At 68.6% G+C, this 112,156-nt stretch carries 108 protein-coding genes, 2 tRNA genes, 1 pseudogene and 1 riboswitch (2 of these 112 only partly in view); of the genes and pseudogenes, 57 read left to right on the forward strand and 54 right to left on the reverse strand.

The features are described 5' to 3' along the window. Positions 1-24 carry the 5' portion of a cobaltochelatase subunit CobN gene (gene cobN / locus OHA25_RS09780; protein WP_327587253.1) on the reverse strand. The gene continues 3,537 nt to the left of window position 1, outside the view, so the window shows 24 of its 3,561 coding nt (coding positions 1-24); its start codon is at positions 22-24; its stop codon lies off the left edge, out of view. A 32-nt stretch (positions 25-56) separates the two neighbouring features. Then, positions 57-238, reverse strand: a riboswitch (cobalamin riboswitch). Between the two features lie 16 nt (positions 239-254). Between cobN and OHA25_RS09785 the strand changes: the two genes are divergently transcribed. Both OHA25_RS09785 and OHA25_RS09790 read left to right on the forward strand, forming a co-directional pair. After that, entirely contained in the window at positions 255-1,247 is a 993-nt protein-coding gene (locus OHA25_RS09785; RefSeq protein ID WP_327587254.1) for a precorrin-3B synthase, read from the forward strand. Further along, entirely contained in the window at positions 1,244-1,864 is a 621-nt protein-coding gene (locus tag OHA25_RS09790; RefSeq protein WP_327587255.1) for a precorrin-8X methylmutase, read from the forward strand. Before OHA25_RS09785 ends, OHA25_RS09790 begins: the two co-directional genes overlap by 4 nt. A 37-nt stretch (positions 1,865-1,901) precedes the next feature. Here the strand turns inward: OHA25_RS09790 and OHA25_RS09795 are convergent, their stop codons facing one another. The 17 genes from OHA25_RS09795 to OHA25_RS09875 form a co-directional block, all read right to left on the reverse strand. Then, entirely contained in the window at positions 1,902-3,275 is a 1,374-nt protein-coding gene (locus tag OHA25_RS09795) for a cobyrinate a,c-diamide synthase (RefSeq protein ID WP_327590953.1), read from the reverse strand. 8 nt (positions 3,276-3,283) lie between these two features. Next, the gene (gene cobO, locus OHA25_RS09800) at positions 3,284-3,886 is read right to left on the reverse strand and encodes a cob(I)yrinic acid a,c-diamide adenosyltransferase (RefSeq protein ID WP_327587256.1); all 603 of its coding nucleotides are present in this window, start codon (positions 3,884-3,886) and stop codon (positions 3,284-3,286) included. Between the two features lies 1 nt (position 3,887). Continuing rightward, positions 3,888-5,972 (reverse strand): putative cobaltochelatase, encoded by a 2,085-nt coding sequence (locus OHA25_RS09805; RefSeq protein ID WP_327587257.1) that lies wholly within the window; start codon positions 5,970-5,972, stop codon positions 3,888-3,890. Then, complete coding sequence (locus tag OHA25_RS09810) at positions 5,969-6,583, reverse strand: histidine phosphatase family protein (protein WP_327587258.1); 615 nt, start codon at positions 6,581-6,583, stop codon at positions 5,969-5,971. The genes OHA25_RS09805 and OHA25_RS09810 overlap by 4 nt, the downstream gene beginning before the upstream one ends. Then, on the reverse strand, positions 6,532-7,266 hold the full coding sequence (locus OHA25_RS09815) for a CbtA family protein (RefSeq protein ID WP_327587259.1): 735 nt from the start codon (positions 7,264-7,266) through the stop codon (positions 6,532-6,534). Before OHA25_RS09815 ends, OHA25_RS09810 begins: the two co-directional genes overlap by 52 nt. Positions 7,267-7,274: 8 nt before the next feature. After that, positions 7,275-7,463, reverse strand: a complete 189-nt coding sequence (locus OHA25_RS09820; protein ID WP_305917408.1) for a CbtB domain-containing protein — start codon at positions 7,461-7,463, stop codon at positions 7,275-7,277. A 183-nt stretch (positions 7,464-7,646) separates the two neighbouring features. Next, the gene (locus tag OHA25_RS09825) at positions 7,647-8,123 is read right to left on the reverse strand and encodes a hypothetical protein (RefSeq protein WP_327587260.1); all 477 of its coding nucleotides are present in this window, start codon (positions 8,121-8,123) and stop codon (positions 7,647-7,649) included. Positions 8,124-8,191: 68 nt separating this feature from the next. Beyond that, on the reverse strand, positions 8,192-8,647 hold the full coding sequence (locus OHA25_RS61225; protein ID WP_442942091.1) for a potassium transporter TrkG: 456 nt from the start codon (positions 8,645-8,647) through the stop codon (positions 8,192-8,194). Further along, entirely contained in the window at positions 8,631-9,860 is a 1,230-nt protein-coding gene (locus tag OHA25_RS09835; RefSeq protein WP_327587261.1) for a cation:proton antiporter, read from the reverse strand. Before OHA25_RS09835 ends, OHA25_RS61225 begins: the two co-directional genes overlap by 17 nt. Before the next feature lie 158 nt (positions 9,861-10,018). After that, a complete protein-coding gene (locus OHA25_RS09840; protein WP_327587262.1) occupies positions 10,019-10,531 on the reverse strand; it encodes a DUF1707 SHOCT-like domain-containing protein in 513 nt (170 codons plus the stop codon). 5 nt (positions 10,532-10,536) lie between these two features. Further along, positions 10,537-11,340, reverse strand: coding sequence for an ABC transporter permease (locus OHA25_RS09845; protein ID WP_327587263.1), 804 nt, complete (start codon positions 11,338-11,340; stop codon positions 10,537-10,539). Then, positions 11,337-12,302 carry an ATP-binding cassette domain-containing protein gene (locus OHA25_RS09850; RefSeq protein ID WP_327587264.1) on the reverse strand — a complete coding sequence of 322 codons (966 nt, stop codon included), beginning with the start codon at positions 12,300-12,302 and terminating at the stop codon, positions 11,337-11,339. Before OHA25_RS09850 ends, OHA25_RS09845 begins: the two co-directional genes overlap by 4 nt. 18 nt (positions 12,303-12,320) lie before the next feature. Beyond that, positions 12,321-13,259 (reverse strand): DUF4097 family beta strand repeat-containing protein, encoded by a 939-nt coding sequence (locus OHA25_RS09855; protein ID WP_327587265.1) that lies wholly within the window; start codon positions 13,257-13,259, stop codon positions 12,321-12,323. Continuing rightward, positions 13,259-13,789 carry a hypothetical protein gene (locus OHA25_RS09860; protein ID WP_327587266.1) on the reverse strand — a complete coding sequence of 177 codons (531 nt, stop codon included), beginning with the start codon at positions 13,787-13,789 and terminating at the stop codon, positions 13,259-13,261. The genes OHA25_RS09855 and OHA25_RS09860 overlap by 1 nt, the downstream gene beginning before the upstream one ends. A 116-nt stretch (positions 13,790-13,905) precedes the next feature. Further along, entirely contained in the window at positions 13,906-14,517 is a 612-nt protein-coding gene (locus tag OHA25_RS09865) for a class I SAM-dependent methyltransferase (RefSeq protein WP_327587267.1), read from the reverse strand. Further along, positions 14,514-15,140, reverse strand: coding sequence for a TIGR04282 family arsenosugar biosynthesis glycosyltransferase (locus OHA25_RS09870; protein ID WP_327587268.1), 627 nt, complete (start codon positions 15,138-15,140; stop codon positions 14,514-14,516). Before OHA25_RS09870 ends, OHA25_RS09865 begins: the two co-directional genes overlap by 4 nt. A 132-nt stretch (positions 15,141-15,272) precedes the next feature. Next, positions 15,273-15,608, reverse strand: a complete 336-nt coding sequence (locus tag OHA25_RS09875; RefSeq protein WP_327587269.1) for a GbsR/MarR family transcriptional regulator — start codon at positions 15,606-15,608, stop codon at positions 15,273-15,275. A 14-nt stretch (positions 15,609-15,622) separates the two neighbouring features. On the opposite strand from OHA25_RS09875, the pseudogene OHA25_RS09880 reads away from it, so the two are divergent. Next, positions 15,623-16,426 (forward strand): annotated as a pseudogene (locus OHA25_RS09880) (SDR family NAD(P)-dependent oxidoreductase); the annotation flags it as partial. A gap of 82 nt (positions 16,427-16,508) precedes the next feature. On the opposite strand, the gene OHA25_RS09885 reads toward OHA25_RS09880, so the two are convergent. Then, entirely contained in the window at positions 16,509-17,084 is a 576-nt protein-coding gene (locus tag OHA25_RS09885; protein ID WP_327587270.1) for a TetR/AcrR family transcriptional regulator, read from the reverse strand. A 56-nt stretch (positions 17,085-17,140) separates the two neighbouring features. On the opposite strand from OHA25_RS09885, the gene OHA25_RS09890 reads away from it, so the two are divergent. The 4 genes from OHA25_RS09890 to OHA25_RS09905 are packed head-to-tail and all read left to right on the forward strand — an operon-like array spanning position 17,141 to position 19,656. Further along, entirely contained in the window at positions 17,141-17,980 is an 840-nt protein-coding gene (locus OHA25_RS09890; RefSeq protein WP_327587271.1) for an SDR family NAD(P)-dependent oxidoreductase, read from the forward strand. Positions 17,981-18,003: 23 nt separating this feature from the next. Further along, a complete protein-coding gene (locus tag OHA25_RS09895; protein WP_327587272.1) occupies positions 18,004-18,420 on the forward strand; it encodes a nitroreductase family deazaflavin-dependent oxidoreductase in 417 nt (138 codons plus the stop codon). 27 nt (positions 18,421-18,447) lie between these two features. After that, positions 18,448-18,906, forward strand: coding sequence for an SRPBCC domain-containing protein (locus tag OHA25_RS09900; protein WP_327587273.1), 459 nt, complete (start codon positions 18,448-18,450; stop codon positions 18,904-18,906). 60 nt (positions 18,907-18,966) lie between these two features. Continuing rightward, positions 18,967-19,656, forward strand: a complete 690-nt coding sequence (locus OHA25_RS09905; RefSeq protein WP_327587274.1) for a peroxiredoxin-like family protein — start codon at positions 18,967-18,969, stop codon at positions 19,654-19,656. Here OHA25_RS09905 and OHA25_RS09910 read toward each other — a convergent pair. Next, a complete protein-coding gene (locus tag OHA25_RS09910) occupies positions 19,616-19,837 on the reverse strand; it encodes a hypothetical protein (protein ID WP_327587275.1) in 222 nt (73 codons plus the stop codon). The two genes, OHA25_RS09905 and OHA25_RS09910, sit on opposite strands and share 41 nt — an antisense overlap. 561 nt (positions 19,838-20,398) lie before the next feature. On the opposite strand from OHA25_RS09910, the gene OHA25_RS09915 reads away from it, so the two are divergent. Further along, a complete protein-coding gene (locus OHA25_RS09915; RefSeq protein ID WP_327587276.1) occupies positions 20,399-20,608 on the forward strand; it encodes a hypothetical protein in 210 nt (69 codons plus the stop codon). 7 nt (positions 20,609-20,615) lie between these two features. On the opposite strand, the gene OHA25_RS09920 is transcribed toward OHA25_RS09915, so the two are convergent. The 3 genes from OHA25_RS09920 to OHA25_RS09930 all read right to left on the reverse strand — a co-directional run bounded on the left by OHA25_RS09920 (position 20,616) and on the right by OHA25_RS09930 (position 22,174). Continuing rightward, positions 20,616-20,762 carry a hypothetical protein gene (locus OHA25_RS09920; RefSeq protein ID WP_327587277.1) on the reverse strand — a complete coding sequence of 49 codons (147 nt, stop codon included), beginning with the start codon at positions 20,760-20,762 and terminating at the stop codon, positions 20,616-20,618. 76 nt (positions 20,763-20,838) lie between these two features. Further along, entirely contained in the window at positions 20,839-21,798 is a 960-nt protein-coding gene (locus tag OHA25_RS09925; RefSeq protein ID WP_327587278.1) for a phosphotransferase family protein, read from the reverse strand. A 7-nt stretch (positions 21,799-21,805) separates the two neighbouring features. Then, positions 21,806-22,174: a hypothetical protein gene (locus tag OHA25_RS09930; protein ID WP_327587279.1), complete on the reverse strand. Its 369-nt coding sequence runs from the start codon at positions 22,172-22,174 to the stop codon at positions 21,806-21,808. 285 nt (positions 22,175-22,459) lie between these two features. On the opposite strand from OHA25_RS09930, the gene OHA25_RS09935 reads away from it, so the two are divergent. Then, a complete protein-coding gene (locus OHA25_RS09935; protein WP_327587280.1) occupies positions 22,460-22,804 on the forward strand; it encodes a type II toxin-antitoxin system RelE/ParE family toxin in 345 nt (114 codons plus the stop codon). Positions 22,805-22,809: 5 nt separating this feature from the next. Continuing rightward, complete coding sequence (locus OHA25_RS09940) at positions 22,810-23,109, forward strand: helix-turn-helix domain-containing protein (RefSeq protein WP_138712444.1); 300 nt, start codon at positions 22,810-22,812, stop codon at positions 23,107-23,109. Positions 23,110-23,133: 24 nt separating this feature from the next. Here OHA25_RS09940 and OHA25_RS09945 read toward each other — a convergent pair whose 3' ends face one another. After that, entirely contained in the window at positions 23,134-23,490 is a 357-nt protein-coding gene (locus OHA25_RS09945; RefSeq protein ID WP_327587281.1) for a hypothetical protein, read from the reverse strand. A gap of 106 nt (positions 23,491-23,596) precedes the next feature. Between OHA25_RS09945 and OHA25_RS09950 the strand changes: the two genes are divergently transcribed. Continuing rightward, on the forward strand, positions 23,597-23,746 hold the full coding sequence (locus tag OHA25_RS09950; RefSeq protein ID WP_327587282.1) for a hypothetical protein: 150 nt from the start codon (positions 23,597-23,599) through the stop codon (positions 23,744-23,746). Positions 23,747-24,229: 483 nt separating this feature from the next. Here the strand turns inward: OHA25_RS09950 and OHA25_RS09955 are convergent, their stop codons facing one another. The 9 genes from OHA25_RS09955 to OHA25_RS09995 form a co-directional block, all read right to left on the reverse strand. Then, positions 24,230-24,367, reverse strand: a complete 138-nt coding sequence (locus OHA25_RS09955) for a hypothetical protein (RefSeq protein ID WP_327587283.1) — start codon at positions 24,365-24,367, stop codon at positions 24,230-24,232. Positions 24,368-24,705: 338 nt separating this feature from the next. Continuing rightward, a complete protein-coding gene (locus OHA25_RS09960) occupies positions 24,706-25,902 on the reverse strand; it encodes an MFS transporter (protein WP_327587284.1) in 1,197 nt (398 codons plus the stop codon). Between the two features lie 54 nt (positions 25,903-25,956). After that, entirely contained in the window at positions 25,957-26,502 is a 546-nt protein-coding gene (locus tag OHA25_RS09965) for a TetR/AcrR family transcriptional regulator (protein WP_327587285.1), read from the reverse strand. 167 nt (positions 26,503-26,669) lie between these two features. Further along, positions 26,670-27,104, reverse strand: a complete 435-nt coding sequence (locus tag OHA25_RS09970) for a hypothetical protein (RefSeq protein WP_327587286.1) — start codon at positions 27,102-27,104, stop codon at positions 26,670-26,672. 348 nt (positions 27,105-27,452) lie between these two features. After that, the gene (locus OHA25_RS09975; protein WP_327587287.1) at positions 27,453-28,376 is read right to left on the reverse strand and encodes an NADP-dependent oxidoreductase; all 924 of its coding nucleotides are present in this window, start codon (positions 28,374-28,376) and stop codon (positions 27,453-27,455) included. 242 nt (positions 28,377-28,618) lie between these two features. After that, positions 28,619-29,002 (reverse strand): VOC family protein, encoded by a 384-nt coding sequence (locus tag OHA25_RS09980; RefSeq protein ID WP_327587288.1) that lies wholly within the window; start codon positions 29,000-29,002, stop codon positions 28,619-28,621. After that, positions 28,999-29,361 carry an ArsR/SmtB family transcription factor gene (locus OHA25_RS09985; protein WP_327587289.1) on the reverse strand — a complete coding sequence of 121 codons (363 nt, stop codon included), beginning with the start codon at positions 29,359-29,361 and terminating at the stop codon, positions 28,999-29,001. Before OHA25_RS09985 ends, OHA25_RS09980 begins: the two co-directional genes overlap by 4 nt. Then, a complete protein-coding gene (locus tag OHA25_RS09990; RefSeq protein ID WP_327587290.1) occupies positions 29,348-29,782 on the reverse strand; it encodes an SRPBCC domain-containing protein in 435 nt (144 codons plus the stop codon). Before OHA25_RS09990 ends, OHA25_RS09985 begins: the two co-directional genes overlap by 14 nt. Positions 29,783-29,984: 202 nt before the next feature. Continuing rightward, the gene (locus OHA25_RS09995; RefSeq protein ID WP_327587291.1) at positions 29,985-30,434 is read right to left on the reverse strand and encodes a hypothetical protein; all 450 of its coding nucleotides are present in this window, start codon (positions 30,432-30,434) and stop codon (positions 29,985-29,987) included. Between the two features lie 340 nt (positions 30,435-30,774). Between OHA25_RS09995 and OHA25_RS10000 the strand changes: the two genes are divergently transcribed. Continuing rightward, a complete protein-coding gene (locus OHA25_RS10000) occupies positions 30,775-31,455 on the forward strand; it encodes a DUF2637 domain-containing protein (RefSeq protein WP_327587292.1) in 681 nt (226 codons plus the stop codon). A 552-nt stretch (positions 31,456-32,007) separates the two neighbouring features. Next, positions 32,008-35,613 (forward strand): nSTAND1 domain-containing NTPase, encoded by a 3,606-nt coding sequence (locus tag OHA25_RS10005; protein WP_327587293.1) that lies wholly within the window; start codon positions 32,008-32,010, stop codon positions 35,611-35,613. A gap of 498 nt (positions 35,614-36,111) precedes the next feature. Here the strand turns inward: OHA25_RS10005 and OHA25_RS10010 are convergent, their stop codons facing one another. From OHA25_RS10010 to OHA25_RS61230, 3 genes are all read right to left on the reverse strand, one after another. Then, complete coding sequence (locus OHA25_RS10010) at positions 36,112-39,351, reverse strand: AfsR/SARP family transcriptional regulator (protein WP_327587294.1); 3,240 nt, start codon at positions 39,349-39,351, stop codon at positions 36,112-36,114. A gap of 161 nt (positions 39,352-39,512) precedes the next feature. After that, positions 39,513-40,241: a hypothetical protein gene (locus OHA25_RS10015; protein ID WP_327587295.1), complete on the reverse strand. Its 729-nt coding sequence runs from the start codon at positions 40,239-40,241 to the stop codon at positions 39,513-39,515. Continuing rightward, positions 40,132-40,815: an RHS repeat-associated core domain-containing protein gene (locus OHA25_RS61230; RefSeq protein ID WP_442942093.1), complete on the reverse strand. Its 684-nt coding sequence runs from the start codon at positions 40,813-40,815 to the stop codon at positions 40,132-40,134. Before OHA25_RS61230 ends, OHA25_RS10015 begins: the two co-directional genes overlap by 110 nt. A 384-nt stretch (positions 40,816-41,199) precedes the next feature. Here OHA25_RS61230 and OHA25_RS10020 point away from each other — a divergent pair, with 384 nt between their 5' ends. Next, complete coding sequence (locus tag OHA25_RS10020; RefSeq protein ID WP_327587296.1) at positions 41,200-41,664, forward strand: hypothetical protein; 465 nt, start codon at positions 41,200-41,202, stop codon at positions 41,662-41,664. Between the two features lie 140 nt (positions 41,665-41,804). On the opposite strand, the gene OHA25_RS10025 is transcribed toward OHA25_RS10020, so the two are convergent. After that, a complete protein-coding gene (locus OHA25_RS10025; protein WP_327587297.1) occupies positions 41,805-47,849 on the reverse strand; it encodes an RHS repeat-associated core domain-containing protein in 6,045 nt (2,014 codons plus the stop codon). A 157-nt stretch (positions 47,850-48,006) separates the two neighbouring features. Then, positions 48,007-51,561 carry a LamG-like jellyroll fold domain-containing protein gene (locus OHA25_RS10030; RefSeq protein WP_327587298.1) on the reverse strand — a complete coding sequence of 1,185 codons (3,555 nt, stop codon included), beginning with the start codon at positions 51,559-51,561 and terminating at the stop codon, positions 48,007-48,009. 342 nt (positions 51,562-51,903) lie between these two features. On the opposite strand from OHA25_RS10030, the gene OHA25_RS10035 reads away from it, so the two are divergent. Next, a complete protein-coding gene (locus OHA25_RS10035; protein WP_327587299.1) occupies positions 51,904-52,413 on the forward strand; it encodes a hypothetical protein in 510 nt (169 codons plus the stop codon). Between the two features lie 111 nt (positions 52,414-52,524). Here OHA25_RS10035 and OHA25_RS10040 read toward each other — a convergent pair whose 3' ends face one another. Next, positions 52,525-53,352 (reverse strand): hypothetical protein, encoded by an 828-nt coding sequence (locus OHA25_RS10040; RefSeq protein WP_327587300.1) that lies wholly within the window; start codon positions 53,350-53,352, stop codon positions 52,525-52,527. 689 nt (positions 53,353-54,041) lie between these two features. Here OHA25_RS10040 and OHA25_RS10045 point away from each other — a divergent pair. Next, positions 54,042-55,481 carry a recombinase family protein gene (locus OHA25_RS10045; RefSeq protein ID WP_327587301.1) on the forward strand — a complete coding sequence of 480 codons (1,440 nt, stop codon included), beginning with the start codon at positions 54,042-54,044 and terminating at the stop codon, positions 55,479-55,481. A gap of 147 nt (positions 55,482-55,628) precedes the next feature. Here the strand turns inward: OHA25_RS10045 and OHA25_RS10050 are convergent. Beyond that, a tRNA-Leu gene (locus tag OHA25_RS10050) sits at positions 55,629-55,714 on the reverse strand. A 372-nt stretch (positions 55,715-56,086) separates the two neighbouring features. On the opposite strand from OHA25_RS10050, the gene OHA25_RS10055 reads away from it, so the two are divergent. Together OHA25_RS10055 and OHA25_RS10060 are read left to right on the forward strand one after the other, a co-directional pair. Next, positions 56,087-56,638, forward strand: a complete 552-nt coding sequence (locus OHA25_RS10055; RefSeq protein ID WP_327587302.1) for a hypothetical protein — start codon at positions 56,087-56,089, stop codon at positions 56,636-56,638. Between the two features lie 199 nt (positions 56,639-56,837). Further along, entirely contained in the window at positions 56,838-58,910 is a 2,073-nt protein-coding gene (locus OHA25_RS10060; RefSeq protein WP_327587303.1) for a chaplin family protein, read from the forward strand. 157 nt (positions 58,911-59,067) lie between these two features. Here OHA25_RS10060 and OHA25_RS10065 read toward each other — a convergent pair whose 3' ends face one another. Beyond that, on the reverse strand, positions 59,068-59,235 hold the full coding sequence (locus tag OHA25_RS10065) for a DUF5703 family protein (protein WP_236667176.1): 168 nt from the start codon (positions 59,233-59,235) through the stop codon (positions 59,068-59,070). A gap of 208 nt (positions 59,236-59,443) precedes the next feature. On the opposite strand from OHA25_RS10065, the gene topA reads away from it, so the two are divergent. From topA to OHA25_RS10110, 9 genes are all read left to right on the forward strand, one after another. Continuing rightward, the gene (gene topA / locus OHA25_RS10070) at positions 59,444-62,134 is read left to right on the forward strand and encodes a type I DNA topoisomerase (protein WP_327587304.1); all 2,691 of its coding nucleotides are present in this window, start codon (positions 59,444-59,446) and stop codon (positions 62,132-62,134) included. A gap of 14 nt (positions 62,135-62,148) precedes the next feature. After that, positions 62,149-63,465 (forward strand): metallophosphoesterase, encoded by a 1,317-nt coding sequence (locus tag OHA25_RS10075; protein WP_327587305.1) that lies wholly within the window; start codon positions 62,149-62,151, stop codon positions 63,463-63,465. Positions 63,466-63,536: 71 nt separating this feature from the next. Next, entirely contained in the window at positions 63,537-64,079 is a 543-nt protein-coding gene (locus OHA25_RS10080; protein ID WP_327587306.1) for a helix-turn-helix transcriptional regulator, read from the forward strand. A 139-nt stretch (positions 64,080-64,218) separates the two neighbouring features. Next, positions 64,219-66,270 carry a dTMP kinase gene (tmk, locus tag OHA25_RS10085; RefSeq protein WP_327587307.1) on the forward strand — a complete coding sequence of 684 codons (2,052 nt, stop codon included), beginning with the start codon at positions 64,219-64,221 and terminating at the stop codon, positions 66,268-66,270. A gap of 56 nt (positions 66,271-66,326) precedes the next feature. After that, the gene (locus OHA25_RS10090; RefSeq protein ID WP_327587308.1) at positions 66,327-67,499 is read left to right on the forward strand and encodes a DNA polymerase III subunit delta'; all 1,173 of its coding nucleotides are present in this window, start codon (positions 66,327-66,329) and stop codon (positions 67,497-67,499) included. A gap of 127 nt (positions 67,500-67,626) precedes the next feature. Continuing rightward, the gene (locus OHA25_RS10095; RefSeq protein WP_327587309.1) at positions 67,627-68,196 is read left to right on the forward strand and encodes a SigE family RNA polymerase sigma factor; all 570 of its coding nucleotides are present in this window, start codon (positions 67,627-67,629) and stop codon (positions 68,194-68,196) included. Beyond that, positions 68,193-69,242 (forward strand): permease-like cell division protein FtsX, encoded by a 1,050-nt coding sequence (locus OHA25_RS10100; protein ID WP_327587310.1) that lies wholly within the window; start codon positions 68,193-68,195, stop codon positions 69,240-69,242. Before OHA25_RS10095 ends, OHA25_RS10100 begins: the two co-directional genes overlap by 4 nt. 122 nt (positions 69,243-69,364) lie before the next feature. Beyond that, positions 69,365-70,186, forward strand: coding sequence for a PSP1 domain-containing protein (locus OHA25_RS10105; RefSeq protein ID WP_371825794.1), 822 nt, complete (start codon positions 69,365-69,367; stop codon positions 70,184-70,186). A gap of 208 nt (positions 70,187-70,394) precedes the next feature. Further along, positions 70,395-70,471: transfer RNA gene (locus OHA25_RS10110), tRNA-Thr, on the forward strand. A 51-nt stretch (positions 70,472-70,522) separates the two neighbouring features. On the opposite strand, the gene OHA25_RS10115 is transcribed toward OHA25_RS10110, so the two are convergent. Continuing rightward, entirely contained in the window at positions 70,523-70,816 is a 294-nt protein-coding gene (locus OHA25_RS10115) for a tyrosine-type recombinase/integrase (protein WP_327587311.1), read from the reverse strand. Positions 70,817-71,073: 257 nt separating this feature from the next. Here OHA25_RS10115 and OHA25_RS10120 point away from each other — a divergent pair, with 257 nt between their 5' ends. Beyond that, positions 71,074-71,658, forward strand: coding sequence for a dihydrofolate reductase family protein (locus OHA25_RS10120; protein WP_327587312.1), 585 nt, complete (start codon positions 71,074-71,076; stop codon positions 71,656-71,658). 323 nt (positions 71,659-71,981) lie between these two features. Here OHA25_RS10120 and OHA25_RS10125 read toward each other — a convergent pair whose 3' ends face one another. Beyond that, a complete protein-coding gene (locus tag OHA25_RS10125) occupies positions 71,982-72,989 on the reverse strand; it encodes an RNA polymerase subunit sigma-70 (protein WP_327587313.1) in 1,008 nt (335 codons plus the stop codon). A gap of 305 nt (positions 72,990-73,294) precedes the next feature. Between OHA25_RS10125 and OHA25_RS10130 the strand changes: the two genes are divergently transcribed. Further along, on the forward strand, positions 73,295-73,711 hold the full coding sequence (locus OHA25_RS10130) for an NUDIX hydrolase (protein WP_327590954.1): 417 nt from the start codon (positions 73,295-73,297) through the stop codon (positions 73,709-73,711). Positions 73,712-74,199: 488 nt separating this feature from the next. After that, positions 74,200-74,688, forward strand: coding sequence for a GNAT family N-acetyltransferase (locus OHA25_RS10135; RefSeq protein ID WP_327587314.1), 489 nt, complete (start codon positions 74,200-74,202; stop codon positions 74,686-74,688). A gap of 23 nt (positions 74,689-74,711) precedes the next feature. Here the strand turns inward: OHA25_RS10135 and OHA25_RS10140 are convergent, their stop codons facing one another. Continuing rightward, complete coding sequence (locus tag OHA25_RS10140) at positions 74,712-74,849, reverse strand: hypothetical protein (protein WP_327587315.1); 138 nt, start codon at positions 74,847-74,849, stop codon at positions 74,712-74,714. A gap of 84 nt (positions 74,850-74,933) precedes the next feature. Between OHA25_RS10140 and OHA25_RS10145 the strand changes: the two genes are divergently transcribed. The 3 genes from OHA25_RS10145 to OHA25_RS10155 all read left to right on the forward strand — a co-directional run bounded on the left by OHA25_RS10145 (position 74,934) and on the right by OHA25_RS10155 (position 77,145). Further along, positions 74,934-75,251, forward strand: coding sequence for a hypothetical protein (locus OHA25_RS10145; RefSeq protein WP_327587316.1), 318 nt, complete (start codon positions 74,934-74,936; stop codon positions 75,249-75,251). Then, positions 75,248-76,555, forward strand: coding sequence for a class III lanthionine synthetase LanKC N-terminal domain-containing protein (locus tag OHA25_RS10150; protein ID WP_327587317.1), 1,308 nt, complete (start codon positions 75,248-75,250; stop codon positions 76,553-76,555). The genes OHA25_RS10145 and OHA25_RS10150 overlap by 4 nt, the downstream gene beginning before the upstream one ends. Positions 76,556-76,812: 257 nt before the next feature. After that, the gene (locus tag OHA25_RS10155) at positions 76,813-77,145 is read left to right on the forward strand and encodes a DUF4326 domain-containing protein (RefSeq protein WP_327587318.1); all 333 of its coding nucleotides are present in this window, start codon (positions 76,813-76,815) and stop codon (positions 77,143-77,145) included. A 1-nt stretch (position 77,146) separates the two neighbouring features. On the opposite strand, the gene OHA25_RS10160 is transcribed toward OHA25_RS10155, so the two are convergent. Beyond that, positions 77,147-78,046 carry an LLM class flavin-dependent oxidoreductase gene (locus tag OHA25_RS10160; RefSeq protein ID WP_327587319.1) on the reverse strand — a complete coding sequence of 300 codons (900 nt, stop codon included), beginning with the start codon at positions 78,044-78,046 and terminating at the stop codon, positions 77,147-77,149. A 107-nt stretch (positions 78,047-78,153) separates the two neighbouring features. Between OHA25_RS10160 and OHA25_RS10165 the strand changes: the two genes are divergently transcribed. From OHA25_RS10165 to OHA25_RS10200, 8 genes are all read left to right on the forward strand, one after another. After that, entirely contained in the window at positions 78,154-78,693 is a 540-nt protein-coding gene (locus OHA25_RS10165) for a DUF305 domain-containing protein (protein ID WP_327587320.1), read from the forward strand. A gap of 65 nt (positions 78,694-78,758) precedes the next feature. After that, positions 78,759-79,457, forward strand: coding sequence for a FadR/GntR family transcriptional regulator (locus tag OHA25_RS10170; RefSeq protein WP_327587321.1), 699 nt, complete (start codon positions 78,759-78,761; stop codon positions 79,455-79,457). Positions 79,458-79,477: 20 nt separating this feature from the next. After that, on the forward strand, positions 79,478-80,728 hold the full coding sequence (locus OHA25_RS10175) for an ABC transporter substrate-binding protein (RefSeq protein ID WP_327587322.1): 1,251 nt from the start codon (positions 79,478-79,480) through the stop codon (positions 80,726-80,728). Positions 80,729-80,742: 14 nt separating this feature from the next. Further along, complete coding sequence (locus OHA25_RS10180; RefSeq protein ID WP_327587323.1) at positions 80,743-81,570, forward strand: carbohydrate ABC transporter permease; 828 nt, start codon at positions 80,743-80,745, stop codon at positions 81,568-81,570. Next, positions 81,567-82,376 carry a carbohydrate ABC transporter permease gene (locus OHA25_RS10185; protein WP_327587324.1) on the forward strand — a complete coding sequence of 270 codons (810 nt, stop codon included), beginning with the start codon at positions 81,567-81,569 and terminating at the stop codon, positions 82,374-82,376. The genes OHA25_RS10180 and OHA25_RS10185 overlap by 4 nt, the downstream gene beginning before the upstream one ends. Continuing rightward, positions 82,376-85,306 (forward strand): glycoside hydrolase family 38 C-terminal domain-containing protein, encoded by a 2,931-nt coding sequence (locus tag OHA25_RS10190; RefSeq protein WP_327587325.1) that lies wholly within the window; start codon positions 82,376-82,378, stop codon positions 85,304-85,306. The genes OHA25_RS10185 and OHA25_RS10190 overlap by 1 nt, the downstream gene beginning before the upstream one ends. Further along, positions 85,293-86,525, forward strand: a complete 1,233-nt coding sequence (locus tag OHA25_RS10195) for an enolase C-terminal domain-like protein (RefSeq protein WP_327587326.1) — start codon at positions 85,293-85,295, stop codon at positions 86,523-86,525. Before OHA25_RS10190 ends, OHA25_RS10195 begins: the two co-directional genes overlap by 14 nt. Positions 86,526-86,534: 9 nt before the next feature. Further along, positions 86,535-87,971, forward strand: a complete 1,437-nt coding sequence (locus tag OHA25_RS10200) for a S10 family peptidase (protein ID WP_327587327.1) — start codon at positions 86,535-86,537, stop codon at positions 87,969-87,971. On the opposite strand, the gene OHA25_RS10205 is transcribed toward OHA25_RS10200, so the two are convergent. The 5 genes from OHA25_RS10205 to OHA25_RS10225 all read right to left on the reverse strand — a co-directional run bounded on the left by OHA25_RS10205 (position 87,930) and on the right by OHA25_RS10225 (position 92,453). Next, positions 87,930-88,778: a hypothetical protein gene (locus tag OHA25_RS10205; protein ID WP_327587328.1), complete on the reverse strand. Its 849-nt coding sequence runs from the start codon at positions 88,776-88,778 to the stop codon at positions 87,930-87,932. The genes OHA25_RS10200 and OHA25_RS10205 overlap by 42 nt on opposite strands. A 62-nt stretch (positions 88,779-88,840) precedes the next feature. Beyond that, on the reverse strand, positions 88,841-89,260 hold the full coding sequence (locus tag OHA25_RS10210; protein WP_305917352.1) for a peptidase inhibitor family I36 protein: 420 nt from the start codon (positions 89,258-89,260) through the stop codon (positions 88,841-88,843). A 252-nt stretch (positions 89,261-89,512) separates the two neighbouring features. Next, on the reverse strand, positions 89,513-90,283 hold the full coding sequence (locus OHA25_RS10215; RefSeq protein ID WP_327587329.1) for an SDR family NAD(P)-dependent oxidoreductase: 771 nt from the start codon (positions 90,281-90,283) through the stop codon (positions 89,513-89,515). Next, positions 90,280-91,290 carry a DUF4432 family protein gene (locus OHA25_RS10220; RefSeq protein WP_327587330.1) on the reverse strand — a complete coding sequence of 337 codons (1,011 nt, stop codon included), beginning with the start codon at positions 91,288-91,290 and terminating at the stop codon, positions 90,280-90,282. The genes OHA25_RS10215 and OHA25_RS10220 overlap by 4 nt, the downstream gene beginning before the upstream one ends. Then, positions 91,287-92,453 (reverse strand): DUF4185 domain-containing protein, encoded by a 1,167-nt coding sequence (locus OHA25_RS10225; protein WP_327587331.1) that lies wholly within the window; start codon positions 92,451-92,453, stop codon positions 91,287-91,289. Before OHA25_RS10225 ends, OHA25_RS10220 begins: the two co-directional genes overlap by 4 nt. A 131-nt stretch (positions 92,454-92,584) precedes the next feature. Here OHA25_RS10225 and OHA25_RS10230 point away from each other — a divergent pair, with 131 nt between their 5' ends. The 4 genes from OHA25_RS10230 to OHA25_RS10245 all read left to right on the forward strand — a co-directional run bounded on the left by OHA25_RS10230 (position 92,585) and on the right by OHA25_RS10245 (position 97,949). Next, positions 92,585-94,195, forward strand: coding sequence for an ABC-F family ATP-binding cassette domain-containing protein (locus OHA25_RS10230; RefSeq protein ID WP_327587332.1), 1,611 nt, complete (start codon positions 92,585-92,587; stop codon positions 94,193-94,195). Between the two features lie 64 nt (positions 94,196-94,259). Continuing rightward, entirely contained in the window at positions 94,260-95,069 is an 810-nt protein-coding gene (locus tag OHA25_RS10235) for a hypothetical protein (protein ID WP_327587333.1), read from the forward strand. 111 nt (positions 95,070-95,180) lie between these two features. Continuing rightward, on the forward strand, positions 95,181-96,719 hold the full coding sequence (locus OHA25_RS10240; protein WP_327587334.1) for an RNA polymerase sigma factor: 1,539 nt from the start codon (positions 95,181-95,183) through the stop codon (positions 96,717-96,719). 132 nt (positions 96,720-96,851) lie between these two features. Further along, positions 96,852-97,949, forward strand: a complete 1,098-nt coding sequence (locus tag OHA25_RS10245; RefSeq protein WP_327587335.1) for a C40 family peptidase — start codon at positions 96,852-96,854, stop codon at positions 97,947-97,949. Positions 97,950-97,953: 4 nt separating this feature from the next. On the opposite strand, the gene OHA25_RS10250 is transcribed toward OHA25_RS10245, so the two are convergent. Continuing rightward, a complete protein-coding gene (locus tag OHA25_RS10250; RefSeq protein ID WP_327587336.1) occupies positions 97,954-98,448 on the reverse strand; it encodes an inorganic diphosphatase in 495 nt (164 codons plus the stop codon). Positions 98,449-98,533: 85 nt separating this feature from the next. Between OHA25_RS10250 and dacB the strand changes: the two genes are divergently transcribed. The 11 genes from dacB to OHA25_RS10305 all read left to right on the forward strand — a co-directional run bounded on the left by dacB (position 98,534) and on the right by OHA25_RS10305 (position 108,387). Continuing rightward, complete coding sequence (gene dacB, locus OHA25_RS10255; RefSeq protein ID WP_327587337.1) at positions 98,534-99,958, forward strand: D-alanyl-D-alanine carboxypeptidase/D-alanyl-D-alanine endopeptidase; 1,425 nt, start codon at positions 98,534-98,536, stop codon at positions 99,956-99,958. Positions 99,959-100,027: 69 nt separating this feature from the next. Continuing rightward, on the forward strand, positions 100,028-101,104 hold the full coding sequence (locus OHA25_RS10260) for a zinc-dependent metalloprotease (RefSeq protein ID WP_305917342.1): 1,077 nt from the start codon (positions 100,028-100,030) through the stop codon (positions 101,102-101,104). A gap of 206 nt (positions 101,105-101,310) precedes the next feature. Beyond that, on the forward strand, positions 101,311-102,312 hold the full coding sequence (gene tilS / locus OHA25_RS10265; RefSeq protein ID WP_327587338.1) for a tRNA lysidine(34) synthetase TilS: 1,002 nt from the start codon (positions 101,311-101,313) through the stop codon (positions 102,310-102,312). Between the two features lie 10 nt (positions 102,313-102,322). Continuing rightward, entirely contained in the window at positions 102,323-102,874 is a 552-nt protein-coding gene (gene hpt / locus OHA25_RS10270; protein WP_305917340.1) for a hypoxanthine phosphoribosyltransferase, read from the forward strand. Positions 102,875-103,111: 237 nt separating this feature from the next. Next, a complete protein-coding gene (ftsH, locus tag OHA25_RS10275) occupies positions 103,112-105,109 on the forward strand; it encodes an ATP-dependent zinc metalloprotease FtsH (protein ID WP_327587339.1) in 1,998 nt (665 codons plus the stop codon). A gap of 22 nt (positions 105,110-105,131) precedes the next feature. Further along, positions 105,132-105,710: a GTP cyclohydrolase I FolE gene (gene folE, locus OHA25_RS10280; protein WP_305917338.1), complete on the forward strand. Its 579-nt coding sequence runs from the start codon at positions 105,132-105,134 to the stop codon at positions 105,708-105,710. A 66-nt stretch (positions 105,711-105,776) separates the two neighbouring features. Beyond that, positions 105,777-106,634 carry a dihydropteroate synthase gene (folP, locus tag OHA25_RS10285; protein WP_442942095.1) on the forward strand — a complete coding sequence of 286 codons (858 nt, stop codon included), beginning with the start codon at positions 105,777-105,779 and terminating at the stop codon, positions 106,632-106,634. Next, positions 106,631-107,077, forward strand: a complete 447-nt coding sequence (locus OHA25_RS10290) for a nuclear transport factor 2 family protein (RefSeq protein ID WP_327587340.1) — start codon at positions 106,631-106,633, stop codon at positions 107,075-107,077. Before folP ends, OHA25_RS10290 begins: the two co-directional genes overlap by 4 nt. Continuing rightward, the gene (folB, locus tag OHA25_RS10295) at positions 107,067-107,432 is read left to right on the forward strand and encodes a dihydroneopterin aldolase (protein ID WP_305917336.1); all 366 of its coding nucleotides are present in this window, start codon (positions 107,067-107,069) and stop codon (positions 107,430-107,432) included. The genes OHA25_RS10290 and folB overlap by 11 nt, the downstream gene beginning before the upstream one ends. Continuing rightward, the gene (gene folK, locus OHA25_RS10300; RefSeq protein ID WP_327587342.1) at positions 107,429-107,932 is read left to right on the forward strand and encodes a 2-amino-4-hydroxy-6-hydroxymethyldihydropteridine diphosphokinase; all 504 of its coding nucleotides are present in this window, start codon (positions 107,429-107,431) and stop codon (positions 107,930-107,932) included. The genes folB and folK overlap by 4 nt, the downstream gene beginning before the upstream one ends. Then, positions 107,929-108,387, forward strand: coding sequence for a DUF3180 domain-containing protein (locus tag OHA25_RS10305; protein WP_305917334.1), 459 nt, complete (start codon positions 107,929-107,931; stop codon positions 108,385-108,387). Before folK ends, OHA25_RS10305 begins: the two co-directional genes overlap by 4 nt. Here the strand turns inward: OHA25_RS10305 and OHA25_RS10310 are convergent. Both OHA25_RS10310 and OHA25_RS10315 read right to left on the reverse strand, forming a co-directional pair. Next, positions 108,372-109,481: an acyltransferase family protein gene (locus OHA25_RS10310; RefSeq protein WP_327587343.1), complete on the reverse strand. Its 1,110-nt coding sequence runs from the start codon at positions 109,479-109,481 to the stop codon at positions 108,372-108,374. The two genes, OHA25_RS10305 and OHA25_RS10310, sit on opposite strands and share 16 nt — an antisense overlap. Next, positions 109,478-110,623: an NADH-quinone oxidoreductase subunit D gene (locus OHA25_RS10315; RefSeq protein WP_327587344.1), complete on the reverse strand. Its 1,146-nt coding sequence runs from the start codon at positions 110,621-110,623 to the stop codon at positions 109,478-109,480. Before OHA25_RS10315 ends, OHA25_RS10310 begins: the two co-directional genes overlap by 4 nt. Positions 110,624-110,745: 122 nt before the next feature. Between OHA25_RS10315 and OHA25_RS10320 the strand changes: the two genes are divergently transcribed. Next, a complete protein-coding gene (locus OHA25_RS10320; RefSeq protein WP_327587345.1) occupies positions 110,746-111,372 on the forward strand; it encodes a DoxX family protein in 627 nt (208 codons plus the stop codon). A gap of 47 nt (positions 111,373-111,419) precedes the next feature. Here the strand turns inward: OHA25_RS10320 and OHA25_RS10325 are convergent, their stop codons facing one another. Then, a protein-coding gene (locus tag OHA25_RS10325) for an aminotransferase class V-fold PLP-dependent enzyme (protein WP_442942096.1) crosses the window boundary here: on the reverse strand, positions 111,420-112,156 show its 3' portion. 568 nt of this gene lie beyond the right edge of the window; the window shows 737 of its 1,305 coding nt (coding positions 569-1,305); its start codon lies beyond the right edge, outside the window — the gene reads right to left on this strand; it ends in the stop codon at positions 111,420-111,422.

Raw genomic sequence — 112,156 nt, forward strand, 5'->3', positions numbered from 1 at the left:
GGACAGCAGCAGGACAGTGGGCACGAAGACGTCCTCCCTCGGGGTCCTCGCCCCGGTCGCAGGTGTCACGAAAGGCCGGAGTCTCCTGGCTCCCGGATCGCCGCTCACCCCCGGCCTTCCCTCTCGGTGGCCTGCGGTGGGGGCTCGCTCCCCGGTGACAGTGGCGGGACCGCGCCGGATTCACACCGGCTTCCTCCTAGCCTTCGCCTGTGGGCAAGCCTACGGCAGCAGGAATGGGCGTTACCATCCTCAACGTGTCCATATCCGGACGAACACATCCAGACGCCTGTCCGGGGGCGCTCCAGCTGCACCAAGCCGCCGACGGGCCGCTGGCCCGCGTCCGCACCCCGGGCGGTCTGCTCTCCGCCGGGCAGCTGCGCGAGCTGGCGGCGTGCGCGAGCGAGCTGGGCTCGGGTGTGATCGAGCTGACCTCGCGGGCCAACCTGCAGGTGCGCGCGTTGCGGGATCCGGAGGCCTTCGCTGAACGCATCGCCGCGGCCGGGCTGCTGCCCTCGCCGACCCACGAGCGGGTACGCAACATCGTCGCCTCGCCTCTCGTCGACCGAGAGCTGATCATCGACCTCGACCGCGCCCTGTGCGCCCGGCCGGAGCTGGCCGAGCTGCCCGGGCGTTTCCTGTTCGCGATCGGTGAGACGGGGCTGGCCGCCGATGTGGCCCTGGTGGAGGGGCGGCTGCTGCTGGCCGGGCGGGAGACGGGGTTGCCGGGAACGGTGGAGCTGATGCTGGAGGCCGCCGAGGCGTTCCTGCGGCTGCGCTCCGCCGAATGGCGCATCTCCGAGCTGGGGCCCGCCCGCGTCGCCGCCGAGCTCGGCACGGAGCTGGGCGCGGCCCGGCGCGGCACCCCACCTTCCACCGAACCCGGCCCCCACCAGGCACTGATCCCGCTCGGCCGCCTGTCCCCACGTCAGTTGCTGGCCCTGGCCGAAGCCGCCGAGGAGGTACGGCTCACGCCATGGCGCACGGTCGTGCTGCCCCGCGTGCCGGAGGATGTGGGATTCATCACCGACCCGAACTCTCCCTGGGCCGGCGTGACCGCGTGCACCGGCCGCCCCGGTTGTGCCAAGTCCCTGGCCGACGTACAGACTGACGCCGCCCGCTGGGTCCATGAGCGTCACACCGACCGCCCCGTGCACTGGGCGGGCTGCGACCGCCTGTGCGGGCTGCCGCCCGGGCCGGTCATCCAGATGGTCGCCACCCCCGGCGGATACGAGGAAAGGCAGAAGTGATCGACTACATCCGCGACGGCGCCGAGATCTACCGGCAGTCGTTCGCCACCATCCGCGCCGAGGCCGACCTGAGCGGGATGCCCCCGGAGGTGGCCCAGGTCGCGGTCCGGATGATCCACGCCTGCGGAATGACCGACCTGACCCGTGACCTGGCCTGGTCACCGAACGTGGTGACGAACGCCCGCGAAGCCCTGCGTGCGGGGGCGCCGATCCTGTGCGACGCCATGATGGTCGCCTCCGGCGTCACCCGCCGCCGCCTCCCGGCGGACAACGAGATCCTCTGCACGCTGTCAGAGCCCGGCGTCCCGGCCCTCGCCGAACGCCTGAGCACCACCCGCAGCGCCGCCGCGCTGGAGCTGTGGCGCGATCGGCTGGCCGGCTCGGTGGTGGCCATCGGCAACGCCCCGACCGCGCTCTTCCGGCTCCTGGAGCTGGTCGCCGAGGGGGCGGGACGCCCGGCGGCAGTGCTGGGCCTCCCGGTGGGCTTCATCGGCGCTGCCGAGTCCAAGCAGGCACTGGCCGCCAGCGACCTGGACTACCTGGTCGTCCACGGCCGCCGAGGCGGCAGCGCGATGGCGGTGGCGGCGATCAACGCCATCGCGAGCGAGGAGGAGTGATCACGCATAGAGGTCGTCGACGGTGACCAGGCGGACGTCACTCGCTTCTCCGGTGCCTGTAGTCGACTATCCGCTGAGCCAGCTCTGGCCTGCCCGCCCAGTGCAGGTGCAGGTAGGAGGCGGTCACGAGGGCGTCGCCGTAGCCGTCGGCGCCCCCCGCCCAGCGGAACAGCGGCTCCTTCGGCGAGATGATCGTGGTGCGGTGGAACTCGTGTCCGCGGTGCCGCTCGCCCTCGCGGGTCAGCAGCGACGTCCCGGAGATCGCCTCCCGGTAGCCGAGGGTCAGCCGGTCCGTCATCCGGGCCACCCCCGGCACCCTGCCGCACATCGGCAGCCCGTCCAGCTCCTCGCACAGGTAGAGCAGCCCGGCGCACTCCGCGGCGATGGGCCCGTCGAAGGCGGCCACCTGCTTGCGCAGCGGCTCGTTGGCGGCGAGCCGGTCGGCGTAGACCTCGGGGAAGCCGCCACCGATGACGATCGCCGCGGTCCCCTCGGGCAGCCGTTCATCCCGCAGCGGGTCGAAGACCGCGATCTCCGCGCCCGCCGAGCGCAGCAACTCGACGTGCTCGGCGTAGCCGAAGGTGAAGGCCGCCCCGCCCGCCACCGCGACGAGCTTCCCGTACGGCTGCGCCACCGCCGCGGGCTCCCACGGCCGTGCGTGCAGAGGGGGAGCCGTGCCGGCCAGCCGTACCAGGGCTTCCAGGTCGCACGAGCGGGCTACCAGCTCGCCCAGCCGCCCCACCGCCGCCAGCGCCTCGGACTCGCGCTCAGCCGCGGGGATCAGTCCCAGGTGACGTGACGGGGTAGCCACGGCGTCGTCCCGCCGGATGGCCCCGAGCACCGGCACGTCCCCCAGCGCGGCCCGGCACAGCTCCTCGTGCCGGTCCGACCCCACCCGGTTGAGGATCACCCCGCCCACCCGCACCCGCGGGTCGAAGGTGGAGAAACCGTGCACGGTCGCGGCGACCGACCGGCTCTGCCGGGCGACGTCCACCACGAGCACCACCGGCGCGTCCAGCAGCCGGGCGACGTGTGCCGTCGAGGCGAAGTCTGATGTGCCCGAGTCCGGCACGGTGTCCGATGTGCCCGAGTCCGGCACGGTGTCCGGTGTGCCCGAGTCCGGCACGGTGCCGCCCTTGCCGTCGAACAGCCCCATGACGCCCTCGACCACGGCGATGTCGCACCCGCGCGCCCCGTGCAGGAACAGCGGCGTCACCCGCTCCTCGCCGGTCAGCCACGGGTCCAGGTTGCGGCCCGGCCGACCGGCGGCCAGAGCGTGGTAGCCGGGGTCGATGTAGTCGGGCCCCACCTTGTGCGGCGACACCCGCAGCCCGCGCGCCCGCAGCGCGGCCATGAGCCCCGTCGCCACCGTCGTCTTGCCGCTGCCGGACGCGGGAGCGGCGATGACCAGGCGCGGAACTACCACTCGATGCCCTTCTGGCCCTTCTGCCCGGCGTCCATCGGGTGGCGTACCTTGCCCATCTCGGTCACCAGGTCGGCCGCCTCGATCAGTCGCTCCGGCGCGTCCCGCCCGGTGATCACCACGTGCTGGTTGCCCGGCCTGGACAGCAGCGTCGCCAGCACGTCGTCCAGGTCCAGCCAGCCCCACTTCAGCGGGTAGGTGAACTCGTCCAGCACGTAGAAGCGGTAGGTCTCGGCGGCCAGATCGCGCTTGATCTGCTCCCAGCCCTCGCGGGCGTCCCGCGCGTGGTCCTCCTCGGTCCCCGGCCGCTGGATCCACGACCAGCCCTCGCCCATCTTGTGCCAGGTGACCGGCCCGCCCTCGTCGCCGGCGCCGAGGACCTTCAGCGCCCGCTCCTCGCCGATGCGCCACTTGGCCGACTTGACGAACTGGAACACGCCGATCGGCCAGCCCTGATTCCAGGCGCGCAGCGCCATGCCGAACGCCGCCGTCGACTTGCCCTTGCCCGGCCCGGTGTGGACCATCAGCAACGGCCTGGACCTGCGTTGCCGTGTGGTCAGCCCGTCGTCGGGCACGTGCTCCGGCTTGCCCTGAGGCATCTCAACCCACCTTCCGATAGTCGCGTACCAGCGAGCCCAGCTCGCCCAGTGAATCGAGCGGCAGCAGCGCGGCGCCGAGCCTGGCGGCCAGCCGTACGGCCAGCCCCAGCCGCACCGGGCCGCCCTCGCAGTCCACGACCACGCTCGCCGTGCCGCGCAGCAGATCGGCGGCCCGGTCCACGTCGCCGCCCGCCGTGGCGCGCCCGTCGGTCACCAGCACGAGCAGCGGGCGCCGGGCCGGATCGCGCAGCCGCTCCACCCGCAGCACCTCGGCCGCCGCGACCAGCCCGGCCGCCAGCGGCGTACGCCCGCCGGTCGGCAGCGAACGCAGCCTGGCCGCACCCGCCTCGACCGAGGAGGTCGGCGGGAGCGTCACGCTGGCACTGTCGCCGCGGAAGGTGACCAGGCCGACCTTGTCCCTGCGCTGGTAGGCGTCGAGCAGCAGGCTCAGCACCGCCGTCTTGACCGCGGTCATCCGCCTGCGCGCGGCCATCGAGCCGCTCGCGTCGACGACGAAGAGCACCAGGTTGCCCTCGCGGCCCTCGCGGACGACCTCACGCAGGTCCTCGGGACGCAGCCGCAGCCCCGCCCCGGTTCTGCCCCGCTGTCGCTGGTGAGGGGCGGCGGCCAGCAGGGTGGCGGTCAGATGCAGGTCGCGCAGGCGGCCTTCCGGCTGCCGGGAGCCGGCGGCCCGGCCGCGCGGGGTGCGCGAGCGCGAGCGCCGTCCCGCCGCACCCTCGCCGACGCCGGGCACCTCTAGACGAGGCACACGGTACGGCGCCGCCATGGCAGCCACCTGCCCCGCGCCGGGGTCGGGCTGCCCAGTGCCGGGGCGGGGCTCGACCTGACTCGCGCCGGGCCCTTTCCCTGGGTCACCCTCGGCCGCGCCCGCGTCGAGCTCGGGCCGGTCCGCCCCGTTGCCAACCTCGGGTTCGGCCGCCCCCTCGTCGCCAGGCCCGCCGGCCGCCGGATCCTGCCGGCCGCCATCATCATCCGCACCGGACCCGGCATCCGGCTCAGGTCCTGAAATTTCGGGGTCCGCGCCACCGCCGGGCGGCTCGTCATCGTCGTCGCCCGAAGTCTCCTCCAGCAACCGGTCCAGCAACTCCTCATCCAGCCCCGGCGCGTCGAACGGATCACGCCGCCGCCGATGCGGCAACGCCAGCCGCGCCGCCGCCCGCACGTCCTCGGTCGTCACGCGGTCCCGCCCGTGCCAGGCGGCATGCGCGATGGCCGCGTTGGCCGTCACCAGATCCGCCCGCAGGCCGTCCACCTCGAACGCCGCGCACACCGTGGAGATCTGCCGCAACCTGGCATCAGGCAACCGCACCTCGGGGAGCCGCACCCTGGCACGGGCGATCCGCCCGGCCAGCTCGGACTCGGCCGGCCTCCATCGGCCGGCGAAGGACTCCGGGTCCGCGTCGAAAGCGAGCCTGCGCCGGATCACCTCGGCCCGCTCCTGCGGATCCCGCGACGCCCGCACCTCGACCGTCAGGCCGAAGCGGTCCAGGAGCTGCGGCCGCAGCTCGCCCTCCTCCGGATTCATGGTGCCGACCAGCAGGAAGCGTGCCTCGTGCCGTACCGACACCGACTCCCGCTCGACGTAGCAGGTGCCCAGCGCCGCCGCGTCGAGCAGCAGGTCGACGAGGTGATCGTGCAGCAGGTTCACCTCGTCGACGTACAGCACGCCCCGGTGCGCGGCGGCCAGCAATCCCGGCTCGAACGCCTTCACCCCCTCGGTCAGCGCCCGCTCCACGTCCAGGGAACCGACCAGCCGGTCCTCGGAAGCGCCCACCGGCAACTCGACGAGCGCGGCCGGCCGGACGGCTCGCTGCTCGCCCGGCTCGTGCGGCCCGTCGGGACAGCCGGGGTCGGGCGCCGCCGGATCACACGCGAACCGGCACCCGGCCACGACCTGGACCTCGGGCAGCTGGGCGGCCAGGGCGCGGACGATCGTGGACTTGGCCGTGCCCTTCTCGCCGCGTACCAGCACTCCGCCGACGCGTGGTGAGACGGCGTTGAGCAGCAGGGCCAGCTTCAGGTCGGCAAGACCGACGACGGCGCTGAACGGATAGGTGATGGTCACGACGTGGCCTTCCAGTTGACGTGAACGACGCGCCACCCGCCGGCGCCGGGCGCGAGCCGCGTGGTGGACAGCGGCGCGAGGTCGAAGCGGGCGGCGCGTGACGGGTCGAGGCCGAGCGCGTGGCCGAGTGCGGCCCGGATCACGCCGGCGTCGCAGACCGCCACGAGGTCATGCTGATCCCGTACGGACTCCAGCCACCCGGCGACGCGGGACGCCACCCGCGCCAGGCTCTCGCCGCCATGTGGCGCGGCGTCCGGGTCGGCGAGCCAGGCGGCCAGGGCCTCCGGCTCGGTCTCGGCGATCCGGCTGTACGGCAGGCCGCGCCAACGCCCGTGATCGGCCTCGGCCAGCGCGGCGACCGGACGCGGCTCCCACCCCAGCGCCGCGGCGGTCTGCGCGGCGGCCGGAGCAGGCGAGACCCACGCGACAGACGCGTTCCCGAGCCGCCCGGCCAGGGAGGCGGCCCTGGCCAGGTCCGCCCGGTCCGCGTCCTCGTCGGCGGGAAAGCGGGCAGCGCGCATGCCAGGCGTGCTGGCATGCCGGACGAACAGCACCCCGGTCAGGCGGCGGCCAGGGCTTCGGCACGTCGGGCGGCCCGGTCGGAGACCCACCCGAAGAGCACACCGAACGCCGCCCAGAACACCAGGTGCGTGCCCAGCGAGGCCACCCGGAACTCCCACAGCAAGGAGGCGGGGAAGCCCTCAGGAACCTCGTCGACGGTCGGCAGCACCACCCACGCGGCGATCACCGGCACGAGGAAGGCGGCCACCGCGCCGATCCAGCGCTGCCACGATCCGGCCGTGATCCGCCGGGCGACCGCGACCGCGATGGCGGTCGCAGCCAGACCCACCAGGACCATCACCACGTAGAGGAACGTGCGGTCGTTGATGGTCGCCGGATCGCCGACCGCGGGCGGGTTGGCCGGATATTTCAGGAACGGTACGAGAATGATGGCCACGAACGCCATACCCGCGGCGCTCAGCGCCAGCCCGCCCTCGTTCCGCGGCCCGACCCGGCCACGCAGCCCGGCGTAGACCAGCGCGAAGACCCCGCCGATGGCCAGGCCGTACAGCCCGGTGGCCAGGAAGAGGCCGGCCTTCTGCACCGGCCGGCTGATCTCATGGCTGTGCCCGGCGGGCTCCGGCTCGGATCCCGCGGCCTCCGCGGTGGCCGCCTCCTCCAGCGCGATCGCACTGTCGATCCGCGGCTCACCGAAGACGAAGGCGAACCCGCCCGCGACGAGCCCGGCCAGGAGGCCGAGCAGCAGCCCCCTGACCATCAGGGTCCGGATCATGCCTGCCCCTAGTGACACGGCACGCCGAGCAGGTGGCGCCCGTCGTGCATGAGTTCATGGAGGAAGGCACCGGTCTGGGAAATCGCCCCGTTGTCCATGAGGACCAGGTAGGCGATCAGCAGCAGTACGGGTACGGCCAGCAGCCAGAGCCGCAGGCGTGGCAGGGGAATGGTGGTGGAAGTGGACAGGCCACTCATCAGTGCCTCCTCAGGGATGACGCGTCCCGAACTGTGAGGTCACAACAGCCCAGGCGACCTGGCTCCCGGGATCTAGGTCCCGGATACAGTGGCGCGTCCGCACCGGCATCTCACCGGATTTCCCCTGAACGGCTGTGAAATCTACCGGAATGTATCCTTCCTGCCCTTTAGCGTCAATACGCACTAGCCTTCGTCGATGATCGAGACCTTCACGCGAACGGCGCCGTCGTTGTCGCGGAGACACCGGTCCTCGTCGTTGATGCGCAACTCGAGGAAGCCTTCCTCGTGGACCCGGTAGGCGGCCAGCTGTCCGATCTTGAAGACGTGTCCGTTGATCTTCCCGATCAGCGTGCCGTACGTGTGGTTGTCGAGGATCTTGCACCCCTGATAGATCTCGCGGTCGATGTGCCAGGGGTACCCACGCGCGCTCACATAAGGGAACTTGCGGTGGTCGACCGTCCACCGGCCACCGACGTGCTGCACCTGTACGAGGTCGCCGGGCTCGACGAACACGCCCGCACGCTGCCAGCCACTCTCAGCGCTGATCCATTTACGTTTGCCGACCTGCGCATCCGAGGCCGAGGCGGGAGAGGCGGCGGCGAGGACGCAGCTGCCGGCGGCGAGTGTGGCGAGGAACAGGGTGGCAAGCTTTGATCGCATTCGTCGAGTGTCGGCTCTTCGCCTGACCAGTTCCAAGGCCATTCGCTGTCCAGTTTCTTCAACGCACGTCAGCCGACGATCACACGCTCCTCGGGCAGTTCGCAGTGGCGCGCCCGCTCTTTCAGCGCGAGTGCCGAGCCCAGGCTCAACGGGCCGATCCGGCCGATGAACATGAGCAGCACCAAGAGCACGTGACGCCCCGCCACCAGCACGGTGAACAGCGTGGCCAGGGTCATGATGCCCAGCCCGCCGACCTGAATGAGGGCGGCGATCACCACCTCGCCGAACACCGACCAGTGCGACTCGGTGTCCACCACGACCAGGCCGGTGACGCAGACCGCCGACGTCGCGGTGAACAGCGCGGTCAGCCATCCCGCCGAGATGCCGGAGGTCGTGGCGATCGGCAACGACAGCAGGAAGGTGCCGAGCAGGACGGCCGCGCCGAAGCCGGTGGCGATGACCTGCGCCGGGTGGTGAAACGATCCAGGAAGGGCCTGATACGGAGCCTCATGACGCGGAATCACCCGGAGACCTCCCGCGCCGCCGACGCGCGGCACCGAACCACGCCGGGACTTCATGCTCGTCGTCGAAGCCGCGGGCGATGACGATGTCGGTGGACGAATGCAGCAGGATCGACAGCACGATGGTGACTGCGACGAGTTGGAAGACCTCCTGCGCGGCGGCGATGCCGGAGGCCAGCACGATCAGCCCGTACACCACCGAGGCGAACCCCTTGGGCCCGAACCAGGCCACCGCCGCCTGCTCGCGCACCGACAGCCCGGAGCGCAGGAAGGACAGCCAGATCGCGACCGGTCGGGCCAGCACGAGCGCCAGGATCGCGAACAGCCAGCCCTTCCAGCCGACCGCGCCGAGCAGGGTGGGGGTGACGAGCGCGCCGAACAGCAGCAGCGCCGCCAGCTTGAACAGCTCGGCGATGAGCTCGCCGAAGTGCTCGAACGACTCGCGCTGCCGCTCACCGAACGTCGCCACCGTGATGCCCGCGGCGAACGCCGCAAGGAACAGGTTGCCGTGCGTGGCCTTGCCCAGCGCCAGCACCAGCAGCCCGATGGCCAGCGCGTTGAGCGGCTCGTACTGGGTGGAGGCGGAGAACCAGCGGGTCTGCTCCAGCTTGATCGCCACCCACGGCACCGCCACGCCGATCAGCACGCCGAGACCCAGCTCGAGCCCGAGTTCACCCATATGCAGGTCCTCGGAGCCGGCGGCGACGGCCAGGAACAGCATGACGAACGGCAACGCCAGCCCGTCGTTGACGCCGGACTCCACGTTGAGAAGGTGCCGCAGCCGTGGCGGCACCTTCTCGTTGCCGACCAGCGCGGCGGCGAAGACCGGGTCGGTCGGGGCCAGGATGGCGCCGATCAGCAGCGACTCGATCCAGCCCAGGCCGAGCAGGTAGTGCGCGGCGACGGCGGTGATGCCCAGGGTGAGCGGCAGGCCCCAGCCCAGGGCGCGCCCCGGCAGTCGCCATGCGCTGCGCAGGTCCTTCCAGCCGACCCGCATGCCGTCGGTGAACAGCACGGCGAACAGCGCCAGTTCGGCCAGCGTGCCCACCAGCTCGTCGCCCGGCCTGACGGAGACCACGCCGAGCACGCCGTCACCCAGCACGAACCCGGCTACCAGGAACAGCGCGGCGGTGGACAGGATCGTGCGATGAGCCAGGCTCGAGACGAGCACGGCGAGCAGCAGCAAGGCGGCGAAAGCCGTCAGCAGGGTGCCCACAGGGAGCCTCCGCAGAAGTCGTACGGATGGGACCTTGCCGACCAGGCTTCCCGGCGCACCGCGCTATACCGTAACAGCACCACCACCGCATCCGTCTATACGGGTTCTTGACGCATCCGCTCCGGCGGGTGTGACGGGCCGTGAGGGCATCAGCCGGATCACGTGCGCGAGTTGCGAATCGTCAGGCGCCCGTAGGGGAGCTCTCCGGTGATGTGGACGTGCAGCGCGCCTGGGCGTGGGCGGCCCGCTGCCTTGCAGATCACGCGGCCCCATTCGGTTCGTACTCCGTCGGCGTTCGCGCTGGCGCCGGCGGGCAGGGTGATCCTGGCGCTGCCGTACGCAAGCCGGAGCTCGATGTTGATCTGCGAGTGCGGGATGAGGGCCTGGGACAGGTCGAGCCGTACTCGGCCGTACTCGGAGTCGATGCGCAGGTGGCGCGGGACGTGCCAGTCGCCTGATCGCAGGATGCGCCCGCCGGTGGATCCGATCCTGACCGCCTCGTCCGGCGGCAGGTCGGCGAGGATCGGTTCCAGGTCCCGGGAGGAGGTGGCGGTGAGCGCCAGTTCGAGGCGTTGCTCCAGCTCGTCCGGGTCGAGCCGGCCCTCCGCGTACGCCTGCTGGACCAGCTCCACCGCCCGCTCACGATCCAGGCCGGAGACGTGTGTGGTCATCGAGTTCATTGACTGACGGCTCTCTTGTACAGCCGCGTGGCCAGCGGCACGAACACGGCCAGGAGCACGACCGACCAGAGGAACGACACCGGCACCGCGTGTTGCATCGGCCAGGCGCTGGGTGTGGGGATGGCCGGGCTGGTGTTGCCGAACAGTTCGCGTGCCGCCTGGATGAGTGTGGAGACGGGGTTCCATTCGGCGATCGGCTTGAGCGGCCCGGGCAGGCGCGTGCTGTCGACGAAGGCGTTGGACAGGAAGACCAGCGGGAACGACAGGATGGTGGCCACGTTGTTGAAGACCTCCGGGGTGCGCAGGGCCAGCGCGACCGTCGCCGTCACCCAAGAGAAGGCGTACGCGAACAGCAGCAGCATCAGGAACCCCAGGGCGGCCTCCAGCGGAGAGCTGTTGATGCGCCATCCGACGAGCAGCCCGACGAGCACCATCGTGACGATGCTGGTCAGGTTCATGATCACATCGCTGACGGTCTGGCCGATCAGCACCGCGGAGGGGGACATGGGCAGCGTGCGGAACCTGTCGAAGATGCCCTTCTGCAGGTCCTGCGTCAGCGTGTAGCCGGTGATCTGCGCGCTGGTGACGATCGTCATGACGAAGATCCCGGGGAGCAGGTATTCCCCGTACGACATGCCCGGCAGGCTGATCATGCTGCCGAAGACGTAGGTGAACAGCAGCACGAACACGATCGGAAGCGTGACCACGCCACCCAGCAGGTCGGGGGCCCGCCGGATCTTCAGGGCGTTGCGCTTGGCGATCGTCGCGCCGTCGGCGAAGGCGAGCTGCAGGGCATTCATCGGGCGGTCTCCTCGATCTTCTCGTCGGCCTGGTGTCCCGTGAGGCTCAGGAACACGTCGTCCAGGGTCGGCCGGCGCAGGCCGGCATCGCGTACGGTGATGCGCTCGGCGGCCAGGTGGCCGAGTGCGCTGGTCAGCGCGGCCGCACCGCTGGTGACCGGGATCGTCATCCGCAAGGCGGTGGTGTCGAGCCGCATGTCGCCGACGGCCAGCGGCGCCAGCGTCCGTGAGGCGGTCCGCAAGTCGGCCGCGCTCGTGACCGACAGCTCGATGCGGTCGCCGCCGACCTGGTCCTTCAGCTCGTCGGCGGTGCCCAGCGCGATCACGTGCCCGTGGTCGACCACCGCGATGCGGTGGGCGAGCCGGTCGGCCTCCTCCATGTACTGGGTGGTCAGCAGCACGGTCGTGCCTTCCGCGACGAGCTCGCCGATGACGTCCCACAGGCTCACGCGGGCCCGCGGATCCAGGCCGGTGGTGGGTTCGTCGAGGAACAGCACCGGCGGGTGGGCGACCAGCGCGCCGGCCAGGTCGAGCCGCCGTCGCATGCCGCCGGAGTAGCCCTGCACCGGCCGGTCGGCCGCCTCCGTCAGGTCGAAGCGCTCCAGCAGCTCGCGGGCGCGCTGCCGGCTGCGCTTGGCGCCGAGGTGGTAGAGGCGGCCGACCATCTCCAGGTTCTCGGCACCGGTGAGATGGTCGTCGACGGCGGCGTACTGGCCTGAGGCGCCGATGTGGGCGCGCAACCGGGGGGCGTCGCGGACGACGTCGAACCCGGCCACCCGGGCGTGCCCGGCGTCCGGCTTCAGTAACGTGGTCAGGATCCGCACGGTGGTGGTCTTGCCGGCGCCGTTGGGGCCGAGCAGCCCGAACACCGTCCCCTCCGGGACGCTCAGCTCCATGCCGTCGAGGGCGGTCACGTTGCCGTACTTCTTGACCAGGCCCTCGGCCATGATCGCGTCTGGCATCACAATCTCCTTTGGTCGTCAGGAACGATGGATGGCGATGTCGCCGTGGGTGGTGTGGGCCCGCACCTCGATGACCTGATCCGACTGGCCGGGGCCGTCGCTGGAGTCGAGGGAGACGTCCACGGTGCCGTACTTCGAGCTCACGTCCAGCCAGGCGGCGCTCCCCGCGGAGATCCCGAGCTCCAGTCCGCCGCCGGTGGTCTCCATGACGACCGAGCCGGACACCATCTCGCCGATCCGCACGCTGCCGTACGCGGTCTTGGCGACGACGCCGGCCAGGGCGCGATCGACGGTGATGTCGCCGTGGGCGGAGCTCAGCCGCAGCTCGCCGGTCACCTCGCCGAGGCGGACGTCGCCGTGGGAGGTCTTGACCGCGGCCGTGCCGTCGATCTCGCCGAGGCGGATGCTGCCGTGGTTCCCGGTGACCTCGGCGTGTCCGGATGAGCGGTCGACCGAGATGTCGCCGTAGGTGCTCTTCAGCTTGAGCCGCCCGGCCTGCTCGATCCGGACGCCGCCATAGGAGGTGGTGAAGCTGACCTCGCCGAGCGGGCCCCGGCAGCGCAAGCTCGCCTCCGACTTGGCGTCGAGGCGGGAGCCCGCCGGCAGGCTGACCGTCACGTCGATCGAGCCCGGTCCGAGCAGCAGCGAGCGCGCCCAGTCCTTGGGCGACTCGATGAGCCTGTCGAGCGACAGGCCCCAGCCGGACGCCAAGCCGGGCTGCTCCTTGTCCGTCCGTACCAGCAGCCTGCCATCGGCGTAAACGATCTGGGTGTGCCCGGCGGCCTGCACGTCGGCGTCATTGAGCTCATCGCTCGGGCGGACCTCCACGACGGTGTCCGTGCGCTCGCTCGCGTCGATCCTGACGTTGGCGGTCGCCAGGTCGATGATGGCGAGGATGGGTTCTGGGGTGTCGAAGGTCCGCATGGCGTTCCCCTCGTTGTGGATCGGTGTGGTCATCAGCGCACCCACCCGCTGTAGCGGTTGCCGCTCTGCGTGGTCGGGCGGCGGCCGGAGCCGCGGCCCGGCTCGCCGGGGGCGAGCGCGGCGGAGACGGCGCGGACCAGCCAGGCGTTGACCGACAGCCCATCCCGGGTGGCCGCCTCTTCGATGCGAGGCTTGAGGTGCTCGGGGACCCGGAGCGAGATCCGGGACGTGCCGCCCTCGTCGGCGTCCGGGGGTGGCGGCGGGGCAGGCGGCCTCTCGGCTCGCCCGATCTCGCCTTCATCCTCGAACGACCGGGTGCTGGGCGGTGGCGTCACGACGAAGTCAGGGTCGCGTCCCCGCAGGCGCACCTCGACCGAGCCCGGTGCGAGGTCCTGGGTGATCTCGTCCGCGGCGGTGGAAAGAGCCTCCAGCAGCGCGAGCCGGGTGGCCGACTCGAGCGTCGAGGTGAGACGTTCCGCCAGCGCGCGGGCTTCCTCGCCGCCCGCCCCGGCGGCGATCGCGAGTTCGCGGCGGAGGTAGGCGACATACGGCGCAAGGTCCATGACGCCATGATGACATCATCATGGCGTCATTTCAATCCGAGATGGCGCGCATTCGGCGTCATTCAGGCGTCAGGCTCCCGCTCTGCGGGTGCAGGCCCTGGACCCGTGGCGGGTTCCTAGCTCAAGGAAGCCATCCAGCGGCCGTGCCTCGTCCAGCTGTCCACGACGGGGAATCCGCTGGCTCGCGCCAGGCGCTGGATGTCGTTCACCGATACGGTCGCCCACCCGAACCAGTCCCCGGCGAGTGGGCCGCGGCGCAGCCGTACCCGGTCGACCCGGCTCCTCGTCTCGGGCGCTGCGACCTCGACCAGGACCTCGCCGCCCGGCCGGACCAACTGTCTGACGCGGCGCAACAGCGTCTCGGGGTTGCCGCCGATGCCGATGTTGCCGTCGGCGAGCAGCGCCGTCGCCCACCGGCCGCTGTCCGGGACCTCGTCGAAGACGTCCCGGAGCAGGGCGAAGCCTCCCGCCCTGCGGGTGAGGGTGACGGCGCGAGGGTTGATGTCAATGCCGAGCGCCTGAACGCCGCGGCGGGTCAACGCGGTGGTGAGGCGGCCGGGACCCGAGCCGATGTCCAGGGTCGGGCTGGCGCATCTGCTGAGGAGCGCCTCGTCGCCGTCAACCGGCTCGAACCAGCGCGCGGTCTCCAGCGCGACGCGGGTGCCGTCGACGTACTCGAGCTCGGCGGACGCTCCGTTAAGCGCGTCGCCGTAGAGCTGCCCGATCATCGGCCCAGCTCCCGCAGCGTGGCGGCGAAGCGGGAGCTGGGCGCCTGCTCGGCCACCGCGACGGCGTCCGCCGCGGTGTCGACATCGGTCAGCTCAGGAAGCAGGCGGACGGTGAGTCCAGCCTGATCCAGCCGGTCGAGCTGGAGCTTGCCGGTCTCCGGGTGGGACATCGGCACCCCCTGCAGCAGCGATGGATCCGGCTCGCGCAGGCCGAGCAGCCAGAAGCCGCCGTCCGCGGCCGGGCCGAACACGGCGTCGTGACATTCCAATGCCTCCACCGCCTCCCCCAGCAGGGCGGGAGTCACCTGCGGGGTGTCCATGCCGATCAGCACGACGGCTTCGGGCCGGAGCCGGTACGCGTCCGAGAACGCCGCCGCCAGACGCTCATCCAGTCCCGAGCCGCGCTGTGGGATCACCACGAAGCCGGGCGGCAGCCAGCTGCCCGGCAGCCCGTCCAGGGCGAGTACTCGCTGGGTGGCGGGCGTCGCGGAGACGGCGAGCAGGCTGTCGCGGAGAGCCGCTTCGGCGAGGGCGGCGGCCTGGTGCGGGCTGTATGGCGGGGTCAGACGCGTCTTGGCCCTCCCGGCCACGGGCTCCTTGGCAATGATCACAATTTGGGCCACGTGATCGACAGTAGGGCGACGCGGCGCGCTCAATCCTTACGACCTGCTGACAACAGCCGTCCGGCCGGCCACAGCATCGCATGGCGGTTACGGCGGGTACGGCGAGTCTGAGTCCTGGACGGTGCTCGGCCGTCAGCGGCGCTCTCGATCCCGTTGGTCGAGGAGCTTGGGGAACTCCGTCATCTTCGCTCGGAATGCGCGTCCGAAGACATCGTCGGTCAGCCGGTAGTGATCGCGGCGCCCCCGGGGTGGGCGGAAGCGCTCGACGAGCCCGGCCCGTTCGAGCTGCCCCAGGGCGACGCTCATGCTGCTCTTGGCCACACCGAGCTGCTCGCACAACCCCGGGGCGTCGGCGGAATCGCCCGGATCGACCAGGAGCACGCCGACGACCCGGCCTGCCGTACGGCTGAGCCCCAAACGCTCGAAGTACAGCCCGGCACTTTCCACGAACTCCTCAACACTGGCCACGTAGCGCCGCCCGCACCCTCGCCGCCGCAGGCCACCACGTGCTGGCACTGTGCCGGGACCCCCAGCGAGGCCGCGCTGCGCTGGCCGACATCAACGCCCACGCCGTGCACCCGGCAAGTCTGATCCAGGCCGACCTGTCGATACCCGACTCCATCGAGGCCGCCGCCAACCGGCTCGCGCAGACCGTCGGCCACCTCGACGTGCTCATCAACAACTCCGCCGTCTTCGACCAAACGATCCGCGAGCCTGTCTTCACGGCGGACGGGCATGAACTGTTCTGGGCCACCAACCACCTGGGCCCGTTCCTGCTCACCGCCAGACTCAGCCCACTGCTCGCCACTGCGGACAAGCCTCGGGTGATCAACATCGCCAGCAAAGGGCTGCTCTCGATGCCCCGCATCCGGATCCGCTTCGACCAACTCGACGATCCGAGCTGGTTCAGTCCCACCCGCGCCTACTACCACGCCAAACTCGCCCAGATCATGACCACCTTCTCCCTGGCCGAGAAAGCCAAAGGACAGGTGGATGCGACCTGCGTACGCGTACCCGCTGTACGTCTGGACCCAGATCGGGTGGCGGCCATGCCATGGTTGCTGCGCACCTTGTACGCGCCCAAGAACCGTATGGCCGTCCCCGCCGAACGCCTCGGCGAGACCTACGCCCGCCTGGCCACGTGGGACGGGTACGTGCCCGGGCCGTACGTGGATGAAGACCTCCGCCCGTCCCGCGCCCCGGCCTTCGCCTACGATGAGGCCGCTCGCGAACGGCTGTGGTCCGTGTCGCAGGCCGCAACCGGCAACCCCGCCTGGGCCTGGTAGCCTGCCGTCGCTCACGAGCCCGGTCGAACAGCGGTCAGCGGCTAGGCCCGCCGGGTCACGGGGATGAGCGTGCTGTTCCCGATCAGCGGGTCAGGACGCCGCGAACAGTCTGCTCGGTGAGCAGCGCACGGAAGGTGGGGTCGGTGGCGTCGGCTCCGGCCATCGACCGGCCCAAGACGCCCAGGAGAAGGCCGCCGAGCATCGTGTTGGCGGCATCGGTGATGTTGCCGACGTCGAAGGCGCCGGTCTTACGGCCTTCGGTGAGCAGATCGCGTAGCGGGCCGGCGATCCAGATGTCGTTCGCCGCGAGGACCTCACTCATCCGTCCGCTGGCCCCCAGGGCGCCCAGGAGGCCGGCGCATGTTCCGGGGTGGTGGCCGAGATATTCGACCAGAGCGGACACCATCGCACGTAGCCGCGACTCGGGAGGGTCGCCGGGCGTCGTCGCGGTCTGCACCGCCTGGGCTCCTTGCTTGGAGTGTGCGGTGAGCAGGAACGCCAGCAGGTCTTCGCGGCCGGAGAAGTAGTAGTAGAGCGTTGCTCGCGACGCCCCCACCAGCTGTGCGACGTCCTCCAGCCGGAGAGGAGGGTCGGTGTGCAGCACGTGCTCGCTGACGTCGAGCAGGCGTTGGGCCAGATCCGCGGGCGGGTTCTTCACGGCGAGAAAGCCTACCGTCTTGAATTTCGACCAGAGTCTAGATTACAGTCTAGACCATGGTTGAAATCTTATCCTATGGGCCATGGGCAGTGGTCACAGGAGCCTCTTCCGGCATCGGCAAAGCCTTCGCCGAACACCTCGCCGCAGCAGGTCTGGATCTGGTCCTGGCCGCTCGTTCCACCGACAAGCTCCACGCACTGGGCGAGAAGCTGTCCCACCACCACGGCATCGCGCACCGAGTGGTCACCGTCGATCTCAGCCAACCGGCCGGAGCCTCGGCGATCGTGAAGGCGACCGAAGACCTTGACGTCGGCCTGCTCGTCTCCAACGCCGGAGGCGGCCGCCCCGGGCGGCTGCTCGATCAGTCACTGGACGACCTGCACGACCGTCTCACCCTCAACGCCGTCACCCACCTGGACCTGGTCCACGCCTTCGCACCCCGGCTGGTGGCCCGCGGCCACGCCCAGCGCCGGGGCGGCATCGTGCTGGTCTCCGCGCACGGCGCGCTCCAGGGCCTGCCGAACATGGCACACGAGAGCGCAGCCAAGGCGTACGTGCTCAACCTGGGCGAGGCCCTGCACCACGAACTCGCGCCCGCCGGCGTGACCGTCACCGTGATGCTGCCCGGCAACGTCGACACCCCGATCATCGAAGCCTTCGGCCTGGACCGCTCCAGCCTTCCGATCCGGCCGCAGCCGGCCGACAGGGCCGTCGCCGAGTTGATGGCGGCCTTCCTCAAAGGCCGCACCATGCACATCCCCGGCAGGCTGATGCGGGTGATGACCCGGCTCATGCCGCGCGCTCAAGCCGTACGAATGAACGGCCGCATGCTCGGCCGGGCCGCCCGTAACCTCCTCACCGACCACGATCCCGCCAGGGCTCAGGCCCAACCGTGACCAGCCCCGGCCTCTCATTGCGGATGATCCGCCTCAGCCGCATCCCGCACCAGCTCCTGACGTGGGGCATCCCCATGGGACCGCTGATGCTGCTACGCACCCGCGGCAGGCACAGCGGACTACCCCGCACCGTCCCGATCGCCACGCTGCGCCACGCCGGCCACCAGTGGCTCGTCTCCCCTTTCGGCGACACCCACTGGGTCCGCAACCTCCGCGCCGAAGCCCGAGCCGAACTCGGTCGCGGACACCGCTTCCGCCCGGTACGGCTCGTCGAAGTAGACGACGACCGCAAACTCGAGATCCTTCACGCCTACCGCAGCGCCTTCGGCCTGGTGCCCTTCGTCCGAGACGCCTTCGACGCCGACGCCGGCGCCCAGCCACACGTCTTCGCCAGGGAGGCGCACCGCCACCCGGCCTTCCTCATCCAGCCCGCCGACTGAGCCTCGACAACACCAAGGAGTAGCCCCGTGACCACGACGACCGCACCCGCCGCGCAGACCTACCACATCTTCATCCGGGCCACCCCACAGCAGATCTGGGACGCCGTCACCAAACCCGAACACAGCGCCGGATACCTGTTCGGCGCCCTGGTCGAGACGACCGGCGACATCGGCTCACCGTTTCGCTACCACGCACCGGATCGATCCAGCCTCTGGGGCGACGAGACCGTCCTGGACGCCGACCCGCCCCACCGGCTCATCGTCAGCTACCGCGGCCTGTACAACCCCGACCTGGCAAGCGAACCGGCCAGCCGGGTGTCCTGGCAGATCGAACCCGGCGACGACGGCGCCTGCCTGCTCACCGTCGTGCACGACCGGCTCGACGGCTCCCCCAAGACGGCCGCGCGGGTGGCAGGCCCCAGCTGGATGCGCGTGCTGAGTGGTCTCAAGACCCTGCTCGAAACCGGTAAGCCCCTCAACGCCTAAGAGATCTCACCACTCCACCGCGGCCGCCATGTTCCATGCGCGATTACCAAAGGGGACCACATGAACACGACAGATCAGACGTACGCCGAGCGACGTGCCACCTTCCTCGCCGAACACACGGGCCAGATTCCGCTGGAAGTACGAGCCGCCCTGCTCGCCGAGCAGACGGCCCTGGACGCGGCCGGTGTGCCTGCTACAGTCCTCGGCCCGGGTTCCGCCATGCCCGATGACGACCTGCTGGACGTCCACGGCAGGGCGACCACGCTGGAGCAGGCCCGCGCCGGCCGGACCGCCGTCGTCGTCTTCTACCGCGGCGACTGGTGCCCCTACTGCAACCTCGTGCTCCGCACCTACCAGCAGCAACTCGTACCGGCCCTGTCCGCTCTCGACATCCCCCTGATCGCGATCAGCCCGCAAAGACCCGACCGCTCACTGTCGATGCGCCAGATCAACGACCTGACCTTCACCGTACTGTCCGACCCCGGCAACCAGATCGCGCATCGGCTGGGGATCCTCACCGCCCCCAGCCGCGACGCCCACGCCGCACAACTGACCATGGGCATCGATGTGGCCGACGGCAACGCCGACGGCACCACCTCCATGCCCATGCCCACCGTCGTCCTGATCGACGCCGACGGCGTCATCGCCTGGATCGACGTACGTCCCAACTACAGCACGCGCACCGAACCCGCCGACATCCTCACGGCCATCACCACGGTCCTCGACCGGCCGGCACCGACCGCGGGCTGATCGTCCGAGAGCACTGCATCGGCACCGAGAAGGCCAGCAGTGCGAGGAGCCCACGCTGGAGGAAGGCCATGATCGCCCGGTAGGTACGCAGCACGGACATGAGCGCGACCCTGCGCAGCCCGACCGAATCCCACCAGGTCGGCCATGTGCCCATGGCCGCCCACATGACGACGCCGCCCACCACGCCCACCCAGATGGCGTCCAGTCGCCACCCGAGCAGCGGCCCCCCCGCAGGCCGCCCAAACCGCCCGGCAGCACGCAGACCAGCGGCAGCACCGAGACGACCACGAGCGGCGCATTACCGGCGATCAGCCCGATCACTAGTACCGCCAGCAGGACGACGCCCACAACGACCGGCAGGATCAACGGCACTCCCCGCAGCCGAAAATGCCCGGCCGACAGCTCCCACCAGCGCAGTGTCCGCGTCCCGCTGTGGAAGATCTGCAGGGCCAGGCAGCTCAGCCAGTGAGCAGCCCGTTCGGGACGGTATCGGCGCCCACGCCCGCCGCTCAGCCCCTCCGGCTCGGCGTAGGCCGCCGGCACGAACTGATCCAGCAGCAACCGTTCGACCGCGTCGCGATCCGGCAGAGGCCAAGGCCGGCCAGGAAACCCGTACCCCGATATCTGGACTCGCGGAAAGGCTGCAGGCGAACTGCCGCCACGGCTCATGATCTGCTCCACCGCGCCTCCACATGGCAGCGCGCCGTCAGGGTGCTACTGGCCATCGACGGCTTGGATCGCCTTGGTGATCAATGTGCGTGCGGCTTTGCAGTACACCGCCAGGGCGGCCAGCTCGGCGAACGCCCCGGCGTACGGGGCCGCCTTCGTGGACGACGTGCTTCTTGTCCACCCGCATCTGAACCGCTGCCTCGACATCGTCTCGGAGACCGTGACGCCGCATGCGTGCCGACAGGATGGCGGCGATGTAGGCACGGGTTTGCTCGCCTCCTGAGCGTTCTTCAGCCCAGTACGTTCCATGTGCCGCCCGTGTAGGAGGCGGCGTGCCAGGCGGGCCAGGCGTCCACCGGAACCCGCACCCCCAGCTGCCTCACGGCGTGGTCCATGTCGACGACCCGCCGCCGCGCCTCCCCGAGTGCTGTCGGCATTTCCTGGTCCACGAACAGGTCCGCGAGATAGCAGTTACCGGCCGACCAGACGCTGGCGTGGAAGAAGTGGCTGTAGTCACGACACCTGGGCGCTGAACAGGGTGTTGCGGCGCAGCTGTTCGGCGCACCATCGGAAGTGCCCGTCGTTGTCGTCCATGCCGAAGAGATCGAAAGTGGTGAGGGCGTATACGGCCTGGTAGACGGTGAGGGCGACGGGCGCGTAGCCGAGTTCCTGTGCGAAGAACCGGGTGAGTTCCGCGGTGTGCTCCTCGGCGTGCGGGCCATACATGTCCCAGATGGCCGCGGTGACGGCCGCCTCGAAGGCCGGGTCGCCTGCGGTCGTGTAGAAGCCGAAGTCGAGTACGGCGATGGGTCGGCTGGCGGCGTCGGTGTGGATGTTGGGCGGGACGAGGTCGCCGTGGATCGCTGTGACCGGAGCATCGGGAAGCGACCGCAGGGCGTTCAGCGTGCGTTCGACCCCCGCGCCGAAGTTCGGCACCTGCCCGGCCAGCGCAGCGCCGTGCCGGTCCGCTGCTCGAACGACCAGGCCCGCGAGCGCGTCCTGGAAGCGGTCGTGGTCCTGCCACAGCGGACGGTCATCGCCCTGGACGGTCAGCTGGCGCATCGCGTCCGTTCCCGGCACCGAGGCGAGGCCACGCAGGACGGCAAGCAGCGCGTTCCTGTGATGAACGGGCAGCTTGCGCTCGTAGTCCTCGTGCGCGGAATCGCGACGCATTGGGACGCCAGGTAGTTCACGCTCGTACGTCACCACGATGCCCTCGTGCTCCTGGACCTCGAAGATCTCCGGGGTGGCGAATGGCAGTCGGTGTTGTGCGATGTCCGCGTACACCTGGCGGGTGAGCTCGGTCGGCGGCCGACCGGTCCACACCTTGGCGACCTGGCCGTCGCCCAGCCTGTAGACCACGCCCTCGACGCCGGCGCCGATACGGCGGGCCCCTGGGTGTCCGTGGTCGGCGAAGTATCCGGGCCACGGATCAGCGGCTGGGGCCGCTTCGGCCTCGGGCGAGATCTCCATCTGCGCATTAGATCAGCAGCTGTACCGGTCCGACCAGGCGTTTTCGGGCAGCGCCACATCCCGCCCGCACCGCCGCGTCGGCCGCCGCCAGCTTGTTCTCCTCCTCGGGCGTCAGCCGCCGCGACTCGGTCTGCGCCAGCGCCTTCTTCGCCGCCGCCAGGTCGGCCTGGGCGTTGCGGACCTTGAGCTTCAGCGGGAGCACGTCACGCCCCTGGTCGAGGGCTTTCTGCTCGGTCGCGAGCGTCTCATGGGCAGTCTGCACGGCCTTGCGCAGCGTGTCGTACGTCTGCCGGTCGGTCAGCGTGGGCTGCTGGGCCTCGTAGTCCTTGGCGGCGTACATGCTGGTGACGGCGGCGATCGTGGCCCGGTCGAACACGCCGGAGCGCGGCCGCGCGACTCCGGTGATGATATAGACCCGAAGCTGCAGCCATTCAGCCGCGCCGTCGCGCGCCGAATCGCACGCTTCAGCAGCATGCGTGGCTCTGGGCCCAAGACAACCTCCTGCCGGATGGTGGACTCCCCAGCGGTGAAGCCATCGCTGAAGCATTCGAGCGTTCTGCCCGCTGGGGGCGCCTAGTGAAGAAGGCGGGCCTGGCCGGTGAACTGGGCTATTACGCCATTCAGAGGACGGCCCACTTGCCTGCCGTATAACGTCCGTGTTATGACTTGGGGAGAGGTGGAGCTGGAGCCGGAGGTCGACGAGTGGTTCGACTCTCTCAGCCAGGACGATCAGGAGACGGCCGTCTTCTATGTCGACCTCCTGGCGGAGCGGGGTGTGCTGCTCGGAGAGCCGTACACCAGGCAGTTGCACGGCAAGCTTCGGGAACTCCGATTCCATCTCTCTCGCGAGGCTGTGCGCATCACGTACTGGATCGCTTCGGGTAGGAGGATCATCCTGCTCACGGTGTTCAAGAAGCAGCGGATGCGCGAGGCCGGTGAGATCGAGCGGGCGATACGGGCCATGGAGCGCTGTATCGCCGAGGCACACACGGCAGACGAGGAGTGATGGCCATGGCTGAGCGCAAGGCGTGGGCCGACAAGCGTGCCGAGATCATGAGCCGTCCAGGTGCCGGTGCCGCTTATGAGGCCGCTCGCCTTCGGTTCGAGTTGGGGGAGGCGGTGCGGCAGCGCCGCGAGGAACTCGGGCTTACGCAGGCTGAACTGGCTGAGCGGACCGGCCTCAAGCAGCCCGCGGTCGCGCGCTTCGAGGCCGGAGGCACCATGCCCACCATCCCCATGCTGGAACGTCTCGCTGAAGCACTCGAAGTGCGGCTCAACGTTCAGTTTCAGCCGCTCCGCGAGGCAAGTTGACCCAGCGCGGGGACGATGCCACGTTCACCTCAGCAGATTCCGAAGGACGTAGCGCATGATGCCGCCGTGCCGGTAGTAGTCGGCCTCGCGCGGAGTGTCCAGGCAAACGCGGGCTTCGAAGGTGATGGCGTCATCGGCCGTATCATCGCCGCTTGGCCCTTGGCCGCTCTGATCGGCAGCTACGGGCTTCTGGTGTGCCAGATCCGCCTTGCTTGGATATGTGATCGCCCCTTCTGGAAACAGCACCAGTCGCGCACCGGCCGCAGCGGCCTCCCGCATCAGGCTGCGCACTTCCGCCCCACTCGCCCGTAGCGTCCTCGGATCGGTCGGATCCTCAGGCACCGTGCTTTGCGCGACCGCCAACCGCAATGTCCTCGCCATCCCAGGACGATACGACAGCAGGCGAACTGCCGCCACGGCTCATGATCTGCTCCACCACGCCTCCACATGGCAGCGCGCCGTCAGGGCGCTACTGGCCATCGACGGCTTGATCAAACGCATCGCGCCCGTCCGCACGGCCGCGGCCGCCGGCACCGTCGAGGCGACCGTGCGGCGCACCGACCACGTCCCCGAGCGGCTCGGCCTGTCCAGGACCGGAATGCAGATGTGGATGGCGACTGGTGGTTCACCGTCGTAGGCATCCTGAACCCGATGCCGCTCGCTCCCGAGATCGAACGCTCGGCGCTGGTCGGGTTTCCGCGGCCCAGACATACCGGGTTTCGACGGCCATCCCACGGCCATCTACGGACGCTCCGCCGAGGACACGGTGGAGGTGGTCAGGGCGGTGCCGCCGCGCACGGCACCACGATGCGGACCCGGTCGTAGCCGAGGCGGCTGATGGCGCTGACGCGGGCGCCGAGCCGGACCTTGTCGGCGAAGAGCTTGGCCAGCGGGGCAAGGTAGTCGTCGATGAGTTCGGCGCCGGTGGACAGCCATTTTGGGTTCCGGGGCCGTCCAGCCCGGCGCCGGGCCCGCGCCGATCAGCACGACCGGCAGAGCGTCGGATTCGAGGGACGGCTGCTCCGCCTGAAGGGTGGTGGCCTCAAGCGAGGTGGTGGTGCAGCATCCGTCGCTCATGATTACCTCGCTCGCATTCGGGTCATCAGCGGTCAGTCGGTGGTCAGCGGTACATCAGGTACGTGGTGCGGGCGCGGTCGATGCTCGCGTTCACGCGGCAGGCGGAGTCGCAGACCTCGCCGCGGATCTCATCGAAGGTGACGGTGCCGTCCCGGCGCAGCCGGCGCAGTAGAGCGCGCATCGCAGCTCCTCCTGTTTAGATGATTTTCGAAGTATTGGAAGCATGGCCCACTGATTAGAGATTTGTCAAATTAGACGGCGGCCTAAGCTGCGAGGCGCGACAGGATTCAGCGGCGGCCATCCTCGTTTTCCGCACGTCGAGGTCTTTGAAGATCGCTGGTTTGCCGAGCTGATCATCTGCGCGGTATGACCTGGCTGGTGAGACAGCGTGCGCAGTGGAGCCAGGCCAGTGCCGAGAAGATGCTCGGAGCGTTGCCGCAGGGGCCGGGCTTGGCCGCCCGTTGTGCGGTCGACCCGAGCCTCGCGTCGGTGGGTGGTGGTTTCGGTTTGTGCGGCGCGTCAGGGGGTGGTGGCCGCTTCGACGCGCTCCTGAGCGAGACTCTCCGTCGGTGACTGCTCCCTGGTACGGCCGAGCTCAGGCAGGAGGGACCCGATCCCGAGTACGGCCAGCCCGACGCCCAGCCAGAGGGGAGCCCGCAGCCCGAAGCCGTCGATGGCCAGCCCGCCGACCGAGGAGCCGACGATCACCCCGAGGGTGATGAAGGAGGCATGGACGGTGTTGACCAGTGGCCCCGGGTTGCCGATGCGCTGGATGCGTACGGCCATCGCGGGGTTCATGGTCACTCCCACCAGCCCGACGCCCAGCATGGTGATCACCGCGGGGACGCTGAGGTGGGCGAACAGCGCGAAACCGGCCAGGAAGATCGCGTTGAGGATCAGCCCGGACAGCAGGACGCTGATGGTGTGCTTGTCGGCCAGGCGGCCGACGACGTAGTTCCCGATCACGGTGGCTGCGCCGTACGCGACGAGGAGCAGGGGAACGGCCCCCGAGGAGAACCCGGTGACCTGGGTGAGGATCGGGCTGAGATAGCTGAAGGCGGCGAAGGTCGCGCCGATGATGAGGGTGCTGGTCGACAGCGCCAGCCACAGCCTGCCGCTCCTGAAGACCGCCACCTCCTGCCGGAAGTTGCCGTTGCCGCCGTCAGCACGCCCGAGCCTGGGAACGCCCATCATCGTGGCGAGCGCGGCGATGACGGTCAGGGCGCCGACGGCCCAGAAGGCGGCACGCCAGCCATGCTGCCCGCCGATCAGCGTAGACAGCGGCAGCCCGAGCAGGGTGCCGAGCATCAATCCGTTCAGGACGATGGCGAGGGCGCGGCCGCGTACCTCTGGGCGGCTCAGCTGGACCGCCACCGAGATGGCGACTCCGAAGAAGGCCTGGGAGGCGACTCCGGTGATGACACGCGCGACCATCATGATCGAGTAGGAGGGCGCGACCGCCGCGAGCACATTGCCCACCAGGAAGATTGCGAACAACAGCATGAGCGCGGGTTTCGGGCGTATCCGTACCAGCGCGACGGTCATCAGCGGCCCGCCCGCCGACATGGCCACTGCGAAGGCGGTGATCAGATAGCCGATTTGGGAGATGGTCACGCCGAGTCCACCTGCCATCTCGGGCATCAGGCCTCCGACGGCGAACTCGCTGGTGACCATGGCGAAGATGCCGATGGCCAGGACGTAGACGGCTCTGGGCAAGGGGATTCCTTTTTGCATCAATCGGTGTAGAACTCGGACATGAAAAGGCAGAGGTCAGGCCAGGGCATCCATGGCCGTGGCCGCGATGGCCTCGATGGTGGCGTCGTCGGCGCCGCCCTGAGCGGCCACCCGGATCCCGGCGATCACGGCGTTGACGAACCTGGCGAGCTCGGCGGGATCGCGGGTGGAGCCGATGGTGCCGTCGCGCTGCCCGCTCTCGATGACGGTGCTCAGGTTGACGAGTCGGTACTCGGTGTTGCGATCGAGCATCAGGGCGATCTCCGGGTCACGGCCGGCGAGCTCCATCGTGGTGTTGACGGTCAGGCAGCCGAGGCCGTAGCCGTTGCGCCTGTTCTCCGCCTCCGTCTGGAGGATCTTGGCGAACAGCGCGCGGATCCGCTCGATCGCCGGCAGCTCGTGATTGTCAAGGATCCGCAGTTGGTCGGCGGTGGTGGCGTCCATGTAGCGGGTCAACGCGCGTTTGAACAGCTCGCGCTTGTTGGTGAAGGCGTTGTACACGCTGCTGCGGTCCAGGCCGAGCGCCTCGCACAGGTCCCTGGTCGAGGTCGACTCGTAGCCGTTCGCCCAGAACGTGCGCATCGCAGTGTCCAGGACCCGGTCTTCATCGAATGATCTCGGCCTCGCCATACGAGCACGCTACTTGTTTTACACCGATCGGTGCAATAGGAGGTGGAGGGCGGCCAGGACCATGCCATAGTCGCGCCGACCCTCCATCTGGCTCCTCACCTATCCGAGAAAACAGCTCCTTAGTCGCGGGGCCTGGGGTTGCAGTGGATCCACGCGCCGGGGTCGACGTCATGACTGGTGCTTCCCGCCCAGAACACGCATGTCTCCAGGTGCGAGGCATTGCCGAGCCGCAGTGCCCCGGTCGCGCGGACGTAGAGCGAGGCGGTCACGGGGGTTGGCGTTCCGACGTCCTTCTTCTTCAGCGTGACCACGCAGTTGGTGTTCTTCTGTCTGTTCCATATGAGGTAGACATCCGCGGTCCGGATGTCGACCCGCTTGACGAACGTGTACCCGCTTGCGCACACCGCGTGGGGCTTGTACGGGTTTGGACCCTGGGCAGAACCGGCACCGGCCTGGGCCGGCGTGGCGAGCGTCACAGCCGCGGCCGCCGCCACGATCGCCCCCGTGACAACGCTCGTCTTCTTCTTCACCTGTGTCCTCTCGCGCGCTGACATCGGACGGTCCTGCCCCTTCGGCAGGGATAGTCCGTTGTCTCGATCGTTGTGGCTTTAGCATCGGCCTGGTTCACCGCAGACGGCGGCGTTCCAGGGCGTATCCCGCCGCGTTGAGGCCGAGGATCGGTAGCACGAACAGCACGATCTGGTTCGCGGGAAGCCTCGGCGTTTCCGGGTCGTAAAGTCGGCGTCAGGGTAGAGCGCCGCCGACGCCTGGGTGATCCAGTACAGCGAGGCCGCCGTCGTGGCGGCGAGCAGGCGGTCATGGGAGAGCTCCGTGCGTCGCAACCACAGCGAGGCCAGCGTGGACAGTCCCAGTGCCGCTCATCGTGCCTCTGCTTGGTGAAGTCAGAACGTGACCACGACCTTGCCGCGGGTGTAGACACCCGCGACCAGGTCGGCCACCGCCTGAGGGGACCGGGCGAACGGGTACGTCGCGGCGACGTCGACCGCCAGTCGCCCTTCGGCCACTCGCGCGGCCTGCCGTGCCAGGTCGCCGGATTCGGGGGTCATGTAGACGTACACCGGTGTGAGGTCGTCGATGGTCTCAGGTCCGTAGAGGGTCGAGACCAGCCGCCCGCCCCGCCGTACGGCACGAGCCGTGGCCCTCAGCGTGACACCCGCATTGACCAGGTCGATAACGGTGTCGAACCCCTCGGGGCGCAGCCGCAACGCCTCTTCGACGGTGTCGGAGCCGGTGTGGTCGATGGTCAGGTGCGCACCGAGGTCGCGGGCGTAGGCGGTGTCAGCGGGTGCGGCCGTGGCGAATACCCTGGCACCCTCCTGAGCGGCCAACTGGACGGCGAGCCCGCCGACTCCGCCGGTCGCGCCGACGACCAGCACGTCGTGGTCCGGTTGCACCTCCGCGGCGGCGATGACGCACTCGGCTGTCATGGCGACCGTGACCAACGCCGCCCCCCGCACCGCGTCCAGCCCGCGCGGCAGGTGCACCAGCCCTGGCTCCACGGGGACGACCACGTACTCGGCGAGGGTGCCGCGCCCGTAGACGGCCACGTCGTCGCCCACGGCGAACCCGGAGACCGCCTCGCCGACCGCCGTCACGATCCCCACGGCGTCCATGCCGAGGACGAACGGGTGCTGGACGGGGAACATCTCCTTCAGTTCTCCAGTGGCCAGCTTGGCGTCGAGCGGGTTGAGTGCCGCTGCCACCACCTTCACCAAGACCTCACCGGGCCCGGGGGAAGATGTCGGGATCTCGGCGACCGAGAGCTGATCAACGGGAGCATACGAGGATGCGATGAGTGCCTTCATGTCGCCATAGCCTGGCCCGGCCGTTCGGCCGAGCGGCACTGGCCGTTCGAACGGCTTCACCTAGCCCGAAGAGCAGCAGGCTCTTCGCCGGAGATCGCCTAGGGTGAGGCCATGGACGCCCGCTACCTGCATGCTCGCAAACCTTGGGCTTGTGTCATCGAAGCTCGAGCAACTCGGGAAGCTGGGCGTTTGACTCCGCGATACCGCCAAGGGTAGCTGCTCACCTCATCGGGACATCAGGATCAGCCGGACTCTGCGAGCAGATGTACGACACCGGCCGGGTTCTTGATCCAGTGGGTTCTGGAATCGAGGTTCTCCAGGGGCTCGACCTCGTCACACGGTTGGATACCGATGTCGGCCAGTTTGCTCGCTGCCGCGTCCAGGTCATCGGTGTGGAGCTGCAGCCACAGGTCGGGCTGGCTGTAGTTGTCGACACAGTCGAGCCACAGCGTATTGGGTCCGAACCGCACCGAATGAGTTCTCGAGACGGTCGGAGCGTAGGAGACGTCGTCTTCTTTGACGTCGAAGCCCAGAGTGTCGCGGTAGAAGGCCACGGTGGCCTCGTACTGTGCCTTGGGGATCTTCATGGCGATGTTCAGGCCGGCCGTGAATTCAGGCTTGCTCATTGTTGCGTGACTCCTTGGTTCGTGTCGGTGGCGTCCAGTGCACCTTCCAGCGCGGCCAGCCGGTCATCCCACCTGTTGGCGAGCCTCGCCAGCCACACCTGGGCTGTGCGAATGGCGGCTGGTTCCACGCGGTAGGGATGGCGGCGTCCGGCCGGTTCGCCGGAGCTGATCAGGCCCGCTTCGGCGAGCTGGCCCAGGTGCTTGGCGACCGCCTGGCGACTGATCGGCAACCGTCGCGCCAGATCAGTGACGGTTGCGGGCCCGGCGCGGGCGAGCTCCTCCAGCAGCGCCCGCCGCGTTGGATCGGTGAGCGCCGCGAACACCGCAACGGCCTGCCCTTCCACATCAGGCGGCCGCATCGAGGTAGGTCTCCAGGTCGACGAGCTCCGTGTCCCATCCCTGACTGTTGGCCTTGTGGGCAGACTGGGCCACATCGACGGCGGCCTGGGCGAACCCGCTCTCCACCAGGCGCAGCCGAGTGCCGTTCGGCACCGGCTCCAGGGTGAAGTCCACCAGCGTCTGGGGTGCGTCACCCTCCGGCAGGCCCTCGATTGCCCACCTGAACGCGAAACGGTGTGGTGGGTCGACCACCGCGATGGTGGCGACGGATTCCTCGTCGAGGTCGTCCCAACGGAAGAATGCGCGCCCACCGGGCCGCAGATCTATCTCCGCCACCGAGCCGAACCACCGCGAGAGCCCTTCTGCGGTGGTCAGCGCGGCCCACACCCGCTCGATGGGGTGCCGCAGCACCACCACACGTTCGATCGCGTCCGAAACCATGCTCACTCTCCTTCGCAACCTGTAGGTTGCTAATTAATGGCAACCTACAGGTTGCGATCGTCGCCGTGCAAGCCCCGGCACGGAGGGCGACTTACTACGCACCCGCAAATGCGGCATCCCTCACCAGCTTGGACCGCCACCTGCACAACCGAACCGGCGACATGATCGGGGCATCCCTCTGCGCCAAGCTCAAGGCTCGCTGTCACGGGACAGCGACCTTAAAACGCAAGCTAAGGCGGGTTCTCCGTTTCGGCAGTCGCTGCGCGGCGTAAGGTGCGCCGACGTCGACAAGAGCGCGGAGATCTTCGACCGCCCCTTGCTCGGCGAGCACCGCAGCCCGGCGCTCGGCGGCCTCGTCATGGCGGGCCTCAACCAGGGCGCGTAGGTCAGCGGTCCGGCCTTGGCGGGCCAGCAGTTCGGCTAGGTGCCGGACGGCGGTGTACTGGCCCGTATGGGCGAGGACGCGCAGACCCTCTGTACGGCCATGCTCGGCCGGCGCCTTGATGGCAGAGTCATGGCCTGCCTCGGCCAAAGGACGCAGTTCGTCAATCCGGCCCTGCTCGACCAGAAGGTCGGCAAGCCGTCCGGCGGCACGGTCATGGCCCGCCGCGGCCAGACTGTGCAGGCCATCGATCCGGCCCTGCTCAGCCATCAGCCAGCAGCCGGGTCAGCTGATAAGCAGCGTCGTCGTCACCGTTGTCGGCAAGGGTGCGCGATCAACAGGAACCGTGGGATCACAGAGAAGGAGATCAGGGAATGATCCCGAAGATGGCAGAGGTGCCCAAGATCCTGGGAAGCACCGACCCGGCCGGCAGGAACGATCTCTACACACAGATGGGCCTCAACCTCGTCTATGACCCCTCGGAGAGGGTTGTCACAGTCGAAGCGAGGCCCAGCATGTGTCAGAGTGCGTGTCCGAGGGGGGAGTCGAACCAATTGCACACGGCTTCACGCTGACCACGCGGTTCTTGCTGGGGCAGGAGTGATCGGCTGTGACGTGCCCTTCGGTAGACCGGTCGATCCGGTACACGACCCTGGCTGGTGTTCTGCTGGTTGCTCTGGTGGCGGCTGTCGTGTCATTCCGCCATATGCACGAGCTCTGTCTGCGCCATGGCGAGGACCAGTTGGCGGCGGTGCTCATCCCGCTCGCTGTCGACGGCACGATCGTCGTCGCCTCGATGTCCATCCTTCTGGCCAATCGGTACGGCTCCCGCGGCGGCATGCTGGCCTGGACGCTTCTCGTGGTCGGCAGCCTTGCCAGCCTCGGCGCCAACATCGCCGTCGCCGAGCCCAGCCTCATCGGCCGGATCATCGCTGCCTGGCCGAGCGCCGCTCTGATCGGCAGCTATGAGCTGTTGATGTCTCAAGTTCGGCACCTATCAGCCAAATCGAACTCTCAGGAAGGCTACGAGGAGAGGCCAACGGCTGACGCGCCAGAAATCTTTGAACCTGATGCGGACGGCGCTGGTGATCTCGCCCTGCCTTCGCGCCACACTCGTGGCCAAGGCACCGAAACCGCGGCCTTTCACCGCTCCGTCTGGCAGTGGGCTCAGGAGAATCGGTGTCCCGATGGAGCTCTGCCGTCGGGGAAGGTCATCGCGGAGCGGTTCTCCCGAAGCCCTCGCTGGGGACGCTGGATCAAGCGCGCAGGTCTCGCGGGTGAATTGGGCTGAACATCCGCCAGGCATCGGCGAATAGCGACGCCAGCCAGTTGGCTCGGCTATTTCATGTCTGTGAACGGCAGGCAACGGCCTGCGTGAAGGGGCGGGAGCTCCTGCCCCTCGTACACTGTCATGATCGCGGTGATGGCCTGAAGGCGGGGACCAGGGCCACGCCTCCAGGGGCGGCACCTGTGGGAGTTCGTCTCGGTGCATGAGCGCTTTGGTGAACAACCCGCTCTCGTGACGCCCACGCTCGCGGATCTCGTTGGCGTGCCGACAGCGCGAGCTGCGTCTGATGCCCTGAGCCGCGACCAGCCATCACCGGCGGCTGAGGCATGATCCCCCTCGTTGGGCGCGGGCGGGTTGGAGGAGTTCGATCTCAATGGCGCTGAGGTCAACGACCGGCTGAAGTCGCCTGAACCCCTCACCCACTCCAGTGATCATTTGTCGATTGCTGTCGACGAGTAAGGTTTGGGTGATCGGTTCTGCCGTTTCCCCCTGTACATGGAGGCCCGGCCGGATTCACGATGGTGATTCGGTGTGCCAGGGCTCAGGGAGAGTGCCGTGCCTCGTGGGGAGCGTCCGCTGAGCGGCGAGGATTCCACGCTGGTCCAGTTCGCGGCCGATCTGAGGCGGTTGCGGGAACGAGCCGGTCTGCCCAGTTACCGGGAGTTGGCCCGACGGGCGCATTACTCGGCCACCACCCTGTCCGATGCGGCCGGTGGGCGGCAGTTGCCGACGTTGGCGGTGGTGTTGGCGTATGTGCGGGCGTGTGACGGGGACGTGGCCGAGTGGGAGCGGCGCTGGCAGCAGATCGCAGCCGAACGGGTGGAGCAAGACGGGGCCGCTCCGTATTCAGGGCTGGCGGCGTTGCAGGTGGAGGATGCCGATCGGTTCTTCGGCCGTGGTGCGCTGCTGGAAGAGATCGTCGATCGGCTGGCGCGGAGTCGGTTTCTGGCGGTGGTCGGGGCGTCAGGAGTGGGCAAGTCCTCTCTGCTGCGTGCCGGGCTGGTAGCCCGGTTACGCGCGGTGGGGCTGGGTGGGTGCTCGGACGTCGCCGCCGCGGTGATGACGCCGGGGACGGGGCCGGTCGATGAGCTGGCGGCTCGGCTGGCCGAGCATGATGGTGACGGCGAGTTGGTCGTGGTGATCGACCAGTTCGAAGAGGTTTTCACGCACTGTCGTGATCGCGAGGAGAGGGCGTGCTTCATCGCATCTGTGATGGAGGCTGCCAGAGGCAGGACGCGTGTGGTCATCGGTTTGCGTGCGGACTTTTTCGCGCACTGCGCCGACTACCCGGAACTGCGGATGGCGTTGGCAGACTCGCAGGTTCTGGTCGGGGCCATGACGGCCGAAGAGTTACGGCAGATGGTGGTGGGGCCTGCCGAGCAGATGGGGTACACGGTCGAGGGCTCGCTGGTGGCGTCGGTCGTGGCGGACGCGGCTGAACGGGGGGCGGCGTTGCCGTTGCTGTCGCACGCGTTGCTGGAAACATGGCAACGGCGCCAGGGCAAGACGCTCACGCTGGCGGATTATCGGGCGGCAGGTGGTATCGGAGGGGCGCTGGCCAGAACCGCTGAAGATCTGTATGCGGCGATGGGCCCAGAACGGCGGCGGCTGACACGCCAGTTGTTTCTGCGGTTGACGGCGTTCGGCGAAGGCACCCAGGACACCAGGCGCCGCATCGCGCGTGATGAGTTGGACACCGATGACCCTGATGTGGGGGCGGTTCTGGGCATCCTTGCACAGGCGCGACTGGTGACGCTCGATGAGTCCACGGTGGAGCTGACCCACGAGGCACTGATCACCGCGTGGCCCCGGCTGCACCGTTGGCTGGTCGCCGACCGCGACGATTTGCGTACCTATCGACGACTCACCGAGGCCGTGCACGCCTGGAAGGCGCTCGGCCGGGACAGTGGGGCCCTGTATCGGGGCGCGCAGCTGGCGATCGCTCGCGAATGGGCGGATCGGGACGATCACCGGCGGGAGCTGAATCCGGCGGAACGAGCGTTCCTGGATGCCGGCATTGAGCTCGAGGACGGGGAAAGGACGGCCAAGGCCCGCCGCGACCGCCAGTTACGCTACTTGATGGCCGGGCTGGTAGTACTGCTGATCATCGTCGTTGGCGTCGCGTTCGTCGCCGTGGGCGAGCGCGGCCAGGCCATCGAGGCCCAGCAGATTGCGATCTCGCGGCAACTGTCCACGCAGGCGCAGACGCTGGTCGAGTCCCGGCCTGATACGGCGATGCTGTTGAGCGTGCAGGCCTACCGTCTCGCACCGACGGCGGAAGCACGCAGCGCCGTGCTTGGCATGTCCATGCGCGGCGCGTACCAGGCGCAGTTCACCGCGCACGTCGGGCCGATCTCGGAGCTCACCTTCTCCCCGGACGGCCATACCCTCCTCACCGCGAGCGCAGACCACACGATCGCGATGTGGGACGCACACGACCACCATCGGATCGCTTCCCTCACTGAGCACGACACCTGGCTGCGCGCGGTGGCGATGACCCCGGACGGGTCGATCCTGGCCAGTGGCGGGGACGACCACCAGGTCATGCTCTGGCACGCGGCCAGCCGTGTCCCCATCGCCAGGCTGTCCGGTCATGCCGGCCCGATCAAGGAGGCCGCGTTCAGTCCCGACGGGCGCCTGCTCGCGACGGGCGGCGCGGACGACACGGTCATCGTCTGGGACGTGGGCCGCCGCGCCGCCCTGGCCCGGCTCACCGGTCATAGCGGCGGCGTGTTTGGTGTGGCGTTCAGCCCGGACGGGCGCCTCCTGGCCGCGGCCGGCACAGGGCGTATCGTGCTGTGGGACGTGGCCACCCGCAAGCGGATCACCACCCTCCGTGGCCATGCCGGCATCGTGCACAAGGTGGCCTTCGACCGCGACGGCCGGCGCCTGGCATCGGCGGGAGTCGATTCCACGGTGCGGCTGTGGAACGTCTCCAACGGCTCTGCGACCGCGATCTTAAGGGGCCACGAGTACTCGGTAATCGCACTCGCGTTCAGCCCCGATGGCACCACCCTCGCCAGCGCGGGAAACGACAAGATCGTCCGGCTGTGGGACGTCGATCACGGCGTCTTGCGTGCTCGCCTGATCGGCCACACGTCTAGCATCTACACGCTCGCGTTCGCCTCCGACGCAACGCTGGCCTCGGGCGGGGAAGGCGGCTCGGTCATCGTCTGGGACACGCGACGGGCCTCGCTCGCCGAGACCGCCCAGAACGGCATCCATGATCTCGCGTTCAGCCCCGACGGCCGCCTCGTGGCCGAGGCGGCCGATGACCGCATCACGCTATGGGACACGACAACGCGCGCCCGGCGTGCCGTACTGCGGAGTGGATCGATCGTGTACGCGGTGGCGTTCAGCCCGGACGGCAGGCTGATCGCCACCGCGCACGACGACGGCAGCGTCGCCCTTTGGTCCGTCGGGCTCGGCCGCCCGATGGCGCGGCTGGCCGGCCACCGGGAGCCCGTGCTCGACGTGGGGTTCAGCCCGGACGGCCACACGCTCGCCACCGGCGGCGTCGATGCGACCGCGATCGTATGGGATGTCACCTCCCACACCCGCCTGGCCACGCTCACCAGCCAAACCGGGCCGATCAACGGCGTGACGTTCAGCCCGGACGGCCGCACCCTCGCCACCGCCGCCCACGATTACTCCGCGATGTTGTGGAACACCGCCGACTGGTCGCCACGTGTCCAGCTCACCGGCCACAACGGCTGGGTACGCAGCGCCGCCTTCAGTTCGGACGGCCGCATTGTGGCGACGGCGAGCAGCGACAACACGGTCCGGCTCTGGGACACGGCCACCGGCGCCGTGCGGGCCGTGCTCACCGGCCACGTCGATCCCGTGTTCACCGGCCTCGCCTTCAGCTCGGACGGCACGACCCTGGCCTTCACCAGCGGCGAGAACACGATCACGCTGTGGAATGTCGTACGGCGCGCGACCCAGGCCCGGCTCGCCGGCCCCGCCGAGTCGTTGCGCGCCCTGACCTTCAGCCCGGACGGCCGCACCCTCGCCGCTGCCGACAGCGACGACACCGTCCTGTTCTGGGACACCGACGCGGAAAAGACTGCCCGTCACATCTGCGCCGCCCTCGGACGCGACCTCACCGTCGACGAATGGCGTCAATTCATTCCGGACCTGCCCCGTCACAGCACGTGCTGACCATCTTGGCGCGGTATGTCCGGAGTTTGTCGTCCGGCGCCCAAGCCCCTGTTCCGGACAACATCCGGCTGCTAGACAAGACACTGTGACCACTCGAATAGGGACAACCGTTCGAATCAGAGTGGGTTTGCTTCCGGCATCGGATTGCTGATGAGGGCGGCACTCGGGCCTTGCAACCACTCTGATCGTAGCCGGGGGGCGCCAACATCGGCTTCGTCGCCGGCTACAGCGGCCCGAACATCCTGCCCATCATCTTCATCCTCAACGGCACCGTCTGCACAGGGGCGGTATACGCCGGGGCTCCTACGGTGGTGCCAGAGTCCCAGATCAAGGAGGGGTGGACTGTGCTTCGCGTGTATCAGGTGCTTGTTCGATTGTTACTCGTGACGTTGGTCAGCGTCATGGCGGTTTTCATGGCGACGTCCGTGACCACGAGCGCCGCCGCCGACGGCGGTGGCGGCGGGGATGTGTGGGAGTGGGGTCCGATAAGCCCGTGAACTAGCTGAGTTCGGATGACCGCGGCACCGTTTCAACGGGCGGCGCGGCACCGATCTCCGCGTAGAGCCGTGCCGCGGTGCGCGTATGCTCGCGCGCCGTCATCTGATCGGCGCCTCGCAGAATCCGGCCGAGAATGTCATGGGTGTGGGCCAGGCCCAGCCGATGTCCGGTGTGTTCGTGGTTCCTCAATGCCGCGTATCCGTACTGAGCGGCTTTGTCCACGTCTCCCTGGCGGTACTGGAGGTCGGCCAGAACCGTGAGAGCCTGGCCCTCCAAGATGCTGTACTGCGCGTCCTGCGCGAGTTGCAGGGCGCGCTCGGCATGGCCGACGGCCACGCTGTGCTCGCCTCGGCGTCCATATGCCCGTGCCAGCCCTACAAGGGCGTCGCCGCGCACTTGGTGTGCGTTGACCTCGGAGGCGAGCCGTGCTGCCGTTCCGTATTGGGCGATCGCACGATCGTGTTCGCCGGTGGCGTCCAGGACCGTGGCCAGCGCGTTGAGTACTTCGGCTCTTTCGCGTGGCGCACCGAGGCGCACCGAGATCGCGACCGCGTCCTGGGCGCACGTATGCGCCTGGTCCAGCCGGCCCATCGCCAGGTGCACGCGCGTGAGCAGCCGGAGCGCGGAAGCCTCGCTGTTGTCGCAGCCGAGGGAGCGCAGTACGCCGAGCGCGTTGGTCAGGTGGCCTTCCGCCGCGGCCAGTTCGCCGAGGAGGTAGTGGCATTCCCCCAGGGTCGACATCGCCTGGGCCTCGCTCCTTGTCGCGCCGTTCTCGCGGAACAGCAGCAATGCCCGGGTTGCGTGGTCAACGGCTTGGGAGAGCCTGCCGCACACCTGATCGGAATTGGCCAGGATCTCCAGCAAGCGCGCTTGGCCTTGGGGTGAGCCCAGCCGTCCGTAAAGCTCCTGTGCCCTGGACAGATGGGGTGCTGCCTCGGCGACGCGCCCGACCAGATGTAAAACGATGCCAAGATTGCCGAGCGCGGTCGCCTCCAGCTCAAGGTAGCCCGCTTTCCGGCTCAGCGCGATCGTCTTTTCCAGGTAGCTGATGGAGAGCTGGTACCGGCCGAAGCCGTAGTGGGCGTGTGCCAGGCAGTGGAACGAAGCGGCAAGCGCCTGGGCGTCCCCTGCCACACGAGCGGCGGCAAGGCCGGCCCGGGACACCGTGATCCAGTCCGCCAGGTGCCGTTGCTGGTCGAAGTACGGCCGAAGGGCATCGGCCAGCAGCCAAACCGCGCTCCGCGGACCGTGGTGGAGCGTGTGGTGCACCATGGCGACGAGGTTGCGGCGTTCGTGGTTCAGCCAGTCCAGCGCGTCGCTCGGCCGATCGAAGCCCGGGACGAAATCGACGGTGATGGGGAGCCGGACGATCTCGAAATAGAGCGACGTGGCCGCAGCATTGGCCCCGCCGAGATACCAGCTGAGCAGCCTGCCCGCGGCCGCCGCGCGTTCCGCGATGGAATCCTGGGCCCGCGCCAGATTGTGGGCATAGCGGCGCAGCAGGTCGTGCAGGGTGTAGCGGCGTGGCTGATGCTCGTTGACGAGGTGCGCTCCGCTGAGGGTGTTGAGGATTGGGCGGACGTCGGGCTCGGCGAGTCCCGTCAGGGCACTCACGGCGGCGGGAGAGAAGTCCGGGCAGGCCACGAGACCCAGGCAGCGGAAGACGCGTCGGGCAGGCTCTGGCAGCCTCTGATAGGAGAGGTCGAAGGCCATGCGGACGGCGTGGTCCGGGTCTTTGTCGATCGTCAACGCGGTTACCGGATCACCCGCTTCCAGCTCCGCCGAGTATTCGGCGATCGTCAGCTGGGGTCGTACCGCCAGGTGGGCGGCGGCGATGCGCAGAGCCAGCGGCAGGTCCGAGCACAGGTGGGCCACCTTGGCCGTCGCCTTCGGGTCGGCCGCCACGCGATGTGGGCCGATGACGTGGCCGAGCAGGTCGACGGACTCGGATGCGGACAGCACGTCCAGGGTGATCCGGTGGGCCCCCTCGTGCGCCACGAGGCCGCTGAGCCCGTCCCGGCTCGTGATCACCACGACCGAGGTGGGGCTGCCCGACAGCAGGGGCCTCACCTGCTCGGCGGTGGCCGCGTTGTCCAGCACGAAGAGCATCCGCCGTCCCGCCACGAGCGACCGGAAGCGGGCCGCGGCCTCGGTCACGTTCCCCGGCACCTGGTCAGGGGGAAGCCCGAGCGACCTGAGCAGAGCCGCCAATGCCTCTATCGGCCGCACCGGCGAGCCGCTCGAATAACCGCGCAAGTCGACGTAGAGCTGGCCGCCGGGGAACCGCTGAGCGACACGGTGGGCCCAGTGCACGGCAAGGGCGGTCTTGCCGACACCTGCGGTCCCCGTGATGATCGCGATGACGACCGCCTCTCCCGCCCCGGCCGAGTCTTCGGGGAGCCAGCCATCCAGCACCGCGAGCGCTCGCGCGCGGCCGACGAAGCCGTACACAACAGTGGGCAGCTCGTGGGGAGTCTGTGCGAAGGACGCCCGTGGCTCGGGGGCCAGCTCGTCGCCACGGAGGATCGCCTGATGGAGTTGCTGGAGGGCGGGACCCGGTTCGATGCCGAGATCGTCGACGAACAATCGGCGCGTGGCCTGATAGACGGCCAGCGCTTCCGCCTGTCGCCTCGAACGATGAAGAGTCAGCATGAGTTGGGCGACGAAAAGCTCCCGGTAGGGGTGCGCGCGGTTGATCGCGACGAGTTCCGCGGTCAGTTCCTCGTGCAGCCCCAGCGCGAGATCCGCCTCGATGCGCTTCCCCAGCACCGCCAGCCGCAGTTCTTCCAGGCGATGTGCTTCCTCTCGCAGACATGGCTCCTCCGCCAGGTCGCCAAAGGCCGTTCCGCGCCACAGCGCGAGCGCCTCGCGTAGCTTCCGGCTCGCGGTGACCGGGTCCTCAGCGGACAGCGCCTGGAATCCCTCCTGCGCCAGCGCGTCGAAGACGGCCAGGTCGATCTCTCCGGCCCCCGCGACCAACGTGTAGCCGGTGCGGCCACGTCCGACGATCACACCTGCTCCCAGCGCCTTACGCAACTGGGAGACATGGAGGTAGACGTTCTCGACGGCGGAAGGCGGCGCGGACCCGTCCCATAACGCTTCCACCAATGTGTCCACCGGCACCGCCCGGCCGGCGGAGCAGAGCAGGACCGAGAGCAGGAGCCGGCGCTTGGGAGGGCCGAGGGCCAAAGGCCCGGCGTCGTCGAGGGCCGCCACAGGGCCAAGAACCACAAACCTCATTGCCTGCTCCCAAGCAAGGTCTCGTTCGCCTCGCTTAGGTTGGCAGTGGGTCTCGATGACGCGCAAGAGCTTGCCGTCCACGTCGACGCCGGGACTCGTGCTCAGCCAAGGCAAACAGCCTGTGACCACGGGATAGTGGTCACAGGCTGTTTGCTTTGTGACTAGGCGCCGATGAAGTTTCTGGCAGCTTCCTTGAGCCATTCCCTGGCGGGTGCGGAGTTCTGCATCCATGGCGCCGGTCCTGACGCCTTTGCTCCTCCATAGATGCAAGCGAATCCTGTGGGGCCCGGGGCGAAGTGTGGCTTCTTGGCCAAGGCCAAGGCGCCTCCCACCTCAACGATGACGTGGTCCTCCACCTTCTGAGTACATCCTTGAGTGAAGGAGTCGTTGTAGAAGATGTCCCAAGCCTGGCCGAACCCGGCCACACCCTTCTGCATCCGTGCGATGCCGCCTTCGCATTTCGCGTAACGGGCGTCCTCCAGCATGCCCTGGCACGGACCGTGGCCACCTGGCCAGATGAGGTCCGTCAATACGGCGAGGTCAGCACTGATCCCGCGCTTCCACTTCGCGCCCTGCTCTGTGTTGCACACCTGGTGGCATACCCAAAGGATGGCCTGAGCTGTCTTGTAGGCGTTCTTCAGGATCTCCCTGGGGTCTGTCGTGTTGTTGTCGATACCCAGGTCGATCTCGTCCAGCGCCGCGGCGAGCTCTGCGGGATCACCGGGGAATCCTTCGGGAAGGAGGTAACCGTTGATGGCGCACGCCCATTCTTGAAGACGATCAGGACGGTTCCGTTCTTGCCGTAGGTGGTCGTGTAGACGATCGGGTTGTCTGAGTCGTCCTCTTCCACGCACGAGGCGCTGCGGCTGCTTGGGGTGCTGCCGCTGCACCCCGTGGTGGTACCACCGTGGACCCGTTCTTTCCGGACTGGTCCGCGCAGCGGTCCGGTGTGCCCGTACAGGTTGATCCGCCGCCGCTCCCACCGCCGTCGGGCTCGCGCATCATGCCTGAGGCATCGCTGGCAGACGTCGGAGTGTTGCTGCTGTAGGCGTACCCGTTGATCTGTTGCGTATCGCCGAGGTCCGAGAGCGGGTCGTCGCTGATGAGACGCCCCGTGCCCGGGTCGTATTCGCGGGCACCCAGGTGGGTGAGGCCGGTGGTGTCATTCGTTCCACCGACGAAGCCCTTCGTGGTGGGCCAGGCAGGGCTGGTTCCCCGAACGGCGCCGAAGGGTGTGGTACGCCGCTGGGTTTTCGCCAGCGTCTCGGCGTTGAACCCGAGCCCGTTCGTGCCGTGATGATCGGTGGTGGTCCACATCAGACCGCCCGTGGTGCTGCGCACCCCGTTTGACCCGCAGTAACGGGTGGCGGTTTTGGTGCTTCCCGCCAGGCGAATCTCTTGGCTTGGCAGGTAGAGGGTGGTTCCGCCGGGGATCCTTGGCGAGCAGGCGCCTTCCCTCCGCATCGTAGATGTAGTTGCTGGTGTCGGTGACCGAGGCCAGGTGGCCTTCGGCGTCCCAGTAGAGCGTCTGGCCCGGCTTCCCGGCCTGGTTACGGGACTTGGTGTTGCCGTCGGCGTCGTAGGCGTAGGTGTCGGTGGTGGCGCTTCAGCTGGGTGGAGTGGTCACGGCCTTGGTCAGGGTGTGCGGCTGGGCCGCGCCCGCATTCGGATAGGTGTAGGTGCGGCTGATATTGCCGGCCGTCGCGTGATCGGTCTGGTGGTCCGGTTGCCGACGAGGTCGTATCCGAAGGACTGCCAGTAAGACGCGGGCCCACCCAGCGCACCGGTAGAGGGGGTGGCCGCGCAGTCACCGGTGGCCGGGGTCCACGCCTCGGTGGGCCGGCGGAGGTGGTCGTACTGAAAACACTGGTTGCCGTCCGGTCCGGCGTTGTACTGAGCGGTCCGATCCTTGATCGAGGTGACGTTGCCCGCAGGGTCGCGGGTGAACCAGCCGTCCTCGTAGACGATCGACGCCGTGGAATCGAAGACACCGTGTTCGGCGACCCGACCATGTACGTCTGCGTCAACCGGGGCGGCAAGAACCCCAGCGCCCAGAACAAGGAACTCGTTGCGGGCCCGGTGAGCGCGACCGGCACGTTCAACTCCGGCAAGAACGGTCAGGTGACGGCTTCGCTCGCGATTCTTCCGCCGGGGCCGGGCGGCTTCACCTGCCCGCCTGGACAGAGCCAGGAGATCGCGCAGGTGATCTACACGAACGTGCGGATCACCGATGACACGAACAACGTCTCGCTGCCGTTCAACCACACGTTCGATACCGGGTGCCTGCCGCCCAACGTGAAGGGCAGCTGCTGACGAGCCAAGGGCTCAAACACGGAGGACCGGCCCAGTGGGCCGGTCCTCCGCCGCTACTTCGTTTCCGATGCCGAAATGCTCCCGGACGCCATCAACGCCAACCCCCACCTCGGGCCGTCAGCGCCGGTGAGTAATCGAGGTCAGGGATATCTTGGTAGCTCCTTAACTCCAAACATTGCCCTGAGGGAATCACCCTGCTTCGGAGATCCATCGCTGTAGGAGTAACCCCATCCGTAGATCTCCGCTTTGAGCGCGTAACCTAATGTGACTCGCTGTGAGCCGTCGGCCAAGGTTGTTTGCCTCTCATATCGAACCCACTTGGTCCGGATGGTGGGCGAGAGGTAGGCCATATTATGCAGACCGTCGGCTTCCATGTAGACAGTCGTGGTGTCAGAAAGGCTGGTGCCCCACTCGACTGATCCGCTGATATCTATACCCTTGACATCCGCCTCAATCGTCAGGGCGTAGTTCTCGGATTGCGACACGGTGACGGACTTTTCGCCGATGCTCGTGCCCGCTTCCTTGCCCGCGGCATTCACTCCCATTCCGAACTGGAGGTCCGGGATGAGGCCGTGGTCGTCCCATTCGGGGTCTTCCGTGATCGTAAACGTGTCACGGCTGACGCAGATGCCATCCAGTCTCTGTTTTGCGTCGCACTCGTAGTCGTACTGCAGCCGTCCTTGGAAATTGAACCAATCCTCGTTTTGTAGGCGTTTTTCCGCGCAAGTAATGTCGCAGCGGAACGGGCCCTTCGAGGGTGTTGGCGCGGGAGGGCAGGATGCACTGCGACTGCTGGGGGTCTTGCCGATGCAGCCAGTCGTCGTGGTGCCGCCGGTACCGGACCCGCTTGAGTTCGTCGGATCGACGGGCATGCTGCCGCATCCACCGTAGGCGCATTCGTCGCCTTCGATGTCCTTGAGGCCACTGGGGTCGCTGTAGGAGGTGGGGTTGTTGTGGCTGTAGGCATAACCGTGGAGTTGCTGTGGGTCGGACTGGTCGGAGATTGGGTCGTCGCTGATGAAGCGGCCGAGGTTGGCGTCGTACTCGCGTGCACCGAGATGGGTGAGTCCGGTCGGATCAGTTCTCCCGCCGACGAAGCCCTTGGTCGTCGGCCAGCTTGGAGTGGTGCCTCGCACTGCGCCGAAGGGGGTGGTGCGGCGCTGAGACTTGGTCAGGGTGGCGGCTGTGAAGGTGATTCCATTGGTGTTTTGGTAGTCGTTGGTGGTCCAGATCAGGCCGCCGGTCGTGGTACGGGCGGCGTTGGCGCCGTAGTAGCGGGTGGCGGTGGTGCTGGTCCCGGTCAGCCGGATCTCCTGGCTGGGCAGGTAGAGCGTGGTGCCGCGGGGGTCTTTGGCGAGTAGGCGGGCGCCGTCGGCGTCGTAGATATAGCTGGTGGTGCCGCCGCTGTCGGCGATTGAGGCGATCTTGCCTTCAGCGTTCCAGGTCAAGGTCTGGCCGGGCTTACCGACCAGGTTGCGGGTCTTGGCATTGCCTGAGGCGTCGTAGCTGTACGTGTCGGAGGTCGCGGTGCCGGTCGGAGGCGTGGTGACGACCTTGGTCGCGGTGTGCGGCTGCGCGGCCCCGGGGGCCGGATAGGTGTAGGTGCGGGTGGTGGTGCCGCCGCTGGTGTGGTCCTTCTGACTGAGTCTGCTGCCAACGATGTCGTAGGTCCAGGACTGCCAGTACGGGGCCGGTCCGCCCAGGCCACTGGTTGAGGGAGCTGCGGCGCAGTCGCCGTTTCCAGGCGTCCAGGCCTCAGTGAGGCGGCGCAGGTAGTCATACCCATAACACTGGTTGTCATCCGGACCCGCGCCGTACTGGTCAGTCTTGTCCTTGATCGACGTTACGTTGCCCGAATCGTCATAGGCGTACCAGGCGTCCTGGTAGACGATCGCAGTGTCTTCGTCGAACACCCCGTGTTCGGTGGCCCGGTTGGTGCCTGCCTCATAGTCCCAGACCTGGCTGAGTGTTTTGCCGCCACCGTCGGAGAGCAGCAAGGTTCCCATATGGCCCAGGGAGTCGTAGTGGGCCTGGGTGACGTAACTGCTGAGCCCTGTCAAGGTGGCCGCGAGACCGACGTCGTTGTAGGTGTTGGTGAGGGTTTCCGCGGGCAGCCCTCCGGCGGCAGGGAGTGTGCTGGTGGCGACGCTGCCGTTGGCGTTGTAGGTGGTGGACGTGATGTAGTTGCCCGCGAGCGCCCCCTCGGCGGCCGGAATGGTGAGCACGACCTGAGTGGCCCGATAGGCCGCGTCGTAGCCGGTTACCTGGGAGACGTACGCCGACCCTGTGGCGCCGCCGACGTAGCGGATGTTCTTGACCGGGTGACCCTTGACGCTGGTCCCGTCGGCCAGGGTGTCGTAGGTCCAGGCCGCCAGCTGGTTGGCGGGTGCGACGGTGCCTTGGTACGCAGCGGTCTTGCGGCCGAGCGCGTCGTAAGCGTTGATCAGCGTGGTGTTGCGGGCGTCGGTGGTGCTGATCAGCTGGTCGGCGTCGTCGTAGGTGTAGGCGATGTGTCCCTTGTCGGGGTCGTCCTCGGACTTCTTTCTGCGCCGCTGGTCGTAGTCGTACCGCCAGACGTTGCCCGCGGGATCGGTGAGGCTCGCGAGCAGACCGTCGGGTGTGTAGCTGTAGCGCGTGGTGTCGTAGGCGCCGGACACGGTGTTCCCGTGGTACTGACGGAGCAGTGTCGTGTTGCCCCGGACGTCGGTCCAGGTGGAGGTGGCCACGTCGCCCGCCGGGACGTTCACGTCGATGTGGTCTCCACCGTAGGTGGAAGTCGTGCGCCAGCGTTCCACGCCGTCTACCTGGAAGATCGAGGCAGTAGGGCGGCCCGCGTTGTCGTAGGTGGTCAGTGTGCGGCCGGGTGCCGCGTAGGTGGGCAGGAACAGGGTGCTGCCCGGTGAGGCGGCGTTGTAGTAGTCCTGGTTGTTCTGTACGGCGTTGCCGCGCGAGTCGTACAGGATGTCGGTGATGATGCGGCCGCCTCCGGGCGCGGGCCGCTGGGTCTGACGGACGCGGAGCAGGCTGTCGTACAGCGTGTACGACGTCAGATATCCGGTGCCGGTGGTATTGAGGGTGCCGGTTGTGACAGCGGACGGGCCGTCGGTGCCACGCATCGTGTAAGCGAAGGTCTGATTGGCGGATTGGGTCGCCTTGTCACGCCCTGGTAGCCAGACCGCGGTGAGCCGGCCGAGGCCGTCGTAGGCCAGATCGGTCCGGCGGCCGTTGGCGTCGACCACGCTCAGCGGGGTTCCCCAGGTGGGCTCGACGATCGTGGTCGCGGGGGCCCAGCGCATGGGGTTCGTCACGGCGGTGGTGGTGACAGGTGCGGCCGAGGCAGGATTGTACGTGGTCGAGGTCCTGCGGTTCAGGGCGTCGTACGATTCCAGGACCCGGCCGTTGGCGTCGTGGCTGGCCTTGCTGACCTGCGAGTAGACCGGGCTTCCTGAGCTGCGGTCGGCCAGCCGCTCGGTCCGCGTCACGTCCGCCTTGCTGATCGTGGTGCCGAAGGCGGTGGCTCCGTCGTAGTAGGTGCGTACGTCGGAGAGCACGTCCTTGGACCGGTCCGGGGTCGTGCCGCAGGCGACGGCAACGGTCTCGACCTCGACCGGGTAGGTGAGCATCCACGCGCCCGCGTTGCTCGCGTAGCTGGTTCTGGTGCACCGGTCGTCGGTGGTGAGGGCGGTGTCTCCGGCGTCGTCGACCATCACGATGCGGCCGGTCGGGTTGGGTGCCCCGGCGTCGTGATCGAAGGTGTTGGTGGTCTTGGTGGTCCGCCAGCCGCGTACGCTGTCGAGAGCGGTCTTGACGGTGGTGGACTTCACGCCGGTGGTGTACGCGGATACGGTGATCCCACCGCGGGTCCGGCTGGCGTTGGGTCCGTGGTCCCATGGCTCGGTCAGCGTCTTGGCCAGCACGGGCGCGCTGTCGCCGACGCCGTTGTAGGAGATGGTCTCGCGGACCTGGCCCTGCCGCCACGGTTCGTCGTTGATCGGGGAGCCGCCGAAGGTGGGGTCGGCGGGGATGGTGACGCTGCGGGTGCCGGAGGCGAGCTTGTCGCCGTTCATGCCGCGGAAGTAGACGGCGTCGGTCTGCGATTGGGTAGTGCCGTCCGCACCCTGGATCACGCGGACCTTGCCATAGCCGCGCCACTGCCCCCAGGACTTGTGCGCGTCAGGCACGAACTCGCCCTCGTCGTGATGCCAGGCCGGGCTGTCCAGGTACCGGTAGCTGGAGACCACCGCCGGCGACCCGCCGCCTGCCAGGTCGGTCACGGTGACCTGGGTGACCACGTACTTGTGGAACCAGTCGAAGGTCGGCGTCGTGGTCCCGTACGGCGTCCACCACACGGGATAGCAGCGCTTGGTGTTGCTGTCGGGCAAGGCGGGCATGTTCGAGCCCAGCACGCATTCGGCCCGCGAGTAGGTGACCGAGGTGACCGCGCCGAACTCATCGACGATCGAGGAGATGCGATACCGGACGATCGGGTTCTTGGTGGTGCTGGTGTCGACGCGGTTGGACATCTGCACCCCGTTGAACCGGATGTCGGGGACCGTCGTCGTGGTGCCGACCTTGCCCGCGTGAGCGATGCCGTCCAGCCAGAGGATCTTCTCGCGCCCGTCGCCGGGGTCCTTGAACAGGTGGTTGAGCGTCCAGACCTCCACGTCCCGATAGCTCGACCCGGCGGCGACCTGAGTGGTGACCGTGGAGAGCATCTTCTGGGAGAAGAATGCCGGCGAGTAGATGCCTGGGCAGGAGGTCGTGGAGTCGCACTGCTGGTCCCACGGCACGTCCGGCCAGTTGGCCGTGTTCGACCGCACGCAGGTCGCGCCCTGGGTGACACATCGATCCTGGACGGCGAAGACCACCCGCTGCGGCGCGGTGCCGGTCAGCGCCGAGTCGACACCGCCGTCCTGCCGGGTGCCATAGTCGATCCGGGTCAGCCATCCTCCGCGGACGTAGCCGGACACCGAGCCGTCCGTGCGGTTACGGGCGTAGTTGTTGGTCTCGGTGGCATACCACAGCGACATCGAGTTGCCGTGCGGATCGACGACATAGTCCAGGTTCCACTGGTTCGCCTGGGTGCAGTACGAAGAGGCGAACGAGGACTTGTTGCACGGCTCCCCGGCGTTGTTGCCGAACACCGGCACCGTCCACGCCGAGTTGGTGACCGGCTTGCCGTCGGTCCAGCCCGGGAGCCGGTTCAGCCCGAAGAAGTACTGGGTGCCGTCGGTGGTGGTGACCTTCCAGTATTCGCCGTTCTCGTCACCGTTGGCCGCTCCGGTCAGCCGTTGCACCTGGGTGCCGTCGTCGTTGCGCAGCCGCCACACGTCGGCGGACACCGGGATCAGTTCACCGCCATGGCCGGACAGGGTCAGCGTGGCGTTGTCCGAGCCCCAGCACAGGTCCCCCACGCCGGACTGACCGTCATCCGCGCACGCCTTGTAGCTGCGGCTGATCGACCCGGGCTGGTAGTCGAAGCCCTCGCCGATCCATGAGGGCTGGTTGTTGGAGGCCGCGGTACGCCCGTCGGACGTCTGGGCCGAATACGACAGGCTGACGCCAGGCACCGGACCGCCCAGCGACGGTGGCATCCGCAGCGGGTACGACCACGAGAAGTCGCCCGAGTTCCCGCCGGCGGTCCAGGTGGCCGACGCCTGCAGCGGCGTTGCCGCGTAGTTGCCGCCGCCGGAGGACGGCGCCGCGGCCAACGCCACGAGCGTCCCCGCCTCCGTCGCGTCGACCTGCGCCGTGAGCGTCCCGGCGGATCGGTCGTTGGCGGTGGCCAGTTCGGTCCAGGAACTGCCGTTTTGGGCCGCCAGGCGTAGTCGCGATGCCCAGCCTCCCCCGTACAGGTCGGCGAACGCCTTGTAGTCCACGCGCACCTGTACGGGACCAGTGCCGTCCACGGCGCTGACCCGCATCGCCAGCCCTCGCCTCGGCACTGCGGCACGGTCGAGCAGGTCCACCCGCACCCGTCCCGGCGACGCGGTCCCGTTGATCCCGATAGCCCGGGCGACCGAGAACGGCATACCCTGCGCCTTGGCGAAGGACGCCGTGGAGTCGGGCACGGTGACCTCGGCCGACTTCGTATCCGGCCAGTTGGCCGAGGCCGGGTCGGCCATGTCGTCCCCCGCAGTCGGATCGGCCGGAGCCTTGCCGGCGACCGCGTCATGGCCGGGCACCGATGCCACCGTGCGCGCGTGTGGCAGGGACGGTCCTGACCGCGCTCCAGCCGGATCCGGCGAGAGCAGTGAGATCAGCAACGTTCCGGAAGCAACAATCGTCAGCCAGCGTCGGGCGCGTACCGCCATCGCCGTACTCCTTCAGAACTGGTCGTGGTCAGCTGCGGGTGGCGTAGAGGGTGGAGATCTCGTTGGCGTCGAGGACCCGGTTCCAGATCCGTACGTCGTCGATCTGGCCCGGCCAGAAGTCAGCCGGAGTCCCCTGCCACAAAGTGCGAGCGATCGTGAGCGGCCCGGTGGCGTTCCACCGGTAGGTGTAGGCGGCCGTGCCGGCCAGCTGACCGTTGACGTACAACCGGATCTGGTTGGCGCCGACGTCGCGTACGCCGACGAGATGTGTCCAGGTGTTGAGCGTCGCCGGTGCGGACGCCCGCGACTTGGCCCCGGCCACGTAGCCGTCCTGGTTACGCAGCTCCAGCGCCCACACGTTGCCGTCCCCAGGTGGCTGGTAGCCGAAGTTGAACCCGCCCACTGACGTGCCGTCCTGGCTGACAGCCGTGACGTAGTGCGCGTCGCTGGTCAGGCGGACCCATGCCGACACCGTGAAGCTCTGACTGGTGTCCACCGCGGGGCCGGACGTGGCCGCGTACGCCGAGGTGCCGTTGAACGTGCCGGATCCGCTCCCAACTGTGGCGCCACCGGTCAAAGTGGCGGTCGCGTTCCGTCCGCTGTCGTCGGCCAGCGTGCCGCCCCCGGACTCGTTCATCGCGTACGAGCCCATGAGGTTGTACGGCGTTACTGCGGTGCGCTTCAGGTAGAAGTCCTGGTTGGCTCCCCCGTAGCAGGTCCACTGTTGCACCGGGGCGCTGGCATCCGTGCGGACGCCCTCGATGTCCAGGCACTTGTCGGAATGGACCGGGCGCAGCCGTATCACGGTGTCGTCGCCGGTGCCGGACACGTACTCCGCCTTGTAGACCTGATCACCGTTGGGCCCCAGACACTGCCACTGGTAGGAATCGACGCCGTCCTGTGTCGAGCCGCTCGCCGACAGGCACATGCCGCTGGTGTGCGCTGGCTGCAGCATGTAGTGGGCGGCGCCGTTGGGCACGAAGCGGAACGCCTGGTTGCTGTAGCTGTGGCAGCCCCACTGCCAGACGACGGCGCCGTTGGCGATGCTGTTCGAGCTGATGTCGAGGCACAGCCCGGAGTGACGGGCCACCAGCTTGTACGCCGCGGACGGATCCATTCTCAGTGGCCACTTTCCCCCGGAATTCAGCGACGTGCGTGCGACCAGGGTGGGCGCGGAGACGGTGCCTTGGTTCGAGGTGAACCGCCACAGCACTCGCTGCCCTGTGCCGCAGCACCGGTAGACGACCGTGATGTCCTCGTCGCCGTCGCCGTCGACATCCCCGGTGAACGGCTCGGCAAGAGTTGAGTCCCAGGCGAACTCCAGTGATGCCCAGGCGAGCGGTGGAGGCACGAACCCGGTTCCATCAGCCTTGTTGGCGAACACGTACAGCGCGGTCTGCACCCGTCCGAAGCCGTACAGGGTGGCGATGTCGGGACGGCCATCCCCGGTCACGTCGCCGGTGACGAACTTGCTGCTGTTCCAGTCCCAGCCGCGTCCGGGCTCGTCGTACCACACCTGGCTGGAGGGGAACGCTGATCCGCTGGATGGGTGGAGGAAGATCCCCACCCGGCCGCCGAGATCCTTGATCTCGGCGATGTCGGCCTTGCCGTCCCTGGTGAAGTCCCCCGCGACAATCTTGATCTTGCTCCAGTCCATGGCACCTGTGCCGCTCTGGAACCAGACGGCGGGCGGCGCGAACGCCACGGCGCCCGGCGAACCGGTCGCGACCAAAACCCGTAGTTGCACCGTCGAGCCGCCCTGGTCGTACAGCACGGCGATGTCGTCGCGGCCCTGCGCGTCGCCGTCGAAGTTGCCAGCGACGATCTTCATGCTTGCCAGGTTCCAGCCCGCGTCCGACCAGAGTTCGGGTGAGCCCAGCAGGGTGTCGCCGTCGGAGCGCTGGACGGTCAGCGCGGCCCCTGCCGTGGTCTTGGGTTGGAACACGGCTACGTCGCTCCGCCCGTCGCCGTCGAAGTCGCCGGTCACCGTGGTCGTGGTGGAGGTCGGGTAGCTGCCCGGCGAGTCCTGTGGCGCGATCGGCTCGAACAGGCCGGAGCCGCTGGTCTTGGTGGTCCACCGCCACAGGGCGCTCTTGCCGCCGCCGGCGTCGGCCATCACGGTGTAGTCCGGCTTCCCGTCGCCGGATGCGTCGCCACGAACATGGGTGACCGTCCCGGCATTGGCCTTGAACTTGTACGTGATCGTGGCGCCGAGCTGGCCGGTGAGGTCTCGTGCCCGGATCGTCAGGTAGTTGATCGTGCTCCCGGACGCGATCGGCACCACGGGGGCCACGGCCTTGGCGTCCGGAGCCGCCGGAACCCACAGGCTTGGCGCCCGCGCAGCACCCACGCCCAGCCCGATCAGATACCCGGCGACGTCGGTGTCCTGCGCCGTGGGAGTCAGCGTCACGGCGGCAGCTTGTCCGACCACCGCGCTGGCGGGCGGCGCGGGGACGATCAATCCGGTGGTCAGTGCCAGCTCGGTCGTGGTCGCCTTGGGCGCACCGGGCAGCGTGTTGTCCACCACGAACGCGCAGGTCGGCCCAGGGCTTCCGGCGTCCGTGTCATCATTGGCACGCACTGTCCAGGAGTAGGAGCCTTCGGGCAGCGCGGCTGCGGGAAGATCGGTCGTGAATTCGCTACCAGACGCGGCCATTGCGGAGTCTGGCGGAGCGTACTGCGCGGGGATGCCGTTCACGGTCCACTGCGCTCTGACGTTCCCGCCGTCGCTGTCGGATAGCTTGGCCCGCAGTCTGATGCCATTGCTCGCGTTTACTCTGATGCCCGGCCCGCAGACCACCGGGTCGGCGCCTGCCGGGCCCAACGACATGTCAGCGGCGGATGGCGTCACCGGGGCGTGGTTGTAGTCGACGATCAGCCGGGCGGTACTGCCGTAGAACTTCTTCCACTGGGCCCTGGCGGCGTCGCAGTTGCACTCGTCCTGCGCCGTCAACGCCACCGTATAGGCTCCGGCACCGGAGTTCGCCTGCAGGCTCCCGGCGAGGCCGCCGCCGAAGGACATCGTCACATCGGGCTGGGGGCACGAACTCTTGTTAGCCGACGCGGACTGGGTGTCCAGGTGTTGAATCAGGGCCGGGCTCCATGCCGTCCGGGGAGTGCTGGCGATCGAGTCACTCCACCACAGTCGCGTCGGAGTCGCCCCGCAGGAGGACGAGTGCGTCAGCGTAATGGAGAAGTTCGCCGACAAAATCCGCGACCCGGCCAATGGCCCCAGCGGGAATTCGAAGAACGACCGCGCGAGATAGTTATCACCCTCCGGTTCCCGTCCCACTCGGAGGAACTCGTCATTCCGGTTTACGTTGGTGTTGGTCGCGTATGCCCATCGGGTGGCACCCGTGCCGTACATCGGGTCGATGTACAGCGGGAAGCGGGTCTCAGCCCCGGCCAGCAGGCCGGCGTCCGGTTCGAGGACCAGCCGGCCCTCGGTGAACTGTGTCTTGACCCCGGCCTGGCGGGCGTGGTCGCCCGCGGTGCGTGCCGTCGAGCGTCCCCCGGATCCAGCCTTCTCCGGCGCATCCTCCGCCGCGCTCGCCTGCGGCTGCGTCTCCGAGGAGTCCCACATCGCCGCGCCGCCCGAGTGCAGCAGTTCGACGCCATCGGGCCCGACGGCGTCGACACCCCCTGGTCGTTCTGCCGGAGAACGACACCGGTGCCGGTCACGCCGTAGCCGATCTTCTGGAGTGCGGGATTGGCCGCCGCCTGCTTGGACTTGACCACGAACACGTGGCTGAACCCGTCCGCCGTCGCCCGCAACTGAAGATCGACGCCGGGGAGCACATCCGCGTAGGTGGCGGTGTCACCCGAGAGAGACGGCGCGGGCAGCGCCTGGGGCCAGACGAGCGAGACGCTCCTGTCACCGCTGCCGACCGTCGCCATCGGCCCGGACCCGCCTCCGGAGAAGCGCATGTCCACGGCCGTGGCCACCGGCGAAACAGAACCATCGGCGTTGGCGCGCAGCGAGGGATCCACGTCGGCCCACGAGCCGTCGCCGCGCTCCACCCAACGCGGTGACGCCGAGATTTCCGCCCGGTACGTTCCGTCCGGATTCACGAAAACCTGTGTTGTCGCCGAACGTTCCGACAGCACTTCTATCCGCCGCCCGCACGCGCGCGCGGCAGCTAGCGCCTCGCCCTCTCTCTTGATTGCGGCCGCAGCCGAGCAGGGCGCGGAGGTGGAACCCTTCGCGCTCGCCGCGGCACGCGTCCCCGTGGCCGGGGTGACGTACGCCGACAGTGTGGACGATATTAAGAAGGCGAGAGTTAAACTCACGGCTCGTCGATTGACAGGCATACGTACCCTCTCGAACTACAAACGCGGCTGTGGTGCCTCCATTACTGGGGCCGCGGCATCGTCAAATCGTGCGATATATCGCTTCTACAACCGCGCTACACGCTTCCTCGACGTGCTCGCATAGGAAGCCCGACCAGGTCGGCGGCGGGCTCGGGCCGGCATGTTCGGCGGCGTGGCCAGATGGCGGCACCTGGTCGGCCAAGGTGTGCCGCCATGGGGCCGGTGCGGGTGCCGTCTAGGCGAGGCTGTAGTCGACGGTCATCAGGGCGGTGCCGGGGTAGAACTTCTTCCACTGGTCCCTGGCGGCCGAGCAACTGCACTCGTCCTGCGCCGTCAAGGCAACCGTGTAGGTTGGGCTGCCCGTGTTCGCCTGCAGGTTCACGGCGAGGCCGCCACCGAAGATCATCGTCACGTCGGGCTGGAAGCAAACCTTGTTGGCCGCCCCATACTGGGTATCCAGGTAGTCCACCAGGGCCGGGCTCCACGCTGTCCGGGGAGTGCTGACGATCCCACCGCTGTGCCACAGTCTCGTCGGGGTCGCCCCGCAGGTGGACGAATGCGTCAGCGTAATGGAGAAGTTCGCGGACAGAATCTGCGCCCCGGCCAGTGCCCCCGTGGGGAATTCAAAGAACGACCGGGCGAGAAAGCCCTCGGAAGTCGGTTCCCGGCCCACCCGAACGAGGCCGTCATTCCGGTTGACGTTGGTGTTGATCGCGTACGCCCAGCGAGTGTACGAGATTTCCGCCCGGTACGTTCCGTCCGGATTCGCGAAAACCTGTGTTGTCGCCGAGCGCTCCGACAGCACTTCCACCCGTCGCCCGCAGGCGCGCGCGGTGGCCTGTGCCTCTTTGGCGCTCTCGGCCGCGGCCGCGGCGAAGCAGGCCGCCGCGGTGGAACTCTTCACGCTCACCGCGGCATGCGCCGGTGCGGCTGGGCTGACGTACGCCGAGAGTAAGGAAGATAGTAAGAAAGCCGCAGTTAAGCTCACGACCCGTCGATTAAGGTGCATGAATCCCCCTTCGAACAGCAATTGCGCTTGCTGTGCCGCCGTGGTGGTCTCCATTAATGGATCGGGGGCATCGTCACATCGCGCGCTATACGCTTCCTATACGCGCTCGCATAGGAAGCCCGACCAGGCCCAGCGACGGGTTCGGACTAGCATGTTCGGCGGCGCGGCCGGATAGGGGCAGCCCTCGATGGGCTGATACGGCCTCCTCTCATGGGCGATCTCGAATATCTGGTGGCTGCCCGCCCCGTGGGCGAAGATGAGCGGCGCCGCCAGCACGTACTGCGCCAGCATGTACTGCGCTAGCGCACCTGTCCCCGAGTGTGCCCGCGGCGGTCAGCCAGGCGAGCGTTACGAACGCGTCTGCCAGCCCCGGGCATCACCAGCCGCCCATCCGGCCGTCGAAGCTCTCGTCCCGCACGCTCTGGGCCGCCGTAAGCGTGGCGATGGAGCCGCCGACCACGACGATCCGCTTCACGGCTGGACCTTCAACGCCGCGAGTGGGCACACCCGCACGGCGGCTGCGACGAGGCTCTACTGTTCCGGGGCCACCTCGTCGCGGGTGAGGAGCCTCCCCGCTGCCGAGCACTACTACTACCTGGGTGTAGAGAATTCATTCCGCGATATAACTCATTCAGCCGCCTATCGCTTATACCGTCCATTCTTTTTGCATGATGGACCGGAGGGTGATTTGGCTTGACGATAGAAGCACGGTTATGGCTGCTGCGGTGGTACCTCTGCCGCCCATGACGCTTCTGGGCGGGAGTGGCGAGACGCTCGTGGAGTGGGCTGCACGGTCGACGAGGCGCCGGGCGGTCGCGTCCTGCACCGGTGGGCTGCGGTTCGCGTTCTATGGGCGGGTGTCGACGGAGGATCATCAGGATCCGGTGACGTCGCGGGTGCGGCAACGGGATCAGGCAGCGGCGTTGGTGGCAGGGTTCGGGCGGATCGTGGCCGAGTACTTCGACGTCGGGCACAGCCGGGTATTGCCGTGGGCGCGGCGGCCACAGGCTGCGGCGCTGGTGGCGGCGATGGCCGACCCGGAGCGCGGGTTCGACGCGATCGTGGTGGGGGAGTACGAACGGGCTTTTTACGGTAGCCAGTTCGCCCTGATGGCGCCGTTGTTCGAGCATTACGGCGTGCAGTTGTGGATGCCCGAGGTCGGTGGCCGGGTCGACTTTGCCGGCGAGGGGCACGAGCAGTTGATGATCGCGCTTGGGATCCAGTCCAAGCGGGAGATCACCCGGACCCGGATCCGGGTGCGCACGGCGATGGCGGCTCAAGTACGTGAGCAGGGCCGGTATCAGGGCGGGCGTCCGCCGTACGGGTATCGGCTGGTGGATGCGGGCCCGCATCCGAACCGGGCGCATGCGGCATGGGGGCGGCGGGCGTGGCGGTTGGAGCCGGACCCGGACACCGCGCCGATCGTCACGTGGATGTTCGTCCAGCGGCGGGCCAGACATAGCATGGCCCGGATCACCCGGGCGCTCAACGACGCCGACGTGCCGTGCCCGTCGGCCGCAGATCCGAAGCGTAATGCGCACCGGTCGGGGGCAGGGTGGACGCTGACCACGGTGAGAGCGATTTTGTGCAATCCGCGGTATACGGGGCGGCAGGTGTGGAACCGGCAGCCGAGCGAGCATGAGTTGGTCGATCCGGGCAATACCGGGCTGGGGCATCGGCAGGTGCAGCGGTGGAACTTGCCGGACGGCTGGGTCATCTCCGCACGGCCCGCGCATCCGGCGCTGGTCAGCGAGGCGGACTTCGTCGCGGTACAGGGAATGCGCGCTGTAGCCGAAGGAAAGCGTTCGGAGCGCTGCTATCTGCTGGCTGGGCTGTTGCGCTGCGGGATCTGTGGCCGACGGCTGGAATCGTGCTGGGCCAACAACCGGGCGGCCTACCGCTGCCGGCATGGCCACAGCAGCGCCAGCCGCCCCGATCCCGACCGGCCCAAGAACCTCTACATCCGCCAGGATCGCATCCTGCCGCACCTGCCGGCCCTGTACGTGCTGCTGGCCGGACCTGATCTTGCCGACTGGCCGCCCAGTGCTCTGCCGCTCGGCGTCGCGGACATCATTGGCCGTCTGCGCGCCGACCACATCACCTTGGTCTACGATCCCGAGACTCGCGCCCTGAGGGCGGACACGCGAGAGGAGGTGAAGGTCATTCTGGATCCCGCCCGCTGACTTGTAGCAGACAAGACGCCGTGGCCCCGATGTCTCCGGCCTGCTGGAAGGAGGAAGGTCAGCAAGCCTGATCCCGGCGTCAGCCGAAGGCTGGGCCAGGGTGACGTATCGTCATGCCCGGAAATGCCCAGCTATGTACAACTTACGTGTCCGAGGGGGGACTTGAACCCCCATGCCCATCACTGGGCACTAGCACCTCAAGCTAGCGCGTCTGCCTATTCCGCCACCCGGACTTGGTGCCTGCACGCGAGACCGTCATCCCGCGTCGGCTCAGTAAGGTTAGCAAACTCTGCGGAGTGCGTCATACCAAGAATCCGGTCACTCTTCGAAGACCTCTTGGTAGGGCCGGATGGGGCACGTGGGGGGCGCTGATGGCGGCGTCTTGGTTTGGGTGCCGGCCGGATGGGGTGATTGGGGCTGGTTTGGGAGTTGTGCGGTTGGCGAATTCCTGGGACTCACGTGAAAAGAGGGTTGCGGCGACCTTGCGTGCTGCTACGGTTACGGACCGTTGAGGGATGAGTCCTCGGAACGGCCTCATGGTGTGAGGTCGGTTCTGGAGTCCGGGAGGTCACGTGGTGCGCGCGGCAGTGCGGCAGTCGAGGGAGATGTCCCTCGCTGCGTGCCGTCTGCCCGTGGCCCATCCGGAGCAGGACGCGGCTGACGATCGGGTTCGCCGGATGGCGCGGTTCGCGGCCGGTGCCCGACGGGTCGTCGTGCGGGCAGTCATGATCGGTGCCCTCGCGGTCGCCGGGTGGCTGCTCGCTGTTCTGTTCGGCATGCTCACCGCTGCTCCGGCAGCTGCGGACGTCACCGCGACGGCGGATTCCGCCACGGCGGAAGCGGTGCCCCATGCCCTCGTGGGCTCGGATCAGGGCTCGGCGTCGATCAACGCCGAGGCCATGGCCGGGCGCACGGTCGACGGGCTCAACAGCCAGCGGGATCCTGGCCTTCCATCACCGTCCACTGCCGGAAAGATCCTGGACACCAATGGCTTGGTGCCCAACGGCGGTGGCAGCGGCCCGTTCGGTGCCGCTACGGGGGACATCGCGAGGTCCGTCTTCGACCCGCGGCTCCAGGCGCGGCGCGCTCTCCCGGCGTACGTGCTGCCCCCCGTCGTCCGCACAGCGGCGGACGACCCTTCTTTCTCACCTGACTGACCCCCGCCTTCACATCGCACTGGTCGGCATCTTCATGCCACAGCGGCGGAGCGCGGCTTGATCCCCTCCGCCGGCGGGTGACACGTCAGTCAAACCGGTTCGCGGTCCCGAGGTCTCCGCTGTGCGTGAACCTCATCTGGTCTCGGGCTGCCCGCGATCTGTTCAGGTATCCCCCCAAGAACCACTAGGAGCATTCATCATGCGTACGTGGGCCAAGGCATCGACCCCTGCCGCCCTTCTCGCGGTGGCGGTCATGTCGTTCGGCGGCGGCACCGCCCTCGCCGACACCTCAGGCGACGGTTCCATCGGCGGCGGCAACCAGGTTGACCTGCCGATCTCCCTCCCCATCGACATCAGCGGCAACGCGGTCGGGGCGGCCGGCTCGGCGGAGGCCTCCTCGCAGGGCGGCGCCGAGGTCGTGAACAACGGCAGGAGCGGCATCTCCGGCAGGACCTCGGGTGACGATTCCGTCGGCGGCGGCAACCAGGTCAACGTTCCGATCAGCGCCCCGGTCAACGCCTGCGGCAACGCGATCGCGCTGTTCGGCGAGGCCGACGCCGGCTGCAAGGGCGGCGCGAGCGTTCGCAACCAGGGCAAGGGCGGCGCGGGCGGCAACCGTACCTCCGGGGACGGGAGCGTGCTCGGCGGCAACCAGATCACCGCGCCCATCTCCGCCCCGCTGAACGCCTGCGGCAACGCGGTGGCGATCTTCGGCGACGCCACGGCGGGGTGCAAGGGCGGCGCGAACGTCTACGGCACCGGCGCGGGCGGCAACCGTACGTCCGGTGAGGGGAGCGTGCTGGGCGGCAACCAGGCCGTCGCGCCCATCAGTGCGCCGATCAACCTCTGCGGCAACTCGGTGGCCGTGTTCGGGCGGGCGTTCTCGGGCTGCAAGGGCGGCTCTTCCGTGACCAACGGCGGGCCGAGCTACCGCAAGCACCACAGGAGCGCGGGCAACGACACCGACGGGCGCTTCGGCGCGGGCAGCGGCAACCAGGTCGTGGCCCCCGTCAGCCTGCCGGTCGAGGTCTGCGGCAACGCCGCGGGCAACGCCACCGCGGGCTGCAACGGCGGCGCCGAGGTCCGCAACTCCGGCGCGGGCGGCAACCGTACGTCGGGAGTGGGCGGTGTGCTGAGCGGGAACCAGACGGTCGCGCCGATCAGTGCGCCCGTCAACGTCTGCGGCAACGCGGCCGCCGCGCTCGGGCACGCCTTCGCCGGCTGCAAGGGCGGCGCCAAGGTCCGCAACTCCGGCGCGGGCGGCAACCGTACGTCGGGAGTGGGCGGTGTGCTGAGCGGGAACCAGACAGTCGCGCCGATCAGTGCGCCCGTCGACATCTGCGGCAACGCGGCCGCGGTGCTCGGGGCCTCCGAGGCCCACTGCAAGGGCGGCGCGGGAGTCTCGCCGGGTAACGGCGGTGGCAACCGGACGTCCGGCAGGGGCGGTGTGCTGGCCGGTAACCAGATCGTGGCGCCGATCGCCGCGCCGGTGAACGTCTGCGGCAACGCCGTGGCCGTCCTGGGCGACGCGGCGGCCGGATGCCTGGGCGGGGCGAACGTCGGCAGGCCCGGACACGAGAGTTCCGGCGGCTCGTACGGGCGCACGCACGCCACCGTCAGCAAGACCGCGACCGCGAAGAGCGGCCTGCTGCCCATGCTGGCCGGCGTTCCGGCCCTGGGCGGCCTCCAGGGTGTCCCGGCCGTGGGGGCTCTGGAGAGCGTTCCGGTGTTCGGGGCACTGGAGAGCGTCCCCGCAGCGGGGGCGCTGAAGGAGACCATCGGTGGCGTCTCCGCGGTGACCGAGCAGGTGCAGGGTCTGGCGGATGGCGCTCGGCTACAGGACGTCGTCGGCGCCGCGCAGCTCGACGCCGTTTCCGGTCTCACTCAGCAGGTGACTGCGGTGCCGCTGGTCGAGGACGTTGCCAGGACGTTCGGCCTGCCGCAGCTGCCCGAGCTGCCCGGTCTGCCCGTCCAGGCGCAGGCCCCGGCCAAGGTGTCGAAGACCGCGCACTCCCGTCCGGCGCCGGCCCGCTCGTCCTCCCCGCTCAGCACGGCGACCGACCTGGTCTCCTCCACTCCCGTCGGCGGCGCGGTGACCTCCGTCACCCGGGGCCTGCCGATCGGCGGCATCGGCCTGATGAGCGCCGAGCAGCCCGCCGGCCTCACCGGGATGAACCCGAGCTCGCTGCTCGCCCTCGCGCTCGGCGCCATGTTCGCCGCGTCGGCGACGCTGTTCGCGTCAGCCCGCCGCATCCGGTTCGCCCGCAAGTAGTCCCGCCACACCTTCCGGCTTCGACCCGGCCGGAAGTGAGGGATGCGGCGAGTCCGTATACAGGTACGGCTGCTGTTCACAGCCCGTGAGCAGTCAGCGATAGATGCTTTGCCCGTTCCGGGGGCGCGGCCTGGGACGGGCAAAGCCATGTCCGCGTTCAGAGCGTCCGGCGGACCCGCATAATCTTGCGGCGTAGCCGTACGTGACGGCTCCCGTCGGGGTGGACGCGTACGCGCGCGAGCTCCCATTGACCGTACTCTGCGTGTTCGGTCAGCAGCTGACGTGCTGCTTCGCGAGTGAGGTCGCGCGGAATGAAGATATCCATGTAGGAGTAGTCGAGCACAACGATTAGTCTCCAGGGTGAGTCAGGGCGCCATGCCGCTCGATGGGCCTTATTCTGCGTGCTTGTGGGTGGACCCGGAAGGTAGTGGGTAGCCCGGGGGAAGGAAATTTCCGCGAGTCGGGTTACCTTTCAGTCTGTGCCGACTCCCGGCAGGGGGATTTTGCTAGCGAACAGCGAGGTAGGAAGCAGCGTGCCAGCCAAGAACGGCAGCGCCGGCGGAACACGCCTGGTGATCGTCGAGTCGCCGGCCAAGGCGAAGACGATCGCCGGGTACCTCGGGCGCGGCTACATCGTCGAATCGAGCATCGGCCACATCCGCGACCTGCCGGAGAGAGCCGACGACATCCCTGAGAAGTTCAAGGGGGCGCCATGGGCGCGTCTCGGGGTGAATGTCGAGCACGACTTCGAGCCGCTGTACGTCGTCAACCCCGACAAGCGGTCGCAGGTCGCCAAACTGCGGCAGCTGCTGAAGGACGCCGACGAACTCTATCTGGCCACCGACGAGGACCGCGAGGGCGAGGCCATCGCCTGGCACCTGCGCGAGGTGCTCAAGCCCAAGGTTCCGGTGCACCGCATGGTGTTCCACGAGATCACCCCGCAGGCCATCCAGGACGCCGTGGCCAACCCGCGCGACCTCAACCTCCGCCTGGTGGACGCCCAGGAGACCAGGCGCATCCTCGACCGGCTCTACGGTTACGAGGTCAGCCCCGTGCTGTGGAAGAAGGTCAAGCCCAAGCTGTCGGCGGGTCGCGTCCAGTCCGTGGCGACGCGGCTGGTGGTGGAGCGTGAGCGGGAGCGCATCGCGTTCACGTCGGCCCACTACTGGGACCTGCAGGCGCTGTTCGACACCAACAAGCCGGAGGAGCGTCCGCGCGACTTCACCGCGACGCTGACCCTGGTCGACGGCAAGCGGGTGGCGCAGGGCCGCGACTTCGCCAGCACCGGGCGGCTCAAGAACGCCGATGTGCTGCACCTGTCCGAGGCGGCCGCGGGCGAGCTCGCCGGGCGGCTTCAGGGGGTGTCGTTCGCGGTCAAGTCGGTCGAGCGCAAGCCGTACACGCGCAAGCCGTATGCGCCGTTCCGGACGACCACATTGCAGCAGGAGGCCAGCCGGAAGCTGGGATTCTCCGCCAAATACACGATGCAGGTCGCCCAGCGGCTCTACGAGAACGGCTTCATCACCTACATGCGTACCGACAGCATCACGCTGTCGGAGACGGCGGTGGCGGCCGCGCGCTCGCAGGCGATCAAGCTGTACGGCCGCGAGTACGTCCCGGACAAGCCCCGCGTCTACAGCAGCAAGGTCAAGAGTGCGCAGGAGGCCCACGAGGCGATCCGCCCCTCCGGTGAGGAGTTCCGCACGCCGGGCGAGACCGGGCTGTCGGGCGACATGTTCCGCCTCTACGAGCTGATCTGGCAGCGTACGGTGTCCTCGCAGATGAAGGACGCGGTCGGCGAGTCGGTCACGGTGAAGGTGAGCGGCAGGTCGTCGGCCGGGGAGAACGTCGAGTTCAGCGCGTCCGGCCGGACGATCACGTTCTACGGCTTCCTCAAGGCGTACGTGGAGGGGGCCGACGATCCGTCGACCGACCGCGACGACTCCGAGAAGCGGCTGCCCAACCTGGCCGAAGGCGACCCGCTCAGCGTGACCAGGCTCGACGTGGCCGGCCACTCGACCAAGCCGCCCGCCCGTTACACCGAGGCGTCGCTGGTCAAGGAGCTGGAGGATCGGGAGATCGGGCGGCCGTCGACGTACGCCTCGATCATCGGGACGATCCTCGACCGCGGCTATGTGTTCAAGAAGGGCACGGCGCTGGTGCCGTCGTTCCTGGCGTTCGCCGTGGTCAACCTGCTGGAGCAGCATTTCGGCAACCTGGTCGACTACGACTTCACGGCCGACATGGAGAAGGTGCTCGACGACATCGCCAACGACCGGGCGGAGCGGGTGCCGGAGCTGCAGCGGTTCTACTACGGCTCCGACGGCGACGAGGGCCTGAAGGAGATGGTCACCGACCTCGGCGACATCGACGCCAAGGAGATCAGCTCGTTCCCGGTCAGGGGGTCGGACATCGTCCTGCGGGTCGGGCGGTACGGCCCCTACCTGGACAGGGAGGGCGCCCGGGTCAACGTGCCCGAGGACATGACGCCCGACGAGCTGACCGCGGAGAAGGCCGAGGAGCTGTTCTCGCGGCCGACGGGTGACCGCGAGCTGGGGCACGACCCGGTGACCGGGCACATGATCGTGGCCAAGGACGGCCGGTACGGGCCTTATGTGACGGAGGTCCTGCCCGAGCCGCCCGTGGACGAGGAGGCTCCCAAGCGGCGGACGAAGAAGGCCGACGCGCCGAAGCCCCGTACGAGCTCGCTGTTCAAGACGATGTCGCTGGACACGATCACGCTCGAGGACGCGCTCAAGCTGCTGTCGATCCCCAGGGTCGTGGGCGAGCTGGAGGGCGAGGAGGTCACGGCGTACAACGGCAAGTTCGGGCCCTACCTGAAGAAGGGCACGGACTCGCGCTCGCTGGCCTCCGAGGAGGCCCTGCTCACGGTCACCATCGACCAGGCGAAGGAGCTGTTCGCGCAGCCCAAGCCGCGTGGGCGGCGGGCCGCTACAGCGGCGCCGCTGCGCGAGCTGGGCGACGACCCCAACTCCAAGAAGCCGGTCGTGGTGAAGGAGGGGCGCTTCGGCCCCTACGTGACCGACGGCGAGACCAACGCCTCCCTGCGCAAGGGTGACACGGTCGAGGACATCACGATCGAGCGGGCGGCGGAGCTGCTGGCCGAGCGGCGGGAGCGGGCGCCGGCGCCGAAGAAGACCACCACGACGAGGAAGGCGCCGGCGAAAAAGCCTCCCGCGAAGAAGCCGGCTGCCAAATCGTAAGTAGCATCTAATACGTGGTGGTCCTGATCTTCGTCGGCCTGGTGCTGCTGGCGCACTATTACCTCTGGCACCGGCTGGTGCGTTCGACCACCGGCCCCGGGCGGCTGCGCAAGGCGCTGACCTGGGGCATGGTGGGCCTGTTCGCGCTGGTCGTGGGCACGTTCGTCAGCACGCGGATGGAGTTCGGGCACTGGCTGGCCTGGCCGGGGTACGTCTGGCTGGCGTTGCTGTTCTATCTGTTCCTGTTCTTGGTGGTGCTGGAGATTCCGCGGGCTGTGGCGGGGTTGTTCCTGCGCATTGCCGAGCGGAAGCGGGCGCCGGAGGCCGAGTTCGAGCCTGTCCCGGTCCTGGCCGGCACGGCGGCGCCGGTCGAGGAGACCGCGCAGGTTGAGACCGCGCCGGTTGATACGGTTCCGCCGGTTGAGACGCTCCCGTCTGCTGAGGGGGGCGCCCTTGGTGAGAGGGCCGCGCCGGCTGAGAAGGCCGCGCCCCCTGCTCCGCTGAGCAGGCGGTTGTTCCTCGGGCGGGCCACCGCCGCCATCGCCGGGGCCGGCGCGCTGAGCGCGGTCGGCTACGGCATCACGAGCGCTCTGGGCGATCCGGTGCTCGAGCGGGTCAAGGTCACGCTACCGAGCCTGGACCAGCGGCTCGGCGGCCTGCGGTTCGCCGTGGTCAGCGACATCCATCTGGGACCGCTGACGGGCAAGGCCCACACCGAGCGCATCGTCCGCATGATCAACGGGCTCGAGGCCGACGTCGTCGCGATCGTGGGCGACCTGGTGGACGGGTCGGTGGCCCAGCTCGGCGCGCTGGCGCGGCCGCTGAAGGACATCGAGTCCCGCTACGGGGCATATTTCGTGACCGGCAATCATGAATACTTCGCCCCCGGCGGGTTCGCCGAGTGGATCGAGGAGTTGGGGCAGCTCGGTGTACGCCCGCTGCGAAACGAGCGCGTGGAGATCAGGCACCAGGGCGCCGTCCTCGATCTGGCCGGGGTGAACGACCTCAACGGCACCTCCCAGGGTGACGGTCCCGACTTCGACAAGGCCCTCGGCAACCGCGACACCAGCCGGTCCACGGTGCTGCTCGCGCATCAGCCGGTCCAGGTCGACCAGGCCGCCCGCCATGGCGTGGACCTGCAGCTGTCCGGGCACACGCACGGCGGTCAGATGGCGCCGTTCAGCCTGGTCGTGGGGCTGCAGCAGCCGGTGGTGTCCGGCTTGGCGACCGTGGACGGGGTGCAGGTCTACGTCACCAGGGGCGCCGGGTTCTGGGGGCCACCCGTAAGGGTCGGGGCCCCGCCCGAGATCACGATGCTGGAACTCGCCTAGCGTAGTCGAGTGGCCACAGGGCGCCATGATGCCGTAGTATCCGGACGGATACGCACGGGGAAGGATCATCCATGGTGTCCTCGCCGATGGAGGCGGCGCTGGCGTCCGGTGTCGCCATCTGGGCCGAGCGCGGTGGGCTGCTGTTCAAGCAGGCCAGGCACGCCGCGTGCATGAACCAGAAGGCGCTGGCCACCGTCAGCGGCACGTCGCGGACCACGCTGTCGGCCTATGAGCACGGCAGAAAGTCACCGACGCTGGAGACGGCCGGGCGCATCCTCGACGCGGCCGGGTTCCGGCTGGCGCTGGAGCCGAAGGTGGAGTTCACCGCGCGGCCCTTTCCTGTGCCGAGCCGGTTGTGGCGGTTGCCGGTCGCCGCGGCGCTGGGGATGGCGCGGCTGCGTGGCCGCGACTACGACCTGGCCGACCGTGCGGAGCGGAGGGCGGCATACACGCTGTTGTTGTGCGAGGGCAGTCCTCAGGAACTGCACGACCACGTGGACGGTGTGCTGCTCGCCGAGCTCTGGGACGATCTGGACCTACCACCCGATATCCGGGCCGAGTGGGGCCCATTGGTAGCAGAGGCTCGAGATGGGACTGGAGTTTTCAATTGGTGATATTTTCGGGGACCCATTCGAGGTGTGTAACCTGCGCGCGGGGCCGCGTACGTAATACCCTCGGCCACGAGTCCGCCGGGAATATCCGGCTCGTCTCTTGTCCACCCGCTTCTGGTCAAGACCTGGATACCCTGAAATCATGACTGCCCCTGGCCGACGCCGCCCTACCCACGTGCTGGCCAACGCGCCGTTTCGACGGCTCTGGATGGCCATGTCGGTGTGCAGTCTGGGTGACTGGCTCAACATTCTCGCGCTGACCGCGCTGGCCGCCAACCTCACCCAAGGTGACGACTACCGTGTGCAGTCGCTGGCCGTCGGCGGTGTCTTCATCGCCAAGATGTTGCCGGCCGTGCTGCTAGGGCCGCTCGCGGGCGTGTTCGCCGACCGGTTCGACCGGCGGCTGACGATGTTCGCGGCGGACCTGGCCAGGTTCGCCGTGGTGCTGTCGATCCCGGTGGTCAACAGTTACCAGTGGATCATCGTGGCGACCATCCTGGTCGAGTGCGTCAACCTGTTCTGGGTCCCGGCCAAGGACGCCACGGTGCCCAATCTGGTGCCGAAGGAGCAGCTGGAGTCGGCCAACCGGCTCAACCTGCTGGTCACGTACGGCAGCGCGCCGGTCGCGGCCATGTTGTTCGCGGCGCTGTCCGTGGCGGGCGACCTGATCAGGACCGTCGTGCCGTTCCCGGCCGGCCGGGACGCCACCGGGCTGGCGCTGGTCGTCAACGCCTGCGCCTACCTGGTGTCGGCATTCCTGATCTTCACGTTGCGTGACATCCCCAAGCGGGACGGCGCGATCTCCACCCCCTCTGTGCTGAAGCAGATCGTCGAGGGCTGGCGGTTCGTCGGCGGCAACCGGCTGGTGCGCGGGCTGATCATCGGCATGCTGGGGGCGTTCGCCGCCGGTGGGGCCGTGGTCGGCGTGGCGAGGATCTACGTGAGCACGCTCGGCGGCGGCGACGCGGCCTACGGTGTCGTGTTCGCGGCGGTCTTCGTCGGCATGGCGCTGGGCATGTTCTTCGGGCTCCGGCTGCTGCGCGAGTTGTCGCGGCGGCGGCTGTTCGGGGTGGCCATCACGGTGGCGGGGCTGGTCCTGGTCGCGATCGCGCTGGTGCACAACCTGGTGATCGTGGTCATGCTGACCGTGCTGCTCGGGGCGTGCGCCGGGATCGCCTGGATCATCGGCTACACGCTGATCGGGCTGGAGGTCGAGGACGGGCTGCGTGGCCGTACGTTCGCGTTCCTGCAGTCCACGGCGCGCGTCACGCTGCTGCTCGTGGTCGCCGTCGCCAGCCCGCTGGCGGCGCTGTTCGGCGTGCACAGGCTGGAGCTGGGCGAGTTCGCCTACCGGTTCGACGGGACCAACCTGGTGCTGGTGGTCGGCGGGGTGCTCGCCACGATCGTCGGCCTCCTGGCGCTGCGCCACATGGACGACAGGAAGGGCGTCTCCCTGGCGGCGGATCTCATCGCGGCGGTGCGCGGCGAGCGCTTCCCCTCCGAGGCCGTCGAGCACGTGCCGGGGTTGTTCGTGGCGTTCGAGGGCGGCGAGGGGTCGGGCAAGACGACCCAGGCGCGGCTGATCGCCATCTGGCTGCGCGACCAGGGATACGACGTCGTGCAGACGCGAGAGCCGGGCTCCACCAAGGTCGGCATGCGGCTGCGGGCCATCCTGCTCGATGCGGCAGAGCGAGGGCTGTCGGCGCGCTCGGAGGCGCTGCTTTACGCCGCCGACCGGGCCGAGCACGTGGAAAAGGTGATCCGGCCGGCGCTCTACCGGGGCTCACTGGTGATCACCGACCGCTACGTGGACTCGTCGCTGGCCTACCAGGGGGCGGGTCGGGCGCTCGATCCCAAAGACGTTTCCAAGATCAACGCTTGGGCGACGGGTGGGCTGGTGCCACATCTGACCGTGCTCATCGATACGCCGCCCAAGCTGGGGCTGACCCGGCTGGGCGGAGCGGTCGACCGGATCGAGGCCGAGCCGCTGGAGTTCCACGAGCGGGTGCGTAAGGAGTTCCGGGCGCTGGCGGCGGCCGCGCCCGAGCGATATCTGGTCGTGGACGGCACCCAGCCGCTCGAGATGATCACCCGGCAGATCCAGGACCGCATCCGCGACATCCTGCCCGACCCGGTCCCGGAGGAGACGGAGGACGTCACGGGGACGATGCCGGCGATCCGCGACTGGGGGTGAGGCCCTCACCCCCGTTGTTGCGCCCACGTGGGGTTGCGGGCAATTACCCTTAGCGCGTGACCGTTTTCGATGACCTCGTGGGGCAGGACAAGGCGGTAGCCGTGCTGTTGCGGGCCGCGGCAGCGGCCGGAGAGGTCGTCGGCGGCGGGCGCGGCGCGGGCATGACGCATGCCTGGTTGTTCACCGGCCCGCCCGGCTCCGGACGCCAGGACGCCGCCCGTGCCTTCGCCGCGGCGCTGATGTGCCCTGACGGCGGCTGCGGCCACTGCGACCAGTGCCACCAGGTGCTGATCGGCTCTCACCCCGACCTGGAGTCCGTACGCCCCGAGGGCCTGTCCTACAGCGTCAAGCAGACCCGTGAGCTCATCCTGCGTGCCGCCGGGGCGCCGACGCAGGGGCGGTGGCGGGTCATCCTGTTCGAGGACGCCGACCGGGCCACGGAGTCGGCCGCGAACGCCCTGCTCAAGGCCATCGAAGAGCCCCCGCCCCGCACGGTGTGGCTGCTGTGCGCGCCTGCCCCCGACGACCTGATGATCACCATCAGGTCGCGCTGCCGGCTGATCACCCTGACCACACCCAGCGCGGACGCCGTCGCCCACGTGCTCGCGACGCGTGACAGCGTGCCGTGGGAGACGGCCGCGTTCGCCGCCAGGGCCTCTCAGGGGCACATCAGCAGGGCACGGGCGCTGGCGCTCGACGAGGGGACCAGGCAGCGGCGCGAGGCCGTGCTGAGCATTCCACGCTCGCTCACGGGGGTGGGGGAGTGCGTGTCCGCCGCCGAGCGTCTGGTGAAGACGGCGGAGGAGGAGGCGGCCGTGGCCACGGCCGCGCTCAACGAGAACGAGACTGCCGAGCTGCGCAAGCTCTACGGCGAGGGCTCCACGGGCAAGGGACTCAACCGGGGGCTGGTGCGGGGCGGGGCCGGGGCGCTGAAAGAGCTGGAGGACCGGCAGAAGTCACGGGCCACGCGGATCAAACGGGACTCGCTGGACTCGGCGTTGCTCGAGCTGGTGTCGTTCTACCGCGACGTGCTGGCCATGCAGTTCGGGGCGGCGGTGGAGCTGGCGAACGACGACATCCGGTTCGATCTCGATCAACTGGCCAAGCGGTCGACGCCCGAGGAAACAATGCGGCGGATCGATGCGATCATGCAGTGCAGGGAACGGCTCGCGGCGAACGTCAACCCGCAGATCGCGGTCGAGGCGATGATGCTGGCGCTGCGCCCCTGAAGGCCCGCGGCGGGGACAATGCCTAGTGGGCCCAGCGGGCGGACAGGCGGGGACCGGGGTGCGGCGCTTGCCGTCCAGCAGTGGGGAACCGGGATGTGGCGTTTGCCGGTCGGCGGACGATAACCGGGTGACTGAAGCAGCAGACGAGGTTGCCAGGCGTCTCTGTTACGTGGAAGTGGAACTGCTCACCCAAGGTGAGGCCCTGGTGCGGCGGCAGGTCGACGTGGCGGCGATCTTCGCCGATCATCACGTGGGTCTCGTACGGCTGGCACTCATCATGGTCGGCGATCAGGCGACCGCCGAGGACGTCGTGCAGGAGGCGTTCGCCCGCACCCATGCCGGCCGCGGCAGGCTGCGGGACGTCGACAAGGCCCTGGTTTATGTGCGCTCCGCGGTGCTCAATGGGTGCCGGTCGATCCTGCGAAGACGGGCGGTGGTGTTCCGGCGGGCGGTGCCCTACGAGCCACCCGTCTGGTCGGCGGAGAGCGCCGCGCTCATGGGCGAGGAGCGGCGCGAGGTCCTGCTCGCCCTGAGAGAGCTGCCGCGCAGGCAGCGTGAGGCGTTGACGCTGCGCTACTACCTCGACCTGTCCGACCAGGAGATCGCCGAGACCATGGGGATCAGCGCGAGCACGGCCAGGTCCACGATCGCGCGAGGGCTGGCCGCCCTCGGCCGAGCACTCAAGGAGGGATCATGAACAGCCCGGTCGAAGACAGACTGCGTGAGGCACTCGCCGAGGCGGGGGCGGCGATCGACCCCAGCACTCTCAGGCCGCTGCGCGCACCGCAGCGGCGGCGGCTCCGGATGAATTTCCGGCTGGTGGCCGTGGCGGTGGCCGTAGTGCTCGCGGGGGTGGCGACCGCCGCGGGGCTGGGCGGTCTCGAAGGCGAGGACCACGTGGTGGCGACGAACCCGGAGCAGGCGGATATGGCCGTCTTCTTGTGCACGAAGTCAGCGCCGAAGGAGACGCTGTGCCGGGGGCGCGACGTGAGCCTGGAGGAGGTGCGCGCGGTCGAGCGGGCGGTGAGGGGGCTGACGCAGGTCGAAGAGGTGTTCTTCGTGGACCAGGCGAGCGCCTACGACAGCTTCCGGGTCAGCTTCGCGGACAACAAGGCGCTGCTTGACTTGGTCAAGGTCACCGACATGCCGATGTCGTTGCGGCTGGAGATCAAGGAGGGGGCTGATCCGCGCGAGGTGCAGCAGGCGCTGCGAGGACTGCCCGGGATACGGAGTGTCGTGGATCGGAAAGCCGCCTCTGCCGAGGCGTCGGCGTCGGCCGAGCGGCTGTCGGAGCCGCGGCTCAGCGTGTTTCTCTGCGGCAAGGGGTCCACCCTGCCGGCGTGCGCTGCCGAGCGCGAGTCCCGGGGCAAGGACAAACTCTCTGCCAAGCGGGGCAAGGAAGCGACGTACGCCCAGAAAACGGCCATCAGGAAGCTGATCGAGGCCATGCCTGAGGTCCACTCGTACGTCTTCGAGGACAAGAAAGCGGCGTATGAGAACTTCATACGCGCGTACAAGAGCAACAAGGCGATTGTCGAGGCAACCCGCGTGGAGGACATGCCCGAATCCTTCCGGTTGGTGCTGAAGCCGAACACCGACTGGGCCGAGACGGTCGCCACGCTGAAGCGCCAACCAGGGGTGGCCTCGGCCAACTACATTCCCTGCCTGGCCGTGCAGGCCACGCTGGAGATCGACTACGGCTTGTTCCTGCATGACAGCAAGGTGTGCCCGATCAGCAAGTGATCCGGCGAACATCCACCTCCGCACCCCTGACCTTCCGCGTACGGACCCACGTAGTGTGGCAACGAAGGCCGCAAGAACCCCCGAGGCCGTCAGGAGGCGAGCTCGAGCCCATGGGAATGATCATGGCCGTGAGCTTCACCCGTTATGGGAGGCTCTACTACCTCGATCCCGGCGGGCACAGCCCGAAAGTGGGCGACAAGGTGCTCGTGCCGACCGACTCGGGTCCGGAGGTGGCGGAGTGCGTGTGGGCGCCGCAATACTCGAGTGAGGACATCGACGGGCTGCCGGTGTGCGCGGGGCCGGCAGGTGAGGAGCATCTGGCCCGCGACGAGTCCAACAAGCGCCGTCGGGCCGAGGCCCGCAGCGTGTCCAAGCGCCTGATCAAGCGGCACTCGCTGCCGATGAAGGTGGTCGGGGTCGACTATCTGGACCAGGACAACGTCTACACGGTCTATTTCTCGGCCCCGCACCGGGTGGACTTCCGTGCCCTGGTCCGAGATCTGGCCCGCAACCTGCGTGCCCGGGTCGAGTTGCGCCAGATCGGCCCGAGGGACGAGGCGCGCCTGCAGGGCGGCATCGGCCCGTGTGGCCGTGACCTCTGTTGTGCCACCTTCTTGAAGGACTTCGAGCCGGTGTCCGTACGCATGGCCAAGGACCAGGATCTGCCGGTCAATCCGCTGCGGATCGCGGGCGCGTGCGGGCGGCTCATGTGCTGCCTCAAGTACGAGCATCCGCTGTATCAGGAGTTCCGGGCTTCGGCGCCCCGGGTGGGGGCCAGTGTGGAGACCCCGCAGGGGGCGGGGACGGTCGTGGGGCACAACGTGCCGTCCGACTCCGTGGTGGTGCGGCTCAACGATGGGGGGCGGCGGTGTGCGTGCTCCAAAGCAAGCGTGTGCTCGCCGCGTCAACAGCACGACGCCATGTACGGCGACGGACCGTCATAGCCAGGGACGCGGACGTAAGCGGGCCGATCGAAGATGAGCAGCCGGACATCGCAGCCCAGACAGTACTCACGGAGGGCGCGGGGCGGTGAATACTCCGAGGCAGGTCACTGGGAAGGGCTGGGGGCGGGGTGATCTGTCCGGGCATCGGGTGATCGGAGGGAGCGAGAACCCCTCAGGCTCCTGTAGACTCTTCCAAGCCAAACGGCGCGCCGCCTTAGCTCAGTCGGCCAGAGCACTTCACTCGTAATGAAGGGGTCTCGGGTTCGAATCCCGAAGGCGGCTCCAGGTCAAAGGCCCCCTGTGATGATCACAGGGGGCCTTTTGCTCACACCCTTGCTAACAGGGCTCCTCCAGAGACTTGGCGAAGATGTCGGCGGCGGCTGTTTCCGCCGAGCGGATTACGTGGGCATAGACGCGGAGAGTGATTGCCGGGTCAGCGTGGCCGAGGCGGGCCGCGACGACGTGGACGGGAACGCCCGCCAGAAGCAGCATCATGGCGTGCAGGTGGCGGAGGTCGTGTAGGCGGATTATGGGGAGCTTCTCGGCGGCCTCCTTGTTATGGTCCTCGATCAGCTTCCGAGGCAGGTTCGTAACGGTGGTGGGATAGATGGGGCCGCCCCAGGCGGTCAACAGCTCCTGGTCAACACACGCTTACGCAGTTCCAGCAGCCAAGGCCCCGGTAGCACACATGTGCATTCAGGAGTCGGAGGGAGCCGCAGCCGTCTACGCGAGCAGCGTTCCCCTCGCAAGGGTCAGGCCGTCCTCGTAGTCCCTCAGGATCTCTCTGAGCTTCTCCTTGCCTCAGTCGGACGCGGATCGCGCACCGATTAGGTTTCCGCGCCGTGCCCGTCTGTACATGTGAGATCAACTCACAGGAGGCTGACACGATGCGAAAACTGATCTTCGGCATGAACGTGACCCTGGACGGCTACATCGCCGCGACCGGCGACGACATCGGCTGGAGCGGGGGAGAGGGACCGGACTCCTCGCCGAGCGCCGAGCTGTTCCAGTGGTGGTACGAACAGATGCGGTGCAGCGAGCTGTCGCTGTACGGGCGCAAGCTGTGGGAGACGATGAGCTCCCACTGGCCGACCGGCGACCAGCAGCCCAACGCGACCCCGGCGGAGATCGAGTTCGCGCGCCTCTGGCGGGACATGCCGAAGGTGGTGTTCTCATCGACGATCGACAAGGTCGACTGGAACACCCGTCTGGTCACCGGCGACGCGGTCGCCGAGATCGCCCGGCTCAAGGCCGAGGACGGCGGCCCGATGGACATCGGCGGCGCGACGCTCGCCGCGGCGGCCATGCGGGCCGGGCTGATCGACGAGTACGCGATCGTCACCCATCCGGTCCTGGTGGGCGGCGGCACGCCGTTCTTCACAGCCCTGGACAACTGGGTGAACCTGAAACTGGTCGAGACGCGGACATTTCCCGGCGGCGTAGTGCTGACCCGATACGAGACGAGGCGATGAGCACGGGTCGAATGCTCGGCTCGTAAGGCCAGGCCGAGTTCCTTCCTGGCGTGCTCACCGTGACCCTCGGCGATGAGGGAACCTTTCCCGGCCCTTCCTTGCTTTCCGCGTGAGCTGTTGACCGGCTCGCTGAAGATGAGGACGACGGCGTCGTTGATCGTGACGATGTTCTTCGGGCATAGGGATGCCCCGCCGGCAACGCCGGCGGGCGGTGGTGCTCGCGTTGCCGCGTTGGTGTTCAGCTGGTCGGGGTGCTCATTCCGCGGTGACTTCGGTGACGCCGGTCCGTGCGCTGGACTCGTCGACGATGGGGACTTGTCTGATCACAGCGTCGCGGGCAGGTCCAGCCATGGTTTGTCGGTGGCGTCGAATCCGGTGAGCTCGGCGATCTTCCCGTCGACGATGTGCAGGACCGCGATGGTGAACAAACGGTATTCCGGGTCGTCGGGGGCGCGGAGGTACAGCGCGGCGGCAGGCATGCGGTTGACCGTCGTGGCGATGCAGCGCCAGTCGTCGTAGCCGCGCTGGAAGAGCCCATTGGAGACCCAGCCGTCCACCGCGTCCTTGGCCGTGACGACCAAGGTGCCCGGATCGGGCAGCATCGTGAAGCGCAGGTCGTCGCGCAGCAGGGCCATCAGCCCCTCGAGGTCGTTGCGCTCATGGGCGTCGATATACGACTTCACCACGTCGCGCTCGTCATCCGACAGCTCGTGCGTGGCAGGGCGCCGCCAGTCGAGGCGGCGGTCGGGTAGCTGCTCGCGCATCGTCACGCGCGCCCGCTGTAGTGCGCTGGTCACCGATGCGACGGTCAGATCGAGGGCGTCGGCGGCCTTCGGCGCCGGCCAGCCGAGGACGTCGCGCAAGATGAACACCGCCCGCTGCCGCGGCGGCAGGTGCTGGACGGCGACGATGAACGCCAGCTCGATCGTCTCCCGGGCCACCACCGATTCCTGCGGATCCTCCGGGAGCATCCGGTCCGGGTAGGGCTGCAGGTAGTGCACTTCCGAGCCCGCTCCCGGCAGCTCGGCAGGCACGGGTGTGCGGTCGTTGCGCTTCTCCAGAAAGTCGAGGCAGGCGTTCGTCGCAATCCGGTACAGCCAGGTCCGCAGCGCAGCGTGGCCCTTGAACGACTCCCGCTTGTTCCACACCCGCAGGAACGTCTCCTGCGTCATGTCCTGGGCGTCCTCGTAGTTCGCGAGCATCCGGTAGCAGTGCACCTGCAGCTCACGCCGGTAGGTCTCCGTGATGAGCGCGAACTGTGCTGCGTCGTTCGAGCGGGCCGCCGCGATGAACGCGGCCTCGTCGTCGCCTGGCAGTCTGGCGTCGGTCATGGTCGTCAATCCTTCCGCAGGTGGCGAGGGGCTACCAGAACTGACGACGTGGCGGAGTATTTCTGAGCGGTGAAGCCGTTCACACCGGGCCGTTCGTCAGGCCGGATGGGTCGGGTCGGTCCAGGGGACGTGTTCGGGTCGGGCGCACCTCGATGTCGAGGTGGGGGTCCCCGTGGTACTGGGGAAAGATCGGGCGGACATGGCTGGTTTGGCTGATCGCCCAGCGCAGTGGCCCATCCCGACCGGCCAGTCGGCGGCGGGATGCGCCCTGTCTGCGGCGGATCCGCATGGGTCAGAATGTGCTGATGACGATCTCCACTGACGACTCCGGTCCAGTCCGGATCGTGACGGCCGTTCTTCTCGACGGCGATCGGGTGTTGCTGTGTCATCGAAGCGCCGGACGCCGTTGGTATCCCGACGTGTGGGACCTGCCGGGCGGTCATATTGAGGAGGGGGAGGATCCGAGGGAGAGCCTCGTCCGCGAGCTTCGGGAGGAGTTGGGAATCACGGCGTCGGAGCCGTCCAGTCCGCCGCTGCATGAGATCCGTACCCCGACGTTCGACATGCAGATCTGGTTGATCGACAAGTGGACCGGAACACTCGTTAACGCCGCGACGGACGAGCACGACGCTGTGGCGTGGTTTGAGACGTCCGACCTTGACGGCCTGCGTCTCGCCCATGAGTCGTATCTCTCGATGCTCACCGCTGTGCTTGCCACGTGATGTCGCTCCGGAGGCCAGGGGATGCGCGCTCCGCGCCCGGCTCGGTTCATGATTGATTGCACGGAGGGTGAACGGGGCTTTGGAGCTACCGCCCGCGCTCCCAGCGGGCAGGATCTACAAGTGGTGCCGGTTCCCACGAACATCTCCGTAACATCTGGCGCCCAATCTCGCGTACGAGGCCAGGCTTGGCATCGAAGTGGCCGGGGGCCGTGACGATCGCTCGCCTCGGTGATCGTCGTTACGGTTGTGGCGATCGGCTGCGGCAAGGGTCTTCTCCGGCGGCGGCCCTTGCCGCCAAGCCCGGGAGCTGAGGGCTGCTGGACAACAACCAGTACAGCAACGCCGACGCACTCAACAGCACGGCGACCGCTTAGATCTGCTGGTCGGGTCCGTGCGAAGGCGATCGACGTGCTTTCTGCCTTGCCCTCGTAATGAAGGGGTCTGGGCCCTTGGGCTTCGGGATCGAACTTAGGACATCATTTTCCTCCATGACGACACCATCGGTTCGGATCCGGCAAGCCGTACGCGACGACGCCGGGATCTTGGCTCAGTTGAACCAGTTCGTTCATGGTCTACACGTTGATGCAAGGCCGGACATCTTCCGCCCGGCTCCCGCTGTTGAAGAGTTGATGCCGCTCTTCTCGGGGTTTTTGGCACGTGAAGGTGCCATCGCCTTCATCGCCGAGTCGGGCGACGATACCCCTGTCGGCTACATCACCGCGACCATCCACAATCGCCCTGCTGATGCCCTCATGCACGCGCGAAGCTTCGCCTTCGTCGAGCACATCGCTGTAGATCCACGAATGGCTCGTACCAGGGTGGGTTCGGCGTTGGTCGAGTCGGTTCGTGCGGCAGCTCTGGAGGCTGGCTGTACAAGCCTGATCGCAGACGTTTGGGACTCCAACAAAAAGGCCCTGGCCTTCTTCGAAGGGCAGGGCCTTGGTCCGATGCGGCATTGGTTGGAAGAGAAGTTGTAAGCGCCGAACGTGTTCATGTTCGGCTACGTGCCGGCCACGAGCCACATGCCCGGGAGGATCCTGGGGACGCCGGATTGCTCGACGAGGCCTTGGGCGACCATCGTCCGGGTCTTGGCGACGATCCAGGCGTGGCCGAGGATGCCGTCCGCAACGCGCGGCATGGGTCGACGGCGCTTTAGGTAGGGGTTACTCATGCGCTGTTTCCGCGGGCGGATCACGCTGGGGGCGGAAAGGAGAATCACACCATGTCCAACATCGAGAACGTCATCAACCGCGCCCTGCAGGACACGGCCTTCGCAGAGGAACTGCGTGACAAGAGCATGGCCGTGGCCAAGGAAGGGTTCACGGGCGCGGCGTGGCAGGAGCTAATCAGGCACTTCGCGCAGTCACCTGCCGCACTGGCCCAGATGTCGCCTACCGCGAGCGAGGAAGAGCTCGGAACGACCTCGCTGACCGTGACGACGACCACCACGACGACCACGGTCGCCTGCACGATCACCACGACGAGCACCACCACGACCACCACCACAGCACCGATGATGCAGCCGGAGATCACCGAGTGATCGCCCCGAAGGACGTTATCGGCACCGCCGAGCAGGAGTGGCGTTCGCTGGTGGCAGAGCATCTGCCGCACGCGGCGCCGGAGTCGATCTGGCGTTTCAACCGGCCGTCCAGCCCTCGGGCAGACGGTACGCAGGGCTGGAAGCTGCATGTGTCGGCGACCTCCCGCTCGGCCGCTGACGTGCTTCGCAAGGCGGCTCCGGTGCTGGCTGAGATGTCGGTGCTGTGGAAGGCGCCGGCGTCCATGGTCGAGATCCGCCGCCTGAACTCGGGCCTGTTCTACGGCTACACGCAGATCGGCAAGGTGATCACTGCGTACCCCGGCGACGCCGACAGGGCCAGGTCGCTGGCCGGACGTCTGGACGACGAGTTGCGCGACGTGTCCGGCCCCCGGGTGCCTTTCGACCGTCAGTTGCGGCCGGGCAGCGTGGTGCATTACCGCTATGGAGCGTTCCATCCAGTCGGGCAGGTCGAGGTGGGCGGCACGCGGGTGGACGCGGTGATCACCCCAGCGGGTCAGCTGGAGCCCGACCAGCGCGCCCAGGCCGTACCAGGCTGGGTGGAGGACCTGTTCCCCGCACCGCCGCCAGTGCCGCCGCAGGGTCCGCTCGCTTGCACCTACCTGGCCTACGAGCCCATCGCGCAACGCGGCAAGGGCGGCACGTACCTCGCGCTCGACCTGAGATCCTCACCAGCCAAGCGGGTGGTGCTCAAGGAGGGCAGGAGGCATGGGGAGACCGACTTCGACGGACGCGACGGCCGCGACCGCGTCGCGCACGAGGCCCGCGTGCTGGCGGAACTGTCAGCCGCCGGCGCCGCTGTGCCTACGCTGCTGGACTCCTTCGCATGGGAGGAGAACTACTACATCGTCACGGAACACCTCGACGGTCCGGGGCTGCTGGAACTGTCCGATGAACACGAGCGAGTACGAGCCGCCGCCGGCGTGGCGGCGGTGGTGGCCGGCATCCATGCCGTGGGTTGGGCGTGGCGCGATTGCAAGGCGACCAACCTGATCGCGACACCGGATGGGGTGCGAGCCATTGACCTGGAGGGCGCGTGTCCGATCAGCGACCCCGACCCGTGGCCGTGGGGTAGCCCCGGCCACGTGCCGCCGGAGTGGCCGTTCACCACATTGGTGGTCGAGCAGGATCTGTACGCACTGGGCGGGGTCATCCGCCAGCTTCTGGACGGGATATCGGTGCCCGCCGAGGTGAGCAGGTCCGTGGCGGCCCTGCTCGGTGATGACCCCGCCGGGCGGCCGCCTGCGGTCGCCGTACGGGATGCGTTATGGCGGTGGAGTAGTTAGCACCGAGCTTCGCAATCGCTCCGCTTCCGAGAGAAAGGTGGGCCGGCCACTCTTTCTGCGAGAGTGCACTTACCTGCCTGGCGCGTTCCGTTGATGACGACGATCCGCGTGTCCTTCAATGCCTCATAGACCAGTGAAGCTGCACGTCGGGGCAGGTAGTCAATCGCTTCCCGCACGACGACAGGCTAGCGTCGATGTTAAACCTGCCGAAGATCCAGTGTTAAATCTGCCGAAGATCGACGTGGGGAGGTTGCTGCATGCCACGCCGGGTCAAGGTCGAAGGCGACAGGTATCACGGACGCGTGCCGAAGGGGGCGGTGTACGTCGGCCGGGCGGCGCCCGGCCTGAAGGCGAGTCCGTACTGTAGCCCGCACGCCGTGGGACGGCGGGGATGTCGGGTTTGCGGTGGGCGGGTCCATGAGCGGGGTGAGGTGATCGAGCTGTACCACGATCATCTGCGGCAACATCCTGAGCTGGTTGAGCAGGCTCGGCGGGAGCTCGCCGGCAAGGATCTCGCCTGCTGGTGTCCGTGCGATCAGGAGTGTCATGCGGACGTGTTGCTCGCTGTTGTCGGTGGTCAGGAGCCTTGAGCTAGCGCAGGAGGTTGCGGACCTCGGCCAGCAGGTCCACCTGGATTCGCCAGTCGCCGCCGGCGATTCCGACGATCGCGTGGGCGGCCCCGGCGTCGCGGTAGGCGGACAGTTTCTCGGCGGCCTCCTTCGGGTGGCCGGTGAGGGGAATGTCGATGACCTCGTCCAGGGGGCGGCCGTAGGCGGAGGTGATTCCGGAGGCTATCTCCCGGCGGGAAGGCGCGCCGGAGCCGAGGGCCGAGGTGGCGCCGATGGCGATGACGGGTGCGGGGCGGTCGTGTTCGGCGGCCAGGTCGAACAGTTTCTTCCTGCCTTCGGCGACCTCCCGAGGGGAGATCAGGGAGGGGAACCAGCCGTCGCCGAGACGGGCCGCGCGGCGGATGGCCGCGGCGGAGGCGTTGCCGATCCAGACGGGCGGCATGGGCGCGGGCGGGGCCAGTTCGACGGAGGGCTCGCCGGGTTCGTCGTGGAGCTGGGTCCGCTCGCCGGCCAGGAGTCGGGGGAGCAGGGTCAACGCGGTGTCGGTACGGCGGCCGCGTTCGGCGTAGGGCACGCCGGCGGCGGCCCACTGTTCGGGGCCTCCGCCGGAGCCGATGCCGAGGATGAGGCGGTTGCCGGAAACGTGCTGCAGGGTTGCGATCTGTTTGGCCGCCCAGGCGATGGGCCGGAGGGCGGGGATGAACACGCTGGTGCCGATCCTGATTCGGGTGGTGGCGGCAGCGGCGGTGGCCAGTGCGATCGGGGCGTCCAAGGTCGGGGCGCCGATGGCCAGGTGGTCGCCGTGCCACACGCCGTCCAGTCCGGCGTTCTCGGCGTGTCTGGCCGCCTCACGCAGGTCGATGCGGTCGCGCTGCTGAACGGCGATTCCCGGCAGAATGACGCCGATCTCGAAGGTTCCCATGGGTATACGGTGCAACCTCGAGTTAAGTTGATGTCAATCGGGGAGGGCTTGCGCCCAGGATAGAAATCGCTTAGGAAGGTTTCCTATTAATAAATGAGGTGAGGCGGGTGCGGCCGAAGGTTGTCGCGACGGCGGCCCTGTCGGGGCTCCTGCTGATCATCATCGGTTGTGGGGCGCCCGGAACCGCCGAAGCGCCGGTCAATGCCGACGATGTGATGTTCGTGCAGATGATGGTGCAGCATCACCGGCAGGGTATCGAGATCGCGAAGGTGGGCACCGCGCGTGCCGCCAAGCAAGAGATCAAGACGCTCACCGCGGCCATTGAGAGCACGCAGCAGAACGAGGTTGAGATGATGTTGCGTTGGCTGCACTCCTGGGATCAGCCCCTCACCGCTCCGTCGACCGGGCACGCGCACCACGGCGGCATGCCGGAGACCGACGTCAAGCAGATCCGGGCGCTGAAGACGTCCAAGTCCTTCGAGCGGGACCTGCTCAATCTGCTGATCGCTCACCAGGATGACGCCGTGCAGATGGCGGGCATGGAGGTCTACAACGGGGCCAACCCGGCGGTCAAGGAATGGGCGAAGCAGGTGCGGGCCTCCAGGAAAGGCCAGATCGACATGATGACGGAGTGGCTCAAGCGCTGACGCGTAGCGGGACGGAGGGGACGACCCGTAGACGCCAATGGCATTAAGTGATTAGATCACTTGATATGTCCGAGGTGACGCGTCCCACGCTTTCCGACGCTCTGACCGAGCGCATGCTGGAGCTCATCCGTACCGGAGGGCACCGGCCGGGGGACAGGCTTCCCTCGACCAGGGAGCTCTCCCAGCGCTTCGCCGTCACCACCCCGACGTTGCGCGAGGCGCTGCGCAGGCTCGAGGCCACCGGGGCCATCGAGATGCGGCACGGCTCCGGCATCTACGTCGGAGCCGACATCGAGCGGCTGGTTCTGCCCAACCCCAACATGCGCGAGCTCCACGCCGCCCGGCTGCTGGAGCTGCTGGGCGCGCGCATCCTGATCGAGCCGCCGCTGGCGGCGCTGGCCGCCGAGCACGCGGGTCGCGAGGAGCTGGCCGCACTCAAGCAGGCGCTCGATGAGGCAGGCAGGCACCTGCGCGGCGAGGACGCCGAGCTGCACGACGCGAACATGACCTTCCACCGGGCGACCGCACGGCTGGCCGGCAACAGCGTGCTGCACGAGGTCGTCGATTCGCTGCTCACCGTCCACGGGCCTGAGCAGCGGGAGATCCTGCAGATCTTCGACGACCGGCGCCGCGACTACGAGGAGCACCTGGCGATCCTGGAGGCCATCGAAGCACGCGACGCGGCCGCGGCCGAAGAGCGGATGCGGGCCCACCTGGTGGACGTGAAGACCGTTATAGAGCACCGGTTGCAACCCCCCAAGTAGAGAACCAAGGAGGCCGGCCCATGTACCGGTCACGCATGGCCACGCTCGGCGTGGCGGCGCTCGTCCTGACCGCGTGCGGCGGCGGCAATGCCGCGGCGCCGCAGAAGAAGACCGAATTAACGCTGTACAACGACAAAGGCGCCTGGACGAAGTACTTCGACGGGATGGGCGCGCTGTCCAAGCAGAGCATCGGCCTGGGCATGAAGCCGACGGGATACACGGACTCGGCGCAGTACCAGGCGTTCATCAAGGCGTCGTTCCGCACGAACGTCAAGCCCGATCTGTTCACGTGGCAGACCGGGGGGATGCTGGAGGAGATCGTCAAGCAGAAGCAGGTGGCCGACACCACGGCCGTCTGGCAGGAGGCGATCAAGGCCGGCGACCTGTCGCAGGACCTCGCCCCCTACTACACAATCGGCGGCAAGCAGTACTGCGTGCCGATGAACGTCGCCTACTGGGGCATGTTCTACAACAAGAAGATCTTCGAAAAGTACGATCTGCAGCCGCCGCAGACGTGGGACGACCTCATCAAGACCGCGGACACCCTGAAGCAGAACGGGGTCAAGGCGTTCTACCACACCAGCGTGTTGTTCTCGTTCGTCTGGTTCGAGCAGCTCATGGCCGGCACCGACCCGGACCTGTACGATCGCCTGTCCACCGGCAAGGCCAAGTACACCGACCCGGGCGTGGTCCAGGTGATGGAGCGGTGGAAGCAGCTCATTGACGCCGGATATTTCATAAATCCGGGCGATAAGACCGACCCCGGCGATGTGCTCAAGAACGGCAAGGCCGCGATGGTGTCCTTCGGGACCTGGTTCAACACGAGCATGACCCAGCGCGACATGAAGCCGGGCACCGACTACGGCTTCTTCGCCATCCCCAACGTCAACGCCTCCCTCCCGAAGACCTCGATGATCTTCGAGAGCGGCCCGCTCTGCTCGCTGGCCAAGGCCGCCGACCCCGACGCGAGCATGAAGTACCTCAAGTGGTGGACGACCGCCGAAGCCCAGGAGAAGTGGGCCACCAGCCGGGGCGACGTAAGCGCCAATCCCAAGGTCGCCATTAAGGACGAGGCACTTGGCGCCGTCACCAAGGACGCAGGCAGCGGCAAGTATCGGCTGGTCAACCGCTACTTCGAGGCCACGCCGCCACCCATCCTGACGGCCGCGCTCGACGGGTTCAGCAAGTTCGTCACCGAGCCGGGCACCTACAAGGAGGTGCTGGACACCATCCAGAAGAGCGCCGACGAGTACTGGAGCACGCATCAGTGAGCACCCGTGCCCCAATGCTGGGGCGGTTACGGCACGGGTATGTGGCGCCGGCGGCCATTCTGGTCGCGGTGCTGCTCTACGCGCCGTTCGTGTGGACCGCCTACCTGAGCCTCACCCGCTACGACGGGCTGGAGCCGCCCGCCTGGACCGGCCTCGCCAACTTCGGCAAGTTGATCGAGGACCCGGCGCTGCTCACCTCGACCCGCAACACGCTCATCTGGGTGGCCGGCACGATGGTGCTGCCGGTCGGGCTGGGCCTGCTGGTCGCGGTCCTGTCGTACGACATCAAGGGCGGCGCGTGGTACCGCGTGCCGTTCATGTTGCCGTACGCGCTGAGCGGCGCGGGCCTGGCCATGGTGTGGAGCCCGATCCTGTCGCATGACGGGATCGCCAACCTGCTGCTCGGTGTGGACACCGCGTTCTTGCAGGAAGCGCCGCACAACACCCTCGCCATGCTGCTGGTGTGGACCTGGCAGCAGTTGGGCGTCAACACGTTGTTGTTCGTCGTGGGCCTGCAGTCCATCCCCAAGGAGCCGATCGAGGCCGCGCGGCTGGACGGGGCCTCGGGGTGGCGGCTGTTCAGGCACGTGATCTGGCCGCTGATGAGGCCGCTGACGGCGGTCGTGGTCGGGCTGGCGCTGGTGGCCAGCCTGAAGACGTTCGACATCGTGTGGGTGCTGACGCAGGGCGGCCCGGGGCGCAACTCCGAGACGCTGGCGGTCACCATGTACAAGGAGACGTTCGTGGCCAGCGAATATGGCTATGGCTCGGCCGTGGCGGTGCTGCTCACCGTGGTCACGGGGCTTGCGTCCTACCTCTACCTGAGGAGGCAGGTCCGATGATCCGCAGGGCTGTGCTGATCGTGCTCGGGCTGATCTGGCTCGGGCCGACGTATCTGCTGCTGGTCAACGCCTCGCGGCCGGCGACGTCGTACGATCCCGCCCGCGCCTGGGTTCCCTCCGGCGACTTCTCGCTGCTGGAGAACTTCGGCCAGGCCATCGAGGGCGCCAACCTGGGCGGAAGCCTGGCCAGCACCGCGCTCTACAGCATCGTCTCGCCGCTGCTCGGCGTGATCATCGGTGCGCTCGCCGGGTACACCATCGTGGTGCTGAGGCTGCGTCATGGGTTCTGGTGGTTCCTGCTGATCTTCGGCGGCACCGTCTTCCCCTCGCAGATGTTGCTCGTGCCGCTGTTCGTCAGCTACAGCGACGCCGGTCTGTACGACACCCACCTCGGCATGATCCTCATCTACACGGCGATCAACGTGCCGCTGGGCGCGTTCGTGCTGCGGAACTTCTACTCCGGCATCGCGTTCTCGATCTTCGAGGCGGCGCGCATGGACGGCGCCTCGACCTGGCGCATCTTCTGGCGCATTTACCTGCCGATGTCGCTGAGCGCGCTGATGGCCGTGTTCATCCTCGAGTTCACCTTCATCTGGAACGACCTCGTCTTCGGCCTCACCCTGAGCCAGACGGAGAACGTACGACCGGTGATGACCGCCATCGCCGGGCTCATGACCGACGTCTACGCCGGCACCCCGGTGCCCGTCGGCCTGGCGGCGGGCCTGGTGGTCTCGCTGCCGACCGTCGTGTTGTTCCTCGCCACCCAGCGCCTCTTCGCCCGAGGCCTGTCTCTAGGGAGTGTGTGATGACCAGCCGGTTGCTCCAGCGGAGCCTGGGTAGCCCCGACTACGACGGGATCAGGCAGGCGCTGCGGGACGACACCTCGACGCCCGTCATCAGCGTGCGCGGGCTGGAGGTGCGGGTGGCCGTGTTGCCGCTGTTCACCCACGACGGCCGGCAGGCGGTCAGGGTGTCGAGCACCGAGCCGCTCACGCACGTGCTGGTGGGGGTGGACAGCGCGTCGGGCAGGGACGTGACGTTGCTCGTCCCCGAGGTGGACGCGCCGCGGGTGCTCACGCTGGAGAGCCGCGACGACGCCGGCGTGGTCGGCAGCGCCCGGATCACGGTGACCCCGCAGCGTAAGTGGAGCGTGTACGTCGTGCACCACTCGCACCTGGACATCGGCTACACCGACCCGCAGGGCACCGTGCTCCGCCACCACCTGGACTACCTCGACGCCGCGCTGCGGCTGGCGGAGGAGACCGCGTCCTGGCCGGACGACGCCAAGTTCCGGTGGACGGTCGAGTCGTCGATGCCGGCGGTGAAGTGGCTGGCCGCGCGCCCGGCCGAGATGGTCGAGTCGTTCGTGCAACGCGGCCGCGAGGGGGTCATCGAGGTGACCGCGCTGCCGTTCCAGCTGCACACGGAGGCGTGCTCGACCGAGGAGCTGCACCGGCAGCTCCGCTTCACCCGGCGGTTCGGGTTCCCGGTCACCTCCGCCATGCACACCGACGTTCCCGGCGCGGTCGTCGGGCTGGTGGACGCGCTCAGCCAGGCCGGGGTGCGCTACCTGGCGGCGGCGCACAACTGGGCCGGGCGTTCCGTGCCTTACCTGCACGGTGGCGACAAGCTGACCAGGCCGTTCCGGTGGCGGGCGCCGAGCGGGAACGAGCTGATCGTGTGGTTCACCGACACGCCGCACGGGATGGCGTACATGGAGGGCAACACGGTCGGGCTGACCGACTCCTACGAGCTGGCCGACGACCTGCTGCCGCGGTATCTGTCGGCGCTGGCGACCCGCGGTTACCCGTACGGGCCCGGCACGTTCGGGTGGCAGGGGCCCGACGCGCCGCGGGAGCCGTACGAGCTGGATGTGCTGCACCTGCGGGTGCAGGGCGCGCACGCCGACAACGCGGGACCCTCGATCGTGCCGGCGTCGATCGCCCGCAGGTGGAATGAGGAATGGGCCTACCCGCGCCTGCGCTCGGCGGTCAACAGCGACTTCTTCCAGCACGTCGAGGAGCGTTACCTCGACCGGCTGGCGGTGCACAAGGGCGACTGGACCGACTGGTGGGCCGACGGGCTCGGCTCGGGTGCGCGTCCGCTGGGCTACGTCCGCCGCGCCCAGTCCGCGCTGCGCGTCGCCGAGACGCTGCACACGCTGGCCGGGGCCGATGCCACCGAGGAGATCGACGCCGCCTACGACAAGGTCGCGCTGTTCAACGAGCACACCTGGGGCGCGGCCAACCCGTGGGAGGACGCCGAGGAGGCCGGGGATTCCGGCGGTCTGCAGTGGACCCGGAAGTCCTCGGGGGCCTACCAGGCGCAGGATGACGCGGCCGACCTGCTGCACGCGGCCGTCAGACGGTTCGCGGCGGCGTTGTCGGAGGCGGGGACCGAAGGCGGACCTCTGGCCTCCTTCGCCGTCTTCAATCCTGCGACCCGGGCGCGGACCGACGTCGTGCGGACGTTCCTGCCGCGTGACGTGGTGGGCGTGGAGGTGCCGATCGCGCTGGTGGACGCGCGGACCGGGGAGACGGTCCCGCATCACGAGGAGTTCGTGGACCCGGACGACTGGCCGACCCGGCCGATCGGGCGGCACGTGCACGCGGTCGTGCCCGACGTGCCCGGGTACGGCTACGTGCGGCTGGACGTCGTTCCCGGCGACGCCCAGGCCCCCGAGCCGGTCGACCTGGGTGACAGCCCAGCGATCGAGAACGAGTTCTTCCGCGTGGCCTACGACGTGCGCGAAGGCTACATCAGCTCGATCTTCGACAAGCGGGCGGGCCGCGAGCTGGTCAACGGGGACGCCGCCGCCGGATTCGGCCAGTACGTGTACGACCAGTACGCCACCGCCCCGCATTTCAACCATTTGTCCGGACATGTTGGGGCGCATGATCGTACGCTCCTCGGCGACCGGGCCATCGGCCGGCACGCCACGATCACCAAGTGTCAGCGCACGGCCATCGGCGAGAAGCTGGTCGTGGAGCTGCACGGCAAGGGCGTGGACTGGATCCGCACCACGATCGAGCTGCACTACGGCGTGCCCAGGCTGGACCTCACCTACCAGCTCGCCAAGCAGGGCACCCCGGCCAAGGAGGCGGTGTTCCTGGCCTTCCCGTTCGCGGCCGGACCGGCCACCGCCTGGGAGCTGACCGGCGGCGTCGGCGGGCCCGACGTGCCCCGCGTGCCGGGCTCGGCCGAGTACATGTTGCCGATCAGGCACTGGATCGCCTTCGAGGACCCTGAGCTGACCATCGCCTGGGCCACGCTGGAGGCGCCGCTGGTGCAACTGGGCACCATCCACATGCCGTACGCGCCGTTCCCGCCGACCCTCGATCATGAGGACGGCACGGTCTACTCGTGGGCGCTCAACAACATCTGGGACACCAATTTCCCGGCGCAGCAGCAGGGCGAGACCACCTTCAGGTACGCCGTCACCTCGGACGTCGGCGCCGCAGGCCGACGGCTGGGCGCGGCGGCGGCCGCCGGGCTGACCGAGCCGTTCGTCGGCGCGCTGATCACCGACAGCCCGGCAGCCACCGAGACGTACGCCTCGGTGGACCATCCGGATGTGCTCATCACCTCGATCGGGAAGGACAGTGTCAGGCTCCAGTCGCTGGCCGCCGAGCCGGTCGAGGCGACCATCACCATGCCAGGTCGTGAGCCGGTCGAGGTACGGCTGCCCGCCTGCGGGGTCGCCGTCATTGGAGGACGCGCTCATGAAGATCGTTGACATCCGGGCCACGACGGTCGCGGTCCCGCTGGAGGCGCCGCTGCGGCACAGCAACGGCGCGCACTGGGGGCGGTTCGTCCGGACGATCGTCGAGGTCGAGGCCGACAACGGGCTCGTCGGCCTCGGGGAGATGGGCGGCGGCGGGGAGAGCGCCGAGGCCGCCTTCCGCGCGCTGATGCCGTATCTGAAGGACCACGACCCCTTCCAGCTGGAGGCGCTGCGCTTCAAGATCGCCAACCCCACGGCCTCGCTCTACAACAACCGCACACAGCTGCTGGCCGCCATCGAGTTCGCCTGCATCGACCTCATCGGCCAGCAGCTCGGGGTGCCCGCCTGCGACCTGCTCGGCGGCCGCCTCCGCGACGCGGTGCCGTTCTCCTCCTATCTGTTCTTCCGGTACGCCGCCGCCGGCCACGGCGAGATCCGCACGCCCGAGCAGCTCGTCGAGCACACCGCGCAGCTCAAGGCGGCGCACGGGTTCACCGTGCACAAGCTCAAGGGCGGCGTGTTCCCACCGGACTACGAGCTGGAGTGTTACCGGGCGCTGGCCGAGGCGTTTCCCCGGGACCGGCTCAGGTACGACCCGAACGCCGTGTTGTCGGTGGCCGAGGGCCTGCGGTTCGGCCGGGCCATCGAGGACCTGAACAACGACTACCTGGAGGACCCGGTCTGGGGGCTCGAAGGGCTCAGGGCCGTGCGCGAGCAGGTCAAGGTGCCGCTGGCGACGAACACCGTGGTCGTCAACTTCGAGCAGCTCGCCTCCAACGTGCTGCGCAGGGCGGCCGATGTGGTGCTGCTCGACACGACGTTCTGGGGCGGGATCAGGCCGTGTGTGAAGGCGGCGGGCGTGTGCGAGACGTTCCAGCTCGGCGTGGCCGTGCACTCGTCGGGGGAGCTCGGGATCCAGCTCGCGACCATGCTGCATCTCGGGGCCGTGCTGCCGAATCTCACCTACGCCGCCGACGCCCACTATCACCAGTTGCGTGACGACGTGATCGAGGGCGGCAAGCTGGCCTACGTGGACGGGGCCATCACCGTGCCGTCTGCGCCCGGGCTGGGGGTGCGGCTGGATCGGGACCGAGTCGCCCGCTATGCCGAGCTCTACAAGGAAAAGGGCGGGTATCCGTACGATCGCGACCCTGGGCGGCCCGGCTGGTACGCCACGGTCCCGAACGAACGTTTCGCCGACCCCACCGTGTCCCTGGAAATCGCCCCATAATTGGGCGTTATGTCTGAAGCTACCCAGCCTGTTCCCCCGGCCGACAACCTCGTCACCGCGTCCCACACCCTGCCGTCGGGCGAGGTGTACACCGCCGTCACCGGAACCATGGTGTTGCGCGAGGAGGTGTTCAGCGAAGGCACGTTCGGCGGCCTGCGGCCGAAGGCCGAGATGTTCGTCACCGCGTACACGCTGGCTGGAGCCGACCCGCTGACCAGGCCGGTCACGTTCGCGTTCAACGGCGGTCCCGGGTCGTCGAGCGTGTGGTTGCACCTGGGCGTGCTCGGCCCGCGCCGGGTCGTCATGGGTGACGCGGGGGCGCTGCTGCCGCCTCCGTACGGGCTGGCCGACAACGAGGAGAGCCTGCTGAGGGTGAGCGACCTGGTCTTCATCGACCCGGTCTCCACCGGCTACTCGCGGGCGGCCGAAGGCGAGAAGGCCGAGCCGTACCACGGGTTCACCGGCGACCTGGAGTCGGTGGGCGAGCTGATCAGATTGTGGACCACCAGGAACGGGCGGTGGATGTCGCCCAAGTTCCTGGCCGGCGAGTCCTACGGGACGGTCAGGGCGGCCGGGCTGGCCGATCACCTGCAGTCGCGTTACGGGCTCTACCTCAACGGCGTGATCCTCATCTCGTCGGTGCTCGACTTCGGCACCGGGGAGTTCAACGAGGGCAACGATCTGGCCTACGCCCTCTATCTGCCGACATATGCGGCCATAGCGCACTATCACGGGCTGCATGGCGACCGGCCGCTGGCGGACGTGCTCCGCGAGGCCGAGGAGTTCGCCGACCGCGACTACCTGTGGGCGCTGGCCCGCGGCAGCCGGCTGACGCCCGAGGAACGCGCGGCCGCGGTCGCCAGGATCGCCGCGCTGACCGGGCTGAGCGAGGACTACGTCGACCGCGTGAACCTGCGGATCGAGCACATCAGGTTCTTCACCGAGCTGCTGCGCTCGCGCCGCCTGACCGTCGGGCGCCTCGACGGCCGCTTCACGGGCTGGGATCCCGACGCGGGCCGCGAGCACTTCTCCGCCGACCCCAGCATGAGCGCGATCATGGGGCCCTACAGCGCCGCGCTCAACCACTACCTCCGCGCGGAGCTGGAGTACGCCAACGACCTGCCGTACGAGGTGCTCACCTCGCGCGTGCGGCCGTGGTCGTACAAGGAGTTCGAGAATGCGCACGTCACGGTGGTCGACAAGCTGAGCGCGGCCATGCGGGCCAACCCGCACCTGCGCGTGCACGTGGCCTGTGGCTACCACGACGGGGCGACGCCGTACCACGCCGCCGAGCACACCCTCGCCCACCTGCCCGTGCCCGCCGAGTTGGCGGGCAACGTGGACGTCAAGTACTACGAGGCTGGGCACATGATGTACGTCCACGAGCCCAGCAGACTGCGCCAGTCAGCCGACCTTGCCGCCTTCGTGCGCGGCGAGCACGCTTGACGCTCTTTTGAGGCGATGCTCAAGGTTGGCCCGGAGTGCGGCGAAGCGGTCGGTGTTGTCCCTGATGACGGCCCGTTGCAGCGCCGCGTCCGCCGTGTGCCAGGCGGCCACCAGCCCCGACGCCCACTTGCACTGCGTGTCGGCGATCGCGGTCTGCTTCTCGTCCTCGGTCACGGTGTGTTTCTCCAGGTCCCAGCGGCTGTCGGCGATGGCCGCCTCGGGAGCCGGGTACGAGTGGCCCTCCTGGCTCATGCACGACTGCCAGCGCGTGACGGCGTTCGTCACCGACGGGTTTTTGGCGGATTGCTCCAACGTGAGCGAGTCCTGCAGGGCCAGCCACGGCCAGTCCGCCTTCCGCGCGCCCCGCTCCAGGACAAGCGCCGCCCGATCCAGGCACCCTCGGTTGGCGGCGGTGCCGTACAGGCGGTGGCGGGCGGGCTTGGGCAGCTTGCCCGCCCAGGATCGGGTCGTGTCGGGCGACGACGGCCGGGCGAGGTGGTAGCCGTAACGCCGGGCCGCCTCGGTGTCCACGACGCCGTAGCGGCGGGAGTTGCCGGGTTCCACGGCGGCGATGACGGTCGGGTCCTCGGCAGGCGGCTCGATCGTGACGCCTCTCTTGCGCATGCACCGCACGACCAGGAGATTGTGCGCATTACCTAGAATGGCCTGCTGCTCGGGAGTGGTCTTGTAGGCGTCGAACGGCAGCACCAGCTGCGCCACCGAAGTGACGGCGGACGGTGCCGACGCCTGCTGCTTGGGTTCGCCGGCAGTGCAGCCCGCGACGCCCATCAGCAGTAGCGTGCCCACGAGAAGCTCGCGGCAGCCGGTTTCCGGCGGCCAGACCCGGAAACCGGCACTCCCGGGCCTGGTCAGCCGCACCAGATGTCGAGTGAGCTGGCGCTGTTGTTGCCGACGGCGTTGTTCGCCAGGAACCCATCGTTCGAATTGTGCGTGAACGTGCTGTGGGCGCCGGTGTAGTAGGGGTGCTGCCAGAGAGTGGAGCTGCAGCCGATCCGGTTCCGCACGGAGCTCACCTCGTTGTTCATGGTGCGCCATGAATTGCTGAAGTCCCAATTCAGCCAGTTGTTGTCGGCGAAGTTGGTGTCGTCCTTGACGAAGTCGCGCCAGTGATCGACCTGGCCGCGGTTGTAGTCGAAGCCGGCGTACAGGCAGACGCGACCGCCGTAGCAGGTGGAGCGGGGGCTGGCCACCGCGGTGGCGGCGGGGACGACCACGGTCAACATCGCGGCCGCGGCGACGAAGCCGGCGGCCTTTTTGGATAGCCTCACAGGTCTCTCCTAGATCGGTGAGTCGTTTCGACCACGTAACGTAGCGTGCCGAATCGAATGCGAGACGTTATGACCCGCTGGTCCGATTGCGGCTGCGCGCCCATGGTGGGTCGCGTGCCTGGCACGCCGTCACACTCGTATCAAGGGGGTGACCTGGGAGTTCTTGCTATTGACGCAATAGTTGCCAGCTTTGCAGAAGAGCGGGGGAATTGGTGGGGCGGGCTCGACCCATTCGCGAATTCAGAAAGTGGTCTATTCGGGGAGCGCCGCCGGGTTCTGCGCCAAGAGGCCGCCGTCCACGCGGTGCTCCGCCCCGGTGATGAACGAGGAGCGCGGGCCGGCCAGGAACGCCACCAGCTCCGCCACCTCCTCGGGCCGGCCCACGCGGCCCAGCGGATGGGCGCGGCCCCACTGCCTGACCTGCTCCTCCTGCGACAGCTCGCCCCGCCACAGGTCCGCCGCCCAGCGCAGCATCGGCGTGTCGACCGAGCCAGGGCACACCACGTTCACCCTGATGCCGTCGGCGGCGTGGTCGAGCGCCATGGCCCTGGTCAGGCCGTTGAGCGCGGCCTTGCTCGCGGTGTAGGCGGCCACTCGTGCCTGCGAGGAGAACGCCTGCACCGACGAAATGAGCACGATCGAGCCGCCGCCGCGGGCGCGCAGCCGTGGGATGGCCGCCTTGCACGCCAGGTAGACGCCCTTGAGGTTGATGTCGAGAACCTCGTCCCAGACGTCCTCGGGCGTGTCCTCGACGGTGCCGTACCGTTGCACGCCGGCGCAGGTCACGACGATGTCGAGGCCGCCGAACCTGGTCACCGCCAGGTCCACCAGGTCGCGCATCTCGGCGGCGCTGCGCACGTCGGCGATCCGGCCGACGACGTGTTCGGTGTCGAGCGCGGCGTCCTTGTCCACCCCGCAGAACACCACGGACGCCCCGCCATCGGCCAGGCGGTCGACCACCGCCCGCCCGATGCCCATCGACCCGCCCGTGACCAGCGCCACCTTCCCGCCGAGCTCGCTCATGCCACTACCTCCGCGCGCATCCTCAACACCTTCGTCTCGTACGGGTCCAGGACAAGGGCCGTGCCGTTGGCCACGGCGGCGGCCAGACCGTCGGTCGGCATGCTGGAGAACGGCTCGAGCCCGACCGTGTACACCCGGCCCCACCAGGGGTAGCCGGTGGACGCGCCCAGCTCCTGCCACATCCACAGGTACGGCAGGAGCGACGCATCCCACTCCACCCGCATACCGATATCCCCCGAAATTTCGTACCAACCCTCGTCAAAGCCGGTCAGGTAGACGATGTCGCTCGGCGACCCCGGCTCCTGCACCACGCTGAGGTCGGTCTCGCCCCCTTGAGCGGCGGGCACCCACGGCCACACCCACGGCCCGCCCGCGCGGACTCTGCGGCCGGCCGGGTTGATCGCCGTCGGGTGCGGGACCACCCGGACGCCCTCAGGCAGCCGGATCCTCGCGCCCGGACGCAGGAAGGGGCGCCCGTAGACGATGTGCTGCCCCCACATGGCGTGCAACGTGACCGGGGACTCGTTCGTGGCCATGCCCTCGATCTCCAGCGCGGCCGTCCCCGACCGCAGCCTGAAGACCTTCTCCATCCGGTACGGCAGCCGCCTGGTCCTGACGCCGAGCCGGATCGCAACCTCTTCCTCGGAGTCCGCCACGACCTCGCAGGACCACGGCAGGCCGGCGACCTCGCCGTGCTGGGCCAGCCGCGCGCCTTTGTATTCGCTCGGCGCGCCGCCGTTGGGGAAGATCTCCTGCCAGCCGCCCTCGTAGTGGTCCACGAACTGGGCGACGTCGTCGGCCGCGCCCTGGAGGTGGTCGCGCGGGTGACGCAGGCCATGCGGGGAGAACCAGACGAAGTCCGTGTCCATGGGTTTGTGCAGGAACTCGACGACGTCTCCGCCCTTGTCCGGCACGACGGTCACCCGGAGCCGCTCGTTCTCCAGAACGACCGCCCGCAGCCCGTCGATCACGACGTGCCGCAGGCGGGCCGCCCAGTTGCGCCTCACTGGAAGGTCACGTCCAGGAAGCGCGGCCGGTAGATGGACACGTCGCGGTAGTGGTCGGTGTTCACGAAGCTGTTGACGTTGTACGAGACCACCAGCCCGCCGCCCGCGATCTCGGGGTGGGCGTGGGCGTTGTAGGTGAAGATGTTTCCGTTGGTCTCGGGGGTCGTGTAGACGTGCTGCTTGCCGGTGAACGGCCCGAAGGGCGAGCACGAAGCGTAGGCCACGATGTTGGCGCTCAGTACCTCGGTCGTGTCATGGGTGATCAGGACATATCCGGATCCGACCTTGCTAACGCTGTATTCGTTCGCCACGCCGCTCATGATCCGCGCCGAGTCGGCCTCGTTGGGCGACCAGGTGCCGTCGGCCTTGAGGTACTCCCAGGCGCCCCGGAGGCTCTGGCCCTTGACGCGGGCGATGTGCATGTATTTGGGCGAGCCGAAGTCCTCCACACCGTAGATGTAGGTGTATCCGCCGTCCTTGAGTATTCCTGAGGCCCAGGCCACACCGTGCCCGGACGGCAGGTCGTGCACGCTGATCGGCCGGTTGAGCCGTCCCGGGGCGAACGTGGCGACCACGTTCCGGTGCCAGCGCCAGTCCCACGCGCCGGTGCCGTAGCGCTCGTACTCCTGGTAGGTGACCTCCACGACCCCGCCGGCGAGCGTCGCGTCGCCCGCCCAGTACCAGTGGTTCTTGTCGCGGGGCGGCATCACGGCGGTGGGCTTGGCGGCGGTGCCGTCGTGGATCGTGGACAGCCTGCCGTTGCGCTCGACGGCGAAGGAGTTGTTCAGGAAGACCGTGGTGCCGCCCTCCTCGACCACGGGCGGGCGCGAGCCGTCGGGGTTGACCTGGCCGAGGAAGGTGTCGGAGAAGATCCAGAGCTCCTTGCCGTTCGGCATCCTGAGTGAGTAGGTGCCGTCGGCGCCCGTCCAGTCGTCCAGCCGGCTGTTGTCGTTGCCGTAGGCGGTGAACAGGCTGGTTAAACGCGCGTTCGTGGTCGTGCCCCGGACGGTCGGGGCACAGGGGGAGGCGGCGGTGACCTGTTGTTGTTGCGGTGCGACGCTCGGCACCGGTTTGGGAGGGGCGGCCCACGCGTGCTGCGGCACGGTCGTGAGAGCGATGAACGCGATGGCCAGGGGGGCGAGGGCATTGCGGAATCGGGTCATCACTTGTTCCTTGGGGGAGGGGTGATTCCCTACAGTTCTAGTCATTAGATCACTTAGTGTCTAGGCGTCGCGCCGGACTGCCTGTCGAAAATGTGGTGCCTGGATCGGAGCGCGGCAGCTAACCTGCCGGGATGGGCCACGTCGAAGTAGGACATTTGACATACGTGCTGCCCGACGGTCGGCCTCTGCTCAACGACGTCTCCTTCCGGATCGGTGACGGTGTCAAGGCGGCGCTCGTCGGGCCCAACGGCGCGGGCAAGACCACGCTTCTGCGGCTGATCGCCGGTGACCTGCAGCCGGTCGACGGCAGCGTCGCGAGCTCCGGCGGGCTGGGCGTGATGCGGCAGTTCATCGGCAGCGTGCGCGACGGCAGCAGCCTCCGGGACCTGCTGCTCGGCGTCGCGCCGACCGCGGTGCGGAAGGCCGCCGAGCGGCTCGACGAGGCCGAGTTGATGATGATGGAGCGCGACGACGAGAAGACGCAGATGCGCTACGCGCAGGCCATCGCCGACTACACCGACGCGGGCGGCTACGAGATCGAGGTGTTGTGGGACACCTGTACGGTGGCCGCGCTCGGCGTGCCGTACGAAAGGGTGAAATATCGGGAGGTGTCGACGCTGTCGGGTGGGGAGCAGAAGCGGCTCGTCCTCGAGGCGCTGCTCCGCGGCCCCGACCAGACCCTGCTGCTCGACGAGCCCGACAACTACCTCGACGTGCCCGGCAAGGAGTGGCTGGAGCAGCAGCTCCGGGAGACGCCCAAGACGGTGGTGCTGGTCAGCCACGACCGCCAGCTGCTCGCCAACGCCGCCGACCGGATCGTCACCGTCGAGTCCGGAAACATCTGGGTCCACGGCGGCGGCTTCGCCACCTACGCCGAGGCCCGCAAGGCCCGCAACGAGCGGCTCGACGAGCTGCGCAGACGCTGGGACGAGGAGCACGCCAAGCTCAAGGCCCTGGTCAACATGCTCAAGAACAAGGCCAGATACAACGACGGCATGGCCGCCGCCTACCACGCCGCCCAGACCCGGCTGCGGAAGTTCGAGGAGGCGGGCCCGCCCGAGGTGGCGCCGAGCGAGCAGAACATCAAGATGCGGCTCAGAGGTGGCCGCACCGGCAAACGTGCGGTCATCTGCGAGCAGCTGGAGCTCACCGGCCTGATGCGGCCGTTCGACCTGGAGATCTGGTACGGCGAACGCGTCGCGGTGCTCGGCTCCAACGGCTCGGGCAAGTCCCACTTCCTGCGCCTGCTGGCGGGGGAGCCGGTCGACCACCAGGGCGCGGGCAGGTTGGGCGCCCGCGTGGTGCCAGGGCATTTCGCCCAGACCCACGCCAGACCCGAGCTGATCGGCCGCACGCCGGTCGAGATCGTCATGGCCGAGCACGCCAAGCTGAAGAACGAGGCCATGAAGGCATTGGCCCGCTACGAGCTGGCCGGCCGGGTCGCCGAGCAGCGGTTCGAGACGCTGTCCGGCGGGCAGCAGGCGCGGCTGCAGATCCTCCTGCTCGAGCTGTCCGGGGCCACGCTGCTGCTGCTGGACGAGCCGACCGACAACCTCGACCTGGCCAGCGCCGAGGCGCTCCAGGCCGGGCTCGACGCGTTCGACGGCACGGTGCTGGCGGTCACCCACGACCGATGGTTCGCCGCCGACTTCGACCGGTTCCTGATCTTCGGCTCGGACGGCACGGTCTACGAGTCGGCCGAGCCGATCTGGGACGAGGCCAGGGTCGTGCGGCCCCGTTAAAGAGTTGGTACGGCTGGCGCGTGTCCTCTGCCAGCCGTGCCCATGCTCGGGTTATCACGGCAAAGTGATCCCGCACAGTCGAACCGTCAGCGTACTCGCACTCGGGGCACTCGGGGCGATCTGCCTCGCAGGGTGCTCGAGCGAGGAACGGCCCGTACAACAACTCAAGCCTCTCGCACTCAAGGAACAGGTCTCGAACATAGCCAAGTCCGCGGACGGCTACGCCGTCACCTGGGCCGGTGTGCTCAGCAACGCCAACCCGTGGCACTTCGGCGAGCACGTCGTGGCCACGATCGTCGGGCAGGACGCCAAGGGCACCGAGGTCGTCCGGCTGGACCAGCCGCTCGACGCCGTGCCGCCGGGTGGGTCGCTGGCCTTCACCGGGCAGGCCAGCGCCGCCGAGAAGCCGGCCAAGGTGACCATCCAATACCGTCCCGCACAATGGCGGCCGGCGGCGCGCATCGCCTCGGCTTTCCAGCGGTTCCCTGTCACCCGTGCCCAGACATTGCGCCAGAAAGACGGCTCATACCTTATTACCGGATATGTAGGGAATCCGTATCAGGCATCGGCCAGCAGCCTCGTCGTGAACGCGTTGTTGCGCGACAAGACGGGCAAACTGCTGGGCGGGGGCAGCACGTTCGTGGACGACGTGAAGGCCGGGAGCCCGCCGAGGTTCATCCTCACCGTGTCGGGGCTCCCGCCGCGCACGGACGTCGCCAGGACCGACATCACGGCCAGGACCTGGGGTTCGACCGGCCGTCCCTACGAGGATCTGGCGCTTGGCGGGGCCATCCCCGTGCATACGGTCAAGCCCAAGAGCGAGCCGTTCGAGGTGGACCGGAGCACGCAAGTCGCATCGGTCCATAAGCAGTGATTTGCCGCATAAAGTCCGAAAAATCGGATGAGCTAATCACGCGAAATTCACATGTGCCAGCAGTGCCAAATCGGTGGAACTACTAGTTACGAATCCATTACATTCGGTCACATGACCGACCGCGCCCTGGTGGATGCGCTCCGCGCCCGCCATCCCGGCGCCCCCGCCGCGCTCTATGACGCGTACGCGGAGGACGTCTACCGCTACTGCTGGTCCCTTCTGCTCAGTGCCGACAGCGCACAGGTGGCGCTCCGCGACACGTTGATCGCCGCCGAGGCGCACGCGAGCGCGCTGACCGACCCCGACCGGCTGCGCGCCTGGCTGTATGCGCTGGCCCGGGGCGAATGCCTGCGCCGCCGCGCGGCCGCGCCGCCGGGCGCCGCCGAGGCACTGGCCGAGGCGCCCCCGCTGGACGACCCCGCCGACGCCGACCTTCGGGTCATGGCGTGGAACGCGGTCCAGGGCCTGCCCGTCGCCGACCGGGAGATCCTGGAGCTGTCGATCAGGCACGAGCTGCCCGACCCCGAGCTGGCCCAGGTGCTCGCCGTCCCGGTACGCCAGGTGGAGGAGGCCATGGCGACCGCCCGCGACCACCTGCGTGACGCCATCACCGCCGAAATCCTGGCCAGGAAGGGCCCGTACGACTGCCCGCGGCGGGCCGCCATCCTGTCCGGCTTCTCCGGCGAGCTCACGGCGGGCATGCGAGAGCGCCTGGTCAGGCACCTCTCGCAGTGCGACATCTGCGCGCCGCACCGCGGCCGGCAGGTCTCGGCGACCAAGGTCTTCGAGCTGCTGCCGCGCACGTCGCTGCCCGATGCGTTGCGCATCAGGGTGATGAGCTCCTTCGTCGACCCCGAGCTGCTGCCCTACCGCCGCTACGTCGCCAGGCGTACGGGCGCGCTGGGCGCGGCCGGGTTTCCCCTCCCCGCGGCCAAGAGCGTTCGAAGGTGGCCTCAGGCGCTGGCGAGCGCGCTGGCGGCGGTCGCGGCCGTGGTGGCGATAGCGGTGATCTTCCAGGTGATGGGCAGGGACGGCGTGGGCCTGTCAGGGGGCGCGACGGCCGCGGCCCCGGCGACGGGGGAGCCGCCCGAGATCCGGGTGCCGCGGCAGAGTGAGCCCCAGAACGTGCCGATGACTGTGGAACCCGTGGTCAATCCCACGACCACGCAGCCCGTCCAGCCGCCCGGCTCGTCACCTCAGGGCACCTCATGGCGCCCGCCGCCCATCTCCGCGTCCGAGCCCGCGCCGCCGTCGGCCGGCCCTCCGGTGCGGACTCCGCCACAGCAGCAGCCAGGGCAGCCGCCACAGCAGCAACCAGGAGGGCCGCCCACGTGGCGACCGCCGGCAGGCCCACCGCCCGGCACCCACCCTGGCGGGCACGGTCCCCGGCCACACCCGGGCAAGCCCCGCCCCTGCACCCGCACCTCGTGCCCAACCCACACTCCAACGTCGACCCCGACCGCCACGTCGACCCCGACCGCCACGTCGACCCCGACCGCCACGTCGACCCCGACCGCCACGCCGACTCCGACCAAGACGCCGACGCATCAGAGCTCAGCCCCGACGCCGACGGCGACACCGACCACCACGCCGGCGGAAACGACCACCCCCACGCCCGCCGGCGAGCACACGCCTGCCGAGAACGGCTGAGCCCGTCCCCGGTCATCACCAAGAGCACGCCATGAAGAGCAGCGGATCCCCTCCACTCCGCCGACGTCACGTTACGTGAGCGCTCCAGCGGGAACTGTGTGCATAAAGTAACCACTGTGGTCTGGGGGACCTATGCGCACGTTCCGGGCAGGGCTGCTGGCGTGCTGCCTGTTCGTCGCGCTCTGCCCGCCGGTCCACGCCGAGCCCGCGCCATCCGGGCGTGACGTGGCGAAGGCCCGCGAAGCCGTACGAGAACGGTCGAACGACCTGGCGGCGGCGAGCGCGAAGCTGGCCACAGCGCAGTCGCGGCTCGCGCGGTTGACGGCCGAGGTGGAGCGGCTGGTCGAGGCGTACAACGGGGAGATGGTGCGGCTGCGGAACGCCGAGCAGGCCGCCTCGGAGGCCCAGGCCCGGCTGGCGACGGCCGACGCCGAGGTCGAACGGGCCAGGCAGGACGTCGCGCTGCTGGCGACGCAGACGTACGGGGGATGGGCAACGCTGGAGCCGATCATCGGCATGATCGTCGACCAGGGCGGCGCCGATGGCCGTCTGCACCGGGCAGGCGTGCTCGGGCAGCTCAGTGGCGAGCGGGCGGCGATCCTGGCCCGGTTGCGCGACGCGCAAGTGGTGGCCGCCATCCTACGCACTGAGGCGGTGAACGCCCGGGCCGCGCAGCAGGCCGCCGCCGAGAGCGCTCGACAGGCGAAGATCGCCGCCGAGGCGGCCGTGGCAGGTCAGCGGCGCGAGACGCGGGTGTTGCAGGCCCGTGAGCACCGCCTGCAACAGCGGGTCGACGCGGCACGGTCCCGCGCCGAGCTGCTGGCCAGACGCCGGGAGGCGGCCAAGCTGGTCTCCGGCGGCTCGGCCTTCGGCGACGCGGCGGCCAACTGGGCGCTCACCCAGCTGGGGAAGCCGTACGTGTGGGCGGCCGACGGCCCGGACACCTACGACTGCTCAGGACTGACCATGCGGGCCTGGGAACGCGCCGGAGTGCGGCTCGACCACTGGACCGGCACCCAGTGGACGTCGGGCCCGCACGTGCCGCTGGACCAGCTGCGCCGCGGGGACCTGCTGTTCTTCGCGTACAACACCGGCGACCCCGCCACCATCCACCACGTCGGGATCTACGTGGGCCGCGGCCTGATGGTGCACGCGCCGCAGACCGGTGACGTGGTGCGGGTCGCCTCGATCTGGCGCGGGGACCTCGTGGGCGCCACCAGGCCCCGCTGAAGGATCAGTGATGGTGGCCGGCGTCCTTGGCGCGCTGGAAGGAGCGCTCGATCTCGGCCTCGGCCTCGGTGCGGCCCACCCAGTTGGCGCCCTCGACGGACTTGCCGGGCTCCAGGTCCTTGTAGACCTCGAAGAAGTGCTGGATCTCCAGTCGGTCGAACTCCGACACGTGGTGGATGTCCTGGATGTGATGCATCCGCGGGTCGGTGGACGGCACGCACAGGACCTTGTCGTCGCCGCCCTTCTCGTCGGTCATCCGGAACATGCCCACCGCCCGGCACGTGATGTAGCAGCCCGGGAACGTCGGCTCCTGCAACAGCACCAGCGCGTCGAGCGGGTCGCCGTCCTCGCCGAGGGTGTGCTCGATGAAGCCGTAGTCGGCGGGGTACTGCGTGGAGGTGAACAGGAGCCGGTCAAGCCTGATCTTCCCGGTCTCGTGGTCCACTTCGTACTTGTTCCGTTGCCCCTTGGGAATCTCAACGACAACGTCGAACTCCACCGCGGTTCCTCCGCTCAAGCCACCCGGGTACCCCCGGTCTGGCGTTAATGTCTCGTAGGCGAACTCAAGAGAGAGGGCAGGTGACGTGGCGCGGCACGACCGGTGGGTGATGCTGGCCACTCTCGCCGTGCTCCAGGCCCTGACGATCGTCACCGGTGTTTACGCGATGACCACCGACTTCAGCCTGGGCGCGCTGACGAGGCAGACTTCACCGACCGAACCGACGGCGTCCCCGCAGGAAGGGTCTCCTCCGCCCGTCCCCGTGGTCACCGCGGGACCTGTGCTGGCCCAGCTTTCGGCGAAGTCAGGAGACGGACCTCTCCCGACTAAGGGTACTTTGACGCGGCAGCTCACCAGCGCCCTGGGTGACGATGCGCTCGGCGACCGGGTCGGCGCCGTCGTGCTCGACGCGACCACCGGCGAGCAGGTCTTCGCCTCCAACGCCGACACGCCCATCACTCCCGCCTCCACCACGAAGATCGTCACGTGCGTGGCCGCGCTCGCCTCGCTCGGCCCCGACACCCGCCTGTCCACCAGGGTCGTCCAGGGCGCCAAGCCGGGCGCGATCGTCCTCGTCGGCGGCGGCGACCCGCTGCTCGCGGGCCCCTCGGCGAAGCCGTCGTACCCGAAGCAGGCGAGCCTCGCCACGCTGGCCGCCCGCACCGCCGCGACCCTCAAATCCCAGAACATCAAGAAGGTCACCCTCACCTACGACACGTCGTTGTTCACCGGCCCCTCCACCGCTTCCGGCTGGAAGCCCGGCTACATCCCCGAAGGCAACGTGGCACCGGTCTACGCGCTCGCCATGGACGAGGGCCGCCGGCACCCGCGCTACAACACACCCCGCGTCCCCGACCCGCCGGCCTACGCCGCCACGGCCTTCGCCCGGCTCCTCGCCAAGCAGGGCATCTCCGTGTCGAAGTCCGTACGCCCGGGCAAGGCCCCCGCCGGCGCCGCCGAGCTGGGCAAGGTCGACTCCGCGCCCGTCTACGCCCTGGTCGAGCACGCGCTCACGCACAGCGACAACGACCTGTCCGAAGCCCTGGCCAGGCAGGTCGCGATCAAGGAAGGCCAGCAGGCGTCGTTCGCGGGCGGCGCCAAGGCCGTGACCGCCGTGCTCCAGCGGCTCGGCGTGACCAAGGGCGTCTCGCTCGCCGACGGCAGCGGCCTGTCCACCCACAACCGCATCAGCCCCGGCGCTCTGGCCAAGCTCATCGCCCTGGCCGGCTCCGCGGACCACCCCGGCCTGCACGCCATCGCCTCCGGCATGCCGATCGCGGGCTTCTCCGGCACGCTCGGCAACGGCCGCCGCTTCACCTCCGGCGACAGCAAGGGCGAGGTGGGCCTGGTCCGCGCCAAGACCGGCACGCTCAACCACGTCAACACGCTGGCGGGACTGGCCACGACCAAGGACGGGCGGCTGGTCACGTTCGCGTTCATGGCGGATCGCGTGCCGGTGAACGCCGAGCCCGTGCTCGACCGGCTCGCCGCCATCGTCGCTCGCTCGTAGCGGGACGCTCCTCCTCCAGACACCGGCACTCCTTCGCAGGTTGGGTCTGCACCACGTACGGTGGACGTTATGCAGGTGATCGACTGGGATCTGGCCGTCACGACCGGCACGCGTCTGGTGCGCCCCGGTCCTCTAGTGAGCCGGGAGGAGGCCAGGCAGGCCGTCACCGAGCTCCGCACGCTTTCACGTGAGGCCGAGGGCCACGTGCGCGAGTTCACGAAGATCCACACGGAGACCGCGCCGCAGCCCGCGACCATCGTGGACAGGCCCGGCTGGATCAGGGCGAATGTCGAGGGCTTCCGCGTGGTGCTCGAGCCCCTGACGCAGCGCATGGGCAACAGCTCCAACCCGCCCCCGGCCATCGTCACCGCGGTGGGCTCGCGCATCACAGGCGTCGAGGTCGGGGCCGTGATGGCCTTCCTCGCCTCGCGGGTCCTGGGCCAGTACGAGCTGTTCCTCCCGCCCGACCCCACCGGCCAGGAGCCCACGGGCCGCCTGACGCTGGTCGCCCCCAACATCGTCCACGCCGAGCGCGAGATGGGCGTCGACCCGCACGACTTCCGCCTCTGGGTGTGCCTCCACGAGGAGACCCACCGCGTGCAGTTCACCGGCGTGCCGTGGCTGCGCGAATACGTGCGCTCGCAGATGACCGAGTTCCTGCTCGCCTCCGACCTGGACCTGCCCACGCTGCTCGAACGCCTGCGCAACGCCGCCGACACGGTGGCCGACGTGGTGCGCGGCGGCGAGGGCAACCTGATCGACGCCATCCAGTCGCCGGGCCAGAAGGAGATCCTCGACCGCCTGACCGCCGTGATGACGCTGGTGGAAGGGCACGGCGACTATGTGATGGACGCCGTGGGCCCGTCCGTGGTGCCGTCGGTGGCCGACATCCGCGCCAAGTTCGCCCACCGCCGCGAGGGCGGCTCCCGCCTGGACAAGACGGTGCGGCGGCTGCTGGGGATCGAGGTCAAGATGAAGCAGTATGCGGAGGGGTCGGCGTTCGTGCGGTCGGTCGTCGGCCGGGTGGGGATGGACGGTTTCAACAAGGTGTGGACGTCGCCGGAATCCCTGCCGACTACTCCCGAAATCGCCGACCCCGACGCCTGGATCAACCGCGTCATCGGCACCCCGGCTCTCCCCGCCTGACCCGGGCCTCCCGGCCCTGACCTGCCGGTTGGGCCTGCCCGCCCGCCTGCTCATCGCCCCGCCGATGGGCTGTGGCGGCTGGCCTTCGGAGCGTCGCGTCGGCGGGTTGTGGCGCGGCGGGGGCCGGCGCTTGTGCGCGGTGCCCAGCCTGAGGGCATCGGCTGGTCGGTGCCCGTAGGCGTGGCGACGGGCGGCGACCAGCGACAATGGCACCCGTGGGTCCACATCCAGCCGTAGCCGACATCCGCAGGGCCGTGCGGGAGGCGCTGACCGATCTCCCGCACGAAACCCTGGTCCTGGCGGCATGCAGTGGCGGCGCCGACTCCCTGGCGCTGGCCGCGGCCCTGGGCTTTGTCGCGCCGCGGATGGGGGTGCGGGCCGGCCTCCTGACCGTGGATCACCAGCTCCAACCCGGTTCCGCCGAGCGGGCGCGGCAGGTCGTCGAGCAGGCCGTACGACTGGACCTGCACCCCGCTGAAGTGCTCACCGTCACGGTCGGAGCCGAGGGAGGCCCCGAGGCGGCGGCCAGGGAGGCCCGATACGCGGCGCTCGCCGAAGCGGCCGACCGGCTCCAGGCCGCGGCCGTCCTTCTCGGCCACACCAGGGACGATCAGGCGGAGACGGTGCTCCTGGGACTGGCCAGGGGCAGCGGATTGCGGTCACTGTCCGGCATGGCCGCCCAAGCCGGCCGATACCGCCGCCCGTTCCTCGACCTCCCCAGGGCCACCACCGTTGCCGCCTGCCGGGCCCTGGGCCTCAACCCGTGGGACGATCCTCACAATGAGGATCCCCGGTACACACGGGTCCGCGTCAGGAGAAGGGTGCTCCCCGTTCTGGAGGAGGAGCTGGGCCCCGGGGTGGCCGAGGCGCTCGCCAGGACCGCGCGGCTGGCGCGCGAGGACGCCGACGCCCTTGACGGATGGGCCGAATCGGCGTATCAGGATTGCGCTCTTAGCGATATCGACGGGACCATCACGCTCGCCGTCAAGGAATTGGAGAAGTTGCCCGACGCCGTCAGGCGGAGGGTGTTGCGGCGCGCGGCCATCGCCGCCGGAGCCCCATCCGGCGCCCTTTCCGCCACGCATGTGCTGGCCGTGGATCGGCTGGTCACGCGGTGGCGCGGGCAGAAGGCCGCGGACCTGCCCGGGGGTCTGTCCGCGAGCCGGCGGTATGGCACCCTGATACTCGCCATCAGTCCCCACGCGTAAGGAACCACAGGTGGACGCTGCCGACATGGGCAATGACCTGGAGAAGGTCCTCATCCCGCAGGAGGAGCTCCAGTCCAAGATCATAGAGCTCGCTGGGCGGATCGACGAGGACTACGCGGGCAAGGACGTGTTGCTCGTGGGCGTGTTGAAGGGCGCCGTCATGGTGATGGCCGACCTGGCCAGGGCCCTGCACGTGCCGGTGCAGATGGACTGGATGGCGGTGTCGTCATACGGCGCCGGCACCAAGTCGTCCGGTGTCGTACGCGTGCTGAAAGACCTCGACACCGACATCATGAACCGCCACGTGCTGATCGTGGAGGACATCATCGACTCCGGCCTGACGCTGCACTGGCTGCTGGAAAACCTCAAATCCCGCAACCCGGCGAGCCTGGAGATCTGCACCGCGCTGCGTAAGCCGGACGCGGTGAAGGTGCCGATCGAGGTGAAATACGTCGGGTTCGACATTCCCAACGAGTTCGTCATCGGTTATGGCCTCGACTACGCGGAGCGATACCGGAACCTTCCGTTCATCGGGACGCTCGCGCCGCACGTTTATAAGTAGCCCCTCTTGCCTTGGCCGGGAACATCGCGCAACGTGACGTACGTTGATAGGGCAAGGCCGGTGTAGCGGGCGGTCCCTCCGCGCGCTCTGCCGGTGTACCTTCAGACTCCGGGAGGGTGACCGCGTGTCCCCTTCGGGTAGTCAGAAGTCGCGGTGCCGGATGCCGCGGCCCCGGGCCAGCCCGGGGTTCCAGGCCATGGTCAGGAAGGGACGGGCCCGCAAGGGGTTCCGCATCGGATGGATCTCAAGCGATTTACACGTGGGCCACTGCTGTGGATCCTGGGCATCGTCGTGCTGCTCCTGCTCGTCACCCAGCTGTGGAGTGGCGGCGGTAATTTCAAGCAGGCCGACACGTCCTTGGTTCTCCAGCAGATTCGCGCCGGGAACGTCAGCAACGCCAAGATTGTCGACAAAGACAACCGCATCGAGGTGACGCTGCACAACGCGGTCACGGTCAGGGCGGGCGATCAGCCGACGAAGCTGATCCAGTCGGACTGGGTGACGGGTTACGGCAGCAAGCTGACCGATGAGCTGCAGGCCCAGGTCCAGGCGGGCAAGACCAAGAGCTTCACCACCGAGGTGCCCTCGGAGAACATCCTGGTGAGCCTCCTGGTGAGCTTCTTGCCGATCGTCATCATCGTGCTGCTGTTCCTGTTCATCATGAACCAGATGCAGGGCGGCGGCTCGCGGGTGATGAACTTCGGCAAGTCCAAGGCCAAGCTCATCACCAAAGACACCCCCAAGACCACGTTCGCCGACGTCGCGGGGGCCGACGAGGCCATCGAGGAGCTCCAGGAGATCAAGGAGTTCCTGCAGGCCCCGGCCAAGTTCCAGGCGATCGGCGCCAAGATCCCCAAGGGCGTGCTGCTCTACGGCCCGCCCGGCACCGGCAAGACCCTGCTGGCCCGCGCCGTCGCGGGCGAGGCGGGCGTGCCGTTCTACTCGATCTCCGGTTCGGACTTCGTCGAGATGTTCGTCGGTGTCGGCGCCTCGCGGGTGCGTGACCTGTTCGAGCAGGCGAAGGCCAACGCTCCGGCGATCATCTTCATCGACGAGATCGACGCCGTCGGCCGCCACCGCGGCGCCGGCCTGGGCGGCGGTCACGACGAGCGCGAGCAGACGCTCAACCAGCTGCTCGTCGAGATGGACGGCTTCGACGTCAAGGGCGGCGTGATCCTCATCGCCGCGACCAACCGGCCCGACATCCTGGACCCGGCGCTGCTGCGCCCGGGCCGTTTCGACCGCCAGGTCACCGTCGACCGCCCCGACCTCGAGGGCCGCAAGGGCATCCTCAAGGTCCACGGCCGCGGCAAGCCGTTCGCGCCCAACGTCGACCTCGACGTCATCGCGCGCCGGACGCCCGGGTTCACCGGCGCCGACCTGGCCAACGTGATCAATGAGGCCGCCCTGCTCACCGCGCGGGCCGACCAGAAGCTGATCACGATGGACGTCCTCGAGGAGTCGATCGACCGCGTCATGGCAGGGCCCGAGCGCAAGTCGCGGGTCATGTCGGACAAGGAAAAGAAGATGATCGCCTACCACGAGGGCGGTCACGCGCTGGTGGCGCACGCGCTGCCCAACTCCGACCCGGTCCACAAGATCACGATCCTGTCCCGCGGCCGCGCCCTCGGTTACACGATGACGCTGCCGATGGAGGACAAGTTCCTGGCCACCAGGTCGGAGATGATGGACCAGCTCGCGATGTTGCTCGGTGGCCGTGCGGCCGAGGAGCTCGTCTTCCACGAGCCGACCACTGGCGCCTCCAACGACATCGAGAAGGCCACGGCCGTCGCCCGCCGCATGGTGGTCGAATACGGCATGAGCGAGCAGCTCGGCGCCCGCAAGTTCGGCAGCGGCAACGCCGAGGTGTTCCTGGGCCGCGAGATGGGCCACGAGCGCGACTACTCCGAGAAGATCGCTTCCACGATCGACGAGGAAGTCCGCCGGATGATCGAGACGGCGCACGACCAGGCGTGGGACATCCTGGTCGAATACCGCGACGTGCTCGACAACCTGGTGCTCGAGCTCATGGAGAAGGAGACCCTCTCCCGCGAGATGGTGCTCGAGATCTTCTCGCCGGTGGTCGTCAAGGAGCACCGCCCGTCCTACGCGGGTTACGGCAAGCGGCTCCCCTCGGACCGCCCGCCGATCCTGACCCCGAAGGAGAAGCAGTCGGCCAACGGCTCCCTCACCGCGGGCCACCAGGACGCGTTGCCCTCCGGCGACTCCTTGTGACCCAGCACGGAAAGATGTTTGCGTGACACAGCACGATGTTGACCTGGGCAGGATCGAGAAGGCCGTCCGCGAGATCCTCTACGCCATAGGCGAGGATCCCGACCGCGACGGTCTCCTCGAGACGCCTGCCCGGGTCGCCCGGGCCATGGCCGAGCAATATTCAGGGCTCGGCCAGACGCCGGAAGACGTGCTGACCAAGGTGTTCGACGTCGATCACGACGAGATGATCCTGGTGAAGGACATCGAGGTCTATTCGACCTGCGAACATCATCTGGTGCCCTTCCACGGGTTGGCCCACGTGGGCTATATCCCTAATGAGAAGGGGCAGGTCACGGGTCTTTCCAAGCTCGCCAGGCTGGTCGATGTCTATGCCCGCCGCCCCCAGGTCCAGGAGCGCATGACCTCCCAGATCGCCGACGCGCTGATGCGGGTCCTGGAGCCGCGCGGGGTGATCGTGGTCGTCGAGGCCGAGCATTTGTGCATGACCATGCGTGGCGTACGCAAGCCAGGCGCCAGGACCGTCACCTCGGCGGTCCGCGGGGACTTTCGCACCAGCGACAAGACCCGTGCCGAGGCGATGGCACTCATCCTCGGCAGGTAAGGATCGTTATCCACAAGTGGGGACCCGCCATGTCAGCAGGTGTGGCGGAACGCCTAGGCTTGGCCCATGACTAGCGTGCCCATCAACGCGCCGGATGGTGCGGAGCGGTGCCTCGTCATGGGTGTGGTCAATGTGACCCCCGACTCCTTCTCCGACGGCGGGTTGTGGTTCGACGAGGCGGCCGCCATCCAGCACGGCTTCGAGCTGGTCGAGGAGGGGGCCGACATCATCGACGTGGGCGGTGAGTCCACGCGTCCGGGGGCGGCCAGGGTGTCGCTGGAAGAGGAGCTGGCCAGGGTCGTCCCGGTGATCAGCGCGCTGGCCGCCGAGGGTGTTCAGGTCAGCGTCGACACGATGCGCGCGGAGGTCGCCAAAGCCGCCGTTGAGGCGGGCGCGCGGCTCGTCAACGACGTGAGCGGCGGCCTGGCCGACCCGGAGATGCCGCGCGTGGTGGCGGCGACCGGTGTCCCCTACGTGGTGATGCACTGGCGCGGCCACAGTCATGACATGGAGACCAGGGCCGTCTACACGGACGTGGTCACCGAGGTGCGCGAGGAGCTGAGCAAGCGGGTGGACCTGGTGCTGGCCGAGGGGGTGTCGCAGGAGCAGATCGTGCTCGACCCCGGCCTCGGCTTCGCCAAGAACGCCGAGCACAATTGGGCGGTGCTGGCCGGCATCCCGCACTTGGCCGAGCTGGGATATCCGCTGCTCATCGGCGCGTCACGCAAACGGTTCCTTGGGCGGCTGCTGGCCGCACCCGACGGCACACCCCGGCCGTTCAGCCGCAGCGACGACGCCACACTGGCCGTGACCGCGCTGGCCGCGCACGCAGGCGCCTGGTGTGTCCGTGTGCACGAGGTCGGCCCCAACGCCGACGCCGTGCGCGTGGCAGCCGCATGGAGGAGAGCGGGAGCAGGCACATGAGCGTGGACACGGCCGCGATCGAGACGGTCAACCAGGAGTTCTACACCGCGATCGAGAGCGGCGATCTCGACAAGATGACCGACATCTGGGCGGAGGACACGGCCGACGAGCAGGTGAGCTGCGTGCACCCCGGCTGGACGCTGCTGTCCGGCCGGCAGGAGGTGCTGCGGTCGTGGGCGCTGATCATGGCGAACACCACCTACATCCAGTTCGTGCTGACCGACGTCAACACGACGGTGCTGGGCGACGTCGCCGTGCTCACCTGTGTGGAAAACATCTTGACGGCCGGCGATGAGGGCGAGTCGAGTTTCGCCGCAGGCAAGGTGGTGGCCAGCAACGTCTACGTCCGCACCTCGCAGGGCTGGCGGCTGTGGATGCACCACGGCTCGCCGGTGCTCCAGGGAGATGAGGACGAGGAGGAGGAAGGCGAGCTTGAGCGCTGATCGCATCGCTCTCAAGGGCCTGCGGGCCAGGGGGAGGCACGGCGTGCTCGCTGCCGAGCGGGAGCTCGGCCAGGAGTTCGTGGTCGACGCGACGCTGTTCCTCGACACCGCTCCGGCCGCGGCCGGCGATGACCTGACCAAGACCGTCCATTACGGCGAGCTGGCCGAGGCCCTGGTCGGGGTCGTGGAGGGCGAACCGGTCGAGCTGATCGAGACGCTCGCGCAGCGCCTGGCCGAGGTGTGCCTGGCCAGCGAGCTGGTGCACAAGGTCGAGGTCAGCGTGCACAAGCCGGCGGCGCCGATCCCGCTGCCGTTCGACGATGTGATCGTGACGATCGAGCGGAGCCGGGCATGAAGGCCGTCCTCGCGCTGGGCAGCAACCTGGGCAACAGGTTCCAGATCTTGCAGGGCGCTGTGGACGTCCTGTTCGACGCCCCTGACCTGGAGTTCGTCAGGGCGTCGCCGGTTTACGAGACCGACCCGGTCGGCGGCCCTCCTGGCCAGGATCCCTACCTCAACGCCGTCGTGATCGCTGAGACCATTCTGGAGCCGCACGCGCTCCTGGAGCGGGCGCTCAGCGTGGAAAACGCCTTCGGGCGCGAGCGCGCGGAGCGCTGGGGACCGCGCACGCTCGACGTGGATTTGATCGTCGTAGGCGATCTCGTCTTCGACGACCCCGACCTGACGTTGCCGCATCCGCGCGCCCACGAGCGCGCGTTCGTGCTCGCCCCCTGGGCGGATGTGGATCCGCAGGGCACGGTGCCCGGCCACGGCCGAGTGTGCGACCTGCTGGAAGGGCTCGACAAGCAGGGCGTACGCCTGCGCTCCGACCTCACGCTGCAGAGGCCGGATTGAGGCCCACACACCCCGGCCGGCTGGTCGGCATCCTCGTGGTCGTCGCCCTGCTCACCTGGGTGGCGGTCCGGCAGTTCTACTCCGACCTGCCGCTCCTGCCGTGGACGGCGATCCCGACGGTGTTGCTGCTGGCCATCGGCGAGGGCTACAGCGCCTGGGTCACCAAGGCGCGCATCGCCAGGAAGCCGGGCACCAAGCCGGTGGAGCCGCTGGCGGTGGCCAGGCTGGCCGCGCTGGCCAAGGCGTCGGCGTACGCGGGGGCGGTGTTCGGCGGGCTGTTCGCCGGGTTCGCGCTCTACACGGTGCAGATCCTGGACCGTGAGACGCCGCGTTCGGAGTTCTTCATCGCAACGGGTTCGCTCGTGGCCTGCGTGGTGCTGGTCTGCGCGGCGCTCTATCTGGAGCACTCCTGCCGCACCCCGAAGGATCCGCAGGACAGTCAGACACCGGAGTAGTTCTCGTCCTGCCTTTGCTTGACAGGTGTGCGGCGGCGGCCGAAGAGGTAGATGACCGGAGCGGTGCAGATCAGGGGACCGATGATGGCGATGGGGCGCTCCAGCCACCATCTCAGGTCCGGCGGGATCGTGCTGCCGAGGGTGCCGAAGAGCCACCACGACAGGCCCAGCGCGATGGACATCCCGGTGGTGTGGAACAAGTACAACGCCAGGGCGTACCGATTGATGAAGTCGTTGGCCCGGCGCCAGCGCGGCCGTTCGAGCACCCGCTCCATCGCTGGCCGGAGCACCTCGACCAGCCCGATCTGGAACAGCAGCAGGGCCACGATCACGAAGGTCGGCGGCGCCATGTTGGACCATTTGTCGCCGGGCACCCCCACCATCGACCCCGGGTAGATGCCCGAGTACACCAGCCCGAACAGGGCGAACAGGCCGGTCCACAGCAGGGCGACGTCGTAGCGCCTGGGCAGGGTCACGATCCGGTCGTAGAAGAACCCGGCCTGGTGCGCCAGCCCCCACACCAGGATCATGTTGAGCCAGCCCACCCCGTCCACGCCGTACCGGAAGCGCAGCACGTCCACCACCAGGGCCGCGCCGCCGAGCCAGATCAGGGCCAGCACGTCGTAGCGCTGGTGCAGCCACAGCGCCACCGGAAGCAACGCGATCAGCATCAGGTAGACGGCGAGGAACCACAGCGGGCTGAGCACCAGCACCACCACACGCCACATCCAGTCCACCTCGAACGTGAACGTGACCGCCGCCCCGACCGCGACCCACACCCCGGACAGGAACAACGCGGGTAAGGCCAGAGCCCGGATTCGCCGCCAGACGAACGACCCGATGCCCACGCCGCGCTCCCGGGCCCGGTGCCAGGACAGCAGGTGCACATGCCCGCCGACGTAGAAGAACAGCGGCAGCACCTGCAGCAGCCAGGTGAGGATCCACAGCCCCGAGGTGAAGCCGAGCGGGCTGGTCGGCTCGGGGCCGTGCGGCTTCCACACGAGAATCGTGAACGCCCAGTGCCACCCCACCACGACGATCAGGCTCAGCGCCCGAAGCCAATCGACGTATTTGTCGCGTTCTGGGGGGTTCACTTGTCGATATCACCCACAACGAAGAACATCGAGCCCAGAATGGCCACCATGTCGGCCACGAGGTGCCCGGGCAACATTTCCCGCAGCACTTGAATGTTGCTGTACGAGGCCGAGCGCAGCTTGAGCCGCCACGGCGTCTTGTCGCCCTTGGAGACCAGGTAGTAGCCGTTGATGCCGAGCGGGTTCTCGGTCCAGGCGTACGTGTGCCCCTCCGGCACCTTGAGCACCTTCGGCAGTCGCTGGTTGATCGGCCCCGGCGGCAGCGAGCGCAGCCGCTCGACGCAGGCGTCGGCCAGCTCCAGCGAGACCTTGAGCTGCTCGAACAGCACCTCGAACCGGGCGTGGCAGTCACCCCCGCTCCGGGTGATGACCTTGACGGGCAGCTCGGGGTAGGCCAGGTACGGCTCGTCGCGGCGCAGGTCGAAGTCCACCCCAGAGGCCCGGGCGACGGGACCGCTGACGCCGAACTGCATGATCTGCTCGTGCGTGAGCACCCCGACGCCCTTGGTACGGGCCAGGAAGATGTCGTTGTGCAGGATGAGGTTCTCGATATCCGGCACGCGGCGGCGGGTCTCCGCGACCGCCTCCGACACCCGGTCCAGCCAGCCGAGCGGCAGGTCCTCCTTGAGCCCGCCGACCCGGTTGAACATGTAGTGCATGCGCCCGCCGGAGATCTCCTCCATGACCGCCTGGATCCGCTCGCGCTCGTTGAAGGAGTAGAAGATCGGCGTCATCGCGCCCAGCTCCAGCGGGTAGGAGCCGAGGAACATCAGGTGGCTGAGCACCCGGTTGAGCTCGGCCAGGAGCGTACGCGCCCACACGGCCCTGACCGGCGGCTCCATGCCGAGCAGGCGCTCGGCGGCAAGCACCACGCCCAGCTCGTTCGCGAACCCCGACAGCCAGTCGTGCCGGTTGGCCAGCATGATGATCTGCCGGTAGTCGCGGACCTCGAACAACTTCTCCGCACCACGGTGCATGTAGCCGATGATCGGCTCAGCGGTGGCGATGCGCTCGCCGTCCAGTGTCAGCCGGAGCCTGAGCACGCCGTGCGTTGACGGGTGCTGCGGGCCGATATTGAGGATCATGTCCTCGGTGGCCAGCTCCTTGGCGCCCGCACCGATTCCGACCACGCGTTCCGTCATATGGCCATGCTGCCACCGTCCCAGTTGGTGATCCAGGGTGGGGGATGGTCAAGGAATGGTATGGAAACGCATCCCTACTGCGGTCTTGGGGAGGAGTCGGGGGAACGGGGGGAGATAGCACGATGAAGAAGGTTCTGTTCGATGTCGCTGTCTTGATCGCGCGGGTGGCGACGGGCGTGGTCTTCATGGCGCACGGCTTGCAGAAGTGGCAGCACGGACTCGGCGCCACCGCGCAGGGCTTCAGGGAAATGGGAATCCCGTTGCCCGAACTCTCGGCCGGCTTCGCCAGCGTCGTCGAGACCGTGGGTGGCCTGTTCCTGATCCTCGGTCTGCTGGTCCGGCCGGTCGGCCTGCTGCTGCTCATCAACATGCTCGGTGCGATCGCCTTCGTGCACTCGACGAAGGGGATCATGGTGACCGAGGGCGGCTGGGAGCTGGCGGGTGCGCTGGGTGCGCTGGGCCTGCTGTTCCTGGCGGTCGGCGGCGGGCGGATCGGACTTGACGCGCTGTTCGGGGCGATATTCCGGCGTCGTGCGGAGCGCCGGGCCGCGGAGGGTGGCATGAGCGCGGGCGCTCACCGGCGCGGCGGAGGTCCGCTGACGCCCTCGGAGCCCACCACCTCGGAGCGGCCGAACGTGCCCAGGCAGCCGACGGCGTCCAGGTCGGACGTGAGCGACGAGGAGATGCGGGACATCGACGCGCTGGTCTCCGACGACCAGCCGGAACACCGCAAGCCGCCGAACCGGTGAACCGGTGAACCGCTGAACCGGTGCCGCTGAGCCGCCGACCCGGCTGCTCAGCGGGAGACCAGGTCCCGCAGTGCCTCGACCAGCCGGTCCACGTGCTCCTGCGTGGTGCCGATGCCGATCGAGGCCCGCACCGCGGACGTCGTGCCGTCCTCGCATCCGGCGTCCTCACGGTCGTGCCCGCTTCGGCCCAGCAGGTGCCGCACGAACGGGTGCGCGCAGAACTTCCCGTCGCGCACTCCGATGCCGTACTGGCTGGACAGCGCCTCGGCCACCTCGCGAGCCGAGTACCCGTCCACGGTGAACGACACGATCCCCACCCGAGGGTGGTCGTCCCCCCACAGGGACAGCTCCCGCACGCCCTCGATCGAGGCCAGCCCCGACCGCAGCCGGGCCAGCAGCCGCTCCTCCTCCCGTACCAAGGCGGTCCAGCCGGTGGCGGTGAGCGCGTCGCAGGCGGCGGCCAGCGCGATCGCGCCCAGCACGTTAGGGGTGCCCGCCTCGTGGCGCGGCTCGGGGTCGTCGTGCCACTCCGCCTCGTCCTCGACCGAGCGCACCGCGCCCCCGCCCTTGAGGTACGGCTCCCCGTCGGCCAGCCAGTCCCGGCGCCCGATGAGCACTCCGGCCCCGAACGGCGCGTACAGCTTGTGGCCGGAGAATGCCACATAGTCCAGGTCGAGCGCGGTCAGGTTGAGCCGCCGATGCGGTACGAGCTGCGCCGCATCCACCAGAATGCGGGCCCCGTGCCGGTGTGCGATGTGGGCCAGGGCGGCGATGGGCCACAGCT

Source organism: Nonomuraea sp. NBC_00507 (assembly GCF_036013525.1).
GTDB lineage: Bacteria > Actinomycetota > Actinomycetes > Streptosporangiales > Streptosporangiaceae > Nonomuraea.

What these genes read in the sequence shown, in the direction of transcription:
- OHA25_RS09860 (WP_327587266.1), bottom strand. Translation starts at nt 13,789, where the DNA reads ATGGACCTTGCGCCGTATGTCGCCTACCTCCGCCGCGAACTCGCGATC.
- OHA25_RS10245 (WP_327587335.1), top strand. Translation starts at nt 96,852, where the DNA reads ATGCGCACGTTCCGGGCAGGGCTGCTGGCGTGCTGCCTGTTCGTCGCG.
- OHA25_RS10130 (WP_327590954.1), top strand. Translation starts at nt 73,295, where the DNA reads ATGACGATCTCCACTGACGACTCCGGTCCAGTCCGGATCGTGACGGCC.
- OHA25_RS10230 (WP_327587332.1), top strand. Translation starts at nt 92,585, where the DNA reads ATGGGCCACGTCGAAGTAGGACATTTGACATACGTGCTGCCCGACGGT.
- OHA25_RS09825 (WP_327587260.1), bottom strand. Translation starts at nt 8,123, where the DNA reads ATGCGATCAAAGCTTGCCACCCTGTTCCTCGCCACACTCGCCGCCGGC.
- OHA25_RS10155 (WP_327587318.1), top strand. Translation starts at nt 76,813, where the DNA reads ATGCCACGCCGGGTCAAGGTCGAAGGCGACAGGTATCACGGACGCGTG.
- OHA25_RS09940 (WP_138712444.1), top strand. Translation starts at nt 22,810, where the DNA reads ATGGCTGAGCGCAAGGCGTGGGCCGACAAGCGTGCCGAGATCATGAGC.
- tilS (WP_327587338.1), top strand. Translation starts at nt 101,311, where the DNA reads ATGGCACCCGTGGGTCCACATCCAGCCGTAGCCGACATCCGCAGGGCC.
- ftsH (WP_327587339.1), top strand. Translation starts at nt 103,112, where the DNA reads ATGGATCTCAAGCGATTTACACGTGGGCCACTGCTGTGGATCCTGGGC.
- OHA25_RS10170 (WP_327587321.1), top strand. Translation starts at nt 78,759, where the DNA reads ATGTCCGAGGTGACGCGTCCCACGCTTTCCGACGCTCTGACCGAGCGC.
- OHA25_RS10225 (WP_327587331.1), bottom strand. Translation starts at nt 92,453, where the DNA reads ATGACCCGATTCCGCAATGCCCTCGCCCCCCTGGCCATCGCGTTCATC.
- OHA25_RS09955 (WP_327587283.1), bottom strand. Translation starts at nt 24,367, where the DNA reads ATGCGCGCTCTACTGCGCCGGCTGCGCCGGGACGGCACCGTCACCTTC.
- OHA25_RS09850 (WP_327587264.1), bottom strand. Translation starts at nt 12,302, where the DNA reads ATGCCAGACGCGATCATGGCCGAGGGCCTGGTCAAGAAGTACGGCAAC.
- OHA25_RS10125 (WP_327587313.1), bottom strand. Translation starts at nt 72,989, where the DNA reads ATGACCGACGCCAGACTGCCAGGCGACGACGAGGCCGCGTTCATCGCG.
- OHA25_RS10100 (WP_327587310.1), top strand. Translation starts at nt 68,193, where the DNA reads ATGAACAGCCCGGTCGAAGACAGACTGCGTGAGGCACTCGCCGAGGCG.
- OHA25_RS10145 (WP_327587316.1), top strand. Translation starts at nt 74,934, where the DNA reads ATGTCCAACATCGAGAACGTCATCAACCGCGCCCTGCAGGACACGGCC.
- OHA25_RS09965 (WP_327587285.1), bottom strand. Translation starts at nt 26,502, where the DNA reads ATGCGCACGTTCTGGGCGAACGGCTACGAGTCGACCTCGACCAGGGAC.
- OHA25_RS09905 (WP_327587274.1), top strand. Translation starts at nt 18,967, where the DNA reads ATGAACACGACAGATCAGACGTACGCCGAGCGACGTGCCACCTTCCTC.
- OHA25_RS09925 (WP_327587278.1), bottom strand. Translation starts at nt 21,798, where the DNA reads ATGGAGATCTCGCCCGAGGCCGAAGCGGCCCCAGCCGCTGATCCGTGG.
- OHA25_RS10185 (WP_327587324.1), top strand. Translation starts at nt 81,567, where the DNA reads ATGATCCGCAGGGCTGTGCTGATCGTGCTCGGGCTGATCTGGCTCGGG.
- OHA25_RS10195 (WP_327587326.1), top strand. Translation starts at nt 85,293, where the DNA reads ATGAAGATCGTTGACATCCGGGCCACGACGGTCGCGGTCCCGCTGGAG.
- OHA25_RS10180 (WP_327587323.1), top strand. Translation starts at nt 80,743, where the DNA reads ATGCTGGGGCGGTTACGGCACGGGTATGTGGCGCCGGCGGCCATTCTG.
- OHA25_RS10315 (WP_327587344.1), bottom strand. Translation starts at nt 110,623, where the DNA reads ATGACGGAACGCGTGGTCGGAATCGGTGCGGGCGCCAAGGAGCTGGCC.
- OHA25_RS09855 (WP_327587265.1), bottom strand. Translation starts at nt 13,259, where the DNA reads ATGACCACACCGATCCACAACGAGGGGAACGCCATGCGGACCTTCGAC.
- OHA25_RS10035 (WP_327587299.1), top strand. Translation starts at nt 51,904, where the DNA reads ATGTCCACGGCCGTGGCCACCGGCGAAACAGAACCATCGGCGTTGGCG.
- OHA25_RS10190 (WP_327587325.1), top strand. Translation starts at nt 82,376, where the DNA reads ATGACCAGCCGGTTGCTCCAGCGGAGCCTGGGTAGCCCCGACTACGAC.
- OHA25_RS10135 (WP_327587314.1), top strand. Translation starts at nt 74,200, where the DNA reads ATGACGACACCATCGGTTCGGATCCGGCAAGCCGTACGCGACGACGCC.
- OHA25_RS10080 (WP_327587306.1), top strand. Translation starts at nt 63,537, where the DNA reads ATGGTGTCCTCGCCGATGGAGGCGGCGCTGGCGTCCGGTGTCGCCATC.
- OHA25_RS09865 (WP_327587267.1), bottom strand. Translation starts at nt 14,517, where the DNA reads ATGATCGGGCAGCTCTACGGCGACGCGCTTAACGGAGCGTCCGCCGAG.
- OHA25_RS09815 (WP_327587259.1), bottom strand. Translation starts at nt 7,266, where the DNA reads ATGATCCGGACCCTGATGGTCAGGGGGCTGCTGCTCGGCCTCCTGGCC.
- OHA25_RS09890 (WP_327587271.1), top strand. Translation starts at nt 17,141, where the DNA reads ATGGTTGAAATCTTATCCTATGGGCCATGGGCAGTGGTCACAGGAGCC.
- OHA25_RS10105 (WP_371825794.1), top strand. Translation starts at nt 69,365, where the DNA reads ATGGCCGTGAGCTTCACCCGTTATGGGAGGCTCTACTACCTCGATCCC.
- OHA25_RS10260 (WP_305917342.1), top strand. Translation starts at nt 100,028, where the DNA reads ATGCAGGTGATCGACTGGGATCTGGCCGTCACGACCGGCACGCGTCTG.
- OHA25_RS09990 (WP_327587290.1), bottom strand. Translation starts at nt 29,782, where the DNA reads ATGGTTTCGGACGCGATCGAACGTGTGGTGGTGCTGCGGCACCCCATC.
- OHA25_RS61230 (WP_442942093.1), bottom strand. Translation starts at nt 40,815, where the DNA reads ATGCGGAGGGAAGGCGCCTGCTCGCCAAGGATCCCCGGCGGAACCACC.
- OHA25_RS09820 (WP_305917408.1), bottom strand. Translation starts at nt 7,463, where the DNA reads ATGAGTGGCCTGTCCACTTCCACCACCATTCCCCTGCCACGCCTGCGG.
- OHA25_RS10160 (WP_327587319.1), bottom strand. Translation starts at nt 78,046, where the DNA reads ATGGGAACCTTCGAGATCGGCGTCATTCTGCCGGGAATCGCCGTTCAG.
- folK (WP_327587342.1), top strand. Translation starts at nt 107,429, where the DNA reads ATGAAGGCCGTCCTCGCGCTGGGCAGCAACCTGGGCAACAGGTTCCAG.
- OHA25_RS10215 (WP_327587329.1), bottom strand. Translation starts at nt 90,283, where the DNA reads ATGAGCGAGCTCGGCGGGAAGGTGGCGCTGGTCACGGGCGGGTCGATG.
- OHA25_RS10120 (WP_327587312.1), top strand. Translation starts at nt 71,074, where the DNA reads ATGCGAAAACTGATCTTCGGCATGAACGTGACCCTGGACGGCTACATC.
- OHA25_RS10055 (WP_327587302.1), top strand. Translation starts at nt 56,087, where the DNA reads ATGTCCCTCGCTGCGTGCCGTCTGCCCGTGGCCCATCCGGAGCAGGAC.
- OHA25_RS09845 (WP_327587263.1), bottom strand. Translation starts at nt 11,340, where the DNA reads ATGAATGCCCTGCAGCTCGCCTTCGCCGACGGCGCGACGATCGCCAAG.
- OHA25_RS10030 (WP_327587298.1), bottom strand. Translation starts at nt 51,561, where the DNA reads ATGTGGGACTCCTCGGAGACGCAGCCGCAGGCGAGCGCGGCGGAGGAT.
- OHA25_RS10200 (WP_327587327.1), top strand. Translation starts at nt 86,535, where the DNA reads ATGTCTGAAGCTACCCAGCCTGTTCCCCCGGCCGACAACCTCGTCACC.
- OHA25_RS09970 (WP_327587286.1), bottom strand. Translation starts at nt 27,104, where the DNA reads ATGTCAGCGCGCGAGAGGACACAGGTGAAGAAGAAGACGAGCGTTGTC.
- OHA25_RS10290 (WP_327587340.1), top strand. Translation starts at nt 106,631, where the DNA reads ATGAGCGTGGACACGGCCGCGATCGAGACGGTCAACCAGGAGTTCTAC.
- OHA25_RS09985 (WP_327587289.1), bottom strand. Translation starts at nt 29,361, where the DNA reads ATGCGGCCGCCTGATGTGGAAGGGCAGGCCGTTGCGGTGTTCGCGGCG.
- OHA25_RS09935 (WP_327587280.1), top strand. Translation starts at nt 22,460, where the DNA reads ATGACTTGGGGAGAGGTGGAGCTGGAGCCGGAGGTCGACGAGTGGTTC.
- OHA25_RS10010 (WP_327587294.1), bottom strand. Translation starts at nt 39,351, where the DNA reads ATGAGGTTTGTGGTTCTTGGCCCTGTGGCGGCCCTCGACGACGCCGGG.
- OHA25_RS10175 (WP_327587322.1), top strand. Translation starts at nt 79,478, where the DNA reads ATGTACCGGTCACGCATGGCCACGCTCGGCGTGGCGGCGCTCGTCCTG.
- OHA25_RS09840 (WP_327587262.1), bottom strand. Translation starts at nt 10,531, where the DNA reads ATGACCACACACGTCTCCGGCCTGGATCGTGAGCGGGCGGTGGAGCTG.
- OHA25_RS09920 (WP_327587277.1), bottom strand. Translation starts at nt 20,762, where the DNA reads ATGCCGACAGCACTCGGGGAGGCGCGGCGGCGGGTCGTCGACATGGAC.
- folP (WP_442942095.1), top strand. Translation starts at nt 105,777, where the DNA reads ATGACTAGCGTGCCCATCAACGCGCCGGATGGTGCGGAGCGGTGCCTC.
- OHA25_RS09975 (WP_327587287.1), bottom strand. Translation starts at nt 28,376, where the DNA reads ATGAAGGCACTCATCGCATCCTCGTATGCTCCCGTTGATCAGCTCTCG.
- cobO (WP_327587256.1), bottom strand. Translation starts at nt 3,886, where the DNA reads ATGCCTCAGGGCAAGCCGGAGCACGTGCCCGACGACGGGCTGACCACA.
- OHA25_RS10060 (WP_327587303.1), top strand. Translation starts at nt 56,838, where the DNA reads ATGCGTACGTGGGCCAAGGCATCGACCCCTGCCGCCCTTCTCGCGGTG.
- OHA25_RS09895 (WP_327587272.1), top strand. Translation starts at nt 18,004, where the DNA reads ATGATCCGCCTCAGCCGCATCCCGCACCAGCTCCTGACGTGGGGCATC.
- OHA25_RS10240 (WP_327587334.1), top strand. Translation starts at nt 95,181, where the DNA reads ATGACCGACCGCGCCCTGGTGGATGCGCTCCGCGCCCGCCATCCCGGC.
- OHA25_RS09980 (WP_327587288.1), bottom strand. Translation starts at nt 29,002, where the DNA reads ATGAGCAAGCCTGAATTCACGGCCGGCCTGAACATCGCCATGAAGATC.
- OHA25_RS10140 (WP_327587315.1), bottom strand. Translation starts at nt 74,849, where the DNA reads ATGCCGCGCGTTGCGGACGGCATCCTCGGCCACGCCTGGATCGTCGCC.
- OHA25_RS09995 (WP_327587291.1), bottom strand. Translation starts at nt 30,434, where the DNA reads ATGGCTGAGCAGGGCCGGATCGATGGCCTGCACAGTCTGGCCGCGGCG.
- OHA25_RS10040 (WP_327587300.1), bottom strand. Translation starts at nt 53,352, where the DNA reads ATGGAGACCACCACGGCGGCACAGCAAGCGCAATTGCTGTTCGAAGGG.
- OHA25_RS10320 (WP_327587345.1), top strand. Translation starts at nt 110,746, where the DNA reads ATGAAGAAGGTTCTGTTCGATGTCGCTGTCTTGATCGCGCGGGTGGCG.
- OHA25_RS09945 (WP_327587281.1), bottom strand. Translation starts at nt 23,490, where the DNA reads ATGGCGAGGACATTGCGGTTGGCGGTCGCGCAAAGCACGGTGCCTGAG.
- OHA25_RS10045 (WP_327587301.1), top strand. Translation starts at nt 54,042, where the DNA reads ATGACGCTTCTGGGCGGGAGTGGCGAGACGCTCGTGGAGTGGGCTGCA.
- tmk (WP_327587307.1), top strand. Translation starts at nt 64,219, where the DNA reads ATGACTGCCCCTGGCCGACGCCGCCCTACCCACGTGCTGGCCAACGCG.
- OHA25_RS10065 (WP_236667176.1), bottom strand. Translation starts at nt 59,235, where the DNA reads ATGGATATCTTCATTCCGCGCGACCTCACTCGCGAAGCAGCACGTCAG.